The organism is Flavobacteriales bacterium (assembly GCA_016779995.1).
GTDB lineage: Bacteria > Bacteroidota > Bacteroidia > Flavobacteriales > UBA7312 > UBA8444.
The window spans coordinates 1-115,343 of record JADHMO010000006.1; the positions used below are offsets into that span (position 1 = coordinate 1).

Annotated in this window: 100 protein-coding genes (1 of these 100 running past the window's edge); 53 read left to right on the forward strand and 47 right to left on the reverse strand. The window is 37.2% G+C overall.

Annotated elements, in window-relative coordinates; all coding sequences use genetic code 11:
• The coding region (locus ISP71_05190; GenBank protein ID MBL6663482.1) for a T9SS type A sorting domain-containing protein at positions 1–413 on the forward strand (413 nt) is incomplete at its 5' end.
• 163 nt (positions 414–576) lie between these two features.
• Here the strand turns inward: ISP71_05190 and ISP71_05195 are convergent.
• Both ISP71_05195 and ISP71_05200 read right to left on the reverse strand, forming a co-directional pair.
• Entirely contained in the window at positions 577–1,899 is a 1,323-nt protein-coding gene (locus ISP71_05195; GenBank protein ID MBL6663483.1) for an ammonium transporter, read from the reverse strand.
• A 5-nt stretch (positions 1,900–1,904) separates the two neighbouring features.
• On the reverse strand, positions 1,905–2,165 hold the full coding sequence (locus tag ISP71_05200; GenBank protein ID MBL6663484.1) for a hypothetical protein: 261 nt from the start codon (positions 2,163–2,165) through the stop codon (positions 1,905–1,907).
• Between the two features lie 181 nt (positions 2,166–2,346).
• Here ISP71_05200 and ISP71_05205 point away from each other — a divergent pair, with 181 nt between their 5' ends.
• The 9 genes from ISP71_05205 to ISP71_05245 all read left to right on the forward strand — a co-directional run bounded on the left by ISP71_05205 (position 2,347) and on the right by ISP71_05245 (position 10,444).
• On the forward strand, positions 2,347–2,823 hold the full coding sequence (locus tag ISP71_05205) for an AsnC family transcriptional regulator (GenBank protein ID MBL6663485.1): 477 nt from the start codon (positions 2,347–2,349) through the stop codon (positions 2,821–2,823).
• Positions 2,824–2,850: 27 nt separating this feature from the next.
• On the forward strand, positions 2,851–3,882 hold the full coding sequence (locus ISP71_05210) for a glycosyltransferase family 4 protein (GenBank protein ID MBL6663486.1): 1,032 nt from the start codon (positions 2,851–2,853) through the stop codon (positions 3,880–3,882).
• A gap of 95 nt (positions 3,883–3,977) precedes the next feature.
• A complete protein-coding gene (locus tag ISP71_05215) occupies positions 3,978–5,036 on the forward strand; it encodes a T9SS type A sorting domain-containing protein (protein MBL6663487.1) in 1,059 nt (352 codons plus the stop codon).
• Between the two features lie 36 nt (positions 5,037–5,072).
• Positions 5,073–7,316, forward strand: a complete 2,244-nt coding sequence (locus ISP71_05220; GenBank protein ID MBL6663488.1) for a CotH kinase family protein — start codon at positions 5,073–5,075, stop codon at positions 7,314–7,316.
• Position 7,317: 1 nt separating this feature from the next.
• Entirely contained in the window at positions 7,318–7,824 is a 507-nt protein-coding gene (locus tag ISP71_05225) for a hypothetical protein (protein MBL6663489.1), read from the forward strand.
• Positions 7,808–8,557, forward strand: coding sequence for a polyphosphate polymerase domain-containing protein (locus tag ISP71_05230; GenBank protein ID MBL6663490.1), 750 nt, complete (start codon positions 7,808–7,810; stop codon positions 8,555–8,557). Before ISP71_05225 ends, ISP71_05230 begins: the two co-directional genes overlap by 17 nt.
• The gene (locus tag ISP71_05235) at positions 8,550–9,194 is read left to right on the forward strand and encodes a DUF4956 domain-containing protein (protein ID MBL6663491.1); all 645 of its coding nucleotides are present in this window, start codon (positions 8,550–8,552) and stop codon (positions 9,192–9,194) included. The genes ISP71_05230 and ISP71_05235 overlap by 8 nt, the downstream gene beginning before the upstream one ends.
• Positions 9,181–9,798 carry a DUF2490 domain-containing protein gene (locus ISP71_05240; protein ID MBL6663492.1) on the forward strand — a complete coding sequence of 206 codons (618 nt, stop codon included), beginning with the start codon at positions 9,181–9,183 and terminating at the stop codon, positions 9,796–9,798. Before ISP71_05235 ends, ISP71_05240 begins: the two co-directional genes overlap by 14 nt.
• Position 9,799: 1 nt before the next feature.
• On the forward strand, positions 9,800–10,444 hold the full coding sequence (locus ISP71_05245; GenBank protein MBL6663493.1) for a rhomboid family intramembrane serine protease: 645 nt from the start codon (positions 9,800–9,802) through the stop codon (positions 10,442–10,444).
• A gap of 21 nt (positions 10,445–10,465) precedes the next feature.
• Here ISP71_05245 and ISP71_05250 read toward each other — a convergent pair whose 3' ends face one another.
• From ISP71_05250 to asnS, 4 genes are read right to left on the reverse strand one after another with little or no spacing between them, the layout of a single operon-like run.
• A complete protein-coding gene (locus ISP71_05250; protein MBL6663494.1) occupies positions 10,466–10,843 on the reverse strand; it encodes a DUF805 domain-containing protein in 378 nt (125 codons plus the stop codon).
• Positions 10,844–10,890: 47 nt separating this feature from the next.
• Positions 10,891–11,499: a hypothetical protein gene (locus ISP71_05255; GenBank protein MBL6663495.1), complete on the reverse strand. Its 609-nt coding sequence runs from the start codon at positions 11,497–11,499 to the stop codon at positions 10,891–10,893.
• On the reverse strand, positions 11,496–12,857 hold the full coding sequence (gene rpoN / locus ISP71_05260) for an RNA polymerase factor sigma-54 (protein ID MBL6663496.1): 1,362 nt from the start codon (positions 12,855–12,857) through the stop codon (positions 11,496–11,498). The genes ISP71_05255 and rpoN overlap by 4 nt, the downstream gene beginning before the upstream one ends.
• Positions 12,858–12,860: 3 nt before the next feature.
• Complete coding sequence (gene asnS, locus ISP71_05265; GenBank protein ID MBL6663497.1) at positions 12,861–14,303, reverse strand: asparagine--tRNA ligase; 1,443 nt, start codon at positions 14,301–14,303, stop codon at positions 12,861–12,863.
• Positions 14,304–14,438: 135 nt separating this feature from the next.
• On the opposite strand from asnS, the gene ISP71_05270 reads away from it, so the two are divergent.
• The 5 genes from ISP71_05270 (at position 14,439) to ISP71_05290 (ending at position 22,854) form a co-directional block, all read left to right on the forward strand.
• Complete coding sequence (locus tag ISP71_05270; protein ID MBL6663498.1) at positions 14,439–15,044, forward strand: TetR/AcrR family transcriptional regulator; 606 nt, start codon at positions 14,439–14,441, stop codon at positions 15,042–15,044.
• A complete protein-coding gene (locus ISP71_05275) occupies positions 15,034–16,356 on the forward strand; it encodes a TolC family protein (protein ID MBL6663499.1) in 1,323 nt (440 codons plus the stop codon). The genes ISP71_05270 and ISP71_05275 overlap by 11 nt, the downstream gene beginning before the upstream one ends.
• Positions 16,356–17,471 carry an efflux RND transporter periplasmic adaptor subunit gene (locus ISP71_05280; protein MBL6663500.1) on the forward strand — a complete coding sequence of 372 codons (1,116 nt, stop codon included), beginning with the start codon at positions 16,356–16,358 and terminating at the stop codon, positions 17,469–17,471. Before ISP71_05275 ends, ISP71_05280 begins: the two co-directional genes overlap by 1 nt.
• Before the next feature lie 8 nt (positions 17,472–17,479).
• Positions 17,480–20,866 carry an efflux RND transporter permease subunit gene (locus tag ISP71_05285; protein MBL6663501.1) on the forward strand — a complete coding sequence of 1,129 codons (3,387 nt, stop codon included), beginning with the start codon at positions 17,480–17,482 and terminating at the stop codon, positions 20,864–20,866.
• A gap of 74 nt (positions 20,867–20,940) precedes the next feature.
• The gene (locus ISP71_05290) at positions 20,941–22,854 is read left to right on the forward strand and encodes a 1-deoxy-D-xylulose-5-phosphate synthase (GenBank protein ID MBL6663502.1); all 1,914 of its coding nucleotides are present in this window, start codon (positions 20,941–20,943) and stop codon (positions 22,852–22,854) included.
• A gap of 32 nt (positions 22,855–22,886) precedes the next feature.
• On the opposite strand, the gene ISP71_05295 is transcribed toward ISP71_05290, so the two are convergent.
• Together ISP71_05295 and ISP71_05300 are read right to left on the reverse strand one after the other, a co-directional pair.
• Positions 22,887–23,666 carry a hypothetical protein gene (locus ISP71_05295; GenBank protein MBL6663503.1) on the reverse strand — a complete coding sequence of 260 codons (780 nt, stop codon included), beginning with the start codon at positions 23,664–23,666 and terminating at the stop codon, positions 22,887–22,889.
• A gap of 91 nt (positions 23,667–23,757) precedes the next feature.
• Complete coding sequence (locus ISP71_05300; protein MBL6663504.1) at positions 23,758–24,786, reverse strand: hypothetical protein; 1,029 nt, start codon at positions 24,784–24,786, stop codon at positions 23,758–23,760.
• Positions 24,787–24,933: 147 nt separating this feature from the next.
• On the opposite strand from ISP71_05300, the gene ISP71_05305 reads away from it, so the two are divergent.
• Together ISP71_05305 and ISP71_05310 are read left to right on the forward strand one after the other, a co-directional pair.
• Positions 24,934–25,167, forward strand: a complete 234-nt coding sequence (locus tag ISP71_05305) for a helix-turn-helix domain-containing protein (protein ID MBL6663505.1) — start codon at positions 24,934–24,936, stop codon at positions 25,165–25,167.
• Between the two features lie 77 nt (positions 25,168–25,244).
• Complete coding sequence (locus ISP71_05310) at positions 25,245–25,628, forward strand: GIY-YIG nuclease family protein (protein MBL6663506.1); 384 nt, start codon at positions 25,245–25,247, stop codon at positions 25,626–25,628.
• A 99-nt stretch (positions 25,629–25,727) separates the two neighbouring features.
• Here ISP71_05310 and accC read toward each other — a convergent pair whose 3' ends face one another.
• The 8 genes from accC to ISP71_05350 all read right to left on the reverse strand — a co-directional run bounded on the left by accC (position 25,728) and on the right by ISP71_05350 (position 32,887).
• On the reverse strand, positions 25,728–27,065 hold the full coding sequence (accC, locus tag ISP71_05315; protein MBL6663507.1) for an acetyl-CoA carboxylase biotin carboxylase subunit: 1,338 nt from the start codon (positions 27,063–27,065) through the stop codon (positions 25,728–25,730).
• A gap of 9 nt (positions 27,066–27,074) precedes the next feature.
• Positions 27,075–27,578: an acetyl-CoA carboxylase biotin carboxyl carrier protein gene (accB, locus tag ISP71_05320; protein ID MBL6663508.1), complete on the reverse strand. Its 504-nt coding sequence runs from the start codon at positions 27,576–27,578 to the stop codon at positions 27,075–27,077.
• A 24-nt stretch (positions 27,579–27,602) separates the two neighbouring features.
• Positions 27,603–28,601, reverse strand: a complete 999-nt coding sequence (locus ISP71_05325) for a ketoacyl-ACP synthase III (protein MBL6663509.1) — start codon at positions 28,599–28,601, stop codon at positions 27,603–27,605.
• Complete coding sequence (plsX, locus tag ISP71_05330; protein ID MBL6663510.1) at positions 28,594–29,547, reverse strand: phosphate acyltransferase PlsX; 954 nt, start codon at positions 29,545–29,547, stop codon at positions 28,594–28,596. The genes ISP71_05325 and plsX overlap by 8 nt, the downstream gene beginning before the upstream one ends.
• Positions 29,548–29,633: 86 nt before the next feature.
• Complete coding sequence (rpmF, locus tag ISP71_05335; GenBank protein MBL6663511.1) at positions 29,634–29,813, reverse strand: 50S ribosomal protein L32; 180 nt, start codon at positions 29,811–29,813, stop codon at positions 29,634–29,636.
• A gap of 9 nt (positions 29,814–29,822) precedes the next feature.
• The gene (locus ISP71_05340) at positions 29,823–30,344 is read right to left on the reverse strand and encodes a DUF177 domain-containing protein (GenBank protein MBL6663512.1); all 522 of its coding nucleotides are present in this window, start codon (positions 30,342–30,344) and stop codon (positions 29,823–29,825) included.
• 81 nt (positions 30,345–30,425) lie between these two features.
• Positions 30,426–31,481 (reverse strand): 4-hydroxythreonine-4-phosphate dehydrogenase PdxA, encoded by a 1,056-nt coding sequence (gene pdxA / locus ISP71_05345; GenBank protein MBL6663513.1) that lies wholly within the window; start codon positions 31,479–31,481, stop codon positions 30,426–30,428.
• On the reverse strand, positions 31,481–32,887 hold the full coding sequence (locus tag ISP71_05350) for a leucyl aminopeptidase (GenBank protein ID MBL6663514.1): 1,407 nt from the start codon (positions 32,885–32,887) through the stop codon (positions 31,481–31,483). The genes pdxA and ISP71_05350 overlap by 1 nt, the downstream gene beginning before the upstream one ends.
• A 45-nt stretch (positions 32,888–32,932) precedes the next feature.
• On the opposite strand from ISP71_05350, the gene ISP71_05355 reads away from it, so the two are divergent.
• The 3 genes from ISP71_05355 to ISP71_05365 are packed head-to-tail and all read left to right on the forward strand — an operon-like array spanning position 32,933 to position 34,904.
• Positions 32,933–34,057: a CofH family radical SAM protein gene (locus ISP71_05355; GenBank protein MBL6663515.1), complete on the forward strand. Its 1,125-nt coding sequence runs from the start codon at positions 32,933–32,935 to the stop codon at positions 34,055–34,057.
• Complete coding sequence (locus ISP71_05360; protein ID MBL6663516.1) at positions 34,057–34,635, forward strand: riboflavin synthase; 579 nt, start codon at positions 34,057–34,059, stop codon at positions 34,633–34,635. Before ISP71_05355 ends, ISP71_05360 begins: the two co-directional genes overlap by 1 nt.
• Positions 34,632–34,904 (forward strand): DUF3817 domain-containing protein, encoded by a 273-nt coding sequence (locus ISP71_05365; GenBank protein MBL6663517.1) that lies wholly within the window; start codon positions 34,632–34,634, stop codon positions 34,902–34,904. The genes ISP71_05360 and ISP71_05365 overlap by 4 nt, the downstream gene beginning before the upstream one ends.
• Before the next feature lie 107 nt (positions 34,905–35,011).
• Here ISP71_05365 and ISP71_05370 read toward each other — a convergent pair whose 3' ends face one another.
• The 5 genes from ISP71_05370 to ISP71_05390 all read right to left on the reverse strand — a co-directional run bounded on the left by ISP71_05370 (position 35,012) and on the right by ISP71_05390 (position 44,642).
• The gene (locus ISP71_05370; protein MBL6663518.1) at positions 35,012–35,854 is read right to left on the reverse strand and encodes a tail fiber domain-containing protein; all 843 of its coding nucleotides are present in this window, start codon (positions 35,852–35,854) and stop codon (positions 35,012–35,014) included.
• Complete coding sequence (locus tag ISP71_05375; protein MBL6663519.1) at positions 35,832–37,703, reverse strand: tail fiber domain-containing protein; 1,872 nt, start codon at positions 37,701–37,703, stop codon at positions 35,832–35,834. Before ISP71_05375 ends, ISP71_05370 begins: the two co-directional genes overlap by 23 nt.
• Before the next feature lie 16 nt (positions 37,704–37,719).
• Entirely contained in the window at positions 37,720–41,769 is a 4,050-nt protein-coding gene (locus ISP71_05380; GenBank protein ID MBL6663520.1) for a PKD domain-containing protein, read from the reverse strand.
• Positions 41,770–41,894: 125 nt separating this feature from the next.
• Positions 41,895–44,084, reverse strand: coding sequence for a CotH kinase family protein (locus tag ISP71_05385; protein MBL6663521.1), 2,190 nt, complete (start codon positions 44,082–44,084; stop codon positions 41,895–41,897).
• A complete protein-coding gene (locus ISP71_05390; protein MBL6663522.1) occupies positions 44,085–44,642 on the reverse strand; it encodes a hypothetical protein in 558 nt (185 codons plus the stop codon).
• Positions 44,643–44,710: 68 nt separating this feature from the next.
• On the opposite strand from ISP71_05390, the gene lepA reads away from it, so the two are divergent.
• The 6 genes from lepA (at position 44,711) to purQ (ending at position 52,033) form a co-directional block, all read left to right on the forward strand.
• On the forward strand, positions 44,711–46,501 hold the full coding sequence (gene lepA / locus ISP71_05395) for an elongation factor 4 (GenBank protein MBL6663523.1): 1,791 nt from the start codon (positions 44,711–44,713) through the stop codon (positions 46,499–46,501).
• Positions 46,502–46,538: 37 nt separating this feature from the next.
• The gene (locus ISP71_05400; GenBank protein ID MBL6663524.1) at positions 46,539–47,285 is read left to right on the forward strand and encodes a YebC/PmpR family DNA-binding transcriptional regulator; all 747 of its coding nucleotides are present in this window, start codon (positions 46,539–46,541) and stop codon (positions 47,283–47,285) included.
• On the forward strand, positions 47,285–48,826 hold the full coding sequence (locus ISP71_05405) for an acyl-CoA carboxylase subunit beta (GenBank protein ID MBL6663525.1): 1,542 nt from the start codon (positions 47,285–47,287) through the stop codon (positions 48,824–48,826). Before ISP71_05400 ends, ISP71_05405 begins: the two co-directional genes overlap by 1 nt.
• 1 nt (position 48,827) lies before the next feature.
• The gene (purD, locus tag ISP71_05410; GenBank protein MBL6663526.1) at positions 48,828–50,114 is read left to right on the forward strand and encodes a phosphoribosylamine--glycine ligase; all 1,287 of its coding nucleotides are present in this window, start codon (positions 48,828–48,830) and stop codon (positions 50,112–50,114) included.
• 210 nt (positions 50,115–50,324) lie between these two features.
• Complete coding sequence (locus tag ISP71_05415) at positions 50,325–51,290, forward strand: hypothetical protein (GenBank protein ID MBL6663527.1); 966 nt, start codon at positions 50,325–50,327, stop codon at positions 51,288–51,290.
• Between the two features lie 47 nt (positions 51,291–51,337).
• Positions 51,338–52,033 (forward strand): phosphoribosylformylglycinamidine synthase subunit PurQ, encoded by a 696-nt coding sequence (gene purQ / locus ISP71_05420; protein ID MBL6663528.1) that lies wholly within the window; start codon positions 51,338–51,340, stop codon positions 52,031–52,033.
• Between the two features lie 4 nt (positions 52,034–52,037).
• On the opposite strand, the gene ISP71_05425 is transcribed toward purQ, so the two are convergent.
• The 5 genes from ISP71_05425 to ISP71_05445 are packed head-to-tail and all read right to left on the reverse strand — an operon-like array spanning position 52,038 to position 55,305.
• Positions 52,038–52,610: a nicotinate-nucleotide adenylyltransferase gene (locus ISP71_05425; protein MBL6663529.1), complete on the reverse strand. Its 573-nt coding sequence runs from the start codon at positions 52,608–52,610 to the stop codon at positions 52,038–52,040.
• 1 nt (position 52,611) lies between these two features.
• Positions 52,612–53,184 (reverse strand): guanylate kinase, encoded by a 573-nt coding sequence (gene gmk, locus ISP71_05430; GenBank protein ID MBL6663530.1) that lies wholly within the window; start codon positions 53,182–53,184, stop codon positions 52,612–52,614.
• Positions 53,174–54,037: a YicC family protein gene (locus ISP71_05435; protein MBL6663531.1), complete on the reverse strand. Its 864-nt coding sequence runs from the start codon at positions 54,035–54,037 to the stop codon at positions 53,174–53,176. Before ISP71_05435 ends, gmk begins: the two co-directional genes overlap by 11 nt.
• Before the next feature lie 34 nt (positions 54,038–54,071).
• Entirely contained in the window at positions 54,072–54,965 is an 894-nt protein-coding gene (locus ISP71_05440) for an EamA family transporter (GenBank protein ID MBL6663532.1), read from the reverse strand.
• Complete coding sequence (locus ISP71_05445) at positions 54,958–55,305, reverse strand: hypothetical protein (protein ID MBL6663533.1); 348 nt, start codon at positions 55,303–55,305, stop codon at positions 54,958–54,960. The genes ISP71_05440 and ISP71_05445 overlap by 8 nt, the downstream gene beginning before the upstream one ends.
• 293 nt (positions 55,306–55,598) lie before the next feature.
• Between ISP71_05445 and ISP71_05450 the strand changes: the two genes are divergently transcribed.
• The 11 genes from ISP71_05450 (at position 55,599) to ISP71_05500 (ending at position 67,942) form a co-directional block, all read left to right on the forward strand.
• Positions 55,599–56,918: a hypothetical protein gene (locus ISP71_05450; protein MBL6663534.1), complete on the forward strand. Its 1,320-nt coding sequence runs from the start codon at positions 55,599–55,601 to the stop codon at positions 56,916–56,918.
• 22 nt (positions 56,919–56,940) lie between these two features.
• Positions 56,941–58,287: a hypothetical protein gene (locus ISP71_05455; protein ID MBL6663535.1), complete on the forward strand. Its 1,347-nt coding sequence runs from the start codon at positions 56,941–56,943 to the stop codon at positions 58,285–58,287.
• Positions 58,288–58,298: 11 nt separating this feature from the next.
• Positions 58,299–59,666 carry a hypothetical protein gene (locus ISP71_05460; protein ID MBL6663536.1) on the forward strand — a complete coding sequence of 456 codons (1,368 nt, stop codon included), beginning with the start codon at positions 58,299–58,301 and terminating at the stop codon, positions 59,664–59,666.
• A gap of 50 nt (positions 59,667–59,716) precedes the next feature.
• Positions 59,717–61,039, forward strand: a complete 1,323-nt coding sequence (locus ISP71_05465; protein MBL6663537.1) for a hypothetical protein — start codon at positions 59,717–59,719, stop codon at positions 61,037–61,039.
• A 20-nt stretch (positions 61,040–61,059) separates the two neighbouring features.
• The gene (locus ISP71_05470) at positions 61,060–62,391 is read left to right on the forward strand and encodes a hypothetical protein (GenBank protein ID MBL6663538.1); all 1,332 of its coding nucleotides are present in this window, start codon (positions 61,060–61,062) and stop codon (positions 62,389–62,391) included.
• 16 nt (positions 62,392–62,407) lie between these two features.
• The gene (locus ISP71_05475) at positions 62,408–63,748 is read left to right on the forward strand and encodes a hypothetical protein (protein MBL6663539.1); all 1,341 of its coding nucleotides are present in this window, start codon (positions 62,408–62,410) and stop codon (positions 63,746–63,748) included.
• A gap of 34 nt (positions 63,749–63,782) precedes the next feature.
• Positions 63,783–65,168, forward strand: coding sequence for a hypothetical protein (locus ISP71_05480; protein ID MBL6663540.1), 1,386 nt, complete (start codon positions 63,783–63,785; stop codon positions 65,166–65,168).
• A 96-nt stretch (positions 65,169–65,264) separates the two neighbouring features.
• Entirely contained in the window at positions 65,265–66,410 is a 1,146-nt protein-coding gene (locus tag ISP71_05485) for a cystathionine gamma-synthase (GenBank protein MBL6663541.1), read from the forward strand.
• Positions 66,410–67,111 (forward strand): SDR family NAD(P)-dependent oxidoreductase, encoded by a 702-nt coding sequence (locus ISP71_05490; GenBank protein ID MBL6663542.1) that lies wholly within the window; start codon positions 66,410–66,412, stop codon positions 67,109–67,111. Before ISP71_05485 ends, ISP71_05490 begins: the two co-directional genes overlap by 1 nt.
• A 301-nt stretch (positions 67,112–67,412) precedes the next feature.
• The gene (locus tag ISP71_05495; protein ID MBL6663543.1) at positions 67,413–67,637 is read left to right on the forward strand and encodes a hypothetical protein; all 225 of its coding nucleotides are present in this window, start codon (positions 67,413–67,415) and stop codon (positions 67,635–67,637) included.
• A 77-nt stretch (positions 67,638–67,714) separates the two neighbouring features.
• Positions 67,715–67,942, forward strand: a complete 228-nt coding sequence (locus tag ISP71_05500) for a hypothetical protein (GenBank protein MBL6663544.1) — start codon at positions 67,715–67,717, stop codon at positions 67,940–67,942.
• 4 nt (positions 67,943–67,946) lie between these two features.
• Here ISP71_05500 and polA read toward each other — a convergent pair whose 3' ends face one another.
• Complete coding sequence (polA, locus tag ISP71_05505; protein MBL6663545.1) at positions 67,947–70,751, reverse strand: DNA polymerase I; 2,805 nt, start codon at positions 70,749–70,751, stop codon at positions 67,947–67,949.
• A 49-nt stretch (positions 70,752–70,800) separates the two neighbouring features.
• On the opposite strand from polA, the gene ISP71_05510 reads away from it, so the two are divergent.
• Complete coding sequence (locus tag ISP71_05510; protein ID MBL6663546.1) at positions 70,801–71,100, forward strand: hypothetical protein; 300 nt, start codon at positions 70,801–70,803, stop codon at positions 71,098–71,100.
• Here ISP71_05510 and ISP71_05515 read toward each other — a convergent pair.
• From ISP71_05515 to ISP71_05545, 7 genes are all read right to left on the reverse strand, one after another.
• The gene (locus ISP71_05515) at positions 71,097–71,837 is read right to left on the reverse strand and encodes an acyl-CoA desaturase (protein MBL6663547.1); all 741 of its coding nucleotides are present in this window, start codon (positions 71,835–71,837) and stop codon (positions 71,097–71,099) included. The two genes, ISP71_05510 and ISP71_05515, sit on opposite strands and share 4 nt — an antisense overlap.
• Positions 71,838–71,918: 81 nt before the next feature.
• Positions 71,919–72,404, reverse strand: a complete 486-nt coding sequence (locus ISP71_05520; protein MBL6663548.1) for a hypothetical protein — start codon at positions 72,402–72,404, stop codon at positions 71,919–71,921.
• A gap of 22 nt (positions 72,405–72,426) precedes the next feature.
• Complete coding sequence (locus ISP71_05525) at positions 72,427–72,933, reverse strand: hypothetical protein (protein ID MBL6663549.1); 507 nt, start codon at positions 72,931–72,933, stop codon at positions 72,427–72,429.
• On the reverse strand, positions 72,884–74,518 hold the full coding sequence (locus ISP71_05530; GenBank protein MBL6663550.1) for a hypothetical protein: 1,635 nt from the start codon (positions 74,516–74,518) through the stop codon (positions 72,884–72,886). Before ISP71_05530 ends, ISP71_05525 begins: the two co-directional genes overlap by 50 nt.
• Before the next feature lie 117 nt (positions 74,519–74,635).
• Positions 74,636–75,610 carry a M28 family peptidase gene (locus ISP71_05535; protein MBL6663551.1) on the reverse strand — a complete coding sequence of 325 codons (975 nt, stop codon included), beginning with the start codon at positions 75,608–75,610 and terminating at the stop codon, positions 74,636–74,638.
• Positions 75,611–75,621: 11 nt separating this feature from the next.
• Positions 75,622–77,091, reverse strand: coding sequence for a cysteine--tRNA ligase (locus tag ISP71_05540; protein ID MBL6663552.1), 1,470 nt, complete (start codon positions 77,089–77,091; stop codon positions 75,622–75,624).
• 6 nt (positions 77,092–77,097) lie between these two features.
• Entirely contained in the window at positions 77,098–78,054 is a 957-nt protein-coding gene (locus ISP71_05545; GenBank protein ID MBL6663553.1) for an NAD-dependent epimerase/dehydratase family protein, read from the reverse strand.
• Positions 78,055–78,163: 109 nt separating this feature from the next.
• Here ISP71_05545 and ISP71_05550 point away from each other — a divergent pair, with 109 nt between their 5' ends.
• From ISP71_05550 to hppD, 3 genes are read left to right on the forward strand one after another with little or no spacing between them, the layout of a single operon-like run.
• On the forward strand, positions 78,164–79,216 hold the full coding sequence (locus ISP71_05550; GenBank protein MBL6663554.1) for a rhodanese-related sulfurtransferase: 1,053 nt from the start codon (positions 78,164–78,166) through the stop codon (positions 79,214–79,216).
• A 31-nt stretch (positions 79,217–79,247) separates the two neighbouring features.
• On the forward strand, positions 79,248–80,405 hold the full coding sequence (locus ISP71_05555; protein ID MBL6663555.1) for a homogentisate 1,2-dioxygenase: 1,158 nt from the start codon (positions 79,248–79,250) through the stop codon (positions 80,403–80,405).
• Between the two features lie 21 nt (positions 80,406–80,426).
• Positions 80,427–81,590, forward strand: coding sequence for a 4-hydroxyphenylpyruvate dioxygenase (gene hppD / locus ISP71_05560; protein MBL6663556.1), 1,164 nt, complete (start codon positions 80,427–80,429; stop codon positions 81,588–81,590).
• Positions 81,591–81,655: 65 nt separating this feature from the next.
• Here the strand turns inward: hppD and aspS are convergent, their stop codons facing one another.
• Positions 81,656–83,398 (reverse strand): aspartate--tRNA ligase, encoded by a 1,743-nt coding sequence (aspS, locus tag ISP71_05565; GenBank protein ID MBL6663557.1) that lies wholly within the window; start codon positions 83,396–83,398, stop codon positions 81,656–81,658.
• A 63-nt stretch (positions 83,399–83,461) separates the two neighbouring features.
• On the opposite strand from aspS, the gene ISP71_05570 reads away from it, so the two are divergent.
• A complete protein-coding gene (locus tag ISP71_05570; protein MBL6663558.1) occupies positions 83,462–83,914 on the forward strand; it encodes a nucleoside deaminase in 453 nt (150 codons plus the stop codon).
• Between the two features lie 24 nt (positions 83,915–83,938).
• Positions 83,939–84,352, forward strand: coding sequence for a BrxA/BrxB family bacilliredoxin (locus tag ISP71_05575; protein MBL6663559.1), 414 nt, complete (start codon positions 83,939–83,941; stop codon positions 84,350–84,352).
• A gap of 3 nt (positions 84,353–84,355) precedes the next feature.
• On the opposite strand, the gene gatC is transcribed toward ISP71_05575, so the two are convergent.
• Both gatC and ISP71_05585 read right to left on the reverse strand, forming a co-directional pair.
• The gene (gatC, locus tag ISP71_05580; protein MBL6663560.1) at positions 84,356–84,646 is read right to left on the reverse strand and encodes an Asp-tRNA(Asn)/Glu-tRNA(Gln) amidotransferase subunit GatC; all 291 of its coding nucleotides are present in this window, start codon (positions 84,644–84,646) and stop codon (positions 84,356–84,358) included.
• Complete coding sequence (locus ISP71_05585) at positions 84,636–85,367, reverse strand: 1-acyl-sn-glycerol-3-phosphate acyltransferase (protein ID MBL6663561.1); 732 nt, start codon at positions 85,365–85,367, stop codon at positions 84,636–84,638. Before ISP71_05585 ends, gatC begins: the two co-directional genes overlap by 11 nt.
• A gap of 74 nt (positions 85,368–85,441) precedes the next feature.
• Here ISP71_05585 and trpS point away from each other — a divergent pair, with 74 nt between their 5' ends.
• The gene (trpS, locus tag ISP71_05590; GenBank protein MBL6663562.1) at positions 85,442–86,410 is read left to right on the forward strand and encodes a tryptophan--tRNA ligase; all 969 of its coding nucleotides are present in this window, start codon (positions 85,442–85,444) and stop codon (positions 86,408–86,410) included.
• 41 nt (positions 86,411–86,451) lie between these two features.
• Here the strand turns inward: trpS and ISP71_05595 are convergent, their stop codons facing one another.
• Positions 86,452–87,726: an amidohydrolase family protein gene (locus ISP71_05595; GenBank protein ID MBL6663563.1), complete on the reverse strand. Its 1,275-nt coding sequence runs from the start codon at positions 87,724–87,726 to the stop codon at positions 86,452–86,454.
• A 10-nt stretch (positions 87,727–87,736) separates the two neighbouring features.
• Positions 87,737–90,748: an amidohydrolase family protein gene (locus ISP71_05600; protein ID MBL6663564.1), complete on the reverse strand. Its 3,012-nt coding sequence runs from the start codon at positions 90,746–90,748 to the stop codon at positions 87,737–87,739.
• A gap of 79 nt (positions 90,749–90,827) precedes the next feature.
• Between ISP71_05600 and ISP71_05605 the strand changes: the two genes are divergently transcribed.
• From ISP71_05605 to ISP71_05625, 5 genes are all read left to right on the forward strand, one after another.
• Positions 90,828–91,244 carry a hypothetical protein gene (locus ISP71_05605; protein ID MBL6663565.1) on the forward strand — a complete coding sequence of 139 codons (417 nt, stop codon included), beginning with the start codon at positions 90,828–90,830 and terminating at the stop codon, positions 91,242–91,244.
• 1 nt (position 91,245) lies between these two features.
• Positions 91,246–92,436 carry a GTPase HflX gene (hflX, locus tag ISP71_05610; GenBank protein MBL6663566.1) on the forward strand — a complete coding sequence of 397 codons (1,191 nt, stop codon included), beginning with the start codon at positions 91,246–91,248 and terminating at the stop codon, positions 92,434–92,436.
• Between the two features lie 77 nt (positions 92,437–92,513).
• Positions 92,514–93,833: a tail fiber domain-containing protein gene (locus ISP71_05615; protein ID MBL6663567.1), complete on the forward strand. Its 1,320-nt coding sequence runs from the start codon at positions 92,514–92,516 to the stop codon at positions 93,831–93,833.
• Positions 93,834–93,840: 7 nt separating this feature from the next.
• A complete protein-coding gene (locus tag ISP71_05620; protein MBL6663568.1) occupies positions 93,841–95,181 on the forward strand; it encodes a tail fiber domain-containing protein in 1,341 nt (446 codons plus the stop codon).
• Positions 95,182–95,347: 166 nt separating this feature from the next.
• The gene (locus tag ISP71_05625) at positions 95,348–96,631 is read left to right on the forward strand and encodes a tail fiber domain-containing protein (protein MBL6663569.1); all 1,284 of its coding nucleotides are present in this window, start codon (positions 95,348–95,350) and stop codon (positions 96,629–96,631) included.
• Here ISP71_05625 and ISP71_05630 read toward each other — a convergent pair.
• The 3 genes from ISP71_05630 to hemW all read right to left on the reverse strand — a co-directional run bounded on the left by ISP71_05630 (position 96,628) and on the right by hemW (position 99,134).
• Positions 96,628–96,963 carry an MmcQ/YjbR family DNA-binding protein gene (locus ISP71_05630; GenBank protein ID MBL6663570.1) on the reverse strand — a complete coding sequence of 112 codons (336 nt, stop codon included), beginning with the start codon at positions 96,961–96,963 and terminating at the stop codon, positions 96,628–96,630. The two genes, ISP71_05625 and ISP71_05630, sit on opposite strands and share 4 nt — an antisense overlap.
• A complete protein-coding gene (locus ISP71_05635) occupies positions 96,960–97,703 on the reverse strand; it encodes a cyclase family protein (protein ID MBL6663571.1) in 744 nt (247 codons plus the stop codon). Before ISP71_05635 ends, ISP71_05630 begins: the two co-directional genes overlap by 4 nt.
• 300 nt (positions 97,704–98,003) lie before the next feature.
• Positions 98,004–99,134, reverse strand: a complete 1,131-nt coding sequence (hemW, locus tag ISP71_05640; GenBank protein ID MBL6663572.1) for a radical SAM family heme chaperone HemW — start codon at positions 99,132–99,134, stop codon at positions 98,004–98,006.
• 120 nt (positions 99,135–99,254) lie between these two features.
• On the opposite strand from hemW, the gene ISP71_05645 reads away from it, so the two are divergent.
• The gene (locus ISP71_05645) at positions 99,255–100,103 is read left to right on the forward strand and encodes a bifunctional methionine sulfoxide reductase B/A protein (GenBank protein ID MBL6663573.1); all 849 of its coding nucleotides are present in this window, start codon (positions 99,255–99,257) and stop codon (positions 100,101–100,103) included.
• Here the strand turns inward: ISP71_05645 and ISP71_05650 are convergent.
• The 5 genes from ISP71_05650 to ISP71_05670 are packed head-to-tail and all read right to left on the reverse strand — an operon-like array spanning position 100,100 to position 105,924.
• Complete coding sequence (locus ISP71_05650; protein ID MBL6663574.1) at positions 100,100–101,266, reverse strand: HAMP domain-containing histidine kinase; 1,167 nt, start codon at positions 101,264–101,266, stop codon at positions 100,100–100,102. The two genes, ISP71_05645 and ISP71_05650, sit on opposite strands and share 4 nt — an antisense overlap.
• Positions 101,254–103,746: a hypothetical protein gene (locus ISP71_05655; protein MBL6663575.1), complete on the reverse strand. Its 2,493-nt coding sequence runs from the start codon at positions 103,744–103,746 to the stop codon at positions 101,254–101,256. Before ISP71_05655 ends, ISP71_05650 begins: the two co-directional genes overlap by 13 nt.
• 39 nt (positions 103,747–103,785) lie before the next feature.
• Positions 103,786–104,631, reverse strand: coding sequence for an rRNA pseudouridine synthase (locus ISP71_05660; GenBank protein MBL6663576.1), 846 nt, complete (start codon positions 104,629–104,631; stop codon positions 103,786–103,788).
• Positions 104,632–104,666: 35 nt separating this feature from the next.
• Positions 104,667–105,017 carry a YraN family protein gene (locus ISP71_05665; protein MBL6663577.1) on the reverse strand — a complete coding sequence of 117 codons (351 nt, stop codon included), beginning with the start codon at positions 105,015–105,017 and terminating at the stop codon, positions 104,667–104,669.
• A complete protein-coding gene (locus ISP71_05670; GenBank protein MBL6663578.1) occupies positions 105,001–105,924 on the reverse strand; it encodes an LD-carboxypeptidase in 924 nt (307 codons plus the stop codon). Before ISP71_05670 ends, ISP71_05665 begins: the two co-directional genes overlap by 17 nt.
• 57 nt (positions 105,925–105,981) lie before the next feature.
• On the opposite strand from ISP71_05670, the gene metG reads away from it, so the two are divergent.
• The 3 genes from metG to ISP71_05685 all read left to right on the forward strand — a co-directional run.
• Positions 105,982–107,667 (forward strand): methionine--tRNA ligase, encoded by a 1,686-nt coding sequence (gene metG, locus ISP71_05675; protein MBL6663579.1) that lies wholly within the window; start codon positions 105,982–105,984, stop codon positions 107,665–107,667.
• A 31-nt stretch (positions 107,668–107,698) separates the two neighbouring features.
• Positions 107,699–108,886, forward strand: coding sequence for a carboxylesterase family protein (locus ISP71_05680; GenBank protein MBL6663580.1), 1,188 nt, complete (start codon positions 107,699–107,701; stop codon positions 108,884–108,886).
• Positions 108,887–109,279: 393 nt separating this feature from the next.
• Positions 109,280–115,343 carry the 5' portion of a gliding motility-associated C-terminal domain-containing protein gene (locus tag ISP71_05685; GenBank protein ID MBL6663581.1) on the forward strand. The gene runs 278 nt beyond the window's last position, so 6,064 of the gene's 6,342 nt are visible here — the first part of the coding sequence; the start codon lies at positions 109,280–109,282; its stop codon lies off the right edge, out of view.

Genomic DNA, 115,343 nt, shown 5'->3' on the forward strand with positions numbered 1-115,343 from the left:
TAGCAGGTTCATTGACTTCAAAAACTAAGTTTGGTTTGACGGCAGGAGATTACTCTTGGAAAATACGTGGTGCTTGTGGTACCAACGGAACTTCTTGGGCAACAATCTTCTCTCAGCCTGTTGAATACACATTGGGTGGTACAAGAATGGAGAACAGTTCTGTGGCTAACTTGGATGTATATCCTAACCCGTCAAGAGACATCTTTAACATTACCTTTACTTCTGAAGAAGTCCAAAGCATAACTATTAAAGTTATCAATATGTTGGCGGTCGAAGTGTTTAGTCAACAGTACTCAAATGTTTCCTCTCAATTTTTAGAGCAAATCGACTTAACCAACTATTCTAAAGGAATTTATTCTTTAGAGATTCATACTAATTCTGGAATTCTTTACAAAAAGATTGCACTACAATAAAAAAACAGTGAGATAGTATTATACCTCACTGTTAAGCTGTACGGAAAGGATTCGAACCTCTAAGTAGTAGTTAGCAAAGCCTAAGCTATGTTTTTCCCATTATCTACACCCTCGAGACAGGAGGGCATGTTTGCCAATTTCATCACCGCACAATAAAATTATATTAAACGACTTCTTCTCCGTGTTGAGATAGGTCTAATCCTCTTTCCTCTTGATCGTCACGAACACGTATTGGTAAGATAATATCCACTATTTTGTAGATTATGAGTGAACCAAAGAAAGCGAAAATAATGACTGCAATACTAGCAGCTATGTGTAAAATAAATGTATTGACTTCACCATAGATAAGACCTACGTCTTTAGCAAATACGGCCGTTAATATCATACCGCATATACCGCCAATTCCATGACTAGCAAATACGTCTAAAGTATCGTCAATTTTATTAGATTTTTTAATCTTGACCATGGCTAAGTTACATATCAGTGCCGTTACAAAACCAATAACGATTGAGTGATTAATCGTTACAAAACCTGCAGCAGGGGTAATAGCCACTAAACCTACAATAGCGCCTATGCAAGCTCCAACAGCCGATATTTTTTTATTTAAAAACCTATCGAAAAGTACCCAAGTTATCATGGAGCTTGCTGAGGCGATATTGGTATTAGCAAATGCAATAACGGCATCATAATTTGCGGCTAAAGCAGAACCTGCATTAAAGCCAAACCAACCGAACCATAATAAGCCAGTCCCTAATATGATGAATGGGATATTAGCAGGCTCGGTTTTTTCTTTTTTACGTTTGCCCAAGTATAGTGCTCCAGCTAAAGCCGCTAAACCAGCACTCATATGAACTACTGTACCACCAGCAAAATCCAATACGTGCAAACCTTCATATCCTTTTATTCCAATGACATCTCCCAAGTTGGCAAATAATCCGTCACCTGCCCACGTCATATGAGCTAGGGGGGTATAAATTAAGATACAAAACAAAATCATGAACAGCAGATAACTTCTGAATCGAATTCTTTCAGCAAAGCTACCTGTTATAATCGCTGGAGTAATTATGGCAAATTTCAATTGAAACAGGGCGAAAAGTAAATAGGGGATGTTACTGTTATTAGCGTCTAAATTATTGAGAAAAGCATATTGAAAAGGGTTTCCGATAATACCCCAGCCATTGACGGTATCTCCAAAAGCCAAGCTAAAGCCAAAGAGTACCCAAAGTAAAGAAATAACACCCAAAGCAATAAAGCTTTGAAGCATAGTTGAGATGACATTTTTTTTACTGACCATACCACCATAGAAGAAGGCAAGACCAGGTGTCATTAGTAGAACTAGCGCGCTAGCTACAATCATCCAAGCAGTGTCGGCATGATTTATGTCGACAGACTGCATGGACATGGATTGTGGATTTGAAAAAAATAATACAGTGAATACGATTGCAGATAATACTATAAAGAATGTCTTTCTGTTGTGAAAAATCATAATGTTTAATTGTATCTGTATGAATAAATATTGTCTTTATTCTGTCGATATTCGTTAATTGTTCTCCTTTTGGATTCTGTAACTTCAAAGGTCAAATCATCATTACTAAACAAATTAATTAATGAGTCATATACTGGGTTTTCCTCATTATAGATATAGTCCTTAGTCCTATTATCTGATAAATATTTGACCTCAGTAATTTGCTTTTTATCATCTAAAAAGTACTCTGAAACAGAATTGTATTGGTGAACAGTTATTTTTTTCATATCAAATTACTAACTAACTCAGCAAATTTACATATATTTACACCTTTAAATGAACACTATCAACCATTAAGTTTAAAAAAAAGTCAAAATGACTATTTTAATCCTTTAAAAAGTCATATTGTTATTTTTTGACCGATAATTCATTAAAAAAGAAAAAAATTTAAACCTTATTATTACTATAATGGCTAAAACAACCTTAATAGATAAATTAGACTTAGAAATTTTAAAGCTGCTTTCTCTTGATTCTAAAATTTCATTTTCTGAAATTTCAAACCTCTTAAAAGTTTCTAATACAACCATACATGTTAGAATTAAAAGACTACAGAAATTAGAAATTATTAAGAATTTTACGATTACGATTGATTACAATAAGTTAGGGTTTAACTACACTTGCTACATGGGTATTTATTTGGACAAAGCTTCTAAATACGATGTTGCACTAAAAGAGCTCAAGAAAATCAATAACATTACAGGTATGGATTTTACTACTGGTAAATCCAGTTTGTTTTGTAAAATCAGAGCCATAGACTCTAACGATGCTCGACTTATTATCAGTAAAATACACAAAATCGAAGGGATTAATCGAACAGAAACCTTCTTTTCTTTGGAGCAATTATTGAACCAAAAAGAAAGTTTACTCTCAACTATTAATTTCTAATTCTTATAGTTTACTATTTTTACCGCTATGACAAGTAGGGTAAAATTATTTCTTGGGGCTTACGTAAATAGTACAAACGCACAAAATCTTAACTGCCTTGCTCTTGCTAAATATTTAGACAAATCACAATTTGATATTACTATACTTGGTCTTTACTCTCAGCCACCTATAACTATTGAAGGAGTTAAGGTATTCAGATGTATTTGGCCTCATCGTATTATGGTGTACTGGGCTTATTTTTGGAATATCATTAAAGCCGATATAGTGTACTTGCCTAAGGCAGAATTGTTAGGCTTCAATTCATTCATTTGTCAACTTTTTGGTAAAAAAAGTTTTTCGACTATTGAAGGAATTTTAGATGATGCTAATTTTTTAAAAGCCAAAAACAAAAGTGGCTTTAATGTATTAAATTATTACGCTCGATTAAGTCAAGTGTTTTCAATTTCACAATACATAAAAGACTATAATTTTAAAAAACATGGCTTAATCGCAGAAGATAAAATTTTAGAATTAGGAACGGAAAGTCAATTATTTTTAAATAAAACTTATCAAACTGCACCAATCAATAAAGTTATTTTGATAGCTAATAATTACTCTAAAAAAGGGGTCGATGATTTCCTAGCATTAGCAAATGAATATTCACAATTAGAATTTCATTTAGTGGGAGAGGGTAAGAAAATAGAAAATCATTTGCCTAACTTAATTTGCCATAGTAAGTTGTCACAATATGAATTGTCAGAATTATTAAAAGATATGCAATTGCATATTTTCCCTTCACGTTCTGAAGGTTTTCCAAAAGTGATACTTGAAACAGCCTGTGCTGGTGTGCCCTCATTAGTATATGCAGATTATGGTGCTAATCAATGGATAGACCATAATCAAAATGGTTTTGTAGTTAAAACTTTAGACGAAATGAATGTAGTCATAGAAGACCTATTAAACAATAAAGTGTCACTTAATCAGATTTCTAAAAATGCTATTCAATTAGGATTGTCATACGATTGGAAGTTAAAAATAAAAGTATGGGAAGATGTGATATTAGCTTTGTCTTCCAAATGAAACCCTCCTTTTTATCTTAGATTTTTTTATCTTTGTTAGATTACATTAAATCCTTGACTTTTTCAATCAAACACAATTATCAAATATTACACTTAATGAAAAGAATCCTGTTTTTTTATTTCCTCACCCTTCCTTTTCTTGTTTCCTCACAAGTTGCTATTACTTTTTATGACGAGTTTAATCTGCAAGAGCAATCAGAATATGATAATTGGCAATACCAACAGAATACATTCTTTGTTCTGCCATTATCAATCAATGATTTTATAGCCATAGAAAACTATCAATTTAATATTACCTATGACCCACAAGTAGTTCAATTAGACTATCAGATTATAGATGATATAAACCAACAAGGGTTTACAGACTCATACAATGTGTTGAGTGCTCTTTCTGGTCAACAAGGTAGTATTAGTGCTGAGATGTTTGAGATTTCATTCAATCAAGCTATGGCTACTGTCACTTACAGTCACACCAGCCCTACTTCGGAAGACCAATTCGACAATGGATATGCTGTACTAGTTTATCTCCCTTTTAAAAAGATAGATGCTTGTAGTAAAGAACCTTTGAGTGTAGCGTTTTCTGACGGTAATATTGATGGGCAGTATATTAACCCTAATCAAACTAATGCTTTTATAGTTAATCAATCACTAAGCTCTGAAGGAGGTAATATTACCACTCAAGATGCTTTTGTTAATTTTAATATTCTTTCGGCAGATGTTATCCAAAATGGTAACACTCTAGAGCCCACTATTACTGGAGGCACACCCCCATATACTTATGAGTGGACAGATAAAATGGATGAAGTATTGGCAACGGATTCGCTATTTTCACCCAGCGAATCGGGGGACTTCTTATTTTATGTATATGACCAAAATAATTGTGTTAGTATCTTGTATGTCACCTATGACCAGACGGCAACCATAGAGGACTTTCCTTCATTAAGTATCTACCCTTTACCCGCAAAGGACTATGTAATAGTAAATAATGCAAGTTTTAACAGCTACCAATTAATTGATTTAAAAGGACAAATTGTAGCTACAGACTCCTTTGTCAACACTACAGTTATTAGCAGAAATAAATTACCATCGGGGCTATATTTTTTAAAATTAAGTAATGGGATGGATTATACCATTCAAAAGGTTATATTTAACTAGTATTTATAGTTTAACTGGCTCAAAAGAAATTAACTTATGAAAAGTATTTTAATCATTTTTACTACAATTGTTTTAGCAACAACCCTCAACGCCCAAAGCCTTTTCGAAATGGATAATATAGCCACTATAGAAATCTATTTTCCCCAAGACAATTGGAATCAGTTGATGATTGATAATTATGATACAGAAGAATATCTAATAGCAGATTCAGTAATTTTTAATGGCTCTATGAAAGATAGTGTAGGGGTTAAGTATAAAGGTAATAGTACCTTTTCAGAAAGTAACGATAAAAACCCACTAAACATTTCTATTGATTATATCAAGTCCAATCAAGACTATCAAGGTCATGAAACAATTAAACTTTCTAGCGGACAAAAAGACCCTTCATTTTTAAGAGAAGCCTTATCTTATGAAATAGCTAGAAAATACATGCAAGCACCACGTTCTAACTATTCTAAAGTGTATATCAACGGTTCATATCATGGTTTGTATACCAATTCAGAATCTATAAATTCCGATTTTCAAAACAATTACCTTTATTCTGATAAAAATAATACCCGCATAAAATGTAACCCTCAAAATGTAAATAATGGAGGTTCATCTTTAGAGTATTTAGGTGCAGACTCTGCTTCTTATTACGACTTTTACGAAATGAAATCTGATGCAAGTTGGCAAGATCTTATTGACTTAACCAATGCCATTCAGAATTCAGTCAATACCATTGAAAATAGTTTTGATATAGATAGAGCTATTTGGATGTCGGCGTTTAACAATGTTCTTGTAAATCTTGATAGTTATAGCGGTCCTTTTCGTCAAAACTATTACCTCATAAAAGATGATAATAATAGAATGAATACTATAATTTGGGACTTAAACGAGTGTCTAGGTGGCTTTAAAATGGTCAATCAAGGACCGGGAGGGGGTGGCCAAACCGATCTTACTCAGCTTGATCCAATGCTAAGAGAAGGAGATGATAATTGGCCGTTATTGAATTTAATTTTTAGCAATTCAACCTATAGAAAAATGTATGTTGCTCACATGCGTACCATACTTAACGAAAACTTCGCCAACGGTTGGTATGCTGAAAGAGGCCTCGAATTGCAAAACCTAATAAAAGCAGATGTACAAGCCGACCCCAATACGTCTTATAATTACGATGATTTTATTGCTAACCTCAACAATGACGTAGACGTAGGCGGTGGAGGCCCAGGTGGAGGAATTGTGAATGGTATAACTAATCTGATGAACTCTCGTTCAGAGTTTTTATCTACACATAATGAGCTAACCAAAACGCCGCCAACAATTAGTACCATAAGTACAACACCTAGCGTAGTACCCAGTTATTCTACAGCAAACTTAATTGTCAATGTAGAGGATGCCTCTTACGTATTTCTAGCTTATCGTTTCAGACCACAAGATAGATTTGTAAAAGTACAAATGTTAGATGATGGCAATCACAATGATGGAGCAGCCAATGACGGCACATATGGTGTATCTGTTGATGTGGAAGCTTTAGATATGCAGTATTATATCTATGCTGAAAATAGCGAAGCAGGGATTTTCTCTCCAGAAAGGGCAGAGCACGAATACCACAACCTTCCAATTGTAGGAAGCCTTGTTATCAATGAGTTTATGGCATCTAATGTATCATCAGTTCAAGATACATCTTCGGGTTTCGTGCAATATGACGATTGGGTAGAACTTTATAACGGCGGTGATATAGCTATTAATTTAGGAGGCTATCATTTATCAGATAATGAAAACGTTTTAGACAAATGGACTTTCCCAGATGTAGAAATACAAGCCGATGATTATTTAATTGTATGGCTAGACAAAGACGATGCCGCTAGTAGTGGCATACATACCAGCTTTCAGTTAGCTGCCGATGGCGAAGAACTTTTTCTATCAACAGCCAACAATTTTATAATAGACGCTTTATTTTACAATTCTTTACCTTCAGATTTAGGGTATGCCAGAGTGCCCAATGGTAAAGGCCCTTTTGTTGTACAAACTCATACCTTTAACGCCAACAACGGTTTAGGAACATCAATAGTAGAAAACGTTAATAGTCAATTACACTTATATCCCAACCCCACCAGTGATAATCTAACTATTCAAATTCCATTTGCACAGCGTATAAAAGCCTACGACCTTTTAGGAAAAGAACATCTAAACCTTAGTAATATTCAAGGAAGTGCTAACGTTAATGTATCTTCTTGGCCAAAGGGCATTTATATATTTCTAATTGATAACGAAAGTCGAAAAATAACTATTCAATAAGATGAAAAAACTTTTACTAATAACAGCTATTGCAAGTGTCTTTATAGCTTGTCAAAAAGAAGCCGGAAAAGGAGGGACATCTTCCATTACTGGCAAAGTCATTACCTACGAACTTAGTCATTTTGATGTTCCTGGAACCAATCAGCGTGTAGATACGCTAGGATATTATTATCACGCAGATGAAGAAGTATATATTATTTATGGTGATGAGGACAATTATTATGACGATAGTTACAAAACGTCATTTGATGGGTCTTTCCGATTTGAAAATTTAAGAAAAGGAACATATACAGTATTTATTTATTCGGATTGTGAGTCCGATACGACAGGCTTGGCTGTTATCAATCAAAGCAATCCTATTTATGCTCAACAGTTAGCAAATACCATTTGGAAAAGCGATTGTGTTGATGGAGAAGTTGCCGTAAAAATGGACATAGAAATAACTGAAAATAACGAACACTATAATTTAGGCGATTTAACGCGATTTAAGATTGAAAGCAATCAATAACATACTATCTTCTTTCGAGCCCATTTCACTCAACCAAATGGATGAGGTCAAGCTAATGAATCGAACGGATACTAAATTTGTATTCGAATACAGTTTATTGGAAAAGGTCATGCAAGAAATTAAAGCCCATTACTATGTGCTTGATATAGATGGTGTTCGCCTAAATGCTTACCGTTCCTTATATTTTGATACTGAAGACTTCAAGTTTTATTTTGAACACCACAACGGTAAAAAAAACAGAAATAAAGTTCGTTATAGAGAATACATAGACTCTGGACTATGTTTTTTAGAAGTAAAGAAAAAAAACAACAAGGGTAAGACAATTAAGAAACGTATCAAAGTCGCTAAAATACTAGATAGCTTGACAGAGGAAGGCAATCGTTTCGTTCATCAAATAATGGGTAGAGACGATGCATTAGTACCTAAGCATTGGAATAAATTCAGTCGCATAACCTTAGTCAACAAGCGTATCAAGGAAAGACTAACCATAGATGTAGACATTACTTTTGAGGCAGAGGAAAGACATAGCGAATTAGACAATATGGTTATTGCTGAGGTTAAGCAAGAAAAAGTAAACTACGCTTCAACTTTTATGCGTGTTATTAAAAAGCACGGAGTAAGACCATTTAGAATTAGTAAATACTGTATGGCAACGGCCAGTCTTTTTCCTATTTTAAAAAATAATAACTTTAAACCCAAATTCTTAAAAATAAATAAACTTCAAGATGATTAACGACTTACTATTTATACTGGCAGATGTTGAGATTTTCGGCTCTGATTTTTTTGATAAAAATGACTTTATTGAGTTATTGGTACGTTCAGTCTTTAACTTTTTAATCGTTGGATATATCGTTAGATACCTATACTATCCTGTTACCAAAAACAAAGATTACCTTTTTACCTATCTACTTATCAGTGTAACGGTTTTCTTCCTTTGTTTTTTACTAGAAAACGTTAAGCTAGAGCTAGGATTTGCTCTTGGTCTTTTCGCCATTTTTGGTATTATTCGCTACCGTACCGATGCCATACCGATAAAAGAAATGACCTACTTATTCATTGTCATAGGCATTTCAGTTATGAATGCTTTAGTAAACAAAAAAATTAGCCACGCTGAGGTACTTTTTACCAACGTGATGTTCATTACTATAACCTATGCTTTAGAGAAAGTATGGCTGTTAAAACATGAATCTAGAAAAAACATAACCTTTGAGAAGATTGAACTTATTCTACCTGAAAGAAAAGAAGAGTTAATGGCGGACTTGAAAGAAAGAACAGGGCTTAATATTACACGAGTAGAAATTCGTAATGTTGACTTTTTAAGAGATACGGCTAATCTAAGAATATTCTATTTTGAAGATGAACAAAAGTAATTTCATACTGTTTTTGTTTTGCCCCTTTTTGCTTATTGCACAAGAACAAGACTTTCAGCTATGGTCTAAAATAGGTGCTTCTTATGACTTGAATAAGGATTTGAGTGTTTCTTTTGATCAAGGCTTTCGAGCTAGAGAAAACGCCTCTTTACCTGATGTCACCTTTAGCAATTTATCCTTAAAATATGACCTTGTTAAAAAATGGTCTATAGCCATTGGCTATCGTTATATTACTGATTTTGATTTGTCTCAAAACACCTCAACTAGCCACCGTATATATACCGATATCAATTACAGAAAAAAGAAAAAACGTTGGCTAATGAAAAACCGATTGCGTTATCAATACCAAGAAGAAAATTTCACATTAAGAGATAAAGTATCTTTGTCGTACAATATCAGAAAGACACCCTTGGAGCCTTATACTGCTTTTGAGTTATTTTTCAAAGATTCGGAATTTAATAAGTGGCGATATTCCTTGGGGGCAACTTATCCTTTATCAAAAGATTTTGACATAGATGCCTATTACAGATTACAACAATCATTCAATACCAATAATCCCAAACAATTGCATATCTTAGGACTTGGAATGGAATATAAATTCTAAGATGTCAACACAAAGGAAGTACTCTATATTTATCTTACCAGCCTTATTTATCCTCGTTCTGTTTGTTGTCGAATGGATAGAGCACACATATAGTATGCGTTTTGCCAAATACGGTGTTTTACCTCGTACCTTAGAAGGTTTGAAAGGGGTACTTTTATCACCTTTTATTCATAGTGATTGGAAACACCTTACTAATAATGCTTTACCCTTATTTGTATTAACCGCTACGCTAGGGTTTTTCTATAAAGGGATTGCTAAAGAAGTCTTTTTTTGGTCGTGGCTCATGAGTGGATTATGGCTTTGGGCAATAGGCCGACCTAGTTTTCATATTGGCGCAAGTGGATTGCTCTATGCTCTAGCTTCCTTTTTATTTTTTAGTGGCTTTATCCGAAAGCACACCAAGTTAATGTCTATATCTATGTTTGTCGTTTTCCTTTATGGGGGTATGGTATGGGGCATTTTCCCTATGAAAAAACATATATCGTGGGAAGGTCATTTGGCAGGAGCTTTGGCGGGGCTTATACTAGCCTATTGGTTTAAAGACAATGGTCCTCCTAAGCAAGTTTATCAGTATGAAATAGATGAACTCTTGGAAGAACACGAACAAACATACACCTACGAATACAAAGAAAAAGAGAAGAACTAAAAGTAAATTCTACTAATAGTTTTATACTCCCTTTGGATTAGGGCCATATTTGTTTTCTCCAGCTTCGCTATCTCTTAACAACAATATGAATAGCCAAATAGGTCCTATTAACGGTATAAATACAATCAAAAACATCCAACCGCTTTTACCAACATCATGCAGTCGCCTGACGGCAACAGCAAGGCTAGGGATTAAGATTAAAAGGTTGTATAATAAATTAAAAACACCTGCTCCTGATACATTTCCTGTATAATTAAAGGAAAAACCTAAGGCATTATCGACTACAACGATAAGCATTGAAATAATAAAATTAACCAAGGCAAACATCCAATACTCTTTCCGTCTTGCTCTGCTGTTAAAGTCAGAATATTGATTTAAAACTTTTAGATACCAATTCATAGGGGTTTTTTTATGATTTAAGGATTGAAGTGTAAAGATAACTTTTTTTAAAAATTCATCACGCAAATCCATTCTATAGCTAAACCAAGAATAAATCCAGCATAGACTTGTCGGTAGTTATGAGAGTTGGTTTTTAATCTAGCGTATCCAATCAGTCCAGCAAAAATAATTAAGACCATTATTAGTATGCTATGGTCAAACTGAAAGCGTTGAGAAATACCTATTATAGCACCTATCACACCACCAATACCGAGCATATGAATACTAATTTTCCAACGACTTGTAATGACAAGAGCAATACCAATAGCACTAATTGCCCCAATCATCAGTAGTAAAAAACTTTGAGGCACATATATTTTTGTGAGTAATTGAAAGCCCATATAATACCAAATAAGAGTAAGTAGAAAAGGCCACCTTCTTTCTTCGGCAGTTTTCATAAAAAGACTATCAATAAGACCAAATAATTTAAACACGACAGCAGTGAGTATAGGCAATATAATGGTAAAAACTACAAGTATGCCGAGTGTAAAATATTTACTGGACTCAGGCACCATCATATTGATATAAGGATTGGCATAAATGAGTAAGCCAAAAGCATATAAAGGCATAAACAGAGGATGTCCCAAAACAGAAATTACTTGAGCCAATCGCATCATAATTCCCTCCTTAATCTAGCCACTGCCACGCCCAATTGGTCGCGGTATTTTGCAACAGTACGTCTGGCAATATGAAAACCTAATTCATCTAGTTTTTCAGAAAGCTCTTCATCTGAATAGGGTTTTTTCTTGTTTTCATTTTCTAGAATGTCTTGCAGATGACTTTTTATCACTTTATTAGAAATAACAGTGCCATCATCTTTGCTATAAGCATCTGAGAAAAACTCTTTCAATAAAAAAGTCCCGTAAGGCGTTTCTATGTATTTGCTGTTAGTGACTCTAGAGATGGTAGAAATATCTAAATCTATCTTCTCAGAAATGTCCATTAGTTTCATGGGTTGGAGTAGTTTCTCGTCTCCTGTTTTAAAAAAGTCTTCTTGAATACTGACAATACAATTCATGGTTTTTAGTAAGGTTTGCTCCCTTTGTATAAGAGCATTAGCAAACCACTCAGCACCTTCTATTTTTTCTTTTAGAAATTGGATAGCCTCTTTATCGCCTTTTTCTTGCTCCAAGTTTTCTAACATCTTTTTGTAGTACGAACTACTCCTTAATGACTTACTTCTACTGTTGTTGAGTATGACGTTTAGTTCGTCATTATCGGCTTCTAAAAAGAAATCTGCCGTTATGTATGCATTGACTTCTTGAGTATTCGTAAAACTAGAACCGGGTTTAGGGTTCAATTGCTCAACTTCTTTGTAAACCTGTCTGATTTGATCTTCATCAACTTCAAATTCTTTAAGTAGCTTTTCATAGTTCTTATTGGCGAATGCTGTGTATTGGTGTTTCAGCACAGATTGAGCTAATATAATAGACTCTGTTTGTGTTTTGTTTTCTAATTGAAGGAGTAAACATTCTTTTAAATCTCTAGCCCCCACACCAAGGGGGTCTAGCTTTTGTACGATTTTCAAAATGGGCATTAGGTCGGTTTCGCTGATGTTTAGATTCAACTTAAACAATAAGTCATCGGAGATAGATAGTAGCGAACGGCTTAAAAAACCATTATCATCAAGGCAGCCAATTATGAATTGTGCTAGTACGGATTCATCATCATCGAGGCTTTGCATAGGCAACTGTTGCAAGAGAAATTCTTGTAAACTCAACTCTCTTTCTCGAGCTACTGTACTGTATTTTTCTTCTGTACTTTGGTTGTGGTTTCTAGTGCTTTCCCAGCTACTTTCAGTATCCTCGTTTTTCTCTTTATCCTTAGTTGTTTCTTCTAAAGCGGGGTTGCTTTCTAGCTCATCTTCTATGCGTTTTTCCAAAGACATAAGAGGTATCTGCAACAAATTCATAAACTGTATTTGCTGTGGACTAAGGTTAAGACCTATCTCTTGTTTTAATCTCTGTTTTTGCATCAATTAAAATTCGGCATTTTGAGGGTAGCGAGGGAAAGGAATAACATCTCTAACGTTTTTCATGCCTGTAACAAACATGATAAGTCTTTCAAAGCCCAGCCCAAAACCGCTGTGTGGACAGCTACCAAATTGTCGTGTTTCTAAATACCACCACAATTCTTCTTGGTCAATGTCCATTTCTTCCATTCTAGACTTAAGAATTTCCATCCTTTCTTCTCGTTGTGAACCCCCAACGATTTCCCCAATTCCCGGGAATAGTATATCCATGGCTCTGACCGTTTGTCCATCTTCATTCATACGCATATAAAATGCTTTTATACCTTTAGGGTAATCGGTAAGAATGACGGGCTTTTTGAACTTTTTTTCCACCAAATAGCGTTCATGTTCGGATTGTAAGTCAGCACCAAAACCTTCGATGAGGTATTGGAATTTTTTCTTTTTGTTGGGCTTAGAGTTACGTAGAATATCAATGGCTTCTGTATAAGTCAAGCGTTCGAAATCGTTTTCAATCACAAATTGCAGGCGTTCAATCAGCCCCATTTCGGATTTTTGTTCTTTGGGTAGGTTTTTTTCTTCATCTGCCAAGCGGTTATCCAAAAAGGCAATGTCATCAGAACATTTATCCAAAACATACTGAATACAATACTTCAAAAAGTCTTCTGCCAAGTCCATATTGTCGTTAAGGTCAGCGAAGGCTACTTCAGGTTCTATCATCCAAAACTCGGATAAATGTCTAGAGGTATTGGAGTTTTCAGCTCTAAATGTAGGTCCAAATGTATATACTTGACCAAGAGCTAAAGCACCTAATTCCGCCTCTAGTTGTCCTGAAACGGTAAGGTTAGTTTTTTTACCGAAAAAATCTTGTGTTTCATCTACATTTCCCTTATCATCTTTGGGCAGATTATTCCAATCCAAACTACTAACTTGAAACATTTCACCTGCACCCTCAGCATCGGCACCAGTAATGATGGGCGTATGCAAATTCACAAAACCTTTATCATTAAAAAACTGATGAATAGCAAAAGAAAGAGCATGACGGACTCTGAACACAGCACTAAACGTATTTGTTCTAAAACGTAAATGCGCTTTTTCTCTTAAAAATTCTAAACTGTGTTTTTTGGGCTGAAGCGGGTACAAATCAGCATCTGCCTCTCCTAAAACTGCAATTTCTTGAGCTGCAATTTCTACTTTCTGACCGCTCCCTTGTGACTCTATCAAAGTGCCAATAATGGAAAGACAGGCCCCAGTCGTTATCTGCTTTAGAAGACTCTCATCAAAAGAATCGTTCTCCGCAACAGCTTGAATATTATTAATCGTCGAGCCATCATTGATAGCAATAAAGGATACATTTTTACTTCCCCTTTTAGTTCTCACCCAGCCTTTTACACAAACGGTTTCATTAACGGCTTCACCTAACAATAAGGTTTTAACTTTTGTATGTTTCATCTCAAAATTTATTGGAACAAAGATATTAAATCTTAAAACTTTCTAAGCTAATAAAGATGATAATTAAACTTAGGAAACAAAAAGCAACAAAAAATGTTTCTTTGGTTTATTAATATGTATATTTGCACCCCCATTATGGAAGTTAAAGAACATATCATTCAACAATCGCTTTCTCTTTTTTTGAAAAAGGGTGTTAAGCAGGTGAACATGGACGAAGTGGCTACTAAATTAGGCATCTCTAAAAAGACTTTGTACGTTCATTTTGACAACAAACAAGACTTGGTTCACCATTGTTTTCAGAAGCACAACGATTTAGTCTCTGAAATGATAAATACTTCAGCAGCTCAATTTGATAATGCTATCGATGAGCTTTTTGCTATTGATGAGAGTTGTTCTGTGGTTATGAAACAAACCAACCCTTATTTGTTGGGTGAGTTAAAGCGATATTATCCTAATACATGGGCTTTAATTGAGCAGTTAAAACAAAAGGTTCTGTTCAATATTATGAAGAATAACCTCAATAAAGGTGTTAAACAAGGGATTTATAGAAAGGAAATAGATGTGGATATTATTGCCAAACTCATGATTAGTAGAATAGACGCTTTGGTCAATGACGAACTTTTTCCATTGACGCACTACGATTTTAGAAAATTACTGACAGAAATTAGAATTTATCACCTTCGAGGAATTGCAACTCTTAAAGGCATCAACTATTTAGAACAAAAAATCAATGAAGAATAATTTAATATTAATCGCAATTCTTATAGCGTTTACTTCTTCCGCTCAACAACGCTTATCTGTTAAAGAAGCGCAAGAGTTAGGCTTACAAAATAATGTTAAGGTCAAAAATGCTAAGCTAGAAGTTTCCCTTGCCAAGAAAAAAGTAATGGAAACTATTGGTATTGGTTTGCCCAAGATAAATGGCGAAGTGAATTGGCAACAGTTTTTAGAGATTCCAACCACGGTTGTCCCTGCTAATATGTTTGTGCCAACAGCTCCTGAGGGCGAATATGCCGAGTTGCAGTTTGGCACAGAGCATAATTCTACGGCATCTATTACGGCCTCACAACTTCTGTTTGATGGCAGTTATATCGTTGGGCTTAAAGCTTCTACCATCTACAAGAGCCTATCACAACAATCTTTGCAATTGACCGAGCAGCAAATACAAGACAGTATAGCTGCAGCATACTACAATGTGTTGGTGGCAGAAGAAAGAAAAGACTTCTTGAAGCTAATTGCCGAGATACATCAGGGTATTTTAGATGAGGTACAAGCTCGTTATGACTTAGGTATGGTCGAGGATTTGGATGTAGATAGAATGGCACTCACCCTTTCTAATATGGAAATTCAATCTGAAAATATGCAAAGAATGACGGAAGTGGCTTATTTATATTTGAAGTTAATATTAGGGATTCCACTTGAAGAAGAATTAGTACTTACGGACAGTTTACCTACTTTATTAAGTCAAAATCAAACCCTAAAAATACAAGAGCCCAATATTGAAAATCGCTTAGAGTTTCAATTGGCTGATACACAAAGAAAATTATCTAAGTTAGATTTAAGGCGTTACCAATCTCAGTTTTTACCGAGTATTTCTGCATTTGGCACATACAGTCAAAATGCCTTTCGTAATGAGTTTAACTTCTTCGATGAGGATTTAAGCTGGTATCCTACACAGGTAGTAGGCGTTAAAGCCACAATGAATTTGTTCGATGGTTTTTCAAGAATTGCCAAAGTACAACAAGCTAAAATTGAGCTAGAAAAAGCTAAGAATAATCAATTTCAAGTTTCAGAATCATTGAGTCTGGCTCATAAGGTAGCGTTGTCTAACTACCTTACAGCTTATCATACTCAAAAGCAAAAATCTGAGAGCTTGGAGCTGAGTAAAAAAATCTATTTAAAAACTATGGCTAAATATAGAGAGGGTTTAGTCAGTAGTATGGAGCTATCGCAGTCAGGGGCTGATTACAGTCAGGCTCAAGCGGATAACGCCCAAGCTATCTATAACCTACTTATTGCAAAAACTAATTATAATCGTTCAGTCGGAAACTAATGAAAACAGTAAAATTATTATCAGTATTAGCCCTTGCTATCCTTGTCGGTTGTGGCGAAGAGGTCAATGAATTAAGTCAAAAGAAAGAAACCCTAAAAGAGCTTAAGCAGCAAATGGGGGATTTGAAATCTCAAATTTCTTCATTAGAAAAAGAAATTGCTCTTTCCGATACCCTAGTTGAAGGGGGAGTAGTCGTACATACACAAGTTGTTGAAGGCACTAACTTTACCCATTATATTAGTCAGCCGGGCATTGTCAGTTCTAAGGAGAATATATTGGTTAGTGTTGAGATGGGCGGTATGGTCGTTAATCGTTTGGTAGAAGAAGGAAGTTGGGTTAATAAAGGCGATGCCATCATACAGCTCGATGCCAGTATTTTATCCAATCAAGTGGAAGATTTAAGACAATCTACTGAATTAGCCAAGACCACTTACGAGCGTCAAGATAATTTATGGAAACAAGGTATTGGCTCAGAGATGCAATATTTACAAGCTAAAAACCAGTACGTTTCATTACAAAAAAAGTTAGCCGCCATGGAGGCTCAGCTAGATAAGTTGGAGTTGGTAGCACCTATTAGCGGTCGATTGGACGAGATTTACATCAATGTGGGTGAGTTTGCTACTCCAACAATGCCAGCCTTTCGTATTGTCAATTCAAAGAAGTTGCAAGTAGAAGTAGATGTAGCAGAACGCTATTCGGCAATTATTAAAAAAGGAGACATGGTCAATATTTCATTTGATGTTTTAGGGATAAACCGTCAAGAGAAAGTATCCTTTGTAGGGCAAGTTATAAACTCACAGAATAGAACATTCAAAGTAAAGATAAACCTCAACAACAGCTCAGGTGATATTAAGCCTAATGCGGTGGCTTCTGTAAAATTACAAGACTTTAGTCAAGAGGGGGCTGTGGTTTTGCCGTCGGCATGTATCAAAAAAGATATGCGTGGTTCTTTTGTCTTTGTAGCTGATAACAACAAAGCCATCAAAAAATATGTAGAAACAGGACTTTCTCAAGACGATATGACACACATTACCTCAGGCTTAGACTTTGGTCAAGAAGTGATAGTGATAGGTTATGACGGTGTAGCCAATGGAAGTAAACTAGACATCAAATAATTAGGTCGATGAGCAACAGATATTTTAAAATTACTAACCTATCGCTGAGGAATAAAACCACCGTTTTTATTCTCACAGCACTTTTGACACTGTTTGGGATATTTTCTTACAAATCTATGCCCAAGTCCTTGTATCCAGATATCGTTATGCCAACGATAATGGTACAAACTGTTTATCCTGGTAATTCGCCTGCCGATATAGAAAACCTCATTACTCGACCATTAGAGAAAGAGATTAAGTCGGTCAAAGGCCTAAAAAAATTAACCTCTACCTCTGTACAAGACAATTCATCGGTTATTTTAGAATTTAACACCGACATAGAATTAAAAGTCGCTTTACAAGATGTTAAAGATGCGGTTGATAAAGCCAAAAGTGATTTGCCATCTGACTTAGATATGGACCCGATGGTTATGGACATTGACTTTTCGGAGTTCCCTATTTTGAACATCAACCTTTCAGGAGATTTTAGTTTAGATGAGTTAAAAATTCATGCTGAATATTTACAAGATGAGATAGAGGCCTTTTCTGAGATTTCTAAAGTTGATATTACGGGTTTATTAGATAAAGAAATAAAAGTTGAAGTGGACTTGCATCGTATGGAAATGAGTCAAGTTAGCTTTAGAGATATAGAAGATGCTATTTCTTTTGAAAATACCTCCATTGCAGGTGGTGATGTGCTTATTGGAGATACTAGAAGAATGGTACGAACTTCAGCCGAATTTACTTCAGCCGAAGAAATAGCCAATATCATAGTCAAACACGAGAAAGGTAATATTGTTTATTTGAAAGATATTGCTTTGGTAAGTGATGGCTACGAAGATAGAGAAAGTTATGCTAGACTAGATACACAGCCAGTAGTTTCCTTAAATGTGGTTAAAAAAAGTGGGGAGAATCTGCTAGAAGCTACGGACAAAATCATGTCCCTATTAGCGACTGCTAAACAATCTAAGATACTCCCTGAAAATTTAACTATTTCTATTACAAACGACCAGTCTGAGCAAACAAGAGACCAGCTTAGCAACTTAGAGAACAGCATCATTTTTGGTGTGATTTTGGTAGTTTTAGTACTCCTCTTTTTCTTGGGTTTGCGTAACGCCTTATTTGTCGGTATGGCTATCCCACTATCTATGTTTATCAGTTTTGTGGTGCTAGGTGGTATGGGCACAACTATGAATATGGTGGTTTTGTTCGCCCTTATTTTAGCTTTAGGTATGTTGGTAGATAACGCCATTGTGGTTATTGAAAATATCGACCGACTGTACAGGCAAGAAGGACTTAGTAGAATGGAGGCCGCCAAACAAGGTGTTGGTGAAATAGCAATCGCTATTATTTCTTCCACCTTAACAACTCTAGCGGCTTTTTTCCCACTCTTATTTTGGGAAGATTTGATGGGGGAGTTTATGGGCTATATCCCCATGACTTTAATAATAGTTTTAGGGTCTTCTTTATTTGTGGCTTTAGTCATAAATCCGGTCTTTGCTTCTCAGTTTGTGAAAAAAGATGAGCGTTCTGCACCGAACAAGAAGAAACTTAAAAAGACCTCTATTTACTCAGCCGTATTAGCGATAGTATTCTATCTTATAGGCTACAGAATGTTAGGTTCTTTAGCTTTAGCTTTTGCTTTATTGAACTTAGTAAACGGCTTGTACCTAACGCCTTTATCACATACTTTCCAAGATAAATTTTTAGTGCGTTTAGAAAGACGATACTCTAGAGTTTTAAATTGGGCACTTAAGGGCAGACAACCATTAAAGTTATTAGTAGGGACATTTGGATTGTTGATTTTTTCAATTGTATTCTTTGCTTTAATGAAGCCTAATGTAGAGTTTTTCCCTGTCAACGAGCCTAAGTATATCAATGTATTTCTAGAAATGCCTGAGGCGACAGATGTTGTAGCAACCGATTCTTTGGCTCGTGTTGTTGAGCAAAAAGTTATCACTATTTTAGAACCTTATAAGCATGCTGTTTCTTCTGTATTGACTAATGTAGGAGCAGGGACCTCTGATCCCAACGAAATGGGGGGAGCTAATGGCATTACTCCTAACAAGGCCAGAATAACAATTAATTTTGTAGAATTCAAATACAGAGATGGTGTCATTACGGGAGATGTAATGAAAGAACTTTCAGCCTCTTTGGTAGGTATACCGGGGGTTGACATTAGCGTGGATAAAAATAGAGATGGACCTCCTATGGGGCGTCCTATTAATATGGAAATTACAGGTGATAATTTCGACCAATTGTTATTGATTTCTGAAGATATTCAACAGCTTATAGAACAAGAAAACATTGCTGGTATAGAAGGCTTAAAAGTAGATTTAGAAATGAATAAAGCTGAACTATTGGTAAATATTGACCGTGATATGGCTCGTCGTATGGGAATTTCTACGGCTCAAGTAGGCTCAACCATTCGTACCGCTTTATTTGGTAAAGAAGTGTCTAAATTTAAAGATGGAGAAGACGAGTACCCTATTACCATACGATTGGCAGACAAATACCGCTACGATGTATCTTCATTGATGAATCAACGCATTACCTTTAGAAGTCAATCCAATGGTAGGATTATGCAAATTCCTGTTTCTTCAGTGGCCGACTATACCTACAATAACACTTACGGTTCGGTCAACAGAAAGGATATGAAGCGTCAAGTGACTATTTACTCTAATGTCATTGAGGGATACAACGAGAATGCTATCAACGAACAGTTGAAGAAACTATTAGCAGATTACCCTATGCCTGAAAGTTACGACTTGCAGTTTACTGGCAAACAACAAGAACAGGAGCAAACTCAAGACTTTTTATCTAAAGCTTTAATGATTGCCGTTGCTTTGATTACTTTGATATTGGTATCGCAATTTAATTCGGCTTTCAAGCCCATCATCATTATTATGACGGTACTATTCAGCACCATAGGGGTATTCTTAGGCTTAGCCATTTTCAACATGGATTTTGTCATTATTATGACTGGTATAGGTATTGTTTCTTTAGCAGGTATAGTGGTCAACAACGCCATTGTATTGATAGATTACATCGATTTGTTAAAGAGTCGCAAAAGGCAAGAATTAGGACTAGAAGAAAATGCTAAATTAGATGCTAAATCGGCAGTAGAGTGTATCAAAGAGGCGGGGCAAAAACGTTTAAGACCCGTATTATTGACTGCCATTACTACGGTACTTGGACTGTTACCTTTAGCTACGGGTATGAATATCAATTTTGCTACTTTATTGACGGAGTTTAACCCTCAAATATTCTTTGGTGGCGATAATGCCATATTCTGGGGGCCAATGGCATGGACAGTTATTTTTGGTTTGACTTTTGCAACCTTCTTAACCCTAGTCATTGTGCCAGTTCTTTACTTATTATTCGATAAGCTAAAGAATAAAATAGTTAGTAATTGATAAAATTTCTTCAGTTGTATAGTACACTCTAGCAGTTGTCGATATTAAAATGTGTATATTTGTACCCTAAATCGATTACTTTGTCTTTACTAGAAAATATTAATATTCCACAAGACCTCAAACAACTTAAGTCTTCAGACTTGCCACAGGTCTGTGATGAACTTAGACAGTTCATTGTCGATGTTGTTTCTACTAAGGGAGGGCATTTTGGAGCTAGTTTAGGCGTAGTAGAACTGACGGTTGCTTTACATTATATTTTCAACACGCCCTACGACCAATTGGTTTGGGACGTTGGGCATCAGGCCTATGGACATAAAATCCTAACAGGGAGAAAAGACCGTTTTCATACCAATAGAATTTACAAAGGGATTAGTGGTTTTCCTAAGCGTTCGGAAAGCGAATACGATACTTTTGGTGTTGGTCATTCATCGACCTCTATTTCTGGGGCTTTAGGTATGGCGGTAGCCTCTACCTACAAAGGTGAAAAAGATAAACAACACATAGCTGTTATTGGTGACGGCTCTATGACGGCAGGATTGGCCTTTGAAGGTCTTAACCATGCTGGTATAGAAAACTCAAACCTACTTGTTATTCTTAATGACAATTGCATGTCCATTGACCCTAATGTAGGGGCTTTGAAAGAATACCTTACCGATATTGCTACTTCACACACCTACAACAAAGTCAAAGATGATGTTTGGAACTTACTAGGTAAAATCAGTAAGTTTGGGCCTAATGCTCAGGCCATAGCCTCCAAGCTAGAAAATGCTATGAAGTCGGCATTACTCAAGCAAAGTAACTATTTCGAGTCGTTGAATTTCAGATATTTTGGTCCTGTAGATGGTCACGATGTAGTACACCTTTCTAAGGTGCTCAATGATTTAAAAGATATTCCTGGTCCTAAAATATTGCACTGTCTGACTAAGAAAGGCAAAGGCTACGAACCAGCAGAAAAAGGTAGCCCTACCAAGTGGCATGCGCCAGGGCTATTTGATAAAAATACAGGAGAAATTATTAAAAGCGTTTCTTCAAGTCCAGAGCCACCAAAATACCAAGATGTTTTTGGTAAGACCATAATAGAGTTGGCTAAGGAAAACGATAAAATAATGGGTGTTACACCCGCTATGCCTACAGGTTGTTCTTTAGGTATGATGATGGAAGAAATGCCCAAACGTGCTTTTGATGTAGGTATTGCCGAACAACATGCCGTTACCTTTTCAGCGGGATTAGCTACACAAGGTATGGTGCCTTTTTGTAATATTTATTCTTCTTTTATGCAGAGGGCTTATGACCAAGTGGTACACGATGTAGCCATTCAAAACCTTAATGTAGTCTTTTGTTTAGATAGAGGCGGATTAGTTGGGGCAGACGGACCAACACACCACGGGGTGTATGATATGGCGTACTTCAGATGCATTCCTAATATGGTGGTTTCAGCACCTATGAATGAGCAAGAACTACGCAACCTCATGTACACAGCACAATTACCTAACCAAGGGCCTTTCTCTATCCGTTATCCTCGAGGCAAAGGCGTTATGGTAGATTGGCAGACGCCATTTGAAGAAATCCCTGTAGGACAAGGGCGACAGCTAAGCGATGGCGATGAGGTGGCTATTCTAACTATTGGGCACGTGGGTAACTTTGCTACAAAGGCCATTGAAGAATTAGAAACCTATAGTATTGCCCATTACGATATGCGTTTTGTAAAACCCTTGGACGAAAAGCTATTGCACCAAATCTTTAAAAAGCATAGCAAAGTCATTACCGTAGAAGACGGATGTATTCAAGGCGGTTTTGGTAGTGCTGTTATAGAATTTATGGCAGACCACAACTATCAAGCCCAAATCAAGCGTTTGGGTATTCCTGATAAGTATGTTGAGCACGGTACTCAAGCCGAGCTATGGCGTGAGTGCGATTACGATACACAAGCTATTGTAGAGACCATACAACAAATTGTTGGCGTCAAGAAAGTCGCTACTACAGCATAACACACCCATAAAAACAGATAAAAAAAAGAGCCCTAAGGCTCTTTTTTAGTTTTTTTAGATGGTAGATGAATACTTAGCATTAACGCCCAATAATTACCACTTAAAACATAACTTCCATCACTATCTGGAGTAACTAAAAGGTTTTTATATTTATAATAGCCTTCTAATGAGTTTTGAAAGTTAAGTGTGTAGTAAATATCAGCCTTAATAAGGTATTTCCATCTTGCCCAACTAAGACCAGTTCCTACTACAAAACTGCCTTGCCAATAATTTTTAGGGCTAATAGCACCCATATCGAAAACGTCTAAATCCTCAACGCCAATTCCAAATCCAATAGATCCTGAGGGTAAAAACTTGACCTTTAGTCCTAGATTAGAATGAATATATCCATTTTTAAAAGCTGGCAATTGGTAACGTAAAAATAATGGAGATGAAAAAGAATAAATAGTATAGCCTTTATACCTTTCTTCTAATCCTTGAGTAAAAAAATATTCTCCATTGTGAATAATATCTTTTTCGTCAATTGTAATTTGAAAATGATAGCCAGCTTCTCTAATTGTCCACAAGCCAGTAACTAAAGACCATTTTTTATTGGCTTGAATGTTGTAGTTTAAGCCAAAGCCATGGCTTAAAATAGGCAGGTGTTTTGGTGTTGCGTGACCTAAGTTAATATGATTAATTCCCCTATCAAAGAGAGCAACATTTACCATCCATCCAATCTTTTTATAATCATCGAGTGTGGAGTAATGGGTGTTTTGAGCAAAGAGAAACGCAGTATTCAACAAAAATAGTGAGAGAAGTCGTGTTTTCATAGCACATAAAATTAATGCTTTTTTATAGGTAAAATCGATTGATTTAAAAATAAAGGTCTATTTTAATTCTATTAAGATTTTAAACGTATTTCTACCAATATAGCACCTCTTGAACATTATAGCTAGGATATATATAAGTGCCAATTACAGATTCACCGTTTTTAGCTCGTTCTTTATTTCCTAAACCCCAACTAGTATTTCTACAACTTCTATATTTTCTTTTTTTTACAGATTTGATATCATAGGCACTAAATAATTTTTCATTACAATCGCTTTTATTCATAAAATAACTTTGGTTTTCTACTCCAATTTTAGTACGAAATCGCTTCCACTTGCTGCCATTTTTTTTATATGATCCAATTCGAGTTAATGAGGTCGATTTCCATGGATACTTATGAAAATGTCGATGTAAACGGACTTTTTTATCTGAATAATATCTTGGGTTTGTTTTTGCTTTCCACCAGTGGCAATCTGAACTGCTTCTTTCTTGCATAGAAGTAAAATCTGCACTCACATTTTCAGTATTCAATAGGTCTAGTTTGCCGTCGTTGTAGGCAACTACGTTATCAACGGATGCGTCTGAAAACACCACAACTCCATTTGGCGTTATCTTAATGATTTCTCCTGCTATTTTTACTTCACCTTTTTCATTTAACAAAGCCATTTCAGCTTCTTCTACAACATATAAGTTAGAAGGGGCGGTTTTTTCATCCAAAACGTCATTGTTTAGCCATCTCTCCTCAGCTTCTATAAAGGCAAAAAGCATAGAGTTGTTAAATTGCTTTGATTTTACAAAGTCAATCAGAGCTTGTCGGTCATTGTAACCGATCTTTTCTTCCATTGCATTCAAGTCCTCATCGTTTAAGTCTTTGTATTTTTCTACAAATGCATCTTCCAAGCGTTCTACTTTTTGTTCAAGCATTTCTATGGTCTTGTCGTATTCTTCATTACTTTCAAACTCAAGCATTGTAATGCTTTGATTATTCGCATTTCTAAGAGTAACTAAATTAATGCTACTGCTTTCGTTTTGAGGAAGAATGGTATTTTTCTCACAGCTTGAGAAAGTAATTGCGATGCCTACTAAGGCGAGGACTAATGTTCCGTACAGTAATTTTTTCATGATTTAATAAGTTAAAATTTATTGAAATAAGCCCTTGTGGCTTATTGTTAATAACAAAGCACTTTACTTTTTCGAAGTTATACAACCTCATTTATGAGGTTGTCGTTTAGGCTTTAAATTCTTGTTTTAGGGTCTCGAATTTTAGCTATGAGGAAACAGTTTACAGTAATCGGTCAGCAACTGAAAGCGCTTCGCCAACAGGCAGGTTACACCAGCTATGCCGGTTTCGCTTGGGATAATGATTTGCCAAAAACGCAGTACGGGCGCATGGAAAAAGGAACAAATTGTACGCTTAAATCTTTACAAAGAGTTTTGGATATTCATGGCTTGTCTTTTGGGGAGTTCTTTGAGTTAGTGGAAAGCAAGACTTCTTCGGTTTAGTGTATGGTTGAACACATAAAAAAAGAACTTTAGGGCTATAATTCATTTATTGCTAAGTTTGTGAAAAGCTAAAAACCATGAAAGGCTGGGTGTATATCTTAGAATGTGCCGATGGTAGTTATTATACTGGCAGTACTAAACAACTTGAATACCGATTATTCCAACATCAAAGGGGTAAAGGAGCAAATCATACTAAAAAGAGGCTACCTGTAAAGCTCGTTTATGTCGATGAATTCGACCGAATAGATAAGGCGTTCTACAGAGAAAAACAGATTCAAGGCTGGAGCAGAAAGAAAAAGGAAGCCTTGATACAAGGAATGCCTGAAAAACTCCATGAATTAGCACGTTGTTTGAATGAGAGTAGTCATTTGAATCACGGTGGTTTCGACTCCGCTCAACCCCCGAAAGAGTTTGACTCCGCTCAACCACCAACTTCTGACACTGACTTTGACGCTGACTGAGCGGAGCCGAAGTCAGGAGCCGAAGTCAGGAGCCGAAGTCAGGAGTCAGAGAGCAAAAAAAAGAGCCCTAAGGCTCTTTTCATCATATATCTATTTCTACTACTTCAGCTCAAAAGTATCCATAAACTTAGTGGTATAGTTACCGTTTATGAAGTCAGGATTGCTCATGAGTTGTAGGTGGAAAGGTATGGTTGTCTTTACGCCTTCTATCACAAATTCTTCTAAGGCTCTTTTCATCTTAGCGATGGCTTCCTCTCGGGTTTGTGCCACTGTTATGAGCTTAGCTATCATAGAATCGTAATTGGGCGGTATAATGTAGTTGGCATAGACGTGAGTATCTATACGTATGCCGTGCCCTCCCGGAGCGTGAAAGTTGGTAATCTTACCCGGACTTGGTCTGAAGTCGTTGTAAGGATCTTCGGCATTGATACGACACTCTATAGCATGCAGTTGTGGGTAATAGTTTTTACCTGATATTTTTATCCCTGCCGCTACTTTGATTTGCTCACAGATGAGGTCGTAGTCCACTACTTCTTCTGTAATGGGGTGTTCTACCTGAATACGTGTATTCATCTCCATGAAGTAGAAGTTACGGTGTTTGTCCACTAAAAACTCTACTGTTCCTGCCCCTTCGTATTTCACCGATTCGGCGGCTTTTACAGCGGCTTTTCCCATAGCCTCTCTCAGCTCATCGGTCATGAATGGCGATGGCGTTTCTTCGACTAGCTTTTGGTGTCTTCTCTGTACCGAACAGTCTCTTTCAGAAAGGTGACAGGCTTTTCCGGTGCTATCGCCAATGATTTGTATTTCTATATGTCTTGGGTCTTCTATGAATTTCTCCATATACATACCATCGTTGCCGAAGGCTGCTGCCGACTCTTGTCTGGCGGAGTCCCAAGCGGCTTCTAGCTCAGTGGCTTTCCATACCAAGCGCATACCTCTACCGCCACCACCAGCGGTAGCTTTTAGCATAACGGGATAGCCGATTTCTTCAGCTAGTTTTTTACAGTGTGGAAAGTCATTAATAAGACCATCAGAACCTGGTATGGTGGGCACTCCAGCCTTTTTCATGGTTTCTTTGGCGGCGGCTTTATCGCCCATACCTTCAATCATTTCTGGTGAGGCACCAATAAATTTGATACCATTTTCGCCACATATCTTTGAGAACTTGGCGTTTTCGGAAAGGAAACCATAACCTGGGTGTATAGCATCAGCATTGGTAATTTCGGCTGCGGCTATGATGTTAGGGATATTCAAATAAGATTCGCTAGATGGACCTGGGCCTACGCAAACGGCTTCATCGGCAAATCTAACGTGTAAACTGTCGGCATCGGCAGTAGAATAAACAGCAACTGTTTTGATGCCCATTTCTTTACAAGTACGGATAACTCTTAGTGCTATCTCGCCTCTATTGGCTATTAATATTTTGCTAAACATAAGACTGTTTTAGGAAGGATCGACTATGAATAGAGGTTGGTCGTATTCTACAGGAGTAGAATCATCTACCAACACCTTAACTATTTTTCCACTCAACTCGGATTCTATTTCGTTGAAGAGTTTCATAGCTTCTATCACACAAAGCACATCGCCTGATTTGATGGTATCGCCAACATTGACGAAGGTATCTTTATCTGGAGAAGGTTTTCTGTAGAAAGTTCCTATCATAGGCGATTTTACAGTAATGTATTTGTCGTCATCGCTAGGCTCAGCCTTGGCCGGAGCATCGACCGCTGGAGTAGCTGGTGCTGCTGGAGCAGGAGCAGCAGTAGGCATTACTGCCGCTGGGTTTTGTGCCACAGGGATTTGCTGTATGATAGTTGTCTCTGGAACAGCACCTTTCTTAGCCGGTGATTTAATGGATATTTTTACATTATCAATTTCCAAATTGACTTCCGTTGCGCCAGACTTGGCAACAAACTTTATTAATTCTTGAATTTCTTTAATGTCCATATTATAATTTTTTCAAAGATATGATTATTTGCTATCGTATGCCCATTTTAAATAAATAGAGCCCCAGGTAAAGCCTCCGCCAAAGGCTGCTAAGATAAGATTATCTCCTTTATTCAGTTGATTTTCCCACTCCCATAAGCATAACGGTATTGTTCCGTTGGTGGTGTTGCCATAACGCTGAATATTTAGCATGACTTTGTCTGTGCCAACGCCCATTCTATTGGCTGTAGCATCTATGATTCTTTTGTTAGCTTGATGAGGCACTAGCCAAGCGATATCCTCACCTTTGAGGTTATTTCTTTCCATAATTTCACCAGAAACATCGGCCATACCTTTTACGGCAAATTTAAATACCGTTTGACCTTCTTGGTGTATGAAGTGCTCTTTATTTTTTATGGTTTCTTCGGAGGCAGGGTGGTACGAGCCGCCACCCGTCATGCGTAGGTAGTGGCGTCCTTCGCCATTACTTTTCATGATAGAATCTTGTACGCCTAAACCCTCTTCATTGGGCTCTAGTAAAACAGCACCAGCGCCATCGCCAAAGATGATACACGTTTGTCGGTCGGTGTAGTCCACTATGGAAGACATCTTGTCTGCGCCGACTACAATAATTTTTTTGTAAGCTCCTGTTTCTATGTATTTGGCTGCTGTTGCTACCGAAAATAAAAAGCCTGAACAGGCCGCCATGAGGTCGTATGCAAAGGCGTTTTTAGCACCTATCTTATCGGCTATAATACAAGCTGTTGATGGAAATATCATATCAGGAGTTGCAGTAGCACAGATGATGCAGTCTATTTCTTCGGCTGCAACGCCTCTTTTTTGGAGTAATCCTTCAATAGCACCTACACCTAGGTCTGAGGAGGCTAAGCCTTCGCCTTTTAATATTCGTCTTTCTTTGATACCTGTTCGGGTGGTTATCCACTCGTCATTGGTATCTACCATTGTTTCTAATTCTTGATTGGTTAATACGTATTCGGGTACGTATCCGTGAACGCCAGTTATGGCAGCTCTAAGCTTAGTCATTATTGAAGTTGTTTAAAATTTTTGTTGTGAGATCGGCCTCTACCACATCTGCTGTTAGCACTATCATGTTTTTTATAGCAACAGCATTAGAGATTCCGTGACCTATTACAACGGTTTTATTAAGCCCTAAAATGGGTGTTCCGCCATAGTTTTCGTAATTGAACCTATCGAAATAGTCGTCTTCTATTTGGCGTTGTTTGATGAGAGAATATACCGATTCTGCTTGTTTGAGTATAACATTTCCGCTAAAACCGTCACATACTATGACGTCACATTCGTCATCGAAGAGGTGTCGGCTTTCGATATTACCACAGAAGTTAAAGTCTGTGCTGTCTTTCATCATTTCGTGAGCGGCGATAGTTAGCATATTGCCTTTGGTTTCTTCTTCGCCAATGTTTAACAGTCCGACACGTGGTGTTTTTACACCGCAAACGTGCTCAGCAAATAGAGAGCCGAGGATACCAAATTGGTACAATACGTCGGCTTTGCAATCGGCATTTGCCCCTACATCAAGTATGACGTTTACGCCGCCATCTAATTTGGGTAAGACAGAAGATATACAAGGGCGTAAAATACCTGGAATTGGCTTGACAGACATGTATCCGCCGACAAACATAGCACCTGTATTTCCAGCACTAGCAAAGCCATCTATTTGGCCTTTTTTGAGCAGACCGAAGCCTACGGCAATACTAGAGTTGGGTTTTTGAACGAATGCTTTGGTGGGGTGTTCGCCCATTTCTATGATATCGGGGGCGTGAACGATACTAAATGCAGATGCATCGACTTGGTGTTTTTTAAGTTCGCTAGTTATCTGGTCTTGGTCGCCAATTAGAACTATTTCGATACCGTCGGCAAGGTGGTTTAAGGCTAATACGCTCCCCTCAATTGTCGCTGACGGGGCAAAATCCCCACCCATTACATCTATACCTATTCGAACTTTAGTCATAAAATAAAAGTAGACTTAAAAAGCTTTCAAAAAGTTTTTAAATCTACATGTAATACACACGAGATTGTTAAATCTTGTGAGATAAATTATTTTTCCATTACTACTTTACCTTTGTAGTAAAGTACACCATCTACCCAGTGAGTTCTGTGTGTTTGATGAGTCTCTCCAGTCGTTTGACATACGCTTAACTGTGGCGTTGTAGCTTTGTCGTGAGTACGTCTTTTATCTCTCCTTGTTTTAGAGATTTTACGTTTAGGATGTGCCATAATCTAAATTTATTTAGTCTTTAGTTGTTTTAAATTTTCCCATCGTGGGTCAATTGTTTCGTCAATATCTTCTGTCAATCCCATCTGTTCGATATGTTCCAACATTTCGGGGTTGCACTCGTCCAATGATTGGTGTGTACGTTTAGAGGGTAGCGATAAATGAGCAAATTCATAGATATACCGTGCTAAAGATAGGGTATGTTCGTTGCTCGAAAGAATGAGGATTTCATCACTTTCTACGCTTTCCACAATGTCAGAAAACTTAACAATCAATTCAAAGTGTTGATTTATTTCTTGTTGATAGTCTTCGGTACATCGGTCACAAGCTAAAGTGATATGTCCAGTAATGGCAAAATCTAATTGTAGTAATGTTGCTTTTTTTACTAGAGTAATAGTTGTGCTAATATTAGCCTTTTCTATCTCAGAATAATCAAACAGTGTAAAGAACGAATCTTCAATGTCAAAGTTGAATTGGTGGCTGCCTAATTTTAATGCCGAAAATTGAATTTCAAAATCTTTAGACTTAACCATACATTCAGAACTTTTTCAAAGTAGCCTGCAAATGTAATAAAATTCCTTAAATCTATCCTTTGCAATAGAAATGAATACGCACTAACGTTCTCTAGCCTTTTCTTTTTTGGCTTGCGACGGTAAAATATTGCTGTTTAGCTCTTGCCATTCTTGGCGTTTTTTGTAGATGTCACATGCGGTATAAATGGCCTGTATGAAAGAGCTTTCAGAAGCTATGTTTTTACCAGCGATATCGAAGGCAGTACCGTGATCAGGCGAAGTTCTAACTACTGACAATCCAGAGGTAAAGTTCACGCCATTTCCAAAAGACAAGGTTTTGAAAGGCACTAAGCCTTGGTCGTGGTACATGGCTAATACTCCGTCAAAGGCCATTAATTGATTTGAGCCAAAAAAGCCATCAGCAGGGTATGGTCCAAAGGCCAATAGCCCTTTGTCTTCGGCTTTTTGCAATGCTGGTATTATGGTCTTTTTTTCTTCTTGCCCAAGCAAACCATTATCTCCTGCGTGGGGGTTCAGTCCCAAAACAGCAATTTTTGGCTTACGAATACCAAAATCTTGTATTAAACTTTGGTTAAAGGACTCTAGCTTTTGCAGTATCAATTCTTGGGTAATGTGTTTGGATACTTGTTGTAGTGGCAGATGACCTGTCACTACGCCTATGCGCAGTTCTTTATTAAGCATTAACATCAAAGCCTGACCTTCAAATTGTTGTTCTAAAAATTCGGTATGACCAGAAAACTTAAAGCTATCGGACTGTATGTTTTCTTTATTGATGGGGGCTGTTACTAGAACATCAATACTTCCATTTTGTAGGGCTTGACAGGCTTTTTCAAGAGATTTCAAGGCATATTTACCGCCATTTTCCTTACTACCATAGTTGGGGCTAAGCGTTTCTTTCCAGCAGTTTATTACATTTACTTTTTTGTGCTTACTTTCCTTGAGGGACTGTATTTTATGGAGGTTTATTTCTTCTAATCCTAATTGTTTTTTGGTGTTCACAGCTAAATGGTAATCGCCAAAAAGTATGGGCGTACAAAAGTCTAGCATGCGTTTATCATGAAAACTTTTTAAGATGACTTCTAATCCTATGCCATTGGTGTCACCTATGGATATGCCTAATTTGATGGCTTTACTCATTAGACTTTAGTTTTTAGGAAATCGAACAATAAGCGTACGCCTACACCTGTACCACCTTGCCCTCTGTAGTTAAAAGGGCTTTGGGTAAATGCTGGCCCAGCAATGTCTAAGTGGGTATATGGGTAGTCGGTAAAATGCTCTAAAAACTTACCAGCAGTGATGGCTCCAGCTTCGGCACCACCTAGGTTTTTGAGGTCGGCAATGGTCGATTTTAAATCCTCTTTATATTCTTCCCAAAAGGGAAATTCTGCCAACCTTTCGTGCACTCTGTGTCCACTTTCTTTCAGCTCAGACAGGGTCTTTTGGTCGTTGCCCATAGCTACAATACCTTGTTTGCCGATGGCTCGAGCGGCGGCACCTGTTAGGGTGGCTAGGTCAATCACAATTTCGGGCTTATATTTTTTAGCATAGCTGAGAGCATCGGCAAGTATCAATCGTCCTTCAGCATCGGTGTTGAGCACTTCTACTGTAGAGCCGTCGTGCATAGTAATGACATCGCCGGGGGCATAAGCATTGCCAGACGGTCTGTTGTCAGTAGCAGGAACTAAACCGACTACGTGTACGTTTAATTTTGCTTTGGCTATGGCGTACATCGTACCGACCACGGCAGCCGAACCTCCCATATCGCACTTCATGATATCCATAGAGTTGGGCGTAGGCTTGAGACTCAAACCACCAGTATCATAAACGATGCCTTTACCAACCAATACGATGGGTTTGTTGTTAGTCGCCCCTTTGGGTTTCCACTCCATAATGTTAAATGTAGGGGGGTCAATACTTCCTTTATTGACGGCTAGAAGTCCTCCCATTTTCAGAGCTTCTATTTTACTTTTATGAAAGACTTCTACGCTAAAGCCCGATTCCTTTGCTAGTGCTTCGATATCCTTACTGTATTGGGGTGCGGTTAGGTATGAAAAGGGCTCATTGACTAAGTCTCTAGCCACATAAGTCCCTTGCACCACCGATTGTAAGTGCTGAATGTCTTGTTTAGAGCCATCGAAGTGTAGCCCTATGGACTTTAGGCTATGGGTTTTTTTATCCTTAAAATATTTTAGAAACTGATAATTGGTTAAGGCTAAACCTTCGACAAATGCCAAACTTTCGCTTGAATTCTTGCAGCAATCAACGACGGTGATGTCTTCTATTTTTTCTTTAATAATTAGAGGGTGCAAACTGTTGGCAGACAAACGTATTTTTTCCAAATCATCGGAGGTAATCACCACAAAGATACAATGGCTATATCGGTTGATAAGCATACTTTTTTGCTCGTTCTTGAGGGCTTTTTCAAGGTATTTCTTTTCCTCCGTGCTTAAGTCAAACTCAGCTAAGTGGTCTAAAGATTTGCATAGCAATATTAAGGATTGTTGTTTAGAAAAATCTTTTGATAGGGATAGGTGTAAGTCCATAATTATAATGTCGTATTTTTGTACCTTCAAAATTAGACAATTTAGATGAATATAGACGCTTTATTACAACGAGCTTTAGCTTTTGAATTTTTATCGGCAGAAGAAGGTCAATATCTTTTTGAACATGCCCCTACTGCCGATTTAATGTATGTTGCCAATGAGCTGAGAAAAATACAAAAGCCTGATGGTTTGGTCACTTGGCAGATTGACAGAAATGTCAACACTACCAATGCTTGTATTGCCAATTGTAAGTTTTGCAACTTTTTTAGACCACCGGGTCATGAGGAAGTCTATGTTACATCTATAGAAGAGTACAAGCCCAAAATAGAAGAAACTATTCGTTATGGCGGAGACCAATTGCTTTTGCAAGGCGGACATCACCCCGATTTAGGCTTAGATTTTTACACCAATCTGTTCAGTGAGCTCAAAGACCTTTATCCTGAAATTCGCTTACATGCTTTAGGGCCGCCAGAAGTAGCTCACATTTGTAAGCTAGAGGGCAAAAGTCACACCGAAGTTTTGACGGCATTGAAAGAAGCTGGTATGGACAGTTTACCTGGTGCTGGGGCAGAAATACTAAACGATAGAGTCAGACGACTTATATCTCGTGGAAAATGTACTGGTCAGGAGTGGCTAGATGTTATGCGTGCTTGTCATCAATTGCACATTACCACTTCAGCCACTATGATGTTCGGTCACATTGAAACTTTAGAAGAACGCTTTGAACATTTGGTATGGATTCGTCAGGTGCAGTCGGAAAAACCAGCCGATGCCGAGGGATTTTTAGCCTTTATTCCTTGGCCTTTTATGGACGATGGCACTTTGCTCAATCGTATTCGAGGGATTAAAAATAACGTATCTGCTGATGAATATTTGCGTATGATTGCCATTAGTAGAATTATGTTGCCCAATATTAAAAACATACAAGCCTCTTGGCTAACGGTTGGTAAGGAAACGGCTCAGTTGTGTTTGCACGGTGGAGCTAATGATTTTGGTTCTATTATGATTGAAGAAAATGTAGTTTCGGCAGCAGGAGCACCCCATCGTTTTACTTACAAAAGCATACAAGAATCGATTCGTAAAGCGGGTTTTGAGCCTCAGCTAAGAAGACAAGATTATACCTTTAGGGAAATTCCTGAAGGCATTGAAGAACAAATCATTAATTACTAATGTTTACAGGTATCATAGAACATATCGGTGAAGTGGTATCCTTGGAGAGAGAGCAAGATAATTTGCATATTTCTATGCGTACACCCATAACTTCAGAATTGAAGATAGACCAAAGCGTGGCACACAATGGCGTATGTCTAACGGTTGTAGCCATACATGATGATATTTACACCGTAACGGCTATTAAAGAAACTTTAGACAAAAGCAATTTGGGACAGTTGGAAGTAGGGCATAAAGTCAATATTGAGCGATGTATGAAGTTAGGCGATAGACTAGATGGTCATATTGTTCAAGGTCATGTGGACCAAACTGCTCAATGCACACATATTGGGCAAGAACAGGGTTGGCATACCTATACTTTTGAATATATGCCTTCTCAAAATATCACCGTAGAGAAAGGGTCTATATGTGTCAATGGGGTAAGTTTGACGGTGGTCAATTCTCAAAAAAACAGCTTTTCGGTGGCCATCATACCTTACACTTACGAGCATACCAATTTTCAGTATTTAGAAGTTGGTAGTACGGTCAATTTAGAGTTTGATATTATTGGCAAGTACATTACAAAAATGAATGCATGAAAACATTTTTTAGACTCATTACCCTATTAGAGGGGCTATCTTATATTCTTTTATTATTTATTGCAACCCCCTTAAAGCATTGGGGTGGCGATGATGCTTTCGTCAAGCTATTGGGGATGCCTCATGGGGTATTGTTTATGCTATATCTTGTTTTAGCATTGCTTCTTAAAGAAGACTATCAGTGGAACAGACTAGATATGCTAATCGTTTGTTTAGCTTCTATTATTCCTTTTGGTACTTTTTATGTAGATAAGAAGTATTTGAGGTAATTGTTTTCGTATTGTTGTCTTCGGCTTCGCTCAGACAACAAGGATAGTACGTTGTCTGAGCGAAGCCGAAGACAACATTTACCTAGTCGAAGACAACAATCAGATAACTATTTCCTTTGCCTAGCCGCACGTATGTCGTGCAATTCTTTTTGTAGGTCTTGTATAGCGTTAACCATTAGCCAAATGATTTCTGAGGAGTCAAATTGGCGTTTGTCTTTCAGACCACTAGGACCCTTACTATCGTCAAAACGACTAACGGTATTGGGCAGTATCTTTTCTATTTCTTGGGCAATAATTCCTGCAAAAGTGCTGGTTGTATCGCTGTATCCTGATTTACTGGTATAGTTGTATAAGATGGGGTTAATGCGCATCAATTCGTCTATGCCTTTACGGTAATCTTTGATGTTCTTTTTTAGTCTTTGGTCCGAATACGTTAGCCAAGCTCCCCCTCCAGTTTTGGAAGCATTGCCATTCACAGAAAGTGTCTGGTCGGGAGTGTTGGTATTGATACCTACACGACCACTAGGGCCTGAATATTCGGAAAAGCCAGGCAAATGAATAGTGAGTAAATCGTTTTCGGTCCAACTATTACCATTATAATAGAGAGAATTGGATACCTGTGTACCGTTTTCGATATTGATGACTGGTATTGTTACAGTATTACCATCGCTGATACTCAGTTGATCGCCATCAATGGATAAGGTTTGCCTTAGTTTAATCCAACTATTGGGACTTTTTTGATAGACCGAATTTTGAGTGGTATTATACACTACAGAACCTAATAGGGGGTTACTGATGGCATTCATTTCTGCCGTACTAACATTGGATAGGCGCAATAAACTTTGAGCATGTGGAGCTTGTGCTACTACTTGTCCAAAATAAAAGGCAAATATAAAAAGGGCTATGTATGTTTTCATGGGGCTATTTTTAATGGTGGTATTTTTTTTCATCTTCTATTTGTTGTTTAAGTTCTTTAATAGCATTAAGCAGTATCCACATTATTGAGGAGCTGTCTAATTGTTTGACGTCTTTTAGACCATTAAGGCTATTACGTTTTTGGCTTACGGTATGAGGCAGTATTTTTTGTATGTCTTGAGCCAATACTCCAACATAGGTCTTGGTGGTATCTTGGAAGCCCGATAGACTATTATATTGATACTCTACGGTATTTATTTGTGATATTTCCTTCAGCCCATAGGTTAAGGGGTTAATATTCTTTTTGATACGTTTATCTGAATATCCAGTCCAATTGCCTCCATTCAATTTATTAGCTTGACCATTTACTTCAAGAATTTCTTCGGGATTAGTTTCTCCTATACCTACCGAACCTTCCTTTTCTAAAGGAATACTGTTCATGAAAAAATTGTCATGAAAATAACAACGACCGTCCCTAACTTTTATACCTCCCCACATAGCCAAGCCTGGTTGGCTTAAAAATTCATTAGAAATAATATCTACCTGAACAGGATTGCCTGGCACTGTAATATCATAAACATATAATAAACCAGAAGCTTTATCAGGAATGTACAATCTATTTGCAGCTTCATCGATGTCAAAGGTCATAGCATTGTGAGGCAATGTGGCAATTAAAATAGGATTAGTAGGATTGCTAATGTTGTAAATGGCGAAATCGGTTTCTGACCCTCCCGATGTTAATTGAGTCCAGCTTACCATCATTATGTTAGCATTATTATGTAACATCATCTTTTTTTCTCCCCAATTTAGATAGGGAGCACATTGTATAGAATTCAAATTAATGTTTTGAGGTTGGGTGCTAGTAATCATCCAGTTAGGCAAGTCAAAATATCTGATTTCAGTGCCGTGGGATGAGAAAAATATCCTGTCGCCCTGGATTTCTATATCGAAAAAGTCCATATATGAACTAGAGTTAGGTTCAAATTGATAATCCATAACCAATTGTGGGTTTAAAGGGTTATTTAGATCATAAATGGTCATAAATAAACTATATAATCCACCACCATACCTAAAACAAATGAGCCAACGGTTATCCTTAATGGTCATTTTTACGATGTTGTTTTCGTTTTCATAAGGAGCTGTTGGCAAGTCTATTGTAAATAAGGGGTTACAACCACCTGTTTCAGGCATAGCATCCCAGTATATCCATTGTTGTTCAAATTGTTGCCAACCTGAATCTAAAACAGTTTCAGGCCAATCGTAAAAATCGTCTAAATCTATGGCCGTTAATTTATCTCCGCCTAAATACAAAATGTTATTGTGCCAAGCCACATCTCTAACGTTTCTAAGACAAGCATCATCATTATTTTTGATGTATCCCATTGGTTTTAATTCATCGGGGTCTTGTATATCAAAATAAGCCAACTTATTAGTACCATCTTCTTCTATTCCAGGAATAAAAACATAATTGTCTGTAAACAAAGGGGTAAAACATTCTGTTAAAAATCGAAAACTTTCGGTATATCCAAAAATACTGAGTAGCGAATCACTTTTCCATTTATTGCCGGTCCAGGAAAGGGTTTCCCCTTTTCTACGGGCGAGTACACTTGATAGTTCTACTCCATTGCCGTCTGATATATTGAGGTATTGGTTGCATACTTTTAGCTCTTGTCTAAGCCGCATCCATTTGTTGCTATTGCTCCTCAAAAAGATAGAAGTGTCTTGTGTATTGTATAGAATAGAGCCGTCTAAGGGGTTGCCTATACTTTGCATCTCTAAAGAGTTGAGGTTTTTACTTCTTAGTATAGTATTATTCAAGGGTACTTGTGCTACTGCTGAGAATAGCTCTCCTATCAGTAAAAGTATAATTATAATTTTTTTCATGCTGTTGTCTCTTATTTTACCATCCATTGTCTAGCTCTAAATTTAGCGTTTCTGTATGAGGGCATCCATTGCTGTTAGTAGTGTTATAATAGTAAGTGCCACTGCAATAGTAGGTTTGTCCGTGCCAAGTGTAAGATTCTCCTGCACTGACATCGAAAATTTGGCTAGAACTGTAATTGAGAGTTAGTCCCAATATAGCAGTTGCATTACACCCTTGAACATTTACAGTTGCTGTTTTTATACCGCCGACATTGTAGGTTTGTCCGTTTGCTGACCAATTGTATTCGTCACATTCTGTTACATTTTGTATGGGCAATGCAGGGTTGTTGATGGTCAAATTTAGAATGGTTGTATATTCACACCCCGATTGGTCAGTATATGAAGAAGTATAAGAACCGCTACAATAGTACGTAACTCCATGCCAATTGTAAGAACCATTGGCCGTATGATAGATGGTTTGAGTTCCTCCGGCTGGGTTTATAGTAAGGTTTAATTGGTGTTGACTTTGGCAATTGGTAGAACCGGTAGTATGGTTGTAAGTGCCTGATTGGTAATAGGTTTGGTTATTAATAGGCCAAGTGTAACTAAGACAAGCAGCCATATTTGTTGTGGTATTATTGGCGGGTTCTATGGTGAGGTTGAGGGTTTCGGTATGTTCACAGCCATAACTGTTGGTAGTTTGATAACTATAAATACCACTATTAGTGTAAGTGTTGCCGTTCCAAGTATAACTCTGACATGTTGTTACGTATTCGGAGTTGTTGGTAGGTTCGTGAATGGTAAGATTAAGTATATCGCTTACCAAACAGCCATCTAAATAATAACTCACACTGTAAGTACCACTTTGGTCATAGGTTTCTCCATTCCATTGGTAGGGTTCACAACTATTAACTGTTTCTGAAGTTCCCTGCGGGTTAGTAATGGTTAGGTGTACTGTTTTGGTGGTGCAATTGGTTACGGGTTCTATTTCATAATAGGTTCCACTAGTGGTACGAGCTATGCCCCCCACAAAATAGTGGTTACAAGCCGATACGTTTTCTTCCACATGTTCTTCTATGTTGAGGTGCAACCAATATTGTTGTGGACAAACTTGTGAACCTGAAGGAGGTACTATATGTTCATAATACCCCGATTCGGAATAGGTCTCTCCGCTAATGCTCCAGGGATAGGGAGCGCAAGTGGTTACAAGATTATAGATAGGTTCGTCAGGGTCTACTATGGTTAAGTTGAGATTGGTGGTTAGACAGCCTGACAAACTACTATAGGTGTAGTTGCCTGAGCTAGTATAAGTGACTGTTGGGTCTGTTTCGGTATTGGTATAACTACCACATGCTGTTACGCTTTCATTAATCGTTAAGGCTGCTGGGTGTACTGTAATTTGTTTGCTTTCGCTGTTGTTACCGTTAGCATTGGTAACGGTAAGAGTTACAGTATAACTACCCGCTGTGTTGTAAGTGTGAGTTGGATTTTGTTGGGTGGAGTTATTGCCATCTCCAAAATTCCATGCCCAAGAGGTAGGGCTAAATAGCGACTCATCGTTAAACTGTAAACTTTGACCCACACAAGTGGCATCGTTGGAAGAAAAATTGGCAATAGGTGCTAGTGTATTGCCCGAAATATCCAATTTCCAAACTCCTCGACCGTGAGTACCAGCGTATAAATAACCATTATTGAAATTGATTTCCAAATCATAGACTGGAGTAGTGGGTAAAGAATTGAGGTTGTGTTGTTGCCACATCTCATTAGCATTAGCTGTTATAGATTTTCGAAATACGCCTAAATCAGTGCCTATGTATAAAAAAGGGTAAATAAAATTACTTGGGTCATTTACAGTATCTAGGGTTATACAGTATACACCTGATTCTACGGTTGTAAAACCTGCCATTAATAGACCTGAAAAATTAGTCCAATTATCTCCCCCATCGGTTGAAGTATAAACTCTATTGTTTGCACTTCCTCCACTGAAAGTAATCCATATATGATTAGGGTCGCTTGGATTGCTGTGTATGTCAGAAATGACACTCCAATTGTTTAAGCCATTAGAAATATTGGTCCAACTTGCACCGCTATTGTTGGTTCTGTAAATATTGTTGTGGTGTGAAAAGTAAAAAATATTATCGTTGGTGGTGAGTTCTATTTCATCAATATCAGAACCATTGACTAAGCCTGATGTTGCTGATAGTGGCGTCCAATCTTCTCCTCTGTTGTTGGTGAGATACAACTGACTAAAACCCGCTACTAAGCGTTGAGAGTTATTCGGAGACATTTCGTAGGGGGTTTCCCATGCCCCATTGGTTTCGGGCGATATGTTGTTCCAACTTATTCCAGCATCATCGCTTCGTACCATCATACCGTTTTGTATTTCAGCATAGAGTCTGTTGGAGTTAGTAGGGTCAATGATGCATTGCATACCATCGCCACTGTAAATGGCAGCCCAATTATCGGAACTGCTATAATCCGAGCTGTGCCTTAGAGTACCGTTGTCTTGAGCTCCAGCAATAATATGTTCATCAATTACTTTTTCTACATTGATACTGTAAAATTGAGTGATTTCTAAATCCTCGGACATATCTTGCCAACTATTGCCATCTCGTTTGCCAATACCACCATCTGAACAGACGTATAAAGTGTTGTTGTGTGGGTTAAATTCCAAAGCATGTATATCGGCATGTATGTAGCTGTTTTGTCCTATAGCGCTCCATATTCCACGAGCATTCCAGTTGCTACCTCCATCGGTAGATTGCCAAATATTTACGCCTCCCACCCAGAGGTCATTTGCGTTACTAGGGTTAACGGCAATGGCTAAATCGTACCAACCTTGCCCTCCATAGTCCGTGCCGTCGTCGTTCCAGCCAAGTAAATTTGGTGTAGATGTAGATGGAGAGTTACAACGCAGACGTTCGCTAAAGTTTTGACCTGAATCGGTGGAACGATAGACGCCATAAAGTGATCCTTCGGTATCACAAAAAACAACATATACATAATTACTATTAGCAGCACTAACAGCAATTTTTCCTCTTCTAGCACCATTTGAAGGTAGACCAGCCGTGATGTTTTGCCAACTGATTCCAGCATCGGTGGAACGCCAAAATTGCCCACTTTGTCGGTGAGTAGCATACACCGTATTGTAGTTGTTAGGCTTATAAACGATATCAGCAAAAGAACCTGATTGTGCTTGAGTCCAAGTAGTACCACCATTGCTTGACCTATATATTCCCTGAGAAGTAGCGGCTAACATTACATTAGTATTGTTGGGTTGTATCAGCAGTTTTGTAATGGAAGTAACATCTGGAAAGCCATCCATTTGAGTCCAAGTATTGCCTCCGTCAGTAGAACGAAAAAGACCATTGCATGCAGTAACAAAGGCATCAGCATCGCCTGTCGCCCAATAAATGGTATTGGGGTTGGTCGGGTGATAAACAATATCGGAAACCCCTAGTGAAGGCATAAAGTCCGTATTGGTGAACCAATTTTGACCACCATCAGTAGAAGTCCAAATTCCTCCAGCTGGTGAACCAACCATAATCGTATTGGAGTTGTTAGGATGAAAACTTACACAATTAAGACGTCCTATCCCTCTTAAATTATTTAATCTTCGAGGAACTATATCTGGTCCTACTGGTTTCCACGGGCCATTACTAGTGTTAGAAGGGGTATTTGAAACGTTAGGCTGTTGGTTACTTTCTACCAGTGTAGGGCTACCATTGTTTGTAGGGCTATTATATGGTGTTTGAATGGGGTTTTGAGAAGGGGTTCCATTATTATTAGGCGTAGAACGTCTTTGCAGTTGCAAATTTTTTTGGTTTTGCAAATAAGCTCTGTAAAGTCGGTGTCTATCAAGCGTTCCGTCTGGCTTGAGTCGTCCTCTCCAATAATTTTTCCATCGTCCTAAGGGCTTTTGACCATTACCTTTTTCGTAGGTCAGACGTTTAGCGAGATAGTTATCAATAGCCGTTTCTATTTCTTTAAAGGTAGCAGTCGTATCGTTCATGAGTTGGATAAACTCTTGAGAGTAGGATAAGGTACTAAAGGATATAAATATAGATAACAATAACAGTTTTTTCATGCAAGTAAGTTGTAATTCAGGCTTTTTAAGAGTTGCTTATGCAAATATAGTGAAAAAAACGTTGTCTTCGACTCCGCTCAGACAACAAGGATAGTACGTTGTCTGAGCGGAGTCGAAGACAACATCTAATGAACCATCAAGCGTTCTTTATACAGTCTTTCTTTGAAACGCACTTGCACTACATACACACCAGCAGTTAAATGACTAACATCAATGGATTTATTCCACGAGTCATCGTGAGAATAAACGCTTTGGCCCATAGCGTTGAGAATAGTTATGTTTTCCACTGGCATATCGGTATGCATTTCTAGCTGAAAGTAGTTGTTGCTAGGGTTAGGGTACAGACTAAAGGGCTTACCCAAATAATCTGTCAGTAGTTGGCGCATAACATGCGGTCGAATACTAGCAAAAGCATACAAACTTTCTACAGCTTCTAACCAAGCGTTGCTGTTGTCTGGCACATTCCATCGTAGCTGATGTTCTAGCACTTCAGCTTTGTATAGATTCTCCATCTCTTTAATGTGTTGTATAAGGTTGGGGGTAGAAAAAGTGCTGCTTAGTAGAATGTCAAAACGTCTTCTAAATTGCTCCCTAAAGCTATGGTTCCTCAACAGTTGGCGGATAATATAGACTGACCATTCCTCAAAATCTTGAGACGTATTTTGTTCGTTGATTAAATCTGCCATGAGGTTGTAATATTCGTAGCTCATGCACTCGTCACAGTCAAAAAATAGCCACCGCCATTTGCCGTCCTCTTGAGCTTTCCAATACTTCACATTATTGTGTGGCCAGTCGGTATTGGCCAAAAACAATTGGGCGCAATAGTAGTCTATGATATTGTCAATATCGATATGTGAGCTAATGTAATCGTAATGCTCATCGAGACTCATATCATTCTCATTCATATAGTTTTTGATATTGAGAAAGTCTTGGTTGTCGCCTTCTTCTACCTGAGCATTATGAGTCAATAAATGGATATTGTCCACGTCAAAATAATCGCTGATGAAATATTCGTCTGTTCGTTCGTTGAGGTGGTGTATGCCCCAGTATTCTCCATTGATAAAAACAATAACTTCTTGTGTGCTGGGGTGTTCCAAATTCATGTCAATAAGGATGCGCTGAGCGACTTCATTTTTGAACATAGTATTTTTCCAATCGTTGGAGCTAGCAGACCTTAGGATTATCCTTTTGAAAGAGTCCATTTCTTTGCCCTCGAAAAAGGGGTATTTTATTCGTGATTTGCCATAAGAACCTCTAGCATATAGCAGTAAAGATTTTTGAGGAAAAGTTCGACTTATATTGCCGTTGGTACGTATGCCAACAGTCTGATTGACTTGTCGTTTGCCCTCTAAGTCGAAATACTCGAATTGTGCGATTCGCTCCCAAGCCCTACCTCTTTGGTAATAGTTGGTGTTTTGCCCTTTGACATAGATTCCTTGCTCTGGGTCAAAAAGGTTGTTGGGGTCTGTAGATAGAGAAACGACAGGGAAGGTGTATCGCTTTTCTACTTGAGGGTTTATGAAAAAACTATGGGTATAAACTGGGCTGATACGTTGCCCATTTTCAAAGGCTGCCGACTTAATGAGGTGTCCTTTAAAGACCTTTCCTTGTGGTCTTTGCCATTGGTCTGATGTGGGTATTTCTGAAATTATATTGTCTTGGTCGGAGGCGTCTTTTAATGCCAAAGCAGTAGTATATAAAAGGTCATTGGTGGTGGGCTCGGCACCATTAAGAGTGTAGTATATTTGAGCTCCGCTATGGCTCGGCACTATAGATAGGTCAATGCTATTTTCATGCCAACCGCTAGTGTGTGAAAAGGATAAACTACTATACAATAAGTCTATGCTATCGTTGGGGCTGTTGGGAGTGGGGCTTTGGAGTTTTGCCAAAACATCGCTTCCGTCTGGAAAACGACCAAAAGATTGGTCTGCATCCAGTGGCACAGCAGGCAAGGAATCCAACAATCCCAAATTCTTATGGCTGAGAAAAAGAGCTTCGCCCTGACTGCTTATTTTAAAATTACAATCCATCTCCATATCCAAACCGCTGGCATAAACGCTAAAAAATCCACCTCCTTGAATATAACGGTTAGGCAATTGCCATTGCTCCATTTCTTGCCTATCGTCAGAAAGGAAGTAGTCAGAAAGTAGTATGCTATCGCTACTGCTGTTGTATAATTCTATCCAATCGGGGTAGTTGTTTTGTTCTGTTGCCCAAGCCGTATTATTGAGTGACATCATCTCGTTGATGTGCAGTTGTGCATTTGTATTGATGCTACAACATACTATTCCTATAATTAAGATGATAAGCCGCATTTAGTACAGGATTAAGCCCACTTTAAAGGCCATTAAATCAATGGTCAGGGATTCGGTATGATACAATTGATTATCGCTATTGTAGTGCTCTAAATCCACCTTTTGTAGTATGTAATTGAAACTAGCAGTAAGTCCTAATTTTTGGCTGATACGGTATTGGTAGCCCATGCCGGGGGAAAAATACATTTTACCAACATAGCGACTATTTATAGCATCTTCAAAAGTTTGATTAGTGGCTTGTGAATAGCCCACAGCCGTATTATAAAATAGCCCATTGTCATTTTTATTTCTACTAGCTCTACAATGAATAAATAGAGGTGTAAATGTTTCATCTTCCAATTGTATGTAGGCCACCCCTAGCCCCAAACTGACGTAATCGCCTAAGGTTTTGTTGACATTCAACTGTGCCATGCCCCCCGATTTGAGTATAGGAAAAGATTTACTGAGTTGTATGCCTCGCAAGCCCCCCAATTCTATTTGGCTGTTAAGTTTAGAATGTTGGCTGTAAACAAAAAGTGTACAGAATAGTAGCGTCAGCGTAGCAAAATAATGTTTCATTATTCAAAGGTAAAAATTCTTAGCTAGTGACATCTCATACACTATGAATTTTCCTTACTTTCGCTGTAATGAAAAATATCAGAAATTTTTGCATCATTGCTCATATTGACCACGGTAAAAGTACTCTAGCAGACAGACTGCTAGGCGTTACTGGCACAGTGACGGAGAGGGAGGCCCAAAACCAATTGTTAGACGATATGGATTTGGAAAGAGAACGAGGGATTACGATAAAAAGTCACGCCATACAAATGGAATATAAGCTCAATGGCCAAGACTATATTTTGAACCTCATAGACACACCAGGGCATGTGGATTTTTCTTACGAAGTATCACGTTCCATAGCGGCCTGCGAAGGAGCTTTGCTTATTGTCGATGCCGCCCAAGGGATACAAGCTCAAACCATCTCTAACTTATACCTTGCCCTAGAAAACGATTTAGAAATTATTCCTGTTCTCAACAAGATAGATTTACCGTCTGCTGACCCCGAAGTGGTTAAAGACCAAATCATTGACTTAATAGGCTGCAAGGACGAAGAAATTATTCCAGCGTCTGCAAAAACAGGGGCTGGTATAGAGGCTATTTTAGAAGCTATTATAGATCGTATTCCTGCGCCTAAAGGAGACCCTGACGCTCCTTTACAAGCTATGATTTTTGATTCCGTTTATAACTCTTTTCGAGGCATTGAGGCCTATTTCAAAATTATAAACGGGACAATGAAGAAAGGCGATGAGGTGCAATTTATAGCTACTGGCAAAACCTACTATGCTGATGAGATAGGTGCTTTGAAGTTAAAGCAAAAGCCTATGAATACCTTGTCTGCTGGAGAGGTGGGCTATCTGATTTCAGGAATTAAAGATGCCCGTGAGGTGAAAGTTGGGGATACGATTACCCTCAAAGAAAAGCCTTCACAAGAGGCGGTTAAGGGTTTTGAAGATGTGAAGCCTATGGTATTTGCTGGTATTTATCCAGTCGATACCGAAGACTACGAAGAATTGAGAAATTCTATGGAAAAGCTACAACTTAATGATGCTTCTTTGACCTTTGAACCAGAATCTTCGGCGGCTTTGGGCTTTGGCTTTCGTTGTGGTTTCTTGGGTATGTTGCACATGGAAATTATACAAGAACGCTTGGAGCGTGAATTTGATATGACCGTCATAACAACTGTTCCTAACGTATCTTATTTTGCCTACACCACTAAGGGAGAAAAGCTATCCATACATAACCCTTCGGATTTGCCAGACCCTTCTACTATGGACTATGTAGAAGAACCTTTTATCCGTGCTCAAATCATTACCAAATCCGATTATGTAGGTGCTGTGATGTCTTTGTGTATAGAAAAACGTGGGGTACTGACCAATCAAGTTTATCTAACAACCGACAGGGTGGAGCTGACTTTTGAAATGCCACTCGGAGAAATTGTCTTTGACTTTTACGATAAACTAAAAAGTATTTCTAGAGGGTATGCCTCTTTCGATTATTTCCCCCTAGAGTACCGTCAGTCCAACCTAGCCAAGTTGGATATACTACTCAATGGCGACCAAGTGGACGCCCTTTCGGCACTGATTCACCGCGATAATGCCTATAATTTAGGTAAGAAAATATGCTTGAAGTTGAAAGAGTTAATACCTCGTCAACAATTCGATATAGCCATACAATCGGCCATCGGCTCAAAAATTATTTCTAGAGAAACCGTTAAAGCCGTTCGTAAAGATGTAACTGCCCGTTGCTATGGGGGTGACATTACCAGAAAGCGAAAACTATTAGAGAAACAAAAGAAAGGAAAGAAGAAAATGAGACAGATTGGTAGCGTTGAAGTGCCTCAATCTGCTTTTATGGCCGTTTTAAAATTAGACGACTAATTTATATCTTGCCTTAAAATACTAAAATACAACAACTATGGGAAGAGCATTTGAATTTAGAAAAGCACGTAAAATGAAGCGTTGGTCAGCTATGGCCAAAACATTCACCCGTATCGGTAAAGACATTTCTATTGCCGTTAAAGAAGGTGGACCTAACCCAGATACCAATGCTAGACTACGAGCTGTCATTCAAAATGCCAAGACGGCCAATATGCCCAAAGATAATGTAGAGCGTGCCATCAAAAAAGCCTCTGGGGCAGACTCTGCTAACTATGTGGAGATCAGCCTCGAGGGTTATGCCCCACACGGTGTTGCCGTCTTTGTAGAATGCACCACCGACAACAACAACCGTACAGTAGCCAATGTCCGTTCATACTTCAACAAATGTGAAGGCAACCTTGGGACTAACGGCTCTCTTGAATTTATTTTTGATAGAAAAGCCGTATTTACTTTTTCTCAAAGTCAAGTGGAAATGGACTTAGAAGAATTGGAAATGGAACTGATAGATGCTGGTCTAGAGGAGCTAGAAAACGATGAAGGCACACTAACGGTTACGACTGATTTTAGTGACTTTAGCAATATGCAAAAGCAGTTGGAAAGCATGAACATAGAGTTAGAAAGCTCGGAGTTGCAACGTTTCCCTAACAACACCAAAACCCTAGTTGGCGAAGAAGCCAAATTGGTACTCAAGCTCATCGATAAATTGGAAGAAGACGAAGACGTACAAAACGTTTTTCATAATATGGAAATGACGGAAGAAGTCATATCTCAAATGGATAGCTGATGAAAGACAAACTCAAGATATTAGAAGAAAAAAAGGCTCAAGCCTTAGTGGGTGGTGGTCAGCAACGTATCGATGCCCAACACGCTAAAGGTAAGCTAACCGCTAGAGAGCGTGTCCATTTTTTAATGGACGAAGGCTCTTTCCAAGAAGTGGGTATGTTGGTAATGCACCGGTCTACCAACTTCGGCTTAGACAAACAACAGTTTTTAGGTGATGGCGTAGTGACTGGCTACGGTACTATAGACGGTCGTTTGGTGTACGTATATGCTCAAGACTTTACCGTTTTGGGGGGTTCTTTGGCAGAAGCCCATGCCGAGAAAATTTGTAAAATTATGGATATGGCCATGAAAAATGGCGCACCCATCATCGGATTAAACGATAGTGGTGGTGCACGTATCCAAGAAGGGGTGGTTTCCTTAGGAGGCTATGCCGATATTTTTTATCGCAACACGAGAGCCAGTGGGGTAGTGCCTCAACTTTCGGCTATCATGGGGCCTTGTGCTGGAGGGGCGGTGTATTCACCTGCTCTGACGGACTTTATTATGATGGTAGAAAACACCTCTTATATGTTTGTGACGGGACCCAATGTGGTCAAGACCGTTACCCACGAAGAAGTGACTGCCGAAGAATTAGGAGGCGCATCAACTCACGCTAGTAAATCAGGCGTAGCTCACTTTACCTATGCCAATGAAGTGGAGCTCATAAATAACCTTAAAAAGCTATTGAGTTATATACCTCAAAACTGCGAGGAAGAAGCACCTAGCCTTAGCTACAAAGCGACTGATGAAAGACGAGATGTGCTCAACGGTATTATTCCAGACAGTGCAAGTCAGCCTTACGATATTCATGAGGTTATTAATGGCATTATTGATGCCGATACTTTCCACGAAGTACACCAAAATTATGCTGAAAATATCGTCTGTGGTTTTGCTCGATTGGGAGGGCGTTCTATCGGTATTGTTGCCAATCAACCGGCTTTTTTAGCAGGTGTACTGGACAACCACGCTTCCAATAAGGCGGCACGTTTTGTGCGTTTTTGTGACGCTTTCAATATTCCTTTGTTGGTCTTAGAAGATGTCCCTGGCTTTTTGCCCGGCACTGACCAAGAATGGAACGGTATTATTAACAATGGGGCTAAGCTGTTGTACGCCTTTAGTGAAGCAACCGTACCACGTATAACGGTAATTACTAGAAAAGCCTATGGTGGAGCTTACGATGTAATGAATTCTAAACACATCGGTGCTGACTTGAATTACGCTTGGCCTACGGCCGAAATAGCTGTAATGGGAGCTAAAGGTGCTGCTGAGATAATTTTTAGAAAAGACATTAAAGAGGCTAAAGACCCACAAGCTAAGTGGCAAGAAAAGGAGGCAGAATATGCCGAGCTTTTTGCTCACCCCTACAATGCAGCGGCAAGAGGTTATGTCGATGAGGTGATAGAACCAGCTAAGACAAGAGAAAAACTCATAAAAGCCTTTAAGATGCTCGAAAATAAGGTAGATAATCTACCTAAAAAGAAACACGGAAATATTCCATTATAAAATGAATGTATTAGTATTAGGTTCTGGAGGCAGAGAACACGCCTTAAGCTGGAAAATTGCCCAAAGTAGTTTGTGCGAAAAGCTATTTATTGCCCCTGGTAATGCAGGGACAGCACAACTTGGTGAAAATGTAAACATCAGTGCAACAGATTTTGAATCTTTGAAAACCTTTGTCATAGACAACGAAATCGAGATGCTAGTGGTCGGCCCAGAAGACCCTTTAGTAAAAGGGATTTATGACTTTTTCAAAAACGATGAGGTGCTTTCTGAGGTATGCGTCATTGGCCCATCGCAAGAAGGGGCGCAATTGGAAGGTAGCAAAGAATATTCTAAGCAATTTATGCAACGCCACGATATTCCTACGGCAGCCTATGATAGCTTTACTAAAGATAGCTTAAATGAGGGTTATGATTTTTTAGAAACCCTAAGCCCACCTTATGTCCTCAAAGCTGATGGACTAGCCGCAGGTAAAGGAGTACTCATCATCAACGATTTGGAAGAAGCCAAGCGTGAGCTTAAAGCCATGTTAGCAGATGCTAAGTTTGGAGATGCAAGTTCTAAAGTAGTTATTGAAGAATACCTTGACGGTATAGAGCTTTCGGTCTTTGTCTTAACAGACGGCAACAATTACAAAATATTACCATCGGCCAAAGATTATAAACGCATAGGCGAGGGCGATACAGGGCTTAATACAGGGGGTATGGGTGCTATTTCTCCCGTTCCTTTTGCCGATAAATTCTTTATCGAACGAGTAGAAGATAGAATCATTAAGCCTACCATTAAAGGTTTACAAGAAGAAGAAATAGAGTATAAGGGTTTTATCTTTATTGGCTTAATGAACGTCAATGGTGACCCTAAAGTTATTGAATACAACGTGCGTATGGGTGATCCAGAAACGGAAGTGGTCATACCTCGTATAAAATCGGATTTGCTAAATCTATTTAGAGGCATATCTAACGGAACCTTCGGTGAGCAAGACTTTTATGTCGATGAAGATGTGGCGACTACGGTTATGCTAGTGTCAGGTGGTTATCCTGAGAGTTATGAAAAGGGTAAAGGTATTAGCGGCTTAGAAGAAGTAGAGAACAGTATTGTATTTCATGCTGGAACACGAAAGGAAGAGGATAAAGTATTAACGAATGGTGGTCGAGTGATGGCAATTACTTCTTTTGGAAGAACCATAGAAGAAGCTTTAAGCAAATCATTTGATAATGCAGAAAAAGTAAAATTCGACGGCAAATATTACCGCAAGGATATAGGCTTTGACTTAAAACAAGAACAGGTTTAGGCCTCTCCGTTTTTCTTAAAAGCGACTAATTTTCCTGTCCAATAAAGAAATAGGACAGAGATAACAAGTATTGCTAATACATTAGGAATATTTCCAAGAGTTGGCATGATTGTCCAAATTGCTGAAAAAATTTCGCCGAGCCCGTTCCAAAAAGTTGACCACATAGTATGAGAAGTATTATTTTTGCAAAATTAGAACATTCTTAAAAAAATGCTAGTAAAAACATTAAAAACAAATCGTCCGAGTGCATATATTGCTTTTTTCGTTTCAGCGACTTTGTTTTTCTTATTGGATATTATCCTTGACACAACACCTTCATTAGCCACTGACCACCCTATATTCTCTAGCTTAGCTTCTTTTTTTACTCATCACCAAATATGGTCGAATGTATTGCTTTTCATTATCGGTCTATTGATGGCTATGGGCTGGAATAACGCTCTGAGTGAACGAGGCGTTTTTAAAAATACCACTATCATTCCTGCTTTCTTGTTCATCATCTTAAGTTCAGCATTCTCTTTGTCTTCCTTTTGGGTATGCACATTCATCTTTCTTTTTGTTATGAATAAACTCATGTTGTGTTTTCAACAAGAAAGACCATACGGTTTATTATTTGATAGTGGTTTTCTCATTGGCTTGGCAACAGTTATCAACCCTATTTGTATCTTCTTTTTTATTCTTACATATGTGGCAGTCGTGGTTTATAGTACCATCAATTGGCGTAATTTTCTAATCCCTATCTTAGGCTTATTTACGCCTTTCTTATTTGCTTGGACGTATGGCTTTTACTTCGATAGTTTGCCTGACTTAAGCAATTATTACTTTACCTATATTCAATGGTCACCACCCAGTGTAGAGTATTCATTGCCCTTTCTAATATGGTCAACTCTAGTATTACTACTTTTCTTCTTTGCTATTCGTGAATTAGCTCAGTGGCTGACTATGAAAAGTTTACGCTCTCGAAAAGCCTTTTATGTCTTTTTTGCTTATTCTATCTGTGCTTTTGTAGGTTTCTTCTTTGTGCAAGACAGCTGGAATTACCTCTTAATTTTTGCCTTGCCTTTTACTGTGCTAACGGCTAACTACTTCCTTTTTATTCAAAAAAGGTGGTGGTATGAAAGCTTGTTTATACTTATCTTAATAAGTACTGTATATTTACAACTCGCACCACTATTTTAGGGATAAATTTTTTTAAATTTGTTTGCTCAACATAAACCTATTAATAAATGAAATTTGGCGTTGTAGTATTCCCTGGTTCTAATTGCGATAAAGACATGATTTATGTATTAGAAACACTTTACAAACAAGAAGTGGTTAGTCTTTGGCATAAAGATACCGACCTTCAGAATTGTGATTTTATCATTCTGCCAGGTGGCTTTTCTTATGGTGATTACCTACGTTCTGGTGCTATTGCCCGTTTTTCTCCTATCATGCAAAAAGTGATTGAATTTGCTAATAATGGGGGCTATGTTATGGGCGTTTGTAATGGCTTTCAAATCCTTTGCGAATCGGGATTATTACCCGGTGCATTATTACACAATAACAGCCATAAATTCATTTGTAAAAACGTCTATTTATCGACACAAACCAATCGCAGTTGCATTACTGACAGAGTCAATCTTGATGAGCCTTTAAGTATTCCTATAGCTCACGGTGAGGGGCGTTATTTTGCCGATGCAGAAACCTTAAAGCAACTGAACGATAACGAACAAGTTATTTTTAGATATTGCGATAAAGATGGGAATGTTACTAATGAAAGCAATCCTAATGGTGCAGTAGAAAATATTGCTGGTATTTGTAATGCTGGTCGTAATGTATTTGGTATGATGCCACACCCTGAACGTGCTGCCGACCAAGAACTTAACAACATAGACGGAGGCTTTATTTTTGAAAGCATTATCTCTGTTCTAGAGCCGGTATAAGAGACTATTTATAAAAATTCATCTCGTCGATATACTCCATAATCTTGGGAGGTAAGAAATAGCTAACGGCTTTATTTTCTTGAATACATTTTCTAATAAAATCAGCAGAAATATCCATCATAGGAGCTTGGGTGAGGTGTATCTTTGGGTGATTTTCTAATTCACAATTTTTAGCCTTAGGTCTAGGATACACATAGACCTCGTGCCATTCTAGTATAGCCTCATAATTTTTCCATTTGTGAAAGTTGCTCAAGTTGTCTTGTCCCATAATAAGTGCAAAATCTTCCTCAGGGTAACTTTCTCTAAGGTGTGCTAGGGTGTCAACGGTATAGGAGGGAATAGGCAAGGAAAATTCTATGTTTGATGCCGTTAGTTTAGGGTCGTCTTCGGTAGCTATTCGAACGAGAACTAAACGGTGTTGTTGGTCGAGTAGAGTACTTTTTGTTTTAAAGGGATTTTGAGGCGATACCACAAACCATATTTTATCTATGTCAGTATGTTCGAGCATATATTGAGCAATTGCCATATGCCCTACATGAATGGGATTAAATGAACCAAAAAATAAACCTGTTTTCATCTTAGTCAACTAAAAAATCTTGTACCATTTCCAAAGCTTGTTGACAAGCTCGTTCTAAATTTTCATTGACTAACACCTTGTCAAAATCACTCCTGTGTGTCATTTCTTGGGATGCTTTACCAATGCGTTTTTGAAGGTCTTCCTCGCTTTCAGTTCCTCTGTTGCGAAGCCTTTCTTCTAAAATACCTAAAGACGGGGGTGCTACAAAAACAGATAAAGCTTTTTCGCCAAAGTGTTGTTTGAGAGAAATACCACCCTTTACATCTACATCAAAAATAATGGCTTTGCCATTGGACCATATGCGTTCAACTTCTTCTAGTAAAGTGCCGTAAAATAAATTGGGATAGACTTCTTCCCATTCCAAGAACAGCTTATTTTCTATGCCTTTTTTAAAGTCTTCAACCGACAAAAAATGGTAGTCTTTGCCATTGACTTCGTTTTGGCGTGGGGCTCTACTACATGCCGATATAGAAAACGACAATTGAGAGGTCAAGTTCTGGAGTAGGTGTTTGACAACAGTGGTTTTACCAGCACCCGATGGGGCGGAAAAAATGATGACTTTATTAGAGGACATTGAGGATTTGTTCTTTTATTTTTTCTAATTCGTCTTTCATTTGCACTACTTGTTGTTGCATCTCGGCATTGTTTGATTTGGAACCTATGGTATTGATTTCACGACCTATTTCTTGACAGATAAAACCTAATTTTTTACCCTCAGAAATATCCGAATTCATAGTTTCTAAAAAGTAATTCAGGTGATTGGATAGACGGACAATTTCTTCTGTTACGTCTAGTTTTTCAAGGTAGTATATGAGTTCTTGTTCTAATCTATTTTCGTCAACATTAGATTTCAATTCACCGAGTTTTTCTACAATACGCTCTCTAATATTAGCTACCCTTTGATGTTCTTCCTTTTCTATGCTAAGCATTATGCCACGTATATTTTCTATTCGCAGTTTAAAGTCTTGAGCTAAGGATTGCCCTTCATCTTCTCGGAATTGAGTTAAGGCATTAGACGCTTGTTGTATAAGGCTTTCTATAGTTTCCCATTCTTGTGGGTCTATTTCTTCTTTTTCTACTTTCATGACTTCTGGCATACGCATAACAGTACTCATTAGTTCGTCATTACTTTCGAGTTCTTTAGTGATGTTTTGCAAGTCATGGTAATATTTTTTGACTACCTCAGCATTGATATTGGCAGTCTTTTCAGTACCAGTATATTCCACAAATAGAGAACAGTCAATTTTGCCTCTACTTAGAGCCGTACTCAATAGTTTGCGTATGTTCAATTCTTTATCTCGGTAAGAGCTGGGCACACGAACGTTCATATCGATTTGCTTACTATTTAAGGATTTAATCTCTACAGTAAACTTTTTGTTATGAGCATTGGTTTCGGCTTTTCCATAGCCTGTCATCGATAGAATCATAGTGTATGAATTAATTAGCAAAGGTAATAAATTGCTAGTCTTGTACTGCTTTTGTTTTGTGACTAACTAAATAAACCCCCAAAAAGATAAGAATGCTTGAGCCTATTTTGGTCAAATCGAGGCTATCGCTACTTGCTATTATAGCTACTATACTTGCCAAAACGGGTTGTAAATAGATGTAGGTGCTTACTGTTGAGGGGTTTAGAGTCTTCAATCCGTAGATGTTAAAGAGGTAAGCAAAAAAAGTAGTGCCTATGACTACAAAAACTACTCGCCATAAAATACCACTGGGCATAGTCGCCCATTGTATGGCTTGGAAATCCGACCATCCAAAAGGAATAACAAATAGAATACCAAACAAAAACACCCAACTAATTACTGTTATGGGTTTATATTTTTGCATGAGGGGTTTTACCAGTACTAGATATACAGCGTAGGAGGAGGCATTGATAAACACCATAATATTACCCCAAAAATGTTCATTGTTCAAACTAAGTTGCCCACCATTGGTAATAAGCAATATTGCACCTAAGGCACCTAAGGCCACACCGATTCCTTTCTTAAAGTTAAATTTCTCGGTAGCTAAAGCGATACCGAATAACAAAACTAAGATGGGATTGCTTACCATTATAACGGCAGCATTGATGGGTGTGGTGAGGTTCAGTCCTTCAAAAAATAGCATTTGATTGATGGCTACTCCAAACAATCCACAGATAGCCAGTTTCAGTAAATCTCCTTTTTTAACTTTTTCGTAATAAAAAAGAGCATAGCATAGCCAAAATAAAATAACAGCCCCTGTAACTCTAACCAAAATAAATCCTAAGGGCTCAATATATTCAGGCATCACCTCTTTAGCAACGGTGAAGTTGATACCATAAATGAGGTTGGCAGCAAAAAGGGCTAAGTGGGCAAGTAGTCGTTTATTCATTCAGTGCAGAGCTAAGTGCTTCAATGGTTTTTTTACTGTTGCCAACAAATATTTTATCGTTGACGATAAAAACTGGTCGCTTAAGGAAAGTATCTTCCTCTAAAATTAATTGCCGATAATCGCTTTCACTAAGAGCTTTGTCTTTCAGTCCCATACTTTTGTATTTCATGGCACGTCTGCTAAATAAGGACTCATAAGAGCCGCTCATTTTTGCCATATTATCCAATTGCTCGGCACTAATTTTTTCTGTTCGTATCTCTTGCAATTGCCACTTCCAATTCACCTCATTTAAGATGCGTTGGCAGGTGCTGCATTGGGCTAGATAGTAGGCTTTTATCATAATTCCTTTTAATTATAGAGGCAAATATACCAACAAAAACACTTTATAATCATTTCTCTTTCTTATTGGGAACGTATTTGATAAACTAACAACTTTACAAAGATTACTATTTGTCTAATTAAGAGAGTAAAAACAACTAGCTATTGAATAACTAATAAACGGATTGAGGATAATAAAAAAAGTATTGAAGACGTAAGGCTTGCTTAGTGTTTACGAATAAATAGATTTAAAACCTAAGTAATTAGTATTATTTTTGATAGACTACTAATCGATTTTAAAGTTATTAAATTGCTATGAAAAATTACCTACTTACGCTCATTATTAGTATCTGTTCTGCGCAACTTTCAGCTCAAACGGCACCTAATATAAATTTCACCGATTTAGATGGTACGACCCATGATTTATATTCCTATTTAAATGATGGATATACTGTCGTGTTGGATTTCTCTTATGAATATTGCGGTCCTTGTAAAGATTGGTCAAATAATGTTGGTCATGAAATATGGGCAGAGCATGGTCTTGATGGGGACAACACTATACGTATGTTTCATTTTGACGTCTATGATTTTTCGGATCAAGCTGTTGCAAGTTATACTCAAGCTTGGGGCATCAATTATCCTGTTATTAATTTAACCTCTAGTACCGACGTTCCAGAATATCCGCAAGAAGGTTATCCGACAATATATATCATTTGTCCTGATAAGTCGTATTTTGAAACGGGAGGTTATGGCTTTCCATCATCTGAGATGGATGCTCAATACTATTTAGCAAGTTGTAGAGGAGCCGATTTATCTAATAATAAAGCTGTGGTAGCAACAGGTTCACCAACTTCTTCTACCATTTGCGACAGTCCTCCATTGACTTTTTCTCCTAAAATACACGTGTACAACAGTGAGTCTGCCGTAAGTGACAGTGCTACTTTTTTCTTTATGGATGAGTACCCAGTAAAAGTTTTTATCAACGGAGAGTATTATTCAACTCAAACTATAGACCCTTGGGCTAATGGATCGGTAACCAATTTGGATGATGAAGCCTACCTCGAGCCTATTCCGGTAAGCCCTGGTGACGAAATCGCTTTAGTTATTGATTTTGAGGGAGATAATTATCCAGATGATGATACATCTAAAGTGACTATTCCCAACAATATCAACACGCTCAGTTCAAGCGATACGACTTTAATTATTTCTGCATCAGCTAGTAATGAAATCTATTATGATGTTTATAATGCAGCAGGAGTGCCTGTAAGTTATGGCGAAACACCAGGACAATTTACTCTTTCTAAAGATAGTTGCTACAGTATTTCTTTTCTAAATGCTAATGTAACTGGCGGAAGTCTGAAAGATGTTTCGGGGAATATATTGGTGTCTTATGAAGTAGGAGATTTTATCGGTTATCAAACGCCTAGGTTATTTTTTCATGTAGGAATGAATACGGTTGATATTACAGAACAAGACTTTTCAGATGAGCAATTGGTAGATTTTTACTTTTTAGATTTATTAGGCAAGCGTTGTAGTTCCATTCATTTGAATGATTTGCCTCAGGGCATTTATGTTCAAGTAAAGCACTATCAAAATGGACAAGTACGAACAGAAAAAATAGTTAAGAATAATTAAAAACACATAAAAAAATGAAGCTATGAAAATGTTAAAATTATTAAAAATAACGCTATTAGCTACTGGTATTTTCTTTGTGCTAAACACAAAAGCTCAAGTTGCGCCTAACATTAGCTTTACCGACGTGACTGGCACAACACATGATATTTATTCTTATTTGAATGAGGGTTATACTGTTTTTTTGGATTTCTCTTATCAATTTTGTGGGCCGTGTAAAGATTGGTCAATTAATGTTGGTCATGATATGTGGGCAGAGCATGGTCCAGATGGAGACAATACTGTACGTATGTTTTATTTTGATATTGACCCAGTAAGTGATGCCGATGTTTTAAGCTATACCCAACAGTGGGGCGTAAACTATCCAGTAATCAATTTATCGAATGGTTCAGATATTCCTGAATATCCTCAAGAAGGTTATCCAACAATATATATTATTTGTCCCGACACTTCATTTTATAAAACGGTTGGATATGGGTACCCTTCTGCCGAAATGAATACATCTTATTATTATGCTTCTTGTAAGGGTGCTGATTTAAGTAATAATAAAGTTTTTGTTGAAGCGGCTGCTCCAACTTCATCTATGCTTTGTAATGCTACGCCACTTCTCTTTTCTCCTAAAATACATATCTTTAATAGTGAAACGGGAGTTGGTATTAATCAAGATTTTTTCTTTAATGAAGAATACGACGTTAAGGTATTTGTAAATGACGAATACCATTCTACTGTTGTTGTAGATCCTTATGCACCAGGCAATGGACCAATTTCAAATATGCAAAATGAAGCTTATCTCGAGCCTTTTAACGTCAATCCTGGTGATGAAGTTACTTTAGTTATTGATTTTGAAGGTGACAATTATCCCGATGATGATACAGCTAGAGTTACTGTTCCTTCTACCATTAACACTAATATTTCTGTTGATTCCAATCTAGTAGTTTCGGCCAATACTAACGGATTGGCTGATGTTTTCTTTGAGATACACAACTCTGAAGGTCAAAGTGTATATAACAATACTAATTCACAAGAGTTTAGCCTACCTCCAGATAGTTGTTACACTATATACTTTACTAATAGCCACCTTTATAGTGCAAGCTTGAAAGATACGCAAGGTAATACGCTAGTCTCCTATACTGCAGGACAGTTTGATGGTTATCAAACGCCTAGGTTATACTTTCATGTAGGAATGAATACCGTTGATATAACAGAGCAAGATTTGTCAGATAAGCAATTGATAGAATATTACTTTTTAGATTTACTAGGCAAGCGTTACAGTTCCATTCATTTGAATGATTTGCCTCAAGGCATTTATGTTCAAGTAAAGCACTATCAAAATGGACAAGTACGAACAGAAAAAATAGTCACTAATCAATAAACATTTAAATTATGCAGTTTCAAAACAAAAAAATACTAGTTGCACTTTTAGTCATTTTATTTTCTTTAAGTAGCGAGGCTCAAGTTGCGCCTGATGCAAGTTTTACAGACTTGGAGGGGAATTCACACAATATATATAGCTACCTAGATGATGGCTACAAGGTTATTTTAGTTTATGGAGGCTATGAAGGTGCTTGTTGGATTGGTGAATGGCAAACTGCTGTTGGTTCCGAAATTTGGGATGAATTTGGTCCTAGTGGAGATAATACTGTTCGTATGTTCTTTATTGATGAAACTGACTTGATGAATTCAACAGATCAATCTGTAGCAAATTATACGGCTCAAATGGGCGTTGAATATCCCGTAGTAAATCTAGATAATGCCTTACCTGGTTATCCTGTTGATGGAACTCCGGCTTTTTACGCCATTTGTTTGGATAAGAGCTATCATTCTGGTGGTGGTTTTGGAGAGGAAAGTAGTTATGAACAAATGAAAGCATTTTTATTAGATTGTGATGGTGAAGACCTTTCTAATGATATATATTTTAGTGGCTTAAAAGATAAACCTCGATTTTGTACTAAAGGCGATAATCATAGTTTTATTCCAATCTTACATCTTATGTTTTCGGAGTTAAATGAAAACAATACAGATAGTGCAATCCTTACTGGAAATTATCTAAATCAAGCTTATAAAATTTATTATTATTTGAATGGTTCTATACAAGATACTTTTAACATGCCTCCACCTACTGGAGAGCATGGCATGCATGCCGATCAACCCACGCTACCTATTGTAACATTAAATTCAGGTGATGTGATACGTTATGTGTTAGATTATCCTAACGATTCTTATTCAGGAAATAACGAATATGAGTATACTATTCCTTCAAATCTAGAAGACTCTCCAATATCTACTACGAACTTACACAAACTAGTTTTGGGAGATAATCAAGGGGGTGGTTACTTTTCAATAAAAGCTCCCCTTGAAGATGGGGGGACTTTACTTCATGATTTTGAACAAATTAATCAAATTACTTTAGATGATGGGAATTGTTATTCTGTAAAATTCGCAAATAACTTATTCTCGGTTGTTGCTTTGCAAGACGAGAATAGTAACGGAGTTGTAACAGTAAACGAACTAGACTTTTATCCCATAAACCAAACACCTTGGCTATATTTTAATGTAGATTCTAATGCTGAACCAACAACCATTAGAGAAGATAATCTTGAAAACAAATCGATTACGGCTATAAAATACTATGACATCAACGGAAAAAGGATTTCTCTTGGAAACGGAAAACAACCTTTTATCTCTTACATACAAGTCATACACTTTGAAGACGGTAGTGTTACAACTAAAAAATTCTTAAGAAAATATTAGAAAAAACATACGATAAAACTATACCATATTTAATATAAAACTTTGATTACATGGAATTTCAAAACAAAAAAATACTAGTTGCACTTTTAGTCATTTTATTTTCTTTAAGTAGCGAGGCTCAAGTTGCGCCTAACTTGACATTTACTGATTTAGATGGGATGACTCATACCATTCATGATTATACAGAAGCCGGATATAAGGTATTATTGGATTTTTCTTACGAAACGTGCAATCCTTGTAAAGAATGGGCTATTAATGTGGGGCATGATTTATGGCAAAATCATGGTCCTGACGGCGACAATACCTTACGTATGTTCCATATAGACCCTAAGCCTGGAACTGATCAGGATGTTGCTAATTATACGCAAACATGGGGAGTTGAATATCCTGTAGTGAATATGCAATCTGTACCGTCAGAATACCCTTTAGATAGTTATCCACGTTTGTTTTTCATCTGTGCCGATAAAAGTTATTATGAGTCTGGAGGCTATGGCTATCCGTCCTCAATAATGAAGGCGCAATATTTTCTTGAGATATGTAATGGTTCTAATTTAACGGGTAATAAAACTTTCATTAGTGCCACTCCTGCCACATCTTCTACTTTATGTAATTCATCACCATTTTCTTATACTCCACAAATTCATGTGTTTAATAATGACGTTGTTGGAATAGGAAGTGGTGCACCACAATTTGAAGACCCTTATGACGTAAAAATATTTATCAATGGCAGTCACCATTCTACCCAAACGGTAGACCCCTGGGCAGATATGTCGGTAAGCAACTTTGATGATATATCTTACTTACAGCCTATTCCTGTTAGTCAAAATGATTTATTAGCTTTAGTGATAGATGTTGAAGGAGATAATTTCCCTGATGATGACACTATTTATGTCCAAATTCCATCCTCGGTTAGTACGCCAACATCAGCTAGCACTTCACTCATTGTAGAAGCGGGCTCTATATATGATGTTTATGATTCTTCCAACGAAAAGGTACATGATGGTTATGGCAACGGCTCTTTTACTTTGCCTGAAGGCAGTTGTTATAGCATAGAGTTTTGGAATGCGCAATACTATTCAGGAGTGCTTAAAGATGGTGCTTCAGGCTCAACCTTAATTCAATTTCAGCCAGGAGATTTTGAAGGTTCTGTTTCGCCACGCTTGTACTTTAATGTGGTGACTATTCCTACTCCTATAAGTGTACAAGAAGACCATTTAAACGCTAAAGTTATGGATACCTATTTCCTTAATCTCTTAGGCAAACGCTTATCTACAAACAACATAGAAGACTTACCTAAGGGTGTTTATTTACAACTTACCAAATACGAAAACGGTGAAGTTCGAGCTAAAAAAGTAACTCAAAATCACAGGTAATTTTTAAAAAAATACTAGCTATGAAAAATTCATTATACTCTTTTTTTATAATTCTGACTATAATATTTATTTCGATACAAAGTAATGCTCAGTTATCACAAAATGCGCCTAACTTGACATTCACTGATTTAGAGGGTGTTACACATAATTTACATGATTATTTAGATCAGGGGTTTAAGGTAATACTAGAATATTCATACAAAAGTTGTTATCCTTGTGAGCGTTGGGCGTTGGATGTTGGGCACCCTTTATGGCAAGAACATGGCCCCAATGGAGATAATACTATTCGTATGTTTTATGTAGATCCAAAGCCAGAAACGGACGAATATGTAGCTCAATATACTCAAGAGTGGGATATTCAATACCCTGTTATTAATATAAACTCACCTTATTCGGAGTACCCAGCAATTTATTTTCCTCGCTTGTATTTCTTTTGTCCTGACAAATCGTATTTGGTAAACATTTCTAATTCTAAGAATGCTGTAAATTACTACCTTAGTCTATGTGATGGACACGACTATACCAATAATATTCAATTGTACTCTGCTGACATACCTAATTCTTCTACTGTTTGCGGAGCAAATACATTTAGCTATTCTCCAAGAATTGAATTAATAAAAACGGACTACATGTTATTTGACTCTAACTCTAGTCTTTTTGACCAGCCTTACGATGTTCAAATATTTGTCAATGGGGTGTATCATTCTACACAAACTTTGGATCCAACTGCAGATGGTTCTTATAATAGTTCAGGTGATAGTGATTCTTTTTTAGATCCTATCACAGTTTCTTATAACGATGAGGTGACTTTTGTCATTGATTTTGAGGGAGACAACTACCCTCAAGATGATACGCTGACGGTCGTAATGCCAGCTTCGTCTGACACGCCTCCTACTGCAAGTCATAATAAATTCAAAATTGATGCTGGTGATGGCTTAGAGTATACCATAAGAAATTCTGATTACGAAGTCGTTAAAGAAGGGATAGGCTCTTCTTCTGAATTTGAATTGCAAGCAGGAAGTTGTTACAGTATAGTCTTTAAATATGTACAACATTATGAGGGAGCACTAAAAAATAATGTAACAGGGGAGAATGTGATTGCTTTCCAACAAGGAGATTTTACACATGATTATTTTTCACCTGTACTTTTCTTTAATGTGATTAGTACAGTAGATATTAAGGAAGATACTTTTAATAGTGCTGCAAAAGACAGCTATTTCCTTAACCTTTTGGGTAAACGCTTATCAGAGACAAAAATAGAAGACTTACCTAAGGGTGTTTATTTACAACTTACCGAATACGAAAACGGTGAAGTTCGAGCTAAAAAAGTAACTCAAAATCATAAATATTAATTTAATAAACAGAACCATGAAAAATTTTTTACGAATCCTTTTTATATTATTGTTCGTAACTCTTTACGGGACAACTAATATTCAAGCACAACAAGGTGACGCTACCGATATTACCTTTACAGATTTGGACGGCAACACCTACAATCTTTTCAACCTAACTTCTTCGGGTTATAGGGTAATTTTAAATTTTGCTTCAGTTTCGTGTGGCCCTTGTCAACATTGGGCTGAAAATGTAGGCGAAGCACTTTGGCAAGAGTATGGTCCCAATGGCGACAACAGTCTGCGTATATTTCACATAGATTATAAACCTAGAACTGACGAAACTGTCTCTGAATATATAGATGATTGGGAAATTACCTATCCTGTTGTGAATTTGCAATCAATACCTGATGGTTACAATCATACCGACGATTTTTCTCCACGTTTCTACATTTGTACAGATAATAAGTATTTTTTCACTGGTGGTGGCGGTTATAGTGCGTCTTTTTCAATGTTATATTCATATTATTTCCTCGACATATTGTGTGAAGGCTATGACTTGAATAAAGATGTACAGATTCTAGAACTTGGACTCCCCACGCCAAAAACGTTATGTGAATCGACACCTCTTTACTATAGCCCTAGAATATATATCAATCGATTAGGAGATGCATTACTTAATGTTCAGCCTGATACTCCGTTTTATTATCCTTATGATATTGAGATATTTATAAATGGAGAATACCATTCTACTCAAACGCATGACCCAGCTGCAGATGGTTCTTATAATTCTGGATTCGATGAAACCTTTTTAGATCCTATACCTGTCAATTTTAATGATAAAGTGTTGGTGAAGATTGATTTTCCGGGAGATAATTTCCCTTATAATGATACAATGTCTGTTATCATACCATCTTATGTTAGCACCCCAACTTCTACTACTACTAAATTATCAGCACAGACATGTTCAGATTACTCATTTCAAGTTTATGATTCTAATGGCGCGCTAATACATTCTGCTATTGGTTATTCGGAGTTTGAGTTAGAGGCAAATAGTTGTTATCAAATTAATTTCTCAAATATTCAACAGTGCGCTGGTGTTTTGAAAGATTTTGCTACAGGTGAGGAATTGATATACATGGATGCAGGAGAATATGCTGGCTATACTTCACCCGGTTTCTATTTTAATGTCATTAGCACTTCAGATATAGAAGAAAGTTCTATTAATAGTGCTATTAAAGATAGCTACTTCCTCAATCTCTTGGGAAAACGTCTATCAGCGACAAATTTAGAGGATTTACCTAAGGGTGTTTATCTACACCTTACCGAATATGAAAACGGTAAAGTACAAACTAAAAAAGTAACTCCAATTTGGTAATAACTAAAAATAAGTAACATAAATCATAAATGAAATGAAAAGTCTTAAAACACTATTTAAAGCGGTATTCTTACTAGGCTTTATTTTCTCATCACGTCTCAGCGCTCAAGTAAATGAAGCTCAAGATAAAACCTTTACTGACCTGTCAGGAGTGACTCATAATTTGTTCACTTATCTTGATTCTGGTTATATAGTTATGATAGATTTTTCTTTCATAGGTTGTGGTTCATGTGAGTATTGGGCTAAAGAAATAGGTTCTGACTTATGGCAAACTCATGGTCCTGATGGTGATAATACGTTAAGAATGTTTCATATTGATTATGAACCAGAACTGGATTTCGTGCTTAGTGATTATGTTGATGAACTCGGCATAGAGTATCCTGTTGTAAATATTCAAGAACAATGGCCAGAATATCCTGTAGCCGGAGGACCAACATGTTATTGGATTTGCCCAAACAGAACACTCAATAAATCAATAGGATATACCTACCCAGATTCTGAAATTTCGGCAAACATATTGTATTACAATTGCATGGGTATTGATTTAACGGAGAATATTAGTCTTCTTAAAGCTACTCCAGCTTCCTCTAGTACATTGTGTAGCAGTGATGGTTTATATTATTATGAGCCTGAATTGTTATTGATGCATAACGACTTATTAGATGCTGCAGAGCCAGACCCTAACTCAGATGATTGGTTCAATATTTCTGCTATTGATACTATTTATCAAGTTGAGGTATTTAGAAATGGAACTTTTGTATCCACTCAAAACGTAAATCCAAATTCAGATGGTTCAATTAACAAATACGATAGCCCCATATTAGACCCCATAGATGTATCACCTAACGATGAAATAACCCTAGTTTGTCATTATCCTGACGACACTCAGGCGTTTGATGACACTATTAGGGTAACGATACCAGCAGAAGTCATAAATCCTACATCAACGACATCAGATATACACATTATTGGTCATAATAATCTAAGTTATCAGATTAAAAATTCAAATGGAGATTCCATTTGTAGTGGCAATGGTAATAGTCAATTTACGCTAACTAATGGGGATTGCTATAAAATCCGATTTTTCAATTCACATACTTATGATGGTAGTTTATCCGATGGCAACCAAAATATTTTGATTTCTTTTGAAGCAGGAGAATATAATGTGGCGGGTGATCCTTTTGGTGCGCCAATTTATTTTTATGCTTCACCATGGTTCTATTTTAATGTTGACGGGCAATCCAATACAGATGTCAATGATTCATGGAATAAATTAAATACGCACTTAATATCTACTGAATATTTTGATGTTTTAGGAAAAAAACATCAACTTACTAGCCAACTAAAGAAAGGGGTTTATGTTGAGTTGAAACGTTATGCTAATGGTATGGTAAAAAGCCGAAAAATCTGTATTCAATAAATTAGATTAAACACAGTATTATAAAAAAGAGGGGTATTTCCCCTCTTTTTTTTGTGTCTAATTGTGTAACTTAGCGACATAAATTTTATACAATAAATGAAGTTCAACACCAAAGTTATTCATGCAGGATTAGAGCCTGACCCATCTACAGGAGCAATAATGACTCCTATTTATCAAACCTCGACCTATGTTCAGGCTAGTCCTGGCAATCATCAAGGCTTTGAATATTCTAGAACAGGAAACCCTACCCGAGCCGCTTTGGAAAATAATTTGGCAGCTCTTGAAAATGCCAAGTACGGTCTATGTTTTGGTAGTGGTCTGGCAGCTATTGATGCCGTAATAAAACTGCTAAATCCTGGTGATGAAGTGGTATCTACCAACGATTTATATGGTGGCACATACCGTATCTTTACTAAGATATTTGAAAACTATGGTATTAAATTTCATTTCATTGGCATGGAAAATGCCGATAAAATAGCTGACTATATCAACGATAAGACCAAGCTCATTTGGGTGGAAACTCCAACCAACCCTATGCTAAATATCATTGACATAGAAGCCGTTGCCAAAGTTGCCAAAGCTCACAGTATTTTGTTGGGTGTAGATAATACCTTTGCTTCGCCATATCTTCAAAATCCTATAGACATGGGGGCTGACATTGTTATGCATTCAGTTACCAAGTATTTAGGCGGTCATTCTGACGTGGTAATGGGTGCCTTAATGCTTAATGACGATGCTCTAGCCGAGCGTCTCTACTTCATACAAAACAGTTGTGGTGCTGTGCCAGGGCCTATGGATAGTTTCCTTGTTTTAAGAGGGATAAAAACCTTACATCTTAGAATACAACGTCATTGTGAAAATGGAAAAGCTATTGCTCACTTTCTAGCAGCTCACCCTAAAGTAGATAAGGTCTATTGGCCCGGATTTGAAAGCCACCCCAACCATGAAATTGCCAAGAAACAAATGAAAGATTTTGGAGGTATGTTGTCCTTTTCACTAGTTGGCAACCGATTAGAAGATGCCTTTAAAGTGGTATCCTCTACTCATTATTTTACTTTAGCGGAGTCTTTAGGTGGTGTAGAATCCTTGTGTGGTCACCCAGCGAGTATGACTCATGCGGCTATTCCAAAAGAAGAAAGAGAAAAAACAGGCGTTGTAGATTCTCTTATCAGACTTAGTGTCGGTGTCGAAGACATTGAAGATTTAAAATCGGATCTTGAACAAGCATTAAACCAATTATAATGGACGTATTTTATATAACGGGAGCGAGTAGTGGAATAGGTGAGGCAATAGCGGAATTATTATTAGAAAACACCAATAATATGGTCATAGGTATTGCCCGATCAAGAACCATACAACACGATAGATACCAACACCACTACATTGACTTATCCCAGCCTTGGACAGATAAAATATTCAAACCCCATTCTTTTAATGCCGGTAAAGTGGTCCTTATCAATAATGCAGGTTCAATAGGCCCTATAAAACCACTTAATTTACATGAAGAAGAAGAAATTTCTGAAAATTTCTTTTTGAATATTTCTGCGCCAAGTATATTATGTAATCAGTTTATTTCTTGCTTTGAAAATAGTAAATCGGAGTGCATTGTTCTGAACATAAGTTCTGGAGCAGGCAAACACCCCATACATTCTTGGAGCACCTATTGTGCCTCAAAAGCTGCTTTGGATATGTTGTCTCAAGTTCTGCAATTAGAATACCCTAAGTTTAAAATATATTCTGTTGCCCCTGGTATTGTAGATACTGCGATGCAGGAGGAGATAAGAGAAGCCGATATAACAGACTTTCCTGAAGTTGACCGTTTCATATCTTACAAAGAAGAGGGTGAACTAGCTTCTGCCGAGATAGTTGCCCAAAAGTATGTTGATTTCCTAAATACTTGTTCCAAACACAAAGATGTACTGTATTCTGTACGTGATTTGTAATTTTTGCTTATTTTGATACAAAAACAGCATCTATTTAGATGTAATTAACTGTAAATCAATTTATTAAAATACCCTAAGTTTTTAAACATTGCACTGTTAGTAATGAAAAATATTACTATAAAAATTTAAGGACAATCAATATTGTAAGCAACTGTAAATCAGATGATTATCTAAAAAGAGGTGTCAAAAAAACCTTTTTTTTACTTATTTCTTTCATTTTGACACTTGTGTATCAAATAACTTGACATATATCATTCAGCCTTATATGTTTGTTGCCATTATTAATCAAATTTTTTAAAAAATGGATAAAGTATTTAAATACTTCGGTGATTTTTTTACGGGTTTAACTGCATTAGTTCTTACCTTATTAGGTTTAGGTGTAGCTGTTGAAATTCTTTTTGGCTCTGGCGCGATGTTCGGAGTAACAGTTATTGAGAACGTAACTAACGTATTAGGTTCTTTAGCTGGTTCTGGATTTGCTGGATTTTTAGCTATCTTGATTTTATTTTCTTTACTAAAGAAATAAGATGACCTATAAATAAATTAAAAAAGCTCGTCATATTGACGGGCTTTTTTTAACTTTAATCTTTAAATACGGACAGAATGAAAGATTTATTAGAAAGAATAAAGGGCTTAGCTAGCGAACTAACATCCTTTTCTATAGTTATCTTGTGCTTGGGTATTACCGTTCAACTTATCATTGGCGAACCTTTATTTGGTTGGAATGTAGTAGGTAATATTTCTAAAGCTATCGGCTCTATGGGTCAAAGTAGTTTTATTGGTGTTGCAGCACTTTTGGTGTTGTACTCTATTTATAAAAACAAGAAATAAAATCTTAATGGGCTTCTAGCCAATTAAGACCTTGTCCTACTTCCACATCCAAAGGAACGCTTAATGAGACGGCTTGTTCCATCTTATCCTTAATTAGGCTTTTGAGAATATCTATTTCGCTTTTATGTACGTCAAATACCAATTCATCGTGCACTTGTAACAACATCTTAGACTTAAAGTCTTGTCCTTTAAAAGCTTCATGGACGTGTATCATTGCCATTTTAATAATATCTGCTGCTGAGCCTTGTATAGGAGCATTAATGGCATTACGTTCAGCATAGCCTCTTACTACGGCGTTTCTGGAGTTGATATCATTCAGCATTCGCTTTCTTCCCATTATGGTTTCTACAAAGCCTTTTTCTCGGGCTTGTTCAATGCTTAAATCCATATAGTCTTTTACTTTGGGGTATTGCATGAAGTAATTGTCAATAATTTCTTTAGCCTGACCTCTATTAATACCCAAACGTTGAGCTAAGCCAAATGCCGATATGCCATAAATAATACCAAAGTTGACCATTTTAGCGTGTGAACGCTGTTCTCTAGATACTTTTTCTAATTCGACCTGATATACTTTAGCTGCCGTGGCGGCGTGTATATCTTCTCCATTTTGAAAAGCGGACAACATACCCTCATCTTGCGAAAGGTGAGCCATAAGACGTAATTCAATTTGAGAGTAATCGGCAGCCAATAAGGTAAAGTCTTCACTTCTAGGGACAAAGGCTTTGCGCACTTCTCGACCTTTTTCACTTCTTATTGGTATGTTTTGTAAGTTGGGGTTTACCGAACTTAATCGACCCGTAGCAGCTACTGCCTGTTGATAAGTCGTGTGAATACGGTGTGTATCGGCATCTGCCAACTCTGGCAAGGCATCGACATAGGTAGATTTTAGCTTTTGTAACTGACGGAACTCTAAAATATCGTCAATAATGGCATGTTTACCTTTCAGCTTTAGTAGTGTATCTTCTGAAGTAGAATACTGTCCAGTCTTTGTTTTCTTGGGCTTATCCACTAATTTCATATGCTCAAAGAGGATTTGTCCCAACTGCTTGGGCGAGGCTAAATTAAAGGGTGTCCCCGCTAATTGTTGTACATTATCGTTTAACTCAACAATTTTTTGATCCAACTCCTTTGAGAAGTCTGCTAATGCATCGATATCAATTTTAATGCCTTCCATTTCCATAGCTGATAGCACTGGAATTAAAGGCATTTCTATTTTCTTAAACACCTCAAAGGTTTTGCTACCCTCTAATTTTCTGTGAAAAATTTCTTTTAACTGAAAAGTAATGTCAGCATCTTCACAGGCGTATGGGCAAAGCTGTTCTAAAGGTGCTTGACGCATACTGAGCTGGTTTTTTCCTTTCTTTCCTATTAAAGTCTCTATAGAAATGGGCGAATAGTTGAGATAATTTTGTGCCAATACGTCCATGTTGTGTCGTTGGTCAGGCTCTAGCAAGTAATGTGCTAACATGGTATCAAAAATAGGAGCTTTGATGTGCACACCGTATTTAGCGAGAATCTTATAATCGTACTTTAAATTTTGGGCAACTTTCTCTATTTCTGTATGTTCAAAAAAGTCTTTAAACTCATTGACTATTGCTTGTTCTTGACCTTCTGCTATGTGAACGTAATAGGCTTCATTTTTTCGATAAGAAAATGACATGCCAATAATATCCGCTTTAAGAGGATTTAAGCCAGTAGTTTCTGTGTCAAAACACACCGATTGTTGTTGTAATAGCTGTTCTAATAGAGCAGCCCTTTGTTCACTATTTTCTACTAAAGTGTAGTTGGTTTTTAGGTCTTCAATTGTTTGAAAGGACGGGGCAGGAGGAGTGTCATCAACCCCTATGGCAAATAAATCCATTTGCCCATCATTAGTGTTTGTTTTTTGAATGGTATCGCTGTCGCTTTTTTCCACCTTCTCTGGTATTTCACTTTGACCCAAAAGGCGTTTAGCGAGATTTCTGAATTCTAATTCTTCGAAAAGGGCTTGTACTTTTTCGGTATCGAATTTTTTGACGGCTAAAGCGGTTTCATCAATTTCTACTGGAGCATCTAATAAAATGGTGGCTAATCGTTTGGATAAAATACCTTGTTCTTTATGGGCTTGTATCTTTTCTCCCAATTTACCTTTGACTAGATGAGCATTTTCCAATAAGCCTTCCATATTGCCATACTCGGCCAATAGCTTTTTAGCAGTTTTCTCACCAACACCCGGTAAGCCTGGAATGTTATCTACGGCATCGCCCATCATACCTAAGAAATCAATGACTTGAGAAACGTCTTGTATTTCAAACTTGTTAAGCACTTCTTGTACGCCCCACGTTTCGGTAGGTTTCCATTTGTTGCCGGGTCGATAGAGCAATATATTTTCTGAAACCAACTGAGCAAAATCTTTATCAGGCGTCATCATGTAGGTTATAAAACCTTGCTTTTCGGCTTTTTTAGCTAATGTTCCTATCACATCATCCGCTTCGTAGCCATCGGCGTATAGTTTAGAGATATTAAAGGCCTCAAGTAACTGGTCGATGTAGGGTAACGCTACGGATATACCCTCAGGCATAGCCTCTCTATTGGCTTTGTATTCGCTGTATTCTTCATGCCTAACCGTAGCGGTGGGGGTGTCAAAAACAACAGCTATATGAGTAGGGTTTTCTTTTTTAATGACTTCTACTAAACTATTTATAAAGCCAAGTACGGCAGACGTTTCAAGACCTTTGGAGTTGATGCGAGGATTTTTGCTGAATGCAAAGTAAGAACGATAGATTAGCGCAAAGGCATCAATAAGAAACAGTTTTTTGACTTGTGCCATAATGGAATTGTTTTGCTGCAAGATACGAGATTATGCTTATTTTTGTAAAATGAAACGCTTAATCTTATCGGTTTTTTTCTGTATTTCTTTACTCTCTTGCGCACAAGACCAACCATTGGTTAGTATGGAGGGTTGGTGGACGATGAGTGAAGGTCAGCATTTTTTTGAAGATGAAGAAAATGTGGCTGTTCGCTTTGTAGGAGAAGACCTTTGGGGTATGGACGAATACTATTCTGAGCTAGTGCCAGAAATGGGCTTGCCTGTTCAAGTGATTATTACTGCCAAAATGAATGGCGAGGTACTTGAAATTTATTCTTTAGAAATTGCTCCTGAAGGTTGTGACGATTAGCTGCGTAATGCTACCGGATTAATGCGTATCAGTCCAACCCAGTCCATAATTCTCATAATGGGGTAAATGGGGTCAATCTCATACCATTTTCTAGCAAAATTAGCCATGCCACCTTCAGCGTGATGGTTGTTGTGATAGCCTTCACCAAGCATAAAAATATCAAATGGCATAAGGTTTTTGGAGGTATCATCGACCTCGTAGTTGGTGTATCCAAACTTATGAGCAAACCAATTGACAATAGTTCCGTGAATAGGTCCCATTACGATGTGCATGGGTATAAATAAATACATCCACCAAGCTGTAGCGAAAGTGTAGTAAAACCAAATGTAGAATAAAGACCAAAGGACTTTAACCAATAAAGAACCTGCCATCTTATCGAACCATTTCCAGTCGGGTAAATTTTTGGTAATGGCTTCTTTGACTTTGATAGCACCGCTTTGAATACCAGCGAATTTATGGTAGGTTTTTACCATTAGACTAACGAAGTTTTTAGAAAACAATGGCGAATGTGGGTCTTCTTCTTTATCGGCATGTTCGTGGTGAAGTCGGTGTAAAATACCGTAAACTTTTGGGCTCATATAGGAGGAGCCTTGAGCGATAAAAGAAAAGAGAAAAAAGAATTTTTCTACCCATTTAGGCATAGTAAACATTTGATGTGCCGAATAGCGATGGTGAAAAAAGGATTGTGCAAAGAGAGATAAATACCAGTGTGCTACGATGAATAAAAAAATTTCCATATCAAAAAAATATAAAGGGTTTGTTTTTCAAAGGAACAAAGGTCGGTATAAATATGCAATCCAAAAAACGACTATGGCTTTTTATTTGTTGGGATTTGGATTGAGCTCAAAACACCATTGCTTATTTATATGGTGACCCTTTAAGAAATTAGGCGATAAAAGGCCAGCGACACCAAAACTTACGCCAGGAACTATGTAAACATAGATTACCTGAACAGCTCCACCTGTTATAGGGTACAAAATAAGGCCACCACTAATAAGGCCACCGCCTATGCAAGCGAATGCTCCATGAATAAAGGCGAGTGCTAAAGGGTCACGTTTAATTTTCACTATTTGGGATAATGCAAGGGTGTCTTTTTTGATAAAGATAGTACTATCATTGAGAATTATATAACGCCCTTTGATTTTTTTGCCATTAGTAGTTTTAAGGTGGATACGCTTACCTTCTTTTATAGCCTTTTCTATACCTGACTTTTCATTTTTAAGCAGTAAGTACCCTTGAGAAAAGGAGAGATTAGAAAAGAGTAAGCCCAATACAATCAAGCAAAAGAATTTATTTATTGACATTTTTTATTCATATGTGTTTTGTTTATTCATCAATATGACCAAAGTCGCTTTCTTTTATTTCAAATAAAATATAGTCAAATATGTAGGCTGAGTCAGTATTGCCCTTTTGCCAAGAATAATAATTAAAAAAATGATGTTCGTTAGAAGAACCTTCATTAAAGCCCTCGCGCGTCCATTGAATTGTTAAGCTGTCTTTTATTTTGACTTGACAGATTAACTCTGGATCTTCAAAAAGTGTCTCAATAGGGTCAAAGTCTTCGTCATCACACAATCCGCTAAGAGTTGCATAATCAAAAGTACTGTATGGGTGGATAGGGTAAAACTTTGCAATTTCATTTTCTCGAAATCCAATCATCAAAGTATTATTAGTAGAATTTTTAACAAGTACATCATGGCCAGTAGCCATACAATCCCAAGAGAAAAGGTCACAAGCATACAAGTTACACACTACAGCTACCACTACTAAATAGAGAATTATTTTATTGCCAATCGAAGTAATTGTTCCAGGCATTTTCCACTTGTGTATCATAAGTTGTTTTGTTTTTTATTTGTTGTTTCATTTTTACGGTAGTGTTGGTGCTAGGAGTCAAGCAACTGTTTAGGATAAGAATGTTAATGCCCGAAATATTATCCACGTCTTTTAAAAAGCCAGGGTTAAACCAATCTTGATTTTTATGCCTATTTCTAAACCAACTCCAATAACCAGATATTGTTGTTCCTCTATAAGGATAGTAATTGTAATATTCGCTTCTTACTAATAAAGCCCCAATGTAGTTGCCCCACATTTCACCTACCCCACAGTAACCGGCATTTTTTCCCGTGCCGTCTCCATAAGCTCCGTAAGTTATTATGTAGTTGATGTACTTTACCCAATAAGCACTACCTACTCTCGACCAATGGCTGGCGTGAGCACATTCGTGAAAAACTAATTCGTATAATTTGTCACTTTCTATTGATGTATTAAAAGCAAACGTTAAATCTGGTAGTGCAAAACGTAACAAATTTGCAAGATGATTAACACCAATGGTTAATGGGAAAATTTTTAAAAAAAATGTAGCTACTTGTGAGTTGGTTGTAAATCCATAATATCCATACGTTCTTTTTAACATCGGAGCAGAGCCCATATATCCATCACTCATATGAGATATCCAAATTCTTAAATTGGAAGGGGGGTAGCTTATTCCTAAGTTCCAACAGTGGTAAAAATAGCGGTCCACGGCATTGTTAACAGTGGCGTACTTCCAAAAATGAGTGTCGCTTTTGTAAAACGTTCTGGAGTAGCCGTACTTGCTTTTCCAACCGGCATAAAAGGTTGCTGGGTTGGCAAAAGCCCAATTACCCCAAACTTTAAAGCCTCTTTGGTTTTGAAATATAACGGTATAGTGGGGTTTGTAGCGGAACCATTTGTTGCTTTTGTAATAGCCACTGGTATTGGTGTATTTATAGCTGTATTTTACAAAGCGATGCATTCTCACTTTTACCTTCCTTACACCAACTATCCCTTTCTCAGTATTATTTACTCTGATATAGCCCTTAGGGTATTGCTTGGAGGGGAGCCCCAAATTTAGTCGGGTATTATCATTTTCTTCAGCATCTAAGTTGTTCGTCAGTTTGTACGCTTGGTATTCCAAACGAGCATAAAAATCATCGTTTCTAGCTCCATCGGCTCTGGTATCATCGGGAATATAGCATTTGTCTAAAATATCATAATCAATACCTGTTGAAAAAAGGTAGTCGATAGGTACTGCAGTGTACTGGTAGGTGGGTTGGTCGTCTGGCACCTCTGGATCGTGGTAGTTTATTAGGCTTTCATCAAATTCTACATCCAGTGGAAAATTGAACAATTCGATGGTACTATCGGCAGATAACAATTCAAACTCGTGCATATTTTGTGGTTTGAATTTGACGTAATAGTGGGTCGGTTCTAATTGATAGGCACTATCCTCAGAGGTTCTGGCTAATTGTAAATAGGCCTTTTGCATAACCTCTAAAGAGTAGGGGTTTTCTAATTTTTTCAAAGGATTTGAAGTTGCTTGAGGTTCATTTATTAAAGGTTCTTTTTGACAGCCAATAACAAATAAAATAGCAAGAAGTAGGTAATTTATTGTTTTCATAACTTAAGGATTAGCATATCAAAGCTAAAAAAAAATGATTGATTTGCTAATCAACAACATTAATAAAACGTTAAATTTTAATTTACTATGGATTAAGCTTTTATAAGCTTGTGAAGATTATTCCTTATAAACAACAGATGTAACGGTTTGACCAACAGCTTTTAAGGTGTTTTTATCGATATTCCCCATATCGTCACCGTGGGTATGCCAATGCTTATTAAAGCCTGTTGCGGTATTGTTATCGTACTCAATAATGTCTATGGTAGGAATGTTTGCTAGTGTATTCACAAAGTAATGGTCGTCAATAATTTGTGGTGTGGGTTGGTACACAAAATAACTGCCATAGCCTAGTCGGTGCGCTTCTGACCATACCTTTTTAAGGATACGTTGAGCATAAGTTCTAGACAAACCCTCGTGGGTAAAACGTGCATCTTTAGCAGCCACCATATCTAACAATATACCGTATTGAGCATAATAATCAGTAGTGTGTGGGTTGTTGCCCCAATACTGAGAGCCGATACACCAACTAGACGTCATACTTGAACCATCACCATTTGGATTGCCATAATCTTCGGCATCGAATAAAATGATGTCAACACCAATACGACTTTCTTGTTGTGATAATAACCTCGCCAATTCTATCAGCACACCGACACCACTACCCCCATCGTTAGCACCTAGTATAGGTTCGTTTTGTCGTTCTACATCATAATCGGCAACGTGGCGTGTGTCCCAATGGGCACATAACAATATTCGGTTGTTCTTTTCAGGACTAAAAGAGGCAATGATATTCCTCAAGGTATGCGATTTGCCATCGTAAGTTTTGATGGGGCTGTTTTGCTCTTGTACATGAGGGGTATAGGTTTTTAGCTTTTCTACCAAAAAATCACCGCATTGTTGCCAACCTTTACTGCTCACAAAACGAGGGCCAAAATCGACCTGTTGTTGTATGTATAGATAGGCACTATCGGCATTGAAGTCAGGTACTACAACAGCTTCTTTTACTGGCTTTTTTAAAGATTGTGTGGGTTTATTGTCAGAACATGCCCACAAAAATATAAGGCATACCAAATAGAGGGGTAATTGTTTCATCGTTATTTGCATTAATTTTTCACTTCCCAAGAACTACCATCACTTCCGTCACGGACTTCTATGTTTAGCTTTTTCAGTTCATCTCGAATAAGGTCTGCACTCGTCCAATCTTTATTGGCTTTGGCATTTCCTCTTAGCTGAAGAATGATGTTCATTACCTCTTTGGTCAAGTCATTGCCTTTGGTATCTTGGTCTTCTTGTAAGCCTAAAATATTGAATACAAAGGTGTCAAATAATTGATTGAGTTGTTGTATGTCTTCTTTTGTAAGTTGTTCGTCACCTGCTTTTGCTGAATTGACAATACGTACGGCTTCAAATAAATGAGCAATAAGAATAGGCGTATTGAAATCGTCATTCATAGCTTTGTAGCACTTTTCTTCTAAGGCTTTGATATCTACAGTGCTTTCGGCACTTGCCTTTAGACTTTGCAATGTAGTTGTGGCATTCAACAGTTTACTCATGCCTTTTTCGGCAGCCTGTAAAGCATCGTTTGAAAAGTCCAATGGACTACGATAGTGTGCTTGTAAAATAAAAAAGCGTACTGTCATGGGGTGGTAGGCACGTTCTAATAAATCGTGGCTACCACTAAAAAATTCTTCAAGGTTGATGAAGTTGCCCAAGGACTTGCCCATCTTTTGTCCATTGATGGTAATCATATTATTGTGCATCCAATATTTTGCGGGGTCACATTTGTTACAAGCGTTAGATTGGGCTATTTCTGCTTCGTGATGTGGAAAGACTAAGTCCATACCACCACCGTGAATATCAAAGGTATCGCCTAAGTATTTGCTGCTCATAGCCGAACACTCTAAGTGCCAACCTGGAAAGCCATCTCCCCAAGGTGAGGGCCAACGCATAATGTGTTCTGGAGAGGCCTTTTTCCATATAGCAAAATCTACAGGACTTTTCTTTTCGCTTTGTCCTTCTAGAGCTCTTGTATTTTCTAAAGTATCTTCTAAGTTTCTGCCTGAAAGTTTCCCATATGGGAAATCCTCATTGTATTTGTTGACATCTAAATAAACCGAGCCATTGACTTCATAAGCATAGCCGTTGTTAAGAATGGATTTAACCATCTCAATTTGTTCAATAATATGTCCTGTTGCTCGTGGTTCTATAGAAGGAGGCAAACAATTTAAAGCCTCTACTGCCTTATGGTATTTGATGGTATAAAACTGCACCACCTCCATAGGCTCTAGTTGTTCTAATCGTGCTTTTTTAGCAATTTTATCTTCCCCTTCATCGGCATCGTCTACCAAGTGTCCTGCATCGGTAATGTTTCGCACATATCTCACTTTAAGCCCTAAATGCTGAAGGTAGCGAAAGACAACGTCGAAAGTTATAGATGGTCTAGCGTGTCCCAAGTGCGGTTCGCCATAAACGGTTGGTCCACAGACGTACATACCTACGTGACTAGCAAGTAAAGGGGTAAAGACTTCTTTTTGACGACTAAGCGTATTATAAATGTGTAAATCCAAACTCATTTTGGGTTATTCGGTAATTAGTGTTTCAATGTTCTTCAGCATATCCGAAGTCATTTCTTGCAAATTAACGGAACTTTTCCAATTCCAATCCTTTAAAGCTACAGAATCATCAATATTTTGCGGCCAACTGTCAGCAATAGCTTGTCGGTAGTCGCTTTTGTAATGCATTTCAAATTCTGGAATATGCTTTTTTATCTCTTGGGCCAACTCTTTTGGGCTAAAACTCAAACCAGCAATATTGTATGAAGAACGTATTTTAATATGCTCTGCTTCTGCGTCCATAATTTCTAAGGTTGCTCGAATAGCATCGTTCATATACATCATCGGTAGTGTGGTGTTTTCGCTTAAAAAACTCGTATAGCTTTTGTTTTTTATAGCCTCGTGAAAAATATGAACGGCATAATCGGTTGTGCCACCACCCGGTTGTGATTTCCATCCTATAAGTCCAGGGTATCGAACACTTCTCACATCAATATTAAACTTTTGATGGTAGTATTCACACCATCGTTCCCCTGCTAATTTACTGATACCATAAACCGTGTTAGGTTCCATTATGGTACGCTGAGGGGTCATGATACGTGGCGTTGTTGGTCCAAAAACAGCAATTGAACTGGGCCAAAAAATCTTTTTAATGTGTTTCTCTTTAGCAAGGTCTAAAACGTGAGAAAGGGAGCGCATATTCAAACTCCAACCCAATTCTATATTTTGTTCGGCGGTTGCCGAAAGCAAAGCTGCCAAAAGATAAACTTGAGTCACTTGATATTTTTTGACGATTTCAAACAACAATTTTTTATCCATTATATCTAGCACCTCGAAAGGACCAGATTGTAAATTATCGTCCGATTTTATTGGTCGAATATCTGAGGCAATGACATTGGAGTTGCCGTAAGTAAGTCTGAGAGTACTTACCAATTCTGTACCGATTTGGCCAGAAGAACCGATTACTAATATGGTGTCTTTCATGTGGAGCTTAAAATATTTTACAAATATAGCATTTAGTGCATACCTATGACTCAAATCATCTTTCATTTCCTATTTCTTTGTGTACCTTTGGCGAAAGAAAATTTGCTTAATGGATCCGAATGCACATAAGAAAGGTTTGCGTAACAAGCTGAGCAAGGAACAAGCCCTAAAGAAGCTAGAATCTGAGAAGTTTTTCAGAAAAACGCTTTCTTTTTATCGCTATGTTATCCTAGATAGTCCCGAGCAGTTTAGAGATAAATTGTTTAAAGATTGGGGCGACTTAGATTGTTTAGGAAGGATTTATGTTGCTAGAGAAGGTATAAATGCCCAAATGAATGTGCCTGAGCACCATTGGGAACAATTTATTGCGACACTGAACAAGTATGAGGAGTTTAAACATATTCCCCTCAAAATTGCTGTTGAAGATGATGGTAAATCGTTTTATAAACTCACCATTAAAGTAAGGGAACAAATTGTGGCGGATGGTTTGCCTATTGACGAATACGACGTGACGAATGTTGGTCAGCACCTTGATGCTAAACAGTGGAATGATGCCATAGAACAAGGAGCGATAGTCGTGGATATGCGAAATCACTACGAAAGTGAAATTGGACATTTTGAAAATGCTATCTGCCCACAATCGGAGACCTTTAGAGAAGAATTGCCTGAAGTAAAAGATATGTTGAAAGGGCAAGAGGATAAAAAAGTTTTGCTGTATTGTACTGGTGGTATTCGTTGCGAAAAGACTTCAGCATACCTCAAGCATCACGGCTTTAAAGATGTCAATCAATTGCATGGAGGAATCATTGATTATGCACGACAGTTAGATGAAAATGAGGACTTAGACAATAAATTTAAAGGTAAAAACTTTGTTTTTGATGAGCGTTTGTCTGAACGCATAAGTAACGATATAATTAGCAGTTGCCATCAGTGTGGTGAGCCTTCGGATACACACGTCAATTGCAACAATGTCAATTGTAACTTATTGTTTATTCAATGCGATAGTTGTCAAGAAAAACATCAGCAATGTTGTTCTTCAGATTGTTTAGATATCATTCAATTACCTCAAGAAGAACAACAGAAATTGCGTCAAGGAATAGAAAATAAAAAGCGTTTTCATAGCCATCAAAAAGTGGATTTATCAAAAGCTTTTAAAAAATAATTTTTTTTATAACTTACTAAAAAATTAAACTATGCCATTTTATCACAAATTAGGGAAGATACCCCACAAAAGACATACCGTTTTTTCTAAACCAGAAGGCGGCATGTATTATGAGCAATTATTTGGGACAGTCGGCTTTGACGGTATGTCTTCTTTACTATACCATACTCACCGACCGACAATGGTTAAAGACATCATAGGAGCAAAAGATATTAGCCCCAAAATTGCAGTTGAAAAAAACCTGAAGTCACTAAGTTTGAAAGGCTTTAATGTAAAGCCTACTGCCGACTATTTAGAAAGTAGAATCGCTGTACTTATTAACAACGATTGTCACATTTCATTGGCTGCACCTCAGCAATCTATGACGGATTATTTTTATAAAAATGCCGATTGCGATGAGATGGTATTCGTTCACAAAGGAACAGGAACTTTACGCACCATCGTAGGTAACCTAAAGTACGGGCCTGGCGATTATCTGATGATACCTCGAGGTATGATATACGCCTTTCAATTCGACACTGAAGACAACCGACTTTTCATTGTTGAGTCAACCAGTCCAATGTATACGCCAAAGCGTTATCGTAACTGGTTTGGTCAGTTGTTAGAGCATTCTCCTTTTTGTGAGCGTGATTTACGTCAGCCTCAAGATTTAGAAACTCACGATGAATTGGGTGACTTTACTATGATGATAAAAAAGGAAGGGATGTTACACGAATACGTTTACGCTTCGCATCCTTTTGATGTTATTGGATGGGACGGTTACAATTACCCTTATGCTTTTTCAATTCATGATTTTGAGCCTATAACTGGTCGAGTACATCAACCACCACCAGTCCATCAAACTTTTGAGGCTGCTGGTTTTGTAGTGTGTTCTTTCTGCCCTAGACTTTACGATTACCACCCTGAGGCTATACCAGCACCTTATAACCATTCGAATATTGATTCGGATGAGGTCTTGTATTATGTCGATGGTGACTTCATGAGTAGAAATCATATAGAACAAGGGCAAATCACTTTACACCCTGCCGGTATTCCTCACGGGCCACACCCAGGGGCAGCGGAGCGCAGTATCGGACAGACCGAAACAGAAGAACTGGCTGTAATGGTGGATACCTTTAAACCCCTAAAAGTAACTCAAGCAGCTATGGATTTAATAGACGGAGATTATCATCAATCTTGGTTGGACTAATAATTTATAAAACTTACAATTATGTCAGCAGATATTAAAAATTTAAAAAACCTTCAAAACACAGAATACAGTTTAAAAAAGTTGTTCGATGATGCAGAAGATTTCTTACCCTTACTCGGAACAGATTATGTGGAGTTGTATGTGGGTAATGCCAAGCAGTCGGCTCATTTTTACAAAACAGCCTTTGGCTTTCAGTCAGAAGCTTATGCTGGACTGGAAACAGGGGTAAAAGACCGTGTTTCTTATGTTTTAAAACAAGACAAAATACGATTGGTATTGACTACACCACTTACTGAAGGCGGGCCCATTAATGAACACATTAATAAGCACGGTGATGGCGTAAAGGTTGTTGCACTATGGGTAGAAGATGCTACTAAGGCTTGGGAAGAAACGACTAAGCGTGGTGCAAAGTCTTTTATGGAACCGACTGCTGAAGAAGACGACTTCGGCAAAGTGATTCGTTCTGGTATTCATACTTATGGCGAAACAGTACACATCTTTGTAGAAAGAAAAGCCTATGATGGTGCCTTTTTACCGGGCTATAAAAAATGGGAAAGCCATTATAATCCAGCTCCTACAGGACTGAAATTCATTGATCATATGGTCGGTAATGTTGATTGGGATGAGATGAATACTTGGTGTGAGTTTTATGCCAAAGTGATGGGCTTCGCACAAATCATTTCTTTCGATGATAAGGATATCTCTACCGATTATACGGCACTCATGAGTAAAGTTATGAGTAATGGTAACGGACGTATTAAATTCCCGATTAACGAACCTGCTGAAGGTAAGAAGAAATCACAAATCGAAGAGTATATTGATTTTTATAATGGGCCAGGTGTTCAGCACATTGCTGTAGCTACCGATGATATTGTTGCTACTGTTTCGGCTATGCGTGACAGAGGGGTAGAGTTTTTGTATGTCCCTGACAATTACTACGATGACTTACTAGAAAGAGTAGGAGACATCGATGAAGATGTTGAAATTCTTAAGCAACACGGTATTCTTATAGATAGAGACGATGAGGGTTATTTGTTACAACTGTTTACTAAGCCTGTTGTGGATAGACCTACTATGTTCTTCGAAATCATTCAACGTAAAGGAGCTCAATCCTTTGGTAAAGGAAATTTCAAAGCTTTATTCGAGGCCATAGAAAGAGAACAAGGGAATAGAGGAACCTTATAAACCTCTGAATTCAAAGAATTAAAAAAGCCCCAATTTGGGGCTTTTTTTGCACATAAAATTTGATGTTATTTTAATTTTATATTCAGCTCGTCTAGTTGGGCATTATCAATTTTTGATGGAGCATCTATCATAACGTCTCTTCCTGAGTTATTTTTTGGGAAAGCGATGAAGTCTCTAATACTTTCTTGACCACCAAAAAGCGAGCATAGTCTGTCAAAACCAAAGGCAATACCTCCGTGTGGTGGTGCGCCATATTCAAAGGCATTCATCAAAAATCCAAATTGGTCTTTGGCTTCTTCTTCCGTAAAGCCTAAGTGCTGAAACATTAATCGCTGTAATTCTTTGTCGTGAATACGGATAGAACCGCCGCCCAATTCTGTGCCATTCATGACCAAATCATAAGCATTGGCACGTACTGCACCTGGGTCACTCTCTAGCTTATCAATGTCGTGAGGTTTTGGCGAAGTGAAAGGGTGATGCATAGCGTGATAGCGTTCGCTTTCTTCGTCCCATTCTAATAATGGGAAATCGACTACCCAAAGCGGTGCGAATTCATCGGGCTTTCTTAGTCCCAACTGTTCAGCAACTTGCAAACGCAATTCGTTCATTTGTTTACGTAACTTATCGGTTTCACCAGACAATAAAAACATTAAGTCACCAGGCTCGGCATTCATTTTCTCTGCCCACTTGGCTAGGTCTTCTTGACTGAAAAATTTATCTACTGAAGATTTAAAAGTACCATCGGCATTGTATTTGCAATAGATAAGCCCTTTGGCACCAATTTGTGGTCGTTTTACATAGTCCGTCATAGCGTCCAATTGCTTACGACTCCATTCGGCACAACCTTTAGCACAAATACCAAGCACTAATTCGGCACTATCAAATACTACAAAATTATTTTGCTGAGTGACCCCATTCATTTCATTGAAGGTCATTTCAAAACGTATATCTGGCTTATCTGAACCGTATAGACGCATAGCATCGTCATAGGTCATTCTAGGAAACTTTTCTAGTTCAACGCCTTTTATTTCTTTCAAGAGGTGACGCGTTAAACCTTCAAACATATTGAGGATATCTTCTTGCTCAATGAAAGACATTTCGCAGTCTATCTGTGTAAATTCAGGCTGTCTGTCGGCTCTCAAATCTTCATCTCTAAAGCATTTTACGATTTGATAGTATTTGTCAATACCTCCGACCATAAGCAATTGCTTAAAGGTTTGGGGGGACTGAGGAAGGGCATAAAACTGACCTTCGTTCATACGAGATGGCACAATAAAATCACGCGCTCCTTCAGGGGTAGATTTGATGAGGTAGGGGGTTTCTACTTCGATAAAATCTTGAGAGTCAAGATACTTTCTCGTTTCTGTAGAAAGTCGGTGTCTGAGTACAAGATTTTCTCTGACGGGATTTCTACGAATATCTAAATAACGGTACTGCATACGTAAGTCATCACCGCCATCGGTTTTATCTTCAATTGTAAACGGTGGCGTTTTGGCACTATTTAGTATGTTTAACTCTTGCACTTCTATTTCTATATCACCAGTAGGGATATTTTTATTTTTGCTAGAGCGTTCGATGACTTTACCACGAACCTGAATCACATATTCACGACCTAATTTTCTAGCTTGTAGGCACAAATCGGATTCCGTATCCATATTAAACGCCAGTTGAGTGATACCGTATCTATCTCTCAAATCGACAAAGGTCATTCCTCCTAAATCTCTAGTCTTTTGTACCCAGCCGCTAAGGGTTACTTCTTCTCCAATATGTCCCTGACGTAAATCGCCGCAATGATGTGTTCTTAACATTATAGTTGTTTTACAAAGCGTCAAAATTACGATAATTTTGAATTAAAAAGCTACTTTTGCTAGATGTTACAAGACCATTCTGACGACTATTTTATGAAAAAGGCTTTGGCAGAAGCTCAAAAAGCCAAAGAATTAGATGAAGTACCAGTAGGTGCGGTAGTTGTTTGTGATAATCAAATTATTGCACGAGCTCATAATTTTACCGAGCGTCTCAATGATGTTACGGCTCATGCCGAGATGCAAGCGTTTACTGCTGCTGCCGATTATTTAGGGGGCAAGTATTTGAATGAATGCACTCTTTATGTGACTTTAGAGCCATGCGTAATGTGTGCTGGAGCGTCTTATTGGACTCAGCTCAAAAAGATAGTTTTTGGGGCAAGTGATGAAAAACGAGGGTTTAGAGCGATGGCGGGACAGGTATTACACCCCAAGACAGAGCTAGTAGGTGGTGTAATGGAACAAGAGTGTAGCGAAATAATTCGTGATTTCTTTGTTAGTAAACGCCAACTGAAGTAATTTTGCACCTCTAAATAAAAAATTATGTATCCAGAAGAAATTTGTACTCCTATGCGCTTAGATTTGACCGAAGCAGGTTTTGAAGAAATGCGCAACGCTCAAGAAGTAGAGGCTGTTCTCTCCGAAAAGAGCGGCTCTGTCTTAGTTATGATAAATTCGGTATGCGGTTGCGCTGCTGGTAATGCTCGTCCGGCTGTTAAGATGGCGGCAAAACACAGCAAAGTGCCTAATAAATTAACGACTGTCTTTGCAGGACAAGACAAAGAGGCGGTAGCTAAAGTTAGAGATTACTGTTTGCCTTATCCTCCATCTTCGCCATCAATAGCTTTATTCAAAGATGGTGAGTTGGTTCACTTTATAGAAAGACATCATATAGAAGGTCGTCCAGCAGAAATGATAGCTGAAAACCTCATGCAGGCTTTTGACGAAAACTGTTAAGGGCTACTTTTTTAATACCGTAGGCACTTTGAAATAATCCGAGTCTTTATCCGGAGCATTTTTAAGTGCCTTTTCTTTAGGCAGATGTTCAGCGACTTTATCTTCCCTCAGCTTATTGACTTCCTCATTGATATAGACTAAAGGTTCGATATCATCGGTATTCAGAGTATTTAACTCATCGACAAAGGCTAAGATTTTATTTAAATCTTGTTCCATTTTGTTTTTTGCTTCTTGGCTGAAATCTAGCTGACTGAGTTTAGCTAGTTTTTCAATTAGTGTTTGGTCAATTTTCATATCGAATCAATTCCTTTTCAATGGTGTTAAATACTTTATTTTTTAGGTCTTCTATGCTGTAAGTCGAGCAATTGTCAATGGGTTGATGAATGGTTATTCTAGCCCTTTGCGGTTTTCCTTTCATGTACTGAACGGGAAAAATATGCTTGTTGTCGGCAAAGGTAATAGGAATTATGCTAACATTCTGTTCTACTGCCAACCTAAAAGGGCCATTTTTGAATTTTCCTAAGCGTAAACTTTCTTTTACAATGCCGCCCTCAGGAAAAATAACCATATTCTGTCCGTCTTTTATCTTTTGTCCAGCTTGTTCAAAAGCAGCATACGAATTTCTCAAACTTGCTCGATTGACCAAAACATTAAAGCGTTTGTAATAGTAGCCAAAGATGGGGTATTTGCTGATAGAGTCTTTACCAATGAATGCGATGGGCTTTTTACTCAAAAAAAACATCATTGGAATATCAATCGTTGAGGTGTGATTGCTACAAAACAGATATTGTTTTTTAGGGTCTAGCTTATATTCTTTGTTGACTTTTGGAAATATACCACTGGCATACATCATGAATTTACTGATACGGTGTAAAAAGAAATAAAGGACAGGGTAAAACTTAGGACTTAGCGTCATGAAAATAGTAATCGGCAATAGGATAAGAAAGGGTATGGCAAAGCATAGTGCAAACCATAATCGCCACAATAAGCTGAGTATCCCTTTTATTATCTTCATAAGAGCAAACAAAAATAGCTAATTAGATGGCATATTTACAGCAATTCTTATTTTTACACTCTAAAATTTAACGCATGGCAAGAGTTTTAACTGGCATACAGAGTACAGGAGTTCCTCATTTGGGTAACATTCTTGGTGCAATTATTCCCGCTATAGAATTATCCAAAAATCCTGCTAATGAGAGTTTGCTATTTATTGCGGACTTACACTCTTTAACAACAATAAGAGATGCCGAGCTATTGAGGCACAACACCTATGCTACGGCAGCTACTTGGTTGGCTTTTGGTTTTGATACGTCTAAAAACATTTTTTATCGTCAATCGGATTGTACTGAAGTCTGCGAACTGACATGGTATTTGAATTGTTTTACGCCTTTCCCTATGTTGGCAAATGCTCACTCTTTTAAAGATAAAGCCAATAGATTGTCAGATGTAAATTCTGGTTTGTTTACTTACCCTGTACTAATGGCGGCAGACATTTTATTGTACGATGCAGAAATTGTGCCTGTGGGAAAAGACCAACAACAACATCTAGAAATGACACGAGATATTGCGGGTTCTTTTAACCATACTTATGGCGATACTTTGGTGTTGCCAGAAGCCCAAATTGATGAACGTGTTATGACTATTCCGGGTACTGACGGTCAAAAGATGAGTAAATCGTACAATAATTTTATTGACATCTTTTTGCCAGAAAAGAAATTGCGCAAACAAATTATGGGAATTGTTACTGATAGCACAGCCCTTGAAGAGCCTAAAGATTGGTCTTCCTGTAATGTGTTTCAGTTGTATCAGCTATTGGCTTCTGATTCTCAAATTGCTGAACTAAAAGCCCAATACGAAGGTGGTAATTTCGGTTATGGACACGCCAAACAAGCCTTGTACGAGCTTATTTTGGAACGCTTTTCAAAAGAGAGAGAACGCTTTGATTATTTGATGCAAAATACCGACGAGATAGAGTCGGAGTTGTTAAAGGGGGCAGAAAAAGCCAAAGTTATTGCCCAGTCGGTACTTGAGAGAGTCAGACAAAAGGTAGGCTATTAAAGGTGAGCTAAAACAACTGTTTTTTTATCACAAGTATTCTATTATTTAACTTCTAATCCGTACTTCTTTCTGTATTTTTTGTTGAGGACTTTTTGCTTGTTGTCTAAGTCAATAGCTTGACCTTTAATGAAAGCGTGTTTCACATCATTGCCCATCATGTCCAAAGCATCGCCTTTAGAAATAAAGAAGGTAGCGTCCATACCACTTTTTATCTGACCAGTATGCTCGTCAATTCCCAAAATTTCGGCAGTATTTAGTGTCAATGCTTTAACGGCTTCTTCGTAGGGCAAGCCGTGTGCTACGGCAGTACCAGCAGAAAACGGTAGGTTACGTTGTCCCATAGCTTCCATATCTCCTTGATAGCAAAAGGCAAACTTAACACCAGCCTTATGTAAAATGGAGGCCTGTTTGTAAGGCACATCAACACCAGTACTCTCAGTGGCAGGTAGTCGATGGATACGATCTAATATAACTGGGATGTCATTTGCTTTTAGGAAAGCAGCCATTTTATGAGCTTCTCGAGCTCCAACAATTGCCATATGTTTGACTCCCATTTTTTTGGCAAATAAAATGGCATCTGTCATTTCTCTTTGCAAATTGGCATGTATATAAAGCCTTTTTTCTCCACTAAAAAGTCCTTGCATAGCCATCATAGGTAAATCATTAACGGTGCTTTTGCTTTCATAAAAACTTTTACTTTTTACAAAGTAATCCTCCATTTCTTGACATTGCATATCGTATTCTTCCGTCTTTTTGATGTCGCCAGGTTCAGCCCACCAGCCTGTTTGCACGAAGTAAGGAGGCCAATTGAGGTGTATGCCATCGTCGGCTTTTAATACAGCATCTTCCCAGTTCCAACCGTCTAATTTCATCACTGAGGAACTTCCTGTAATGCGACCACCTTGTGGTGCTATCTGAGCTAATAAAACCCCATTACTTCTAATGGTAGGGATAATAACACTCTCGGCATTGTAGGCTATCAACGAGCGCACATGTGGCTTGAATGTTCCTGTTTCTCGGTAATCATTAGTCGCTCTAACGGCACTAATTTCAGTGATACCCAAAGTCGTATTGGTGGCTATAAAAGCAGGATAGACGTGGTGGTCATATATGTGTATGATGGTATCAAATGCTTGAGGGTTAATGCGTATAGTTTTAGCATTAGCCACCATTTCGAATTTACCATTATTGACTGATATAGCCGATACATCGATGAATTCTCCATTGCCAAGATGAGCTTTGCCACCTAGGAATAAAGTGTTTTGCCCAAAACCCATTAGTGGAGCAAAAAGTAGTGTTAAAAGAAAATGTTTCATGTTGTATTTTTTAGTGTTGATGATTGTCATGTTTACCGTCTTCAAGAGTGTCGCAATGGTAGTGAATGCGTTGTTCTGCTTTTACTACTTGGGTAGGTTTTCCTGCTTTTTTGTCACTCAGCATTTTCTGTATAAGTCGAGCACGTTCTTGGGTGTTACGTTGTCTTAGCTCTAAGTCTTTTTCAGCATCAAAGTAACAACGCCCATCGACATAGGTTTGTTGTACTTTGGCATAAACCGATAAGGGATTGTCAGTCCAAAGTACGATATCGGCATCTTTGCCTGATTTGATACTACCTACTCTATGGTCTAGGTGCAATAATTTAGCAGGGTTGAGGGTGACCATTTTCCATGCTTCTTCTTGGCTAACGCCTCCGTATTTAACGGCTTTGGCAGCTTCTTGATTGAGTCGTCTTGCCATTTCAGCATCATCTGAGTTTATGGCAGTAACGATACCCATATCGGCAAGTATAGAGGCATTGTGAGGGATAGCGTCATTGACCTCAAACTTATAAGCCCACCAATCTGAAAAGGTAGATGCCCCAGCTCCGTGTTCTTTCATCTTGTCAGCCACCTTATAGCCTTCCAAAATGTGAGTAAAAGTATTCAAGGTAAAGCCCATAGAATCGGCTACATGCATTAGCATATTAATCTCCGATTGTACGTAAGAGTGGCAAGTGATAAAGCGTTCGCTATTTAGGATTTCTACTAAGGTATTCATCTCTAAATCTTCTCTTGGGGCTTGGGTTCTTCTTTTTTCTGATAAGGACAAGGCGTTATAGTTTTGCCACTCTTTTTCGTATGCCCTTGCTCGCATAAAGTGGTCGTAAAACACTTGTTCTACTCCCATTCGTGTTTGCGGGAATCTAATACGCTCATAATCGCCCCAATTGGATTGCTTAACGTTTTCGCCTAAGGCAAATTTGATAAAACCATCAGCACCTTCAAACTTCATTTGGTCAGGGCTACTACCCCAACGGAATTTGATAATACCAGACTGTCCGCCGATGGGATTAGCAGAGCCGTGAAGTAATTGAGCTGTAGTTACGCCACCAGAAAGTTGACGGTATATATTAATGTCGTCTGAGTTTATCACATTAGCGATGCTCACTTCGGCACTACTCGCTTGAGAACCTTCGTTAACACCACGACTAATAGCTATATGAGAATGTTCGTCTATGATACCTGATGTGAGGTGCATACCCTTAGCATCTATTTCTTGGAAACTCTCTTTTTTAAATATTTCTTCAGCAACTATTCCGACTCCTACTTTGACAATTTTACCTTGTGAAATGGCTACATCAGCTTGGTCGATTGTGCCTACATCTTCGTTGGTCCAAACCGTAGCATTTCTAAAAATAATGTTGTCTTGTGTGGGTTGTTCTTGCCAACCGTACGCCATATTTGGAAACCATGTTTCGCCGTAGTGGGGAACATGTGGGGTATCTTCTTCAACTTCGTCTAGTTCTTCAAAGGCTTCAATAAGTTGCGCCGACCAATCGAAGGTTTGACCTTTAGGACTTACGCCCGTTCCAACAAGTGTTTGTTTTTCTTTCAAGACGTTAATTCGATATACTCCCTCGTCCGTTTCGTATTGTAAGTTGAGGTGAGGGCCTTCTTGGGTTAATTTCACTTTAAAATCTAAAGTGTCTATGAGGAGTTTGCCACTATGCTTTTCTAACGAGCCACTAATTTTAAGGGTGTCTTTTTCAAAGCTGAGGTAGTTTCCTCTAAAATCAATACTTTTTGGTGTATTGATAGGGTATTCTTTTCCTTGTATCCAATTACTAATTAGCTCAGCGTCTTCAAAGATGGGCGCAGAACTAACGATGAAGTTAGCTAACTTTCCTTTTTCTAGTGTGCCTATTTTATGGCTCATTTCTATCATTTCAGCAGGGTTGGTTGTCAGTGCTGCCAAAGCGTCACTTTCACTCAAACCGTGCTCAATAGCGGTCTTTACTTTATCCAAAAACTGACTTTTCTTTTTCAGCTTTGAGCTAGTAAAAGCTACAAAGATACCGTTGTCAAAAAGTACTGCTGGATTGGTTGGGGCTAATTCCCAATGTTTCATTTTTTTGAGAGATACCATATCTGCAGCTTGTGGATTGCTAACGTCATAAGCATCTGGAAAATTTAATGGAATAACCATAGAAAAGTTAGTATTGACTAGCTCATTTATACGCTGATATTCATCGCCATTACCTACCACATAATAGTCTGTCTCAAATTCATCGGCTATCTTATGAATTCTAAAAATATCTAGTTTATCCCTAACTTCAAAAAATTGCGGATAGTCTTGTAGTTCGTTCCAAGCTTCTAGAGAACGGTTGTATTCTTTGTCTTGCCCTTGAGCATACCATTCGGCGTCAAGATAGCTTTGGTGAAGTAGAGCTAATGTTCCCATTAATGAGCTCGGGTATTTTTGTCTTGATGTTCCCTTGCTCAAAGAATAGTGAGCACTCGCTTTACCTTTCAAGATGCTTTTGTTTTCAGAGCCATCTGCTAGTGTGGTTAATAAACCACTACCTCTGGCGATACCATTATTTTGATGGCTTAGTACCACGCCAAAACCTGCTGAACGGTAGCTGTCGGCTTCATTTTCATCGTAAGCAAAAAGGCTATTGGCATTGAATTCAGGGTGTATGGCTTCATTCCAACCAGCACCACTTTTAGTGTTGCTCTCATATTGTGGTGAGGGTTTCCACTTGACTTTTTTAGGTTCTTCTATACCGTAGTTAGCATTCAAATCTATGAAAGATGGGTAAATGTATTTGCCCTTCATATCGTGAACGATAGCCCCTTGCGGAATTGTGGTATCAGCATCGGCTCTAAGGATCTCATCACCTTTTATGATGAGGGTTCCATTTTGGATACTTTGTTGGGGAGAAACAACTAAAGTTGCATTGATAAAAGCATGAGTAGATTCGTAACTATTAACGACTCCATTTACAGGAAACGTATGTTGTGCTAGAGCCGAAAGAGCAAGACCTAAGCTAGTAAAAACGATTAAAAGATACTTCATTGTTAATTGTTAATTTTAGGGTGTTAAATTACAAATTACTGACGGATATAATTCCTTACCTTTGCCAAAAATTAATTTTATGTACATCGGACTATTACATTTACATTCTAACTTACCTTTTATACTTATATTATTAATCGGTGCTGTATTGGTGAAATCTTTAATCGGCTGGATACAATCTTCTTCTTTTGATAAATTATCCAATAAATTGGTGTTGTTTGCTATGATAACAGCGCATATTCAATGGGTAGTTGGAGCAATACTCTATTTTGTTAGCCCTAATGTCAAAAGTTTAGACCAAGCAATGGGGGATTCTCTTTCTCGTTTGTATGCTTTGGAGCATCCTTTGATGATGACTATTGCTTTAGTCCTGCTAACTGTGGCTCGTTCTAAGTCTAAAAAATCTGAAGATGCTAGTAATCATCGAAGAACTTTTATATTATTTGCAATTGCAACACTTTGTATAGTATGGTCTTTACCTCCAAGTTGGTTATAATATGAGTCAAAAGCTTACTCACGATTTTGTTGAGGAAAGAGCCGTTTTGGTGGGTTTGATAACCAATGACCAAAACGAAAGTCAAGCCAAAGAGTATTTGGAAGAATTGGACTTTTTAGCTCATACTGCAGGTGCAATTGCTGTTAAACATTTTACTCAAAAATTAGCTGTTGCTAACCCCAAAACATTTGTTGGAAAAGGTAAACTCATTGAGATAAAACGCTTTATCAAAGATGAAGATGTCCAACTGGTCATTTTTGACGATGAACTTGGGCCTTCTCAGCTTAGAAATATTGAAAAGGAATTAGAATGCAAAATACTAGATAGGAGTAATCTTATTCTTGATATTTTTGCGTCAAGAGCACGAACTGCTCACTCTAGGACACAAGTAGAATTAGCTCAGTACGAATACCTTTTGCCCCGACTAACCCGTATGTGGACTCACTTAGAGCGTCAAAAAGGGGGTATCGGTATGCGTGGACCGGGTGAAACACAGATTGAAACCGATAGACGTATCATTCAAGATAAAATAGCCCTCCTCAAAAAGAAGTTAATTAAGATTGACAAACAAAAAGCCATTCAAAGGGGTAATAGAGGAGCTTTAGTTAGGGTGGCTTTAGTCGGTTATACCAATGTAGGCAAATCAACCATAATGAATAGCTTGTCCAAATCGGAGGTCTTTGCTGAAAACAAATTGTTTGCCACTTTAGATACTACCGTAAGAAAGGTGGTTATTGGCAATTTACCTTTTTTATTATCTGATACCGTAGGCTTTATTCGCAAATTGCCCCATCAATTGGTCGAAAGCTTTAAATCGACTTTAGACGAAGTTAGAGAAGCCGATATTTTATTGCATGTAGTTGATATCTCACACCCTAATTTTGAAGAACAAATAGACATAGTCCATAAAACCTTAGACGAAATTAATGCATTTGATAAGCCAACTGTTATGGTCTTCAATAAAGTGGACGCATTCACTTATGAAAAGAAAGACGAAGACGATTTGACACCTGCTACAAAAGCTAATATTTCGTTGGAGGAGTGGAAACGCACTTGGATGGCAAAGAGTGGAGAAAGTATTTTTATATCGGCTTTGCAGAAAGATAACTTTGATTCCTTCAGGGATAAATTATACGAAATAGCTAAAGAAATTCACGCCAAACGATTTCCTTACAACAGTTTTTTGTATTAAATTTGTACTAACGTACTAACGTACTAACGTACTAACGTACTAACGTACTAACGTACTAACCTTAAGTCCAAATTGTAATGAAAAAATTATTTTGTATCCTCTTATATCTTTCTTTTAGTTTTCACTCCTATTCTCAATTAGTTTCAGAGCAGCTCACACGTTTGTATAATGTGCCTTCTCTTGTTGATTTGAATGCTATAACTAATCCATTAGCGGGGCAATTGGCTTATGTTGTTTCTGAGAATACAACTTATCAGTATAACGGAATTGAGTGGGGAAATTTCTGTATTCCTGGAACTCCATCAACCATTGAATTAGTTGATTTGGATGGAGATACTAAAGTAATGGTAGAAGACGGCTTTGATATGGATGAAATAAGAATGTATGCAAAAGGAAATAATGTTTTAAATATTGACACTAACGCTAGATTAAAAATAAACAACCCAAATAATTCGATTTTAATAGGGTCAAACCCAAATATTATGGGAGAAAGAAATGTAGTAGTAGGTTCGCTAGCATTTCAAAACAATCATGAAATGGAAGGTGGAGGTTTTGGAAGTGATTGTGTAGCATTAGGTTATAGTGCATTGAATGATAATAAAGGAAGTTCTAATGTTGCTATTGGTTATAGAGCAATGTCTTATCTTAAAAGCACTTCTAATAATTGTAATGCCAATGTTGCTATTGGCGCTTTATCGTTATTAAAAATTTCTGATGGCGACTCTAATATAGCGGTAGGGTTTCGAGCATTAGAGGATAATCGATCGGGAATTGGTAATGTTGGAGTTGGAGTAAGAAGTTTATTAACAAATAAATATGGGGATTATAATGTTGCTTTTGGATACGAGTCTGCAGTTTATGTAGGAGATGATATAAATTATAATACGGCTATAGGAGGTAGGGCATTAGCTCAAATAACGGGCAATAATAATACTGCTGTTGGGTATAACGCTCAAGTTGCAAATAATTCTAACAGCAATCAAGTTAGAATAGGAAATACCGATATTTCACACGCAGCAGTTCAGATTGCTTGGTCTACATCGTCTGATTTGTTATGGAAAGAAAAAGTCAGAGACTTACCTTATGGAATGAACGTCATTTCTAAATTGCGCCCAGTAGATTATGTGCGAAAAAATTCTTCTGATAATAGCCGTGAAGTAGGTTTAATTGCCCAAGAATTGGCTCAAGTGTTAGAAGATGTGGGTTTTGACGATCAAGGCTTTTTGACACAAACGGACCAAGGGTATTATGAAGTGCGTTATAACGATTTTATCCCTATTGCTATTAAAGGAATACAACAACAGCAAGAAAATATTGATAAGCAACAAGAAGAAATAAACCAACTATCTGCAGCTTTAAAAATTTTGAATGAAAAAATTAAACTCTTAGAACAGTAATTTAATCATGAAAAACGTTAAGCATTTACTATTTTTTTTGATTATTTTTAGTTTAAAATCTATAGCTCAATTTTCATCAGACCAACTATTAAGTTTACAAAGGGTATCAAATTTTAATGAATTAGGATTAGTTTCTAATCCCTACAATGGGAATCTTATTTATGTAGACTCTCAAAATACGACTTATCAATTTACTGGTTTAAATTGGGAAATAATTGATGCAGATATACTGTTAATTTCAACAACAGAATTGGTAGATATAGATTCTGATACCAAGATTGAAGTTCATGATGGAAATGATAATGATGAAATAAATTTCCATACAAAAGGCGTCAATGTTCTTATGATAGATACACTAGGTAAATTTCAAGTAAACAGTCCTAAAACCTCAATTTTAATTGGAAATGAGGCAGCTATTGAGGGCAAAAGAAATTTAGTTATTGGCAGAGGTGCCTTTAAAGAAAATATTTATGACTCACACATTTATGACGGTTATGGAGATGGTTGTATTGCGGTAGGATTTAATTCGCTACACCAAAATCAAGGTGGAACTAACTTAGGAATTGGTTCAAATACACTTCAGGACAACTTGCCAAATAGTAGTGCTGCTATAGTAGGAACAAACTTTAGAAATGATGCTATAGGACATAATTCACATTATTCGTGTACAGAATGTTACGAATGTGTAAGTTTAGGCGAGTCTTCATTCAAAAAGAATACTACGGGTGAGTTTTCTACTGCTGTTGGTTCACGTTCGCTTTTTAATAATATTAGCGCAGAATTTAGTGTTGCTTTAGGTTATCAATCAGCTTTTCGTTCAAACTCAGATAAAGCTCTTGCAATAGGAGCATTTGCTATGGTACACAATAATGGAATTAATAACAATGTCATTGGATACTATGCGCAATTGGCGAATGCTAACAATAGCAATCAGGTTAGAATAGGAAATACCGATATTACACACGCAGCAGTTCAGGTTGCTTGGTCTATATCGTCAGATTTATATTGGAAAGAAAAGGTCAGAGATTTGCCTTATGGAATGAATCTCATTTCAAAGTTACGTCCAGTGGATTATGTACGTAAAAATTCGACTATAAAAACTCGTGAAGTAGGCTTTATAGCACAAGAGCTGGTCAAGGTGCTTGAGGAAATAGGTTTTGATGACCAAGGCTTTTTGACACAAACGGACCAAGGGCATTATGAGGTGCGCTATAACGATTTTATTCCCATTGCTATAAAAGGTATTCAGGAACAGCAAGTACAACTGGAAAAGCAACAAGCTCAAATTGATGAATTAAAAGCGAATTACCAACAATTAATAGAACGATTTGAACAATTAAAACCTTAACTCTTTGAGCCGTTAATATTGATGTCATCTTAAGAATAATTGTCTAAGGCGGTTTATCGATTGTTTTGAATATATCTATTCGCTAAAAAGAACTTCATAGATTTCTTTATAACAATTTTTTACATTAAATTCGTACTTATCGAATCTAGCCTTAAATCTTATGAGCATGAAAAAATTATTTTATATCATCTTATTCCTTTTTTTTAATTTTCACTCCTATTCCCAATTAGTTTCAGACCAGCTCATTCGATTGCATAATGTGCCTTCTGTTGTTGATTTGAATAATATTATAAGTCCATTAGCAGGGCAATTAGCTTTTGTTATTACAGAGAACTCAACTTATCAGTATAATGGTACAGAATGGGTTGCTTTAGGCGTTTCTACTTCGTCCTCCACTAGTGATACTTCATCGATAATTATCGATGAAGATAGAGATACATGGATAAAAGTTGATGATGGTGCTGATAACGATTTAATAGAATATGCACTTGCTGGAACAACCTATTTTAGGATGAATAAAGCACGATTTGAAGTATTAAATAGTCAATTTGGTGTTTTTGTTGGTCAAAATGCAGGCGCATCAAATACTAGCTCCTATAATGTTGGGGTAGGCTATAATGCTTTGACTTCTAACACTGTAGGAAGTTTAAATACGGCTTGTGGTTATAATACTTTATCAGATGTTGTTTCAGGCTATCGAAACTCTGCTTTTGGAGCAGGGAGTTTAAGCAGTAATGCTAGCGGTGTTGATAATTCTGCCGTAGGTTATAATAGTTTGGGATTAGGTACTTTGGGCGGATCAAATTCTGCTTTTGGCTCATCTGCATTGCTTTTTAACAGGGGAAGTTATAATTCTGCTTTTGGTCGCTCATCTTCAATTGAGAATATGTTTGGAGATAATAATTGTTCTTTTGGCTATTTATCATTGAAAGAAAATATTTCAGGTGATCGTAATTGTGCTTTTGGTTCTTCTGCCCTTGTACAAACAAAGGGGAGTAACAATATTGGGATTGGTTACGATGCTCAAGTTGCAAATCCATTAGGAAGTAACCAAGTCAGAATGGGTAATTCCGCTATAGTGAGTGCTGCTATTCAAGTGTCTTGGTCTACATCTTCAGATTTGCATTGGAAAGAAAAGGTCAGAGATTTACCTTATGGAATGAAACTCATTTCAAAGTTACGTCCAGTAGATTATGTACGTAAAAATTCGACTGTAAAAACTCGTGAAGTAGGCTTTATAGCACAAGAGCTGGTCAAGGTGCTAGAGGAGGTAGGTTTTGATGACCAAGGCTTTTTGACACAAACGGACCAAGGGCATTATGAAGTTCGCTATAACGATTTTATTCCCATTGCTATCAAAGGGATTCAGGAACAACAAGAAGAAATAGAGCAATTAAAGACAAAATACAATCAATTATTGGAGCGTGTAGAACAGTTAGAAAAATACTAGACTTTATGACGTTTAGGCAGTTTGTCCCATACCAATTGGTAAGAGTGGTCAATCCATTCTTGTACTTGCTTTGAGGATAAGCCATCTACAATTATAGTGTTCCAATGTTTTTTATTGGAGTGGTAGCCTGGGGTAACTTGCCAATAAGCTTCTCTTAGCTCTATGGCTTTTTCAGGCTCACACTTGAGGTTCATTCTCAAAGGGTCTTGCCCTAAGGAGATAAGAGCAAACATTTTGTTATGAACCTTAAAGACTAAAGTGCTTTCATCAAAAGGAAAACTCTCGCTAACCTGTTTTTTTGCTAAGCAATAGTCTCTTAATTCTTCTATCATATTAAGGCGTAAAGCGTAGGTCTGCTAGGACTAGCGTCGTTGTGAAATGGGGCAAAGCTGAGGTTGAGTAAATAACGTCCGTCTTTGATTTTTGATGGCACGTATATTAGTTCAGTAATACTACAATCCATTCTAGTATGTTGAGGATAGTCCCAAAAGGCATGGTGAGCAGCCAATACGCCATTATCTTGTTCTTTATCTACGGACGGCAAGTCAATGAGTAAATGCTTTACGCCTAAGTCTTTCAATAATTGAGCGGCTTCTTTTTCCAAATAGGGTGGGTTGGTATTAGAATATGCCATTGTTTTTTTATCCTCTCCATTCGGAAGAGTTCTAATAACTATAGCTTCAATATTGTTTTCGATAAGGTTTTGAATTTGTGTTTTAGTAATAACTCCATCATCGCCTTGCTTTGTAGGTTCTATGCTTATGAGTTGGGCGTTAAAAAAATAGCTAGTTATACAATCGTTTACTGATTCTTTGTTTTCTGAAATGTGCCCTACACATTCGGTATGTGTGCCATGTCCGTGAGGGTTGAAAGAAACATTGAAAAAATTGACTGAACCACCTTGTTTAACTTCTCCTACCCAGTCGCCCATCACTACAGCATCCATTTTTACTTCAGGTACATACCAAGCGGTTGGATTGTCTAAACCTGCTTTTAGTGGTAAGGAAATATCTATGGGTTTGGATAAATCGACTCTAAATGTTTGGTCTTGATGTGTAATGTTTGCTATCATGGCTTAAAAGTATTCAAAATTTAATAAATAGTCTTGTTTTTAGTGTTTTTGTCAATTCTGGGTTTTTAAAAGTCGTAATTTTTATATAAAAACTTCTTTTTTTACTCAAAAACACTCAAAAGTGGCTCAAAAATGCTTAAAAACGTCTGTATTTTTGTTTTTTTGTGTTATTATGTTTTTCGTCTTTTGTGGTTTGGTAAAAAGCCGTGTTTTTTAATAAAAAGCGATAAAAACTATTAAAAAAGTTACTAAAACTATTAAAAAACGTTCAAAAAACGGCATTTTTCTTACATTGTTAGTTTAGCTAATGTAAAAAAGTTCTGATGCCACCCAATCGGCAACAAATTTGCCTTTTTTTGTCAATACTAAAAAGCTGCCATTTTGTTCAATTTCTCCATTTTTTATCCATTTTTTTATAGAAAAGGTTAAAAAATTGACTAAAAATGGCGAAAAACGAGATTTTACATAGTCCAAATTACAGCCTTCCTTAGTGCGTAATGAGGTTAAAACGTATTCGTTAAAGCGTTGTTCTTGGCTAAGCACCTCAAAATCGTTGTTTAGTTGCCCTTTTTTAATGGAGTTGATATAGCGTATATTATATGAAATATTCCATATTCTTCTTTCTCCATCAAAGGAATGTGCTGAAGGTCCTAGCCCTAAATATTTTTCATCTGTCCAATAACTGCCGTTGTGTTTGGCTTCATATCCTTTCTTAGCAAAGTTGGATATTTCATATTGTTCTAGTCCATTTTTTGGAATGAAATCCATCAGCATTTCAAACTGAACTTTACTTTTTTCTTCGTCTAATGGTAACTGCTTTCCTTTTTTTATAGCGTGATGTAGTGGCGTCTTTTCTTCCACTGTTAGCCCATATGCCGATAAGTGTGGTACGTTTATATCAATTACAGTTTGCATATTCTCTTGCCATTGTTCATGGCTTAAGGTAGGTGTACCATAAATAAGATCAAGGGTTATGTTTTCCCAACCCGCATCTTGTACTCGTTTAATAGAGTCGTGAGCCTGATGAACATTATGGGCCCTATTCATATATTCTAAATCCTTAGCTTGGAAGGATTGCACCCCTATACTAAATCGGTTTATAGGTGTATCCTTTAGCTCCTTGACCTTTTGTTCAGTCAAATCGTCTGGATTGGCCTCAATGGTTATTTCTTCCACATCATCGAGTTCAAAGGTTTGGTATAAGGCTTCAAATAAAGTTTTTATTTCATTTTGTGATAATATAGATGGTGTGCCACCACCAAAGTAAATTGTCCGTATCTTTGTACCTGCTAAAAATGACGATTGAATTTTCATTTCATGCACTAAGGCATTTAATAAATCTTCCTTTGTTTTTAGAGAAGTGGAAAAATGAAAATCGCAATAATGGCACTGCTGTTTACAAAAAGGAATATGTATATAGATACCAGACACCCCACAAAAATAGTTAAGAATTTGACTTATACAGGCTATAAATTATTTTCCTTTATGCTGTATTTTTGTCTTGTTTCACCATTGTTAATTTCTTGTCAAACTAAAACAACGCCGACACCAATGAACCCTAATTATTTTGAAAATTTAAGCCCTGAAGAAAAAAGAGTAATTGTAGATAAAGGCACTGAAGCTCCATTTACTGGCGAATACGATAACTTTTATGAAGCCGGTATTTTTGTCTGCCGAGCTTGTGGTAGTCATTTGTATGATTCGTCCGATAAGTTTGATGCTGGTTGTGGTTGGCCAGCTTTTGACAAGGTTAAAGAAGGGGCTATCAAGAAAACTTCCGATTTTGATTTGGGTTACGAGCGTACAGAAATTACTTGCGCCAAATGTGACGGTCATCTTGGACACGTTTTTGTTGGAGAAAACCTAACTCCTGAAAATACGCGCCATTGCGTGAATAGTATCAGTGTTCGCTTTATAGCCGATGAAAAATTGAAGAAAGCCACTTTTGCGGCTGGTTGTTTTTGGGGTGTGGAAGAACTTTTTAGAACGCTAAAAGGGGTTTACTCTACAGATGTAGGCTACATTGGTGGTCATACCAAAAACCCAACCTACAAAGAGGTGTGTTATGAGAATACCATGCATGCTGAAGCAGTAGAAGTTGTTTACGACCCCCAACAAATTAGCTTTGATGAACTGATACAACTTTTTTGGGAAAACCATAACCCAACTACACTTAATCGCCAAGGTCCTGATGTAGGAACTCAATACCGTTCGGCAGTATTCTTCCACGATAGTGAACAAGAAGACATTGCTAAGCGTACTAAAGATGAATTAGATAAGTCTGGCAAGTTTAGTCAGCCCATAGTGACAGAAATTGTGCCTGCCCAAACGTTTTACAGAGCAGAAGAATATCACCAAGAATATTTATTTAAACGTGGTAAAGGAAGCTGTGGAATTTAATTTCTGTGAAGAGAAATACGAAAGGTTGTCCCTTCTTTAGATGAACTTTTGACGTAGAGTCTACCTAAATGATACTCTTCGATAATTCGTTTTGACAAGGATAATCCCAATCCCCACCCTCTTTTTTTGGTAGTAAATCCAGGCTCAAAAATACGTTTGAAATTGGCTTTTTGTAATCCTTTTCCGTTGTCGGAAATGTCTATTTTTAGATAATCCGAATCGCTGAATAGTTTGATTTTAATATTTCCCTTTCCATCCATCGCATCTGCAGCATTTTTGCAGATATTTTCCACAACCCATTCAAATAATGTACTATTTATTGGAGCAGTGGAGTCGTTGCACTGATTGTCGAGCTCTAGGTGTACATTAGAGGATAACCTATCCTGCAAATAGGATACCGTTTGATTCAGAATTTCATAGATGCTTTCATTTTCCAATGTAGGTTTTGAGCCTACTTTTGAAAAACGTTCTGTTATAGTTTCTAATCGTTTGACATCTTTATTAATCTCCTTACTTATCTCAGTCATACCTTCTTTAGCTTTAAGAATTTCCACCCATGCCATCAGTGAAGATAGGGGAGTGCCTATCTGATGAGCGGTTTCTTTTGCCATGCCTGCCCACACTAAATTTTGTTCTGACTTTTTGGAACGATTGAATGCTAAATAGGCAATACCCACATATAAGAATATAACTAGTAATTGTAAAAGAGGGTAAAAGCGTAACTGACTTAAAATGTAAGAGTCTTTGTAATAGAGGTACTGTGTTAAGATGACTTGTCCATTCATTTTGGCTTCAATGATGATGGGTTCGTGTTGTTCCATCATTAAACTCAGTTGTTTTTGTAAAAACGCTTCTTGATTAGGTCGTTTTGGCAAATTTCTATTTCCGATTATTTCGCCAACCTCATTGGTTAGGATAATCGGTATAGTTGTATTTTCTTGCATAATGCGACTTGCCAAAATATTATTGGTAGGTCCCATACCTGAATTGACCAATTGATTGGTGGCTTCTGCCCACAATTCAATCTTTTTCCTTTCTTCTGTATCTAAATCACTGACGAGCTTGTTGGTGTAGGTTAGTGATGCTAGGCAGATGATAGTGGCAAAGATAAATAGGACAATTTTCCAATTTTTCCTCGTGCTATATATATTTATTCCTCCCATTCAATGATATTATCGTAGTCCGGATTGCCTTGTATATGATTATCGTTGTCTTTATCTTCAAACTGATTTTTAATAACGTCTTTCAGTTCTTTTTTCTCTTTCTTAAAACCATCACTTAATGACTCTCTTAGTCGTAAGGTATTGTATGAAATCTGTGGGTCATCTACTGTGCCTTGCATTTTTAAGAACATAGTCATACCCTTAACACCATCGTCTTGAACGACACCAAATTCGGACACCTTTTTCTTGTTTTCTCGTTTAAACTTATTGCCCAATATTTCATTCAATAGGATTTTAAACTCATAGTCCATAACGTTGTCAAAAGAGTGTGTTCCTGCTCCAGCAATATCTATGGCAGTAGAGTGAATTTCCATAAATGGTATGTCAATTAAGTTATTCTTAATCTCAATTTGGTTTTCTAAAGTAGAAAATTTTATTCGTTTTAATTCCTCTACACTAATATAATCTGACATCATCATTAAAGGCTCAAAGTCCAAAAGCTCACCGTTATTAATTTTTACATCAATAAAAGAGTAGAGGTGCTTATCAATAGGGTTGAAGTATTTATCCCATTCATTTCTTAGGTAAATCTCTGAATCTATCTTTCCTTTCAAATGTTTGTGACGCATTGTAGTTTGTCCGAAGTTATGAAACTCATAAAATAGCTGTCGTACATTAATATTGTCTAGCCCTGTTGTGCTAATCAGTCTTAATTTACCATCTTTAACTTGCTCAAAAGTGAGGTTTGAAGTAATCTTTCCTGACATAGTTTCTAGCACAATATCCTTTGCTTTGAGCAATTTGTTTTTATAGCTAATTTTTGAGGAAAAGTTTCGCATGTGGAAACGGTCGAAAGTTAAGTCTAATAGATTGAGGTTTATGTTAGCAACAATATCGTTAGGCAAATTTATGGCTTGAGGCTTACTTTCTTGGGGTGTTTCTGTGGTCTTTTTTGTATCATCTAAAAATTCGTCTACTATCATCCAGTCAGAGCTGAGATTACCGGCAATTTTTAAATTAGCATTTTTAAGGAATAAATAGGAAAATACATTTTCAATACCTCCAACAAAATTGATTTTACTCTCTTTGGCAAGAGTGCCATTAAATGCTGAGATGTTCACATTGTCATCGATAAGCTTTAAGTGAAGCTTAGCATCGCTTAATTGGGGGCTTTGTTGGTCACTATGAAAGCTTAAGTTATTGATAGTTAAATCTGCTGTCTTTTCAGCCATTGCCAAGTCATATGTGACTTTGTTTTTGAGGCCTATTTTCCCCTTGTATGTGCCTTTGATTTGAGCGTCACCGATTAAGGATTTAAAATCGTGTTCATAGCCCCATTTCTCTATTTCAGAGAGTTGCATTTGAGTGTTGAAATCAGTAATAAGGGTAGGGTTTTCGAGCCCTTGTATAGTGGCATTAGCTTGAACTAACTCGCCATTTGCTATAAATTGTATGTTGTCGAGTTTTATTTCTGTAGTTGCGTCTGTGCGCTGCTTACCATTAGAATAACTTCCCTTCAAAGATGTCTCATTCATCTCAAAAGGTAAATCTTTGCCTTTTATATAGCCTTCTTTCAAATCAAAATCAACCTTTATATAGGCTTCTTTCTGTTGGTCGCTGATGTAATTAAATTTAATAGCACTTTTTCCTTGAAGTTCATAGCCTTCTAAAGCTGAAAGATAATTTTTAGGAATGAGATTTAAAGTGGGTTCTAGTTCGAATTCAGATGTGTTTAATTTGACTGTCATAGCTTTGTCTGTACTCTCAAAGTCTAAGTCAAGTTGTATGTCGTTTATAGCTATGGCTGATTTAATATTTAATCCTAATGAATCTATAACGATGTCACCATTGACATTTAATTTTTTTGATGGTAGGTGATTTATGCCGTCTAAAATCAGTTTTTCGTTAGTGATATCCCCTTCCAAATTGATTTCTGTTCTACCATTATTTATGCTTAGTTGTAGTTGGCTTTCATTATTGATAAAAATGGACTGAATTTCGTCAGTAGCATAAGAAATTTTAAAATTTTCTAAGTTGATGTTTTCTAAGCCAAAGTCTATATTTTCTTCCTGTGAGCTATCTTGAGTACTGTGCCAAATTTCATAGTTTGGCAAACTGTCTTTGTAATAAATTGATGCAAAGCCATTTTTTAATGTTAGTTCTTGAATGATATAAATATTGTTGTATAAATCTAGTGCGTTAAATTTCAGCTGGAGTAACTCTATTTCACACAAAGTATCTTCTTGAAAAGCATCAATAGCAAGAATATTGTTGAGTTCAACACTAGCAAATGGGAAATTTTTAATGACAGAAAACTCAATATCACCAATATTGATAGGTGATTTCAAGCGTTTGTTTATTTCTTTTATTACTGCTTGTTCTAGGTCATCTTGTTGGTAATAGACGTAGGCAGCAGAAGAACCAACCAATAAAATGGTTAATACAATCAGGGCGAGTAAAATACGTTTAAGAATGCGCATAATTTTTTAACGGCTAGATTAAAATAGTATTATGCTAAATTAAATCATTTTTAGCATTGATACTTCTTTATCACTTAAAAATCTGTATCTGCCTCTAGTAATATCTTTTTTGGTCAACCCTCCAAAATATACTCTGTCCATTCTTACAATTTTGTATCCTAAGTGAGCAAATAAGGTTTTTAATGTGCTGTTTTTACCGATATGAATTTCAACACCAACTTCTTTTTTAGGTGAATTTTGAATGTAAGAAATAGTTTCGATATCTACCACGTGTCCATCTACACTAATTCCTTCTTTTATTTTGTTTAAGTCTGCCGCTTTTAGGTTTTTATCTAGTGTAATGTGATATATTTTTTTAACTCGCTGTTTAGGGTAGGTTAGCTTTTTGGATAGTTCGCCATCGTTAGTAAATAATAAAAGACCAGAAGTAATTCTATCTAGGCGTCCGACAGGATAAAGCCGTTCTTTACAGGCTTTAGCAATGAGTTCGTATACATTTTTCTTTTTAGGATCGTCAGTGCTCGTTAGGTAGTCTTTGGGTTTGTTTAATAGTAAATAACGCTTGGTTTCAGAGGCTATGGTTTCTTTATTGAATTTAACGGTATCTGTTGGCATTACTCTAAAGCCCATCTCTACAATAATTTTACCATTGACTTGTACGAGTCCTGCTTTTATAAGATTATCGGCTTCTCTACGTGAACTTATTCCAGAATGTGCAATGAACTGATTTAATCGCATGCCAGGCTTATCGCTTTTTACAGGCTTTTTGGATATACGTTTAGCAAAGGGTTTTTTAAAAGCAGACTTTTTATTATCTCCTTTATTGAAACCATTTTTAGAATCCTCTTTCTTACTTTTGTTAAAACTCTTATTCTTTTTTTCCATCTCCCAAATTTGTGCAAAGGTAGCTAAATCACTTCTCAAAATACATTTTCTAGGTGCTCAATCTTTGTTTTTCCGTTTTTTAGCACTATGCTGATAATGTCGAAACGCAGTTCTAGTTCCAATTCATTAATTTCTAAATAGGCTTCGGCGGCTTCTTTCATTAGGGTTTCTTTACGAAGACTAACAAACTCTTTGGGTTGTCCATAACGCTCAGTGCTTCTAGTTTTGACTTCAACAAAAACTATGGTCTTTTTATCTTGAGATATAATGTCGATTTCGGCTTTTTGCCAACGCCAGTTTCTCTCTAATATTTGATGTTTTTTACAGGCTAAAAAGTGCAAAGCTATAGCTTCACCTTGACGCCCTATTTCATGGGCTTTGTTCATAGTTTAAGCTAGATTGTTTATCTACTTTAAGTTCAGCTATCACGCCCAATTTCAGTGCTCTATTGTCTTTTATGTGTCCAGCAGGAAAACCAAAACAAACAGGGTAGTTGTACTCAGAAACCATATCTTTGATGATTGATTCTGCATCTTTACCGAAAGGAATAGTATTGTCGTTCATTTTTGTCATTCCTCCCACAATTAGTCCTTTAAGATTAGATAACTTACCACTTCTTTTTAGGTTCATCATCATTCTATCTATATGGTATAAGTATTCGTCCAAGTCCTCTATAAACAATATTTTACCATCGGTGTTGAGGTCTGATGGGCTGCCAATTAGACTATATAAAATGGATAGATTGCCGCCAACGATTTGCCCTTTTGCCTGTCCAAATCTATTGTAAGGGTGGTGGTCTATTTCTATGCTTAAATGTTTTCCTAATAAAGCGTCTTTTAAACTCTTTAAAGCTTCAGAAGTATTACTAGAAAAACTTATTGGCATGGTGGAGTGTAAAGTAGCAATATTAAGTTTGTGTATGTGCGAGTGCAAAACCGTAATGTCACTAAATCCAGCTAACCATTTGGGGTTTTTCTGAAATTGGCTGAAATCAATGTCATCAATTATACGAACGGTTCCATAGCCTCCACGAACACATAGAATAGCTTTAACCTCAGGATTATCCAACATCGTTTGTAAGTCCTTAGTACGTTCATCATCTTTACCGGAAAATTGATGATGGCTATTAAAAAGGTGTTTACCAAATACAACATCTAAGCCCCAGCTTTTAATACATCCTACGGCTTCTTGTAATTCATCTCTGCTTATTTTTCGTGCAGTAGAAATTAAAGCTATTTTGTCACCTTCTTTTAAGTAAGGAGGTATGTGTAAACTAGATTGTTCTTTATTCATCGTTTAGGTATGATACCTTTTAATATCTTTGCGAAGATAAATTTTTAGAACAAGTTAATGACAAAAAAAAGATATACGGTCACTTCTGCTTTGCCTTACGCCAACGGACCTTTACATATTGGACACATTGCTGGAGCATATCTTCCTGCTGATATTTATGTTCGTTACAGAAAATCAAAACAAGATGATGTCTTATTTGTTTGTGGCTCTGACGAGCATGGTGCTGCTATAACATTAAGAGCAAAAAAAGAAGGGCTTAGTCCACAAGAAATTGTTGACACTTATCATCAGCTTAATAAACAATCGTTTGCTGACTTTGGCATTAACTTCGATATTTATCATCGTACTTCAGATCCATTGCATCATCAAACCGCTCAAGAATTCTTTGAGGTTTTACACGAAAAAGGGGTGTTTACAGAAAGTGTATCTCAACAGTTTTATGATGAAGAGCATCAACAGTTTTTAGCCGACAGATACATTGTTGGAACCTGTCCAAAGTGTGGTAACGATAATGCTTATGGCGATCAATGTGAAAAATGTGGTTCAGCTTTAAGTCCTACTGAGTTGATAAATCCAAAATCTACTCTGAGTGGTAACGAACCAGTAATGAAAGAAACTAAACATTGGTACCTGCCTATGCAAGATCACGAGGACTGGCTGAAAGATTGGATAGAAAATGGCGTTTTTAATGGAAAACAACTACATAACCCAAAGCATTGGCGTTCTCAAGTCATTGGTCAGTGCAAATCATGGATTGATGGCGGCTTAAGAGAACGTGCTATGACACGCGATTTAGACTGGGGGGTAAAAGTGCCTATTGAAGGGGCTGAAGGTAAAGTTTTATACGTGTGGTTAGACGCGCCCATTGGCTACATTTCAGCCACCAAACAATGGGCTCTTGAAAACAATAAAAATTGGCAAGACTATTGGCAAAATGATGCTGAACTTATTCATTTCATAGGTAAAGATAATATCGTTTTTCATGCTATTATTTTCCCTATTATTTTAAAGACTCACGGCGATTTTGTATTGCCTACCAATGTTCCGGCTAATGAGTTCTTAAATTTGGAAGGTCAAAAGCTATCTACCTCTAGAAATTGGGCGATTTGGCTACACGATTATTTGAAAGATTTCGAGGGTCAACAGGATGTGCTACGTTATGCCTTATGTTCTACTGCTCCTGAATCCAAAGACACTGATTTTACATGGGCTGACTTTCAAACTAGAAACAACAGTGAGTTAGTCGGAATTTTTGGCAATTTTATTAATAGAGTGGTTGTGCTAACCAACAAATATTGGGATGGTCATGTTCCTACTAAAGACAAATTTACTTCTTATGATGAAGAAGTGTTAGAAGAGCTTTCTAATTGCGCTGAAAAAGTCGGGCAATTGATTGAAAACTACAAGTTGAGAGAAGCCTTATCGGAAGTAATGAATTTAGCTCGATTGGGGAATAAATATTTGGCAGATACTGAGCCTTGGAAGTTGAAAAAAACAGACGAAAAAAGAACTCAAACGATTTTAAATATTGCTTTACAAATTGCGGCTCATCTTTCAGTATTATCTGAGCCTTTTCTGCCATTCACAGCTCAAAAATTGAGTGATATGCTAAATATTGAACTTGGTCGCTGGGATAAGATTGAAGAATTACAGTCGGGGCATAAAATCAATGGAGCAAATTTGTTATTCTCCAAGATTGAAGACGAAGTTATTGAACAACAGTTGTCAAAACTAAAAGCTTAAATTACTATATTTGAGCATACAAATTAAAATCATGAAGTACGTTTTAATTGCTCTATTGTTTTTTACATCTACTCAGCTTTTCTCACAGTGTGATGGGCGTTATGAAAGTGAAATTTTTGATGAAGTTTCCAAAACCGTTGTTGAATATACAGATGTTTACGATTGGTCAGCTTTAGACTCTGGCTTGGATATGGATATTTACCAGCCTGTGGGCGATACAGCTATAAATAGACCGGTATTAATTTTCGCACATGGTGGGGTTTATGTCACAGGCAACAAAGATAATCCGCCAATGATAAGTCTTTGTGAAGCCTTTGCTAAGCGAGGATACGTTACTGCATCGATTCAATATCGTCTGACTTCCTCATTAAGTTTGCTCAGTCCTAATGCTTCGGATATTTTTTCACAAACGGTACTTAACTCGGTGTCCGATATGAAAGCTGCAGTTCGTTATTTTAGAAAAGATGTTGCTGAGAATAATAATGCTTATGGAATAAATCCTAATTTCATTTTTGTTGGAGGATATTCCGCAGGAGCTGTAACGGCGGCTCATTTATCTGTCATTGATGACAATCAAGTTCCTGCTGAATTCCAATCCTTTTATGATGAAGCAGGAGGAATAGAAGGCAACAGTGGTAATAGTGGTTATTCCTCTGAAGTTAGCGGAGCAATTTTATTGGCTGGGGCTATCAATACTCTTGACTTTATTGATGCTGATGACGAGCCAACAGTTAGTTTGCACGCTTCAGATGATAATACTGTTAGCTACGAATGTGCTAATGCCTTGGGAAATGCATCGCTACCTTATTTGTGTGGTTCTGGCAAAATCCATGAAGAGTTGGAGAATGTCGGTGTGATTAATGATTTGTATACTTTTCCTTCTGGGGGTCATGCTGCACCAATTTTAGATATAGAAGGAACAACAGTTCCATTCATCAGTGATTTTTTATATAATTTGATTTGTCAATCAACTTCTGTTGATGACACAGAATCGCCATTGTTTTCAGTGTATCCAAATCCTTGCCAAAATTATTTAAATATTGAAAATTTAAATAGAGTAAACAGTGTAGTTGTTGTTGATATGTTGGGTAACATTGTGCTAGAATCACAAATTAACTCTGGTATGAATCAAATTAATACGCACGCACTTAGCCAAGGTGTTTATTTCATATATTCCACAGAAGAAATTTCGGAAAAGCAACTGTTTGTCAAAAATTAATCCAATAAGATTATTAAAGAACAACAAAAAATAAATATCAAGTATAAGGATATTTGTACGTTGAAAAGACGGAATACTCTATAAGCTAGAATAGCGTATTTTTTTGAGTTAAAACAAAGTAAAAAAAGTAAGAAAATGTAAGTTGAAATTAAAGCTGTAAAAGCTTCTAAGAGGTTGATTTTCATAGTTTAAGGAGCAATAAATTACCCTCAAATTTAGTAAAATTAATTCAATTATAAATTTAATTCATTTAACAGCTTAATTTTTTGTAATAAAATCAGATTAACACTCTTTTGTTTATTTCTTTTAATACTATCTTGTATATATGTAAAAACTTTGTTAATTTTTGTATCTTGCGAATCAAAATTTCAGATAATTTAAAACTTAAATATTTTGAAAATATTAGATAAGATAAAGGTAATAGCGATTTTTCTAGTTTGCTTTTCCTCCGTTCTTCAATCCTATGCTCAATGTGGCTCCTTTAATGTGATTGTTGTTCAAAACGATTTATGTAACAGTAACGGAATTGTCGATGTGGTTTATTCCCATCCTTACAGCATAGAGGTTCAGTTCCCAAACTTTACAACAGCAACCTATAATTCTACTCAAGACACTATTACTCTTACGGGTCTTTTTGGAGGTAATTATACCATTACCACACAAGATGTTAATAGTTGCTCTGAGTCAATTAGCTTAACGTCTAATTCAATTGCCACTACTGTATTTAGTCCTACTTTTTTCACAAACGGCTACAACGTTAATTGCTATGGAGACTGTAATGGTCAAATTTTTGTAAACCTCACTAATCCATCCGAATTGTATACTATTGATTGGTATATGGATTCAGTCTTTGGAGCACCTTTTTATAGCTCTACGACAGCGACTTCCAATAGTAGTAGTCAAAATAATTTGTGCGCCGGTCAATACGTGTTTTTATTTACATCAGAATCGGGCTGTCAATCTACAAGAAATTATACTTTAAGAGAGCCTGATAGTTTAGATATTCAAGGTATAGCATCTGAAGTGGTCTGTAGTTCTGGGTCATCTGGTTCTGTTGAAATTGATGTGACTGGTGGTGTTGGAGAATCAATAAACAATGCTAATGGAAATGTTGTCGATACTTTAGATTACACATTTAGTTGGACAAGTACCAATGCATTTACTTCGACTGATGAAGATATTTTTGGACTTACATCAGGGGATTATACCGTATCGGTTACTGATGCCAATGGTTGTACTGCGCAAAAGTTATTTAGTGTAGTTGATACAGTTGCACCGGTAACTTTGAGTTTGATTAGTCAAGATAGTGTGAAATGTTTTGGACTTAATGACGGAGCCTTAGAAGTCTCTGCTTCTGGAGGTCGAGGCACTCTAGAATTTAGTATTGATAATGTGATTTGGCAATCTTCTGGTCTTTTTGAAGATTTAACAGCTGGGTCTCATGATATATATGCAAGAGACACCAATGGATGTATTGGTGTAGGAACTTTTGTGGTGCTAACTTATCCTGAAATATTTTTTGATGTATTGACTCATGATACTATTTTCTGTCAAGATTCTTTAGCTAACTTACATGTTCAAGCATACGGTGGTAATGCGCCTTATCAGTATGTAATAAACATTCCTCAACTTACTGGTTTGTTTGAAGACTTGCCAGCTGCGGATTACACTATTTTTGCTGAGGACGCCTTTGGATGCTTAAAGGATACTACACTTTCCGTAATAGAAGTTCCTTTCTTGTCTGTTGATGTTGAATCTACAGATTTATCTTGTTTTAATTCAGCAGACGGTTCTATAGTTGTTACTCCTTCAAGTGGCACAACTCCGTATGATATAACAATTGGCACTTTGGATACTTTAACAAACACTAGTTTTCAGGTTTCAGACTTTGTCACTGGCGATTATAATGTCTCTGTTGTTGATGCTAAAGGTTGTCCTTTTGACACTCTAATTCAGATAGCTGAGCCAGATGAAATTGTATTATCATTTGACAATGTGGTTAACTCCACATGTTTCGGTGCTGATAATGGTAGTATTGATATTACCCATACAGGTGGCGTCGGAGAATTAACATTTTCATGGTCAAAAGATGGTTTACCATTAGCTATTAATGCAGTTAGTGCTGTAGCACTTTCACCAGGAAGCTATTCCGTATTTGCTACTGATGAAACATTATGTGTATCTCAAACAATTGATACAGTAATTACTGAGCCTTCTTTATTGGAGCTTTCAATCGATTCCATTTCAAATCCATTATGTTTTGGTGGTTCTGATGGTTATATTTCGGTTAGTTCCGTAGGTGGTACTTTGCCTTATTCTTACAATTGGTATGGAGATACAGCAGTCATTAGCTCTGATTTCTTAAGCAATGTTTCCGATGGAGTATACAATGTTATTGTTACTGATAACAATAATTGTAGCGATACTATTTTAAATATTGCTTTAAATCAACCTAATCAAATGTTATTAGTCAACCCAATTCCAAATGTTGATGTAGCATGTTTTGGAGCTTCTACAGGTCAAATAAACGTTGAGGTTATTGGAGGTACAGGTCCTTATAATTTTTCCTCACTACCTAATATTGGCAACACTAGTACGCCTGCGCCATCCTTTTTCACTATTTCGGATATCCCTAGTGGTCAATACCAGATTACCGTTATTGATAGCAATGGATGTGAATTTGGTGAAACTTTTGAAATACAGCAGAACACAGAGATACAGGCGCAATTTTCAGGAATCACCCCAGAAACTTGTAATGCTGATAACGGGCAAGTGACTGTAACTGCATCTGGTGGTGTTCCTAATTATACCTATGATTGGGTTCAATCCGGTCAATCTTCATCAACAGCAATATTATTATCAGGAGGTGAAAATAAATTTGTTAAGATAACAGACTCTAAGAGTTGTGAGAAAGATTTTATGGTTTTTGTGCCAAAAATTGCTCCAGTTGAAATTACTTCTATCAATACAACAGACAACTTATGCTCAGGAGATACGCTAGGGGAGCTTAAGGTTACAGCTTTTGGTAGTGCTTATCCTTTTACTTATACTTTAAGTGGTGTAGGCAATGTGACATCATCCGACACTACTGCTACTTTTACCAATTTATTATCAAACAGTTATACTCTTAGCGTAGCAGATAGTAACGGTTGTACCGATACCCAATCGTCAGTTTTAATTGAAGAAAATTTTGTTATTACTGTTGAGATTGACCCTTCTTCAACGACAATGCTTGCTTGTAATGGTGATGATAATGGTAAAATATTCTTGAATATTCAAGGAGGTAATCCATTCCCTGGAAATTATTACTGGTTGTTTGTTAACGACCCAAATTTCTCACAGCAAATAACTTCAGATTCAATAACTGGTTTATCGGCTGGAACTTATAATTTATCTATTCAAGATGCTAATGGTTGTGTGCAATCTATATCTTACGAGATTTCTGAGCCGGAGCCAATTAGTGTTGTTCAAGTTCTAAGCCCAACATCTTGCAATGATGGTGACGATGGAGAAGCTCTAATAATTATTTCTGGAGGAACAACCAACTATACTTTGAGTTCAAATACTTCATCTTTATCTTTTACTCAACTTTCTGCTGATACCTTTATGGTTTCAGGATTGTCAGAAGGCTTATATTTTTATGATATTATTGATGCAAATGGTTGTGATAAGTTAAATAACTCCTTTTATATTTCACACCCATCGGCAATTGAGGTTGTCAATATTTCATCAACATTAGAAAGTTGTTTAGGTTGGGATGCTACGGCCTCTGTTTCGGTAACAGGAGGTACTACTCCTTATACCTATCTTTGGTCTTATGACATTGACTATCAACAACCTGTTCAGTTAGAAAATAATACACTAAACCCTTCAGTTAATAGTCCTAATGTCGAATTCCTTACAGAAGGTTTTTACTATGTTCACATTTGGGATTTTAACTCTTGCTATACTGTTGATAGTATTTATATTTCGAAAACTAATACACCTACACTTTCATTATTAGGAACCGTAGATAACTTATGTTATGGTAATGAAAATGGTCAAATATCATTGACTGCTTCTGGAGGAACTCCATTCTATGAATACTCCTTAAATGGCGGAGTTACTTGGCAATACCTATCTACATTTAGCGGTTTGGAGGAAGGTTTTTATAACGCTACTGTTCGAGATTCCTTAGGTTGTAGCGATGAACTAGAAGACATTGAAATATTAGCTCCTTCTCCTATAAGTGTTAGCGTTGCTGTAGAAGATGTAAGCTGTGTCGGTTCTTCTGATGGTTCGGCATCAGTTGTATTGGTTTCAGGCGGAACGCCATCAAGTAACGGCTATTCGTACAGTTGGCAAAATGAGAATGGAGTAAATCTTTGGCCAGGTAATTTATCAGCTATCAACCCAACAGTTAATAATCTTTTACCAGGTTCATATCAACTAGAAGTAGAAGATAATAACGGTTGTATAATTACATACTCTCCCGTTATTGTAGATGAGCCGTTAGACGTTACCGTAGATTTATCTGTGTTATCTAGTTATAACGGTAAGGATATTTCTTGTTTCGGTTTTTCTGACGGTATCATTTTAGCTAATGCTGGTGGTGGTGCAGGTTCATTTACTTTCAAGTGGTATGTATCTACTCAATCTGATGATATACGAACTAATATTTCTGCTGGATTTGACACCTTATCCTTAGTGCCTCAAGGTGACTATACAGTTGTGGTGACTGATTCTAGAGGTTGTACAAACCAAGCTGAAATTTCTTTAACTCACCCCGATGCTATTGATGTTGATTTCGAAGATGTAATCAATATTCGTTGTGAGGGTAATAATGATGGTGAAGCTACTGCTACTTTCTCAGGTGGATTAGGTTTTGGAAATTATTCTGTGGTATGGACAAACTCTCAAAATAATAATATCTCCCTAATACCTAAAGCAAGTAATTTAAGTGCAGGAACTTATTTTGCTACATACACCGACAATAATGGTTGCGTCGGTAGTGATAGTATAACAATTGATTACTCGGAACTTTTTAGCTTAACTAACACAAATGATACTACATCTGTTTCTTGTCTTGGAGCAATTGATGGTTCATTTAACTTCAATGTTGTTGGCGGTTGGTTGCCTTATACTTACGATTGGAATGACCCTCTAAATCAACATTCAGCAACTGCTGTTGGTTTAGCACCTGGTATGTGGTATACAAACATTATAACTGATGGTGAAGGATGTATATTAATTGACTCTGTTTATGTTACTTCACCTGACGACATAGTAGAAATTACAACATATAGTATCGTTGATAACGATTGTTATGGTGAAACAAATGGAGCTATTGACCTTGTAGTCTCTGGAGGTACACCAAATTATGATTTTCAATGGTCTGGTCCTAGTACCAATTCGACTAACGAAGATGTTTCAAATTTAGCAAAGGGTGTTTATAATGTTGTAATTACAGACGCATTCGGCTGTGAAATAACAGCTACTTATGAAATAGACGGTCCTGACAATCCGTTATTGATAAATTCAGTAAATACCACCAATGTTAGTTGTAATGGACTTTCTGATGGTACAGCAAGTTTGAATAACCAAATTACCGGTGGTACATCTCCATATGTTAATATAGATTGGGATGGTGAGAATCCTAGTATATTATCAGCAGGAAATTACACTGTGGAGGTTACCGACAACAATGGTTGTAAATCATCATCTTCATACACAATATTCGAACCTGATGCATATTCTGTATCTCTCGATGTTGTAAATGAATATTGCGAAGGACAAAATGGAAGTATAGTTGTTCATGCAAGCGGAGCCACACCATTTAACGATGGATATTACAATTATGAGATCGAACCTATTTCTGGTATTTCTCCAAGTTTAAATTATCAATCATCAGCGATAAATAATGCTAATATAGTAGTTGATTTCCCAGCAGATAACGATGTATCTGACACCTTATTTTTACTTTCCATAACTGATGATAATGGTTGTATTTATACGGAAGAAGTTGAGATTCACCCTGCTAGAGCATTTAACTACAATGCAACAATGAGCATTTGTTATGGTGATAGTATAGTAATTGATGCCAATGGATTTAATGACTATAGTACTTACTCATGGTCTATTAATCCATTTCAAGAAATAAATTCAGATGAATCTAAATTAGGTTTAGTAGTTACCAATTCATCTACTATTTTTGTGACAGTGAGTGATTATGCTTCAGCATGTTCGTTCACTGATGAACTTGATATAGTTGTTCTAAACCCTGTCATTGCTTCTAATGAAGACTTCGGTATTATTAGAGGTGAAAGTGCAACACTTACTATAATTGATGGAGAGCCGCCTTATTTGTGGAGTACGACTGAAACAACAAGTGATATAGTAGTTAGCCCTCTTATCACTACTAATTATATAGCTTATGCTTTGGATACTGTCACAGGTTGTATAGGCAATGATACAGTTC

Bases quoted from the DNA above. Each gene is read 5' to 3' on its own strand.
- ISP71_05195 (MBL6663483.1), bottom strand. From the start codon at position 1,899: ATGATTTTTCACAACAGAAAGACATTCTTTATAGTATTATCTGCAATC.
- ISP71_05200 (MBL6663484.1), bottom strand. From the start codon at position 2,165: ATGAAAAAAATAACTGTTCACCAATACAATTCTGTTTCAGAGTACTTT.
- ISP71_05205 (MBL6663485.1), top strand. From the start codon at position 2,347: ATGGCTAAAACAACCTTAATAGATAAATTAGACTTAGAAATTTTAAAG.
- ISP71_05210 (MBL6663486.1), top strand. From the start codon at position 2,851: ATGACAAGTAGGGTAAAATTATTTCTTGGGGCTTACGTAAATAGTACA.
- ISP71_05215 (MBL6663487.1), top strand. From the start codon at position 3,978: ATGAAAAGAATCCTGTTTTTTTATTTCCTCACCCTTCCTTTTCTTGTT.
- ISP71_05220 (MBL6663488.1), top strand. From the start codon at position 5,073: ATGAAAAGTATTTTAATCATTTTTACTACAATTGTTTTAGCAACAACC.
- ISP71_05225 (MBL6663489.1), top strand. From the start codon at position 7,318: ATGAAAAAACTTTTACTAATAACAGCTATTGCAAGTGTCTTTATAGCT.
- ISP71_05235 (MBL6663491.1), top strand. From the start codon at position 8,550: ATGATTAACGACTTACTATTTATACTGGCAGATGTTGAGATTTTCGGC.
- ISP71_05240 (MBL6663492.1), top strand. From the start codon at position 9,181: ATGAACAAAAGTAATTTCATACTGTTTTTGTTTTGCCCCTTTTTGCTT.
- ISP71_05245 (MBL6663493.1), top strand. From the start codon at position 9,800: ATGTCAACACAAAGGAAGTACTCTATATTTATCTTACCAGCCTTATTT.
- ISP71_05250 (MBL6663494.1), bottom strand. From the start codon at position 10,843: ATGAATTGGTATCTAAAAGTTTTAAATCAATATTCTGACTTTAACAGC.
- ISP71_05255 (MBL6663495.1), bottom strand. From the start codon at position 11,499: ATGATGCGATTGGCTCAAGTAATTTCTGTTTTGGGACATCCTCTGTTT.
- rpoN (MBL6663496.1), bottom strand. From the start codon at position 12,857: ATGCAAAAACAGAGATTAAAACAAGAGATAGGTCTTAACCTTAGTCCA.
- asnS (MBL6663497.1), bottom strand. From the start codon at position 14,303: ATGAAACATACAAAAGTTAAAACCTTATTGTTAGGTGAAGCCGTTAAT.
- ISP71_05270 (MBL6663498.1), top strand. From the start codon at position 14,439: ATGGAAGTTAAAGAACATATCATTCAACAATCGCTTTCTCTTTTTTTG.
- ISP71_05275 (MBL6663499.1), top strand. From the start codon at position 15,034: ATGAAGAATAATTTAATATTAATCGCAATTCTTATAGCGTTTACTTCT.
- ISP71_05280 (MBL6663500.1), top strand. From the start codon at position 16,356: ATGAAAACAGTAAAATTATTATCAGTATTAGCCCTTGCTATCCTTGTC.
- ISP71_05285 (MBL6663501.1), top strand. From the start codon at position 17,480: ATGAGCAACAGATATTTTAAAATTACTAACCTATCGCTGAGGAATAAA.
- ISP71_05295 (MBL6663503.1), bottom strand. From the start codon at position 23,666: ATGAAAACACGACTTCTCTCACTATTTTTGTTGAATACTGCGTTTCTC.
- ISP71_05300 (MBL6663504.1), bottom strand. From the start codon at position 24,786: ATGAAAAAATTACTGTACGGAACATTAGTCCTCGCCTTAGTAGGCATC.
- ISP71_05305 (MBL6663505.1), top strand. From the start codon at position 24,934: ATGAGGAAACAGTTTACAGTAATCGGTCAGCAACTGAAAGCGCTTCGC.
- ISP71_05310 (MBL6663506.1), top strand. From the start codon at position 25,245: ATGAAAGGCTGGGTGTATATCTTAGAATGTGCCGATGGTAGTTATTAT.
- accC (MBL6663507.1), bottom strand. From the start codon at position 27,065: ATGTTTAGCAAAATATTAATAGCCAATAGAGGCGAGATAGCACTAAGA.
- accB (MBL6663508.1), bottom strand. From the start codon at position 27,578: ATGGACATTAAAGAAATTCAAGAATTAATAAAGTTTGTTGCCAAGTCT.
- ISP71_05325 (MBL6663509.1), bottom strand. From the start codon at position 28,601: ATGACTAAGCTTAGAGCTGCCATAACTGGCGTTCACGGATACGTACCC.
- plsX (MBL6663510.1), bottom strand. From the start codon at position 29,547: ATGACTAAAGTTCGAATAGGTATAGATGTAATGGGTGGGGATTTTGCC.
- rpmF (MBL6663511.1), bottom strand. From the start codon at position 29,813: ATGGCACATCCTAAACGTAAAATCTCTAAAACAAGGAGAGATAAAAGA.
- ISP71_05340 (MBL6663512.1), bottom strand. From the start codon at position 30,344: ATGGTTAAGTCTAAAGATTTTGAAATTCAATTTTCGGCATTAAAATTA.
- pdxA (MBL6663513.1), bottom strand. From the start codon at position 31,481: ATGAGTAAAGCCATCAAATTAGGCATATCCATAGGTGACACCAATGGC.
- ISP71_05350 (MBL6663514.1), bottom strand. From the start codon at position 32,887: ATGGACTTACACCTATCCCTATCAAAAGATTTTTCTAAACAACAATCC.
- ISP71_05355 (MBL6663515.1), top strand. From the start codon at position 32,933: ATGAATATAGACGCTTTATTACAACGAGCTTTAGCTTTTGAATTTTTA.
- ISP71_05360 (MBL6663516.1), top strand. From the start codon at position 34,057: ATGTTTACAGGTATCATAGAACATATCGGTGAAGTGGTATCCTTGGAG.
- ISP71_05365 (MBL6663517.1), top strand. From the start codon at position 34,632: ATGAAAACATTTTTTAGACTCATTACCCTATTAGAGGGGCTATCTTAT.
- ISP71_05370 (MBL6663518.1), bottom strand. From the start codon at position 35,854: ATGAAAAAAAATACCACCATTAAAAATAGCCCCATGAAAACATACATA.
- ISP71_05375 (MBL6663519.1), bottom strand. From the start codon at position 37,703: ATGAAAAAAATTATAATTATACTTTTACTGATAGGAGAGCTATTCTCA.
- ISP71_05380 (MBL6663520.1), bottom strand. From the start codon at position 41,769: ATGAAAAAACTGTTATTGTTATCTATATTTATATCCTTTAGTACCTTA.
- ISP71_05385 (MBL6663521.1), bottom strand. From the start codon at position 44,084: ATGCGGCTTATCATCTTAATTATAGGAATAGTATGTTGTAGCATCAAT.
- ISP71_05390 (MBL6663522.1), bottom strand. From the start codon at position 44,642: ATGAAACATTATTTTGCTACGCTGACGCTACTATTCTGTACACTTTTT.
- lepA (MBL6663523.1), top strand. From the start codon at position 44,711: ATGAAAAATATCAGAAATTTTTGCATCATTGCTCATATTGACCACGGT.
- ISP71_05400 (MBL6663524.1), top strand. From the start codon at position 46,539: ATGGGAAGAGCATTTGAATTTAGAAAAGCACGTAAAATGAAGCGTTGG.
- ISP71_05405 (MBL6663525.1), top strand. From the start codon at position 47,285: ATGAAAGACAAACTCAAGATATTAGAAGAAAAAAAGGCTCAAGCCTTA.
- purD (MBL6663526.1), top strand. From the start codon at position 48,828: ATGAATGTATTAGTATTAGGTTCTGGAGGCAGAGAACACGCCTTAAGC.
- ISP71_05415 (MBL6663527.1), top strand. From the start codon at position 50,325: ATGCTAGTAAAAACATTAAAAACAAATCGTCCGAGTGCATATATTGCT.
- purQ (MBL6663528.1), top strand. From the start codon at position 51,338: ATGAAATTTGGCGTTGTAGTATTCCCTGGTTCTAATTGCGATAAAGAC.
- ISP71_05425 (MBL6663529.1), bottom strand. From the start codon at position 52,610: ATGAAAACAGGTTTATTTTTTGGTTCATTTAATCCCATTCATGTAGGG.
- gmk (MBL6663530.1), bottom strand. From the start codon at position 53,184: ATGTCCTCTAATAAAGTCATCATTTTTTCCGCCCCATCGGGTGCTGGT.
- ISP71_05435 (MBL6663531.1), bottom strand. From the start codon at position 54,037: ATGATTCTATCGATGACAGGCTATGGAAAAGCCGAAACCAATGCTCAT.
- ISP71_05440 (MBL6663532.1), bottom strand. From the start codon at position 54,965: ATGAATAAACGACTACTTGCCCACTTAGCCCTTTTTGCTGCCAACCTC.
- ISP71_05445 (MBL6663533.1), bottom strand. From the start codon at position 55,305: ATGATAAAAGCCTACTATCTAGCCCAATGCAGCACCTGCCAACGCATC.
- ISP71_05450 (MBL6663534.1), top strand. From the start codon at position 55,599: ATGAAAAATTACCTACTTACGCTCATTATTAGTATCTGTTCTGCGCAA.
- ISP71_05455 (MBL6663535.1), top strand. From the start codon at position 56,941: ATGAAAATGTTAAAATTATTAAAAATAACGCTATTAGCTACTGGTATT.
- ISP71_05460 (MBL6663536.1), top strand. From the start codon at position 58,299: ATGCAGTTTCAAAACAAAAAAATACTAGTTGCACTTTTAGTCATTTTA.
- ISP71_05465 (MBL6663537.1), top strand. From the start codon at position 59,717: ATGGAATTTCAAAACAAAAAAATACTAGTTGCACTTTTAGTCATTTTA.
- ISP71_05470 (MBL6663538.1), top strand. From the start codon at position 61,060: ATGAAAAATTCATTATACTCTTTTTTTATAATTCTGACTATAATATTT.
- ISP71_05475 (MBL6663539.1), top strand. From the start codon at position 62,408: ATGAAAAATTTTTTACGAATCCTTTTTATATTATTGTTCGTAACTCTT.
- ISP71_05480 (MBL6663540.1), top strand. From the start codon at position 63,783: ATGAAAAGTCTTAAAACACTATTTAAAGCGGTATTCTTACTAGGCTTT.
- ISP71_05485 (MBL6663541.1), top strand. From the start codon at position 65,265: ATGAAGTTCAACACCAAAGTTATTCATGCAGGATTAGAGCCTGACCCA.
- ISP71_05490 (MBL6663542.1), top strand. From the start codon at position 66,410: ATGGACGTATTTTATATAACGGGAGCGAGTAGTGGAATAGGTGAGGCA.
- ISP71_05495 (MBL6663543.1), top strand. From the start codon at position 67,413: ATGGATAAAGTATTTAAATACTTCGGTGATTTTTTTACGGGTTTAACT.
- ISP71_05500 (MBL6663544.1), top strand. From the start codon at position 67,715: ATGAAAGATTTATTAGAAAGAATAAAGGGCTTAGCTAGCGAACTAACA.
- polA (MBL6663545.1), bottom strand. From the start codon at position 70,751: ATGGCACAAGTCAAAAAACTGTTTCTTATTGATGCCTTTGCGCTAATC.
- ISP71_05510 (MBL6663546.1), top strand. From the start codon at position 70,801: ATGAAACGCTTAATCTTATCGGTTTTTTTCTGTATTTCTTTACTCTCT.
- ISP71_05515 (MBL6663547.1), bottom strand. From the start codon at position 71,837: ATGGAAATTTTTTTATTCATCGTAGCACACTGGTATTTATCTCTCTTT.
- ISP71_05520 (MBL6663548.1), bottom strand. From the start codon at position 72,404: ATGTCAATAAATAAATTCTTTTGCTTGATTGTATTGGGCTTACTCTTT.
- ISP71_05525 (MBL6663549.1), bottom strand. From the start codon at position 72,933: ATGATACACAAGTGGAAAATGCCTGGAACAATTACTTCGATTGGCAAT.
- ISP71_05530 (MBL6663550.1), bottom strand. From the start codon at position 74,518: ATGAAAACAATAAATTACCTACTTCTTGCTATTTTATTTGTTATTGGC.
- ISP71_05535 (MBL6663551.1), bottom strand. From the start codon at position 75,610: ATGAAACAATTACCCCTCTATTTGGTATGCCTTATATTTTTGTGGGCA.
- ISP71_05540 (MBL6663552.1), bottom strand. From the start codon at position 77,091: ATGAGTTTGGATTTACACATTTATAATACGCTTAGTCGTCAAAAAGAA.
- ISP71_05545 (MBL6663553.1), bottom strand. From the start codon at position 78,054: ATGAAAGACACCATATTAGTAATCGGTTCTTCTGGCCAAATCGGTACA.
- ISP71_05550 (MBL6663554.1), top strand. From the start codon at position 78,164: ATGGATCCGAATGCACATAAGAAAGGTTTGCGTAACAAGCTGAGCAAG.
- ISP71_05555 (MBL6663555.1), top strand. From the start codon at position 79,248: ATGCCATTTTATCACAAATTAGGGAAGATACCCCACAAAAGACATACC.
- hppD (MBL6663556.1), top strand. From the start codon at position 80,427: ATGTCAGCAGATATTAAAAATTTAAAAAACCTTCAAAACACAGAATAC.
- aspS (MBL6663557.1), bottom strand. From the start codon at position 83,398: ATGTTAAGAACACATCATTGCGGCGATTTACGTCAGGGACATATTGGA.
- ISP71_05570 (MBL6663558.1), top strand. From the start codon at position 83,462: ATGTTACAAGACCATTCTGACGACTATTTTATGAAAAAGGCTTTGGCA.
- ISP71_05575 (MBL6663559.1), top strand. From the start codon at position 83,939: ATGTATCCAGAAGAAATTTGTACTCCTATGCGCTTAGATTTGACCGAA.
- gatC (MBL6663560.1), bottom strand. From the start codon at position 84,646: ATGAAAATTGACCAAACACTAATTGAAAAACTAGCTAAACTCAGTCAG.
- ISP71_05585 (MBL6663561.1), bottom strand. From the start codon at position 85,367: ATGAAGATAATAAAAGGGATACTCAGCTTATTGTGGCGATTATGGTTT.
- trpS (MBL6663562.1), top strand. From the start codon at position 85,442: ATGGCAAGAGTTTTAACTGGCATACAGAGTACAGGAGTTCCTCATTTG.
- ISP71_05595 (MBL6663563.1), bottom strand. From the start codon at position 87,726: ATGAAACATTTTCTTTTAACACTACTTTTTGCTCCACTAATGGGTTTT.
- ISP71_05600 (MBL6663564.1), bottom strand. From the start codon at position 90,748: ATGAAGTATCTTTTAATCGTTTTTACTAGCTTAGGTCTTGCTCTTTCG.
- ISP71_05605 (MBL6663565.1), top strand. From the start codon at position 90,828: ATGTACATCGGACTATTACATTTACATTCTAACTTACCTTTTATACTT.
- hflX (MBL6663566.1), top strand. From the start codon at position 91,246: ATGAGTCAAAAGCTTACTCACGATTTTGTTGAGGAAAGAGCCGTTTTG.
- ISP71_05615 (MBL6663567.1), top strand. From the start codon at position 92,514: ATGAAAAAATTATTTTGTATCCTCTTATATCTTTCTTTTAGTTTTCAC.
- ISP71_05620 (MBL6663568.1), top strand. From the start codon at position 93,841: ATGAAAAACGTTAAGCATTTACTATTTTTTTTGATTATTTTTAGTTTA.
- ISP71_05625 (MBL6663569.1), top strand. From the start codon at position 95,348: ATGAAAAAATTATTTTATATCATCTTATTCCTTTTTTTTAATTTTCAC.
- ISP71_05630 (MBL6663570.1), bottom strand. From the start codon at position 96,963: ATGATAGAAGAATTAAGAGACTATTGCTTAGCAAAAAAACAGGTTAGC.
- ISP71_05635 (MBL6663571.1), bottom strand. From the start codon at position 97,703: ATGATAGCAAACATTACACATCAAGACCAAACATTTAGAGTCGATTTA.
- ISP71_05645 (MBL6663573.1), top strand. From the start codon at position 99,255: ATGAACCCTAATTATTTTGAAAATTTAAGCCCTGAAGAAAAAAGAGTA.
- ISP71_05650 (MBL6663574.1), bottom strand. From the start codon at position 101,266: ATGGGAGGAATAAATATATATAGCACGAGGAAAAATTGGAAAATTGTC.
- ISP71_05655 (MBL6663575.1), bottom strand. From the start codon at position 103,746: ATGCGCATTCTTAAACGTATTTTACTCGCCCTGATTGTATTAACCATT.
- ISP71_05660 (MBL6663576.1), bottom strand. From the start codon at position 104,631: ATGGAAAAAAAGAATAAGAGTTTTAACAAAAGTAAGAAAGAGGATTCT.
- ISP71_05665 (MBL6663577.1), bottom strand. From the start codon at position 105,017: ATGAACAAAGCCCATGAAATAGGGCGTCAAGGTGAAGCTATAGCTTTG.
- ISP71_05670 (MBL6663578.1), bottom strand. From the start codon at position 105,924: ATGAATAAAGAACAATCTAGTTTACACATACCTCCTTACTTAAAAGAA.
- metG (MBL6663579.1), top strand. From the start codon at position 105,982: ATGACAAAAAAAAGATATACGGTCACTTCTGCTTTGCCTTACGCCAAC.
- ISP71_05680 (MBL6663580.1), top strand. From the start codon at position 107,699: ATGAAGTACGTTTTAATTGCTCTATTGTTTTTTACATCTACTCAGCTT.